This is a genomic window from Spirochaeta dissipatitropha, assembly GCF_054657935.1.
The window spans coordinates 1-108976 of record NZ_BAAHXT010000012.1; the positions used below are offsets into that span (position 1 = coordinate 1).

At 45.7% G+C, this 108976-nt stretch carries 96 protein-coding genes, 5 tRNA genes and 1 other RNA gene; 67 read left to right on the forward strand and 35 right to left on the reverse strand.

Features of this window, described 5'->3' with window-relative positions; genetic code table 11:
* The first annotated feature begins 35 nt into the window (after window positions 1-35).
* Window positions 36-1430: a hypothetical protein gene (locus ACYQ2L_RS13360; RefSeq protein WP_460056631.1), complete on the forward strand. Its 1395-nt coding sequence runs from the start codon at window positions 36-38 to the stop codon at window positions 1428-1430.
* Here ACYQ2L_RS13360 and ACYQ2L_RS13365 read toward each other — a convergent pair.
* Window positions 1404-3800: a substrate-binding domain-containing protein gene (locus ACYQ2L_RS13365; RefSeq protein WP_460056634.1), complete on the reverse strand. Its 2397-nt coding sequence runs from the start codon at window positions 3798-3800 to the stop codon at window positions 1404-1406. The two genes, ACYQ2L_RS13360 and ACYQ2L_RS13365, sit on opposite strands and share 27 nt — an antisense overlap.
* A complete protein-coding gene (locus tag ACYQ2L_RS13370) occupies window positions 3760-3963 on the reverse strand; it encodes a hypothetical protein (protein WP_460056637.1) in 204 nt (67 codons plus the stop codon). Before ACYQ2L_RS13370 ends, ACYQ2L_RS13365 begins: the two co-directional genes overlap by 41 nt.
* Before the next feature lie 164 nt (window positions 3964-4127).
* Between ACYQ2L_RS13370 and ACYQ2L_RS13375 the strand changes: the two genes are divergently transcribed.
* From ACYQ2L_RS13375 to ACYQ2L_RS13400, 6 genes are read left to right on the forward strand one after another with little or no spacing between them, the layout of a single operon-like run.
* Window positions 4128-5255: a glycoside hydrolase family 88/105 protein gene (locus ACYQ2L_RS13375; protein ID WP_460056639.1), complete on the forward strand. Its 1128-nt coding sequence runs from the start codon at window positions 4128-4130 to the stop codon at window positions 5253-5255.
* A 53-nt stretch (window positions 5256-5308) separates the two neighbouring features.
* Complete coding sequence (locus tag ACYQ2L_RS13380; RefSeq protein WP_460056641.1) at window positions 5309-5839, forward strand: hypothetical protein; 531 nt, start codon at window positions 5309-5311, stop codon at window positions 5837-5839.
* A gap of 45 nt (window positions 5840-5884) precedes the next feature.
* Window positions 5885-6850 (forward strand): metallophosphoesterase, encoded by a 966-nt coding sequence (locus ACYQ2L_RS13385; RefSeq protein ID WP_460056644.1) that lies wholly within the window; start codon window positions 5885-5887, stop codon window positions 6848-6850.
* 18 nt (window positions 6851-6868) lie between these two features.
* Window positions 6869-8815: a serine/threonine protein kinase gene (locus ACYQ2L_RS13390; protein WP_460056646.1), complete on the forward strand. Its 1947-nt coding sequence runs from the start codon at window positions 6869-6871 to the stop codon at window positions 8813-8815.
* Window positions 8812-9702, forward strand: a complete 891-nt coding sequence (locus ACYQ2L_RS13395; RefSeq protein ID WP_460056649.1) for an FHA domain-containing protein — start codon at window positions 8812-8814, stop codon at window positions 9700-9702. Before ACYQ2L_RS13390 ends, ACYQ2L_RS13395 begins: the two co-directional genes overlap by 4 nt.
* Before the next feature lie 12 nt (window positions 9703-9714).
* Window positions 9715-11283, forward strand: a complete 1569-nt coding sequence (locus ACYQ2L_RS13400; RefSeq protein WP_460056651.1) for a VWA domain-containing protein — start codon at window positions 9715-9717, stop codon at window positions 11281-11283.
* Window positions 11284-11310: 27 nt separating this feature from the next.
* Here ACYQ2L_RS13400 and aspS read toward each other — a convergent pair whose 3' ends face one another.
* The 4 genes from aspS to gatC are packed head-to-tail and all read right to left on the reverse strand — an operon-like array spanning window position 11311 to window position 15776.
* Complete coding sequence (aspS, locus tag ACYQ2L_RS13405) at window positions 11311-12588, reverse strand: aspartate--tRNA(Asn) ligase (RefSeq protein WP_460056654.1); 1278 nt, start codon at window positions 12586-12588, stop codon at window positions 11311-11313.
* On the reverse strand, window positions 12581-14017 hold the full coding sequence (gene gatB, locus ACYQ2L_RS13410) for an Asp-tRNA(Asn)/Glu-tRNA(Gln) amidotransferase subunit GatB (protein WP_460056656.1): 1437 nt from the start codon (window positions 14015-14017) through the stop codon (window positions 12581-12583). The genes aspS and gatB overlap by 8 nt, the downstream gene beginning before the upstream one ends.
* Window positions 14014-15459 carry an amidase family protein gene (locus ACYQ2L_RS13415; protein ID WP_460056658.1) on the reverse strand — a complete coding sequence of 482 codons (1446 nt, stop codon included), beginning with the start codon at window positions 15457-15459 and terminating at the stop codon, window positions 14014-14016. The genes gatB and ACYQ2L_RS13415 overlap by 4 nt, the downstream gene beginning before the upstream one ends.
* Before the next feature lie 35 nt (window positions 15460-15494).
* On the reverse strand, window positions 15495-15776 hold the full coding sequence (gatC, locus tag ACYQ2L_RS13420) for an Asp-tRNA(Asn)/Glu-tRNA(Gln) amidotransferase subunit GatC (RefSeq protein WP_460056661.1): 282 nt from the start codon (window positions 15774-15776) through the stop codon (window positions 15495-15497).
* Window positions 15777-16023: 247 nt separating this feature from the next.
* On the opposite strand from gatC, the gene ACYQ2L_RS13425 reads away from it, so the two are divergent.
* On the forward strand, window positions 16024-17445 hold the full coding sequence (locus tag ACYQ2L_RS13425; protein WP_460056664.1) for an MGH1-like glycoside hydrolase domain-containing protein: 1422 nt from the start codon (window positions 16024-16026) through the stop codon (window positions 17443-17445).
* A 60-nt stretch (window positions 17446-17505) separates the two neighbouring features.
* Here the strand turns inward: ACYQ2L_RS13425 and ACYQ2L_RS13430 are convergent, their stop codons facing one another.
* The 6 genes from ACYQ2L_RS13430 to ACYQ2L_RS13455 are packed head-to-tail and all read right to left on the reverse strand — an operon-like array spanning window position 17506 to window position 23182.
* Entirely contained in the window at window positions 17506-17976 is a 471-nt protein-coding gene (locus tag ACYQ2L_RS13430; protein ID WP_460056667.1) for a hypothetical protein, read from the reverse strand.
* Window positions 17973-18869, reverse strand: coding sequence for an NAD(+) diphosphatase (gene nudC / locus ACYQ2L_RS13435; RefSeq protein WP_460056668.1), 897 nt, complete (start codon window positions 18867-18869; stop codon window positions 17973-17975). The genes ACYQ2L_RS13430 and nudC overlap by 4 nt, the downstream gene beginning before the upstream one ends.
* Entirely contained in the window at window positions 18859-19947 is a 1089-nt protein-coding gene (locus tag ACYQ2L_RS13440; RefSeq protein ID WP_460056671.1) for an Ldh family oxidoreductase, read from the reverse strand. The genes nudC and ACYQ2L_RS13440 overlap by 11 nt, the downstream gene beginning before the upstream one ends.
* A 1-nt stretch (window position 19948) precedes the next feature.
* The gene (aroC, locus tag ACYQ2L_RS13445) at window positions 19949-21004 is read right to left on the reverse strand and encodes a chorismate synthase (RefSeq protein WP_460056675.1); all 1056 of its coding nucleotides are present in this window, start codon (window positions 21002-21004) and stop codon (window positions 19949-19951) included.
* Window positions 21005-21062: 58 nt separating this feature from the next.
* Window positions 21063-22160 (reverse strand): magnesium/cobalt transporter CorA, encoded by a 1098-nt coding sequence (corA, locus tag ACYQ2L_RS13450; RefSeq protein ID WP_460056677.1) that lies wholly within the window; start codon window positions 22158-22160, stop codon window positions 21063-21065.
* On the reverse strand, window positions 22151-23182 hold the full coding sequence (locus ACYQ2L_RS13455; RefSeq protein WP_460056680.1) for a lipoyl protein ligase domain-containing protein: 1032 nt from the start codon (window positions 23180-23182) through the stop codon (window positions 22151-22153). Before ACYQ2L_RS13455 ends, corA begins: the two co-directional genes overlap by 10 nt.
* Before the next feature lie 34 nt (window positions 23183-23216).
* On the opposite strand from ACYQ2L_RS13455, the gene pth reads away from it, so the two are divergent.
* On the forward strand, window positions 23217-23741 hold the full coding sequence (gene pth, locus ACYQ2L_RS13460) for an aminoacyl-tRNA hydrolase (RefSeq protein WP_460056684.1): 525 nt from the start codon (window positions 23217-23219) through the stop codon (window positions 23739-23741).
* Between the two features lie 39 nt (window positions 23742-23780).
* Here the strand turns inward: pth and recR are convergent, their stop codons facing one another.
* The 12 genes from recR to ACYQ2L_RS13520 all read right to left on the reverse strand — a co-directional run bounded on the left by recR (window position 23781) and on the right by ACYQ2L_RS13520 (window position 31616).
* Window positions 23781-24371, reverse strand: a complete 591-nt coding sequence (gene recR / locus ACYQ2L_RS13465; RefSeq protein ID WP_460056687.1) for a recombination mediator RecR — start codon at window positions 24369-24371, stop codon at window positions 23781-23783.
* Window positions 24368-24685 (reverse strand): YbaB/EbfC family nucleoid-associated protein, encoded by a 318-nt coding sequence (locus ACYQ2L_RS13470; protein ID WP_460056689.1) that lies wholly within the window; start codon window positions 24683-24685, stop codon window positions 24368-24370. Before ACYQ2L_RS13470 ends, recR begins: the two co-directional genes overlap by 4 nt.
* Window positions 24682-26469, reverse strand: coding sequence for a DNA polymerase III subunit gamma/tau (gene dnaX / locus ACYQ2L_RS13475; RefSeq protein WP_460056692.1), 1788 nt, complete (start codon window positions 26467-26469; stop codon window positions 24682-24684). The genes ACYQ2L_RS13470 and dnaX overlap by 4 nt, the downstream gene beginning before the upstream one ends.
* A 41-nt stretch (window positions 26470-26510) precedes the next feature.
* Window positions 26511-26608, reverse strand: an RNA gene (gene ffs, locus ACYQ2L_RS13480) — signal recognition particle sRNA small type.
* Between the two features lie 18 nt (window positions 26609-26626).
* Window positions 26627-26714 (reverse strand) — tRNA-Ser (locus tag ACYQ2L_RS13485).
* A 36-nt stretch (window positions 26715-26750) separates the two neighbouring features.
* Window positions 26751-26838: transfer RNA gene (locus ACYQ2L_RS13490), tRNA-Ser, on the reverse strand.
* A gap of 7 nt (window positions 26839-26845) precedes the next feature.
* Window positions 26846-26919: transfer RNA gene (locus ACYQ2L_RS13495), tRNA-Arg, on the reverse strand.
* Window positions 26920-26929: 10 nt separating this feature from the next.
* Window positions 26930-27018 (reverse strand) — tRNA-Ser (locus ACYQ2L_RS13500).
* Window positions 27019-27036: 18 nt separating this feature from the next.
* Window positions 27037-27121 (reverse strand) — tRNA-Ser (locus ACYQ2L_RS13505).
* A 95-nt stretch (window positions 27122-27216) separates the two neighbouring features.
* Window positions 27217-28161: a ParB/RepB/Spo0J family partition protein gene (locus ACYQ2L_RS13510; protein ID WP_460056695.1), complete on the reverse strand. Its 945-nt coding sequence runs from the start codon at window positions 28159-28161 to the stop codon at window positions 27217-27219.
* Window positions 28154-28909: a ParA family protein gene (locus tag ACYQ2L_RS13515; protein ID WP_460056699.1), complete on the reverse strand. Its 756-nt coding sequence runs from the start codon at window positions 28907-28909 to the stop codon at window positions 28154-28156. The genes ACYQ2L_RS13510 and ACYQ2L_RS13515 overlap by 8 nt, the downstream gene beginning before the upstream one ends.
* Window position 28910: 1 nt before the next feature.
* The gene (locus ACYQ2L_RS13520) at window positions 28911-31616 is read right to left on the reverse strand and encodes an adenylate/guanylate cyclase domain-containing protein (RefSeq protein WP_460056701.1); all 2706 of its coding nucleotides are present in this window, start codon (window positions 31614-31616) and stop codon (window positions 28911-28913) included.
* Between the two features lie 106 nt (window positions 31617-31722).
* Between ACYQ2L_RS13520 and add the strand changes: the two genes are divergently transcribed.
* A complete protein-coding gene (gene add / locus ACYQ2L_RS13525; RefSeq protein ID WP_460056704.1) occupies window positions 31723-32787 on the forward strand; it encodes an adenosine deaminase in 1065 nt (354 codons plus the stop codon).
* Here add and ACYQ2L_RS13530 read toward each other — a convergent pair.
* Genes ACYQ2L_RS13530 through gyrB form a run of 3 tightly spaced genes read right to left on the reverse strand, consistent with a single transcriptional unit; the run spans window position 32768 to window position 37869 of the window.
* Window positions 32768-33385 carry a YigZ family protein gene (locus ACYQ2L_RS13530; protein ID WP_460056707.1) on the reverse strand — a complete coding sequence of 206 codons (618 nt, stop codon included), beginning with the start codon at window positions 33383-33385 and terminating at the stop codon, window positions 32768-32770. The genes add and ACYQ2L_RS13530 overlap by 20 nt on opposite strands.
* Window positions 33386-33396: 11 nt before the next feature.
* Window positions 33397-35937: a DNA topoisomerase (ATP-hydrolyzing) subunit A gene (gene gyrA, locus ACYQ2L_RS13535; protein WP_460056710.1), complete on the reverse strand. Its 2541-nt coding sequence runs from the start codon at window positions 35935-35937 to the stop codon at window positions 33397-33399.
* A gap of 24 nt (window positions 35938-35961) precedes the next feature.
* A complete protein-coding gene (gene gyrB, locus ACYQ2L_RS13540) occupies window positions 35962-37869 on the reverse strand; it encodes a DNA topoisomerase (ATP-hydrolyzing) subunit B (RefSeq protein ID WP_460056713.1) in 1908 nt (635 codons plus the stop codon).
* 57 nt (window positions 37870-37926) lie between these two features.
* Here gyrB and dnaA point away from each other — a divergent pair, with 57 nt between their 5' ends.
* The 17 genes from dnaA to ACYQ2L_RS13625 all read left to right on the forward strand — a co-directional run bounded on the left by dnaA (window position 37927) and on the right by ACYQ2L_RS13625 (window position 61763).
* Window positions 37927-39360, forward strand: a complete 1434-nt coding sequence (gene dnaA, locus ACYQ2L_RS13545) for a chromosomal replication initiator protein DnaA (protein ID WP_460056716.1) — start codon at window positions 37927-37929, stop codon at window positions 39358-39360.
* 225 nt (window positions 39361-39585) lie between these two features.
* Complete coding sequence (dnaN, locus tag ACYQ2L_RS13550) at window positions 39586-40689, forward strand: DNA polymerase III subunit beta (protein WP_460056718.1); 1104 nt, start codon at window positions 39586-39588, stop codon at window positions 40687-40689.
* Window positions 40690-40692: 3 nt separating this feature from the next.
* Entirely contained in the window at window positions 40693-41772 is a 1080-nt protein-coding gene (gene recF, locus ACYQ2L_RS13555; protein WP_460056721.1) for a DNA replication/repair protein RecF, read from the forward strand.
* Window positions 41750-42238 (forward strand): DciA family protein, encoded by a 489-nt coding sequence (locus ACYQ2L_RS13560; RefSeq protein ID WP_460056723.1) that lies wholly within the window; start codon window positions 41750-41752, stop codon window positions 42236-42238. Before recF ends, ACYQ2L_RS13560 begins: the two co-directional genes overlap by 23 nt.
* 107 nt (window positions 42239-42345) lie before the next feature.
* Complete coding sequence (gene rpmH / locus ACYQ2L_RS13565) at window positions 42346-42501, forward strand: 50S ribosomal protein L34 (RefSeq protein ID WP_460056725.1); 156 nt, start codon at window positions 42346-42348, stop codon at window positions 42499-42501.
* Complete coding sequence (gene rnpA, locus ACYQ2L_RS13570; protein WP_460056727.1) at window positions 42482-42835, forward strand: ribonuclease P protein component; 354 nt, start codon at window positions 42482-42484, stop codon at window positions 42833-42835. Before rpmH ends, rnpA begins: the two co-directional genes overlap by 20 nt.
* Window positions 42836-42847: 12 nt before the next feature.
* The gene (yidC, locus tag ACYQ2L_RS13575) at window positions 42848-44644 is read left to right on the forward strand and encodes a membrane protein insertase YidC (protein ID WP_460056729.1); all 1797 of its coding nucleotides are present in this window, start codon (window positions 42848-42850) and stop codon (window positions 44642-44644) included.
* Window positions 44641-45372, forward strand: a complete 732-nt coding sequence (jag, locus tag ACYQ2L_RS13580; RefSeq protein WP_460056731.1) for an RNA-binding cell elongation regulator Jag/EloR — start codon at window positions 44641-44643, stop codon at window positions 45370-45372. Before yidC ends, jag begins: the two co-directional genes overlap by 4 nt.
* Before the next feature lie 248 nt (window positions 45373-45620).
* The gene (gene gcvH / locus ACYQ2L_RS13585) at window positions 45621-46004 is read left to right on the forward strand and encodes a glycine cleavage system protein GcvH (RefSeq protein WP_460056734.1); all 384 of its coding nucleotides are present in this window, start codon (window positions 45621-45623) and stop codon (window positions 46002-46004) included.
* A 3-nt stretch (window positions 46005-46007) separates the two neighbouring features.
* On the forward strand, window positions 46008-47462 hold the full coding sequence (gene ahcY, locus ACYQ2L_RS13590; RefSeq protein WP_460056736.1) for an adenosylhomocysteinase: 1455 nt from the start codon (window positions 46008-46010) through the stop codon (window positions 47460-47462).
* Window positions 47463-47496: 34 nt separating this feature from the next.
* Window positions 47497-48666: a methionine adenosyltransferase gene (gene metK / locus ACYQ2L_RS13595; RefSeq protein WP_460056738.1), complete on the forward strand. Its 1170-nt coding sequence runs from the start codon at window positions 47497-47499 to the stop codon at window positions 48664-48666.
* Between the two features lie 109 nt (window positions 48667-48775).
* Window positions 48776-51724, forward strand: coding sequence for a diguanylate cyclase (locus ACYQ2L_RS13600; RefSeq protein ID WP_460056741.1), 2949 nt, complete (start codon window positions 48776-48778; stop codon window positions 51722-51724).
* Between the two features lie 7 nt (window positions 51725-51731).
* Window positions 51732-52358 (forward strand): hypothetical protein, encoded by a 627-nt coding sequence (locus ACYQ2L_RS13605; RefSeq protein ID WP_460056743.1) that lies wholly within the window; start codon window positions 51732-51734, stop codon window positions 52356-52358.
* Complete coding sequence (locus ACYQ2L_RS13610; RefSeq protein WP_460056745.1) at window positions 52355-53992, forward strand: putative manganese-dependent inorganic diphosphatase; 1638 nt, start codon at window positions 52355-52357, stop codon at window positions 53990-53992. The genes ACYQ2L_RS13605 and ACYQ2L_RS13610 overlap by 4 nt, the downstream gene beginning before the upstream one ends.
* Before the next feature lie 142 nt (window positions 53993-54134).
* Window positions 54135-55589, forward strand: coding sequence for an InlB B-repeat-containing protein (locus ACYQ2L_RS13615; protein ID WP_460056747.1), 1455 nt, complete (start codon window positions 54135-54137; stop codon window positions 55587-55589).
* Window positions 55582-60261, forward strand: coding sequence for an InlB B-repeat-containing protein (locus ACYQ2L_RS13620; RefSeq protein WP_460056749.1), 4680 nt, complete (start codon window positions 55582-55584; stop codon window positions 60259-60261). The genes ACYQ2L_RS13615 and ACYQ2L_RS13620 overlap by 8 nt, the downstream gene beginning before the upstream one ends.
* A gap of 5 nt (window positions 60262-60266) precedes the next feature.
* The gene (locus ACYQ2L_RS13625) at window positions 60267-61763 is read left to right on the forward strand and encodes a hypothetical protein (protein WP_460056751.1); all 1497 of its coding nucleotides are present in this window, start codon (window positions 60267-60269) and stop codon (window positions 61761-61763) included.
* 3 nt (window positions 61764-61766) lie between these two features.
* On the opposite strand, the gene ACYQ2L_RS13630 is transcribed toward ACYQ2L_RS13625, so the two are convergent.
* The gene (locus ACYQ2L_RS13630; RefSeq protein WP_460056754.1) at window positions 61767-63023 is read right to left on the reverse strand and encodes a GGDEF domain-containing protein; all 1257 of its coding nucleotides are present in this window, start codon (window positions 63021-63023) and stop codon (window positions 61767-61769) included.
* A gap of 187 nt (window positions 63024-63210) precedes the next feature.
* Between ACYQ2L_RS13630 and ACYQ2L_RS13635 the strand changes: the two genes are divergently transcribed.
* From ACYQ2L_RS13635 to mazF, 5 genes are all read left to right on the forward strand, one after another.
* Window positions 63211-64056, forward strand: coding sequence for a hypothetical protein (locus tag ACYQ2L_RS13635; protein ID WP_460056757.1), 846 nt, complete (start codon window positions 63211-63213; stop codon window positions 64054-64056).
* 140 nt (window positions 64057-64196) lie between these two features.
* Entirely contained in the window at window positions 64197-64922 is a 726-nt protein-coding gene (locus ACYQ2L_RS13640) for an InlB B-repeat-containing protein (protein ID WP_460056760.1), read from the forward strand.
* A 10-nt stretch (window positions 64923-64932) separates the two neighbouring features.
* Window positions 64933-67182 (forward strand): hypothetical protein, encoded by a 2250-nt coding sequence (locus ACYQ2L_RS13645; RefSeq protein ID WP_460056763.1) that lies wholly within the window; start codon window positions 64933-64935, stop codon window positions 67180-67182.
* A gap of 95 nt (window positions 67183-67277) precedes the next feature.
* Entirely contained in the window at window positions 67278-67511 is a 234-nt protein-coding gene (locus tag ACYQ2L_RS13650) for an AbrB/MazE/SpoVT family DNA-binding domain-containing protein (protein WP_460056766.1), read from the forward strand.
* Window positions 67505-67843: an endoribonuclease MazF gene (gene mazF / locus ACYQ2L_RS13655; RefSeq protein WP_460056769.1), complete on the forward strand. Its 339-nt coding sequence runs from the start codon at window positions 67505-67507 to the stop codon at window positions 67841-67843. The genes ACYQ2L_RS13650 and mazF overlap by 7 nt, the downstream gene beginning before the upstream one ends.
* A gap of 59 nt (window positions 67844-67902) precedes the next feature.
* Here mazF and ACYQ2L_RS13660 read toward each other — a convergent pair whose 3' ends face one another.
* The gene (locus ACYQ2L_RS13660) at window positions 67903-69861 is read right to left on the reverse strand and encodes an InlB B-repeat-containing protein (protein WP_460056771.1); all 1959 of its coding nucleotides are present in this window, start codon (window positions 69859-69861) and stop codon (window positions 67903-67905) included.
* Window positions 69862-70027: 166 nt separating this feature from the next.
* Between ACYQ2L_RS13660 and ACYQ2L_RS13665 the strand changes: the two genes are divergently transcribed.
* Both ACYQ2L_RS13665 and ACYQ2L_RS13670 read left to right on the forward strand, forming a co-directional pair.
* Window positions 70028-70702 carry an InlB B-repeat-containing protein gene (locus ACYQ2L_RS13665; protein WP_460056774.1) on the forward strand — a complete coding sequence of 225 codons (675 nt, stop codon included), beginning with the start codon at window positions 70028-70030 and terminating at the stop codon, window positions 70700-70702.
* A gap of 2 nt (window positions 70703-70704) precedes the next feature.
* A complete protein-coding gene (locus ACYQ2L_RS13670; RefSeq protein ID WP_460056776.1) occupies window positions 70705-72357 on the forward strand; it encodes a hypothetical protein in 1653 nt (550 codons plus the stop codon).
* Here the strand turns inward: ACYQ2L_RS13670 and ACYQ2L_RS13675 are convergent, their stop codons facing one another.
* Together ACYQ2L_RS13675 and ACYQ2L_RS13680 are read right to left on the reverse strand one after the other, a co-directional pair.
* The gene (locus ACYQ2L_RS13675) at window positions 72358-72720 is read right to left on the reverse strand and encodes a response regulator (RefSeq protein ID WP_460056778.1); all 363 of its coding nucleotides are present in this window, start codon (window positions 72718-72720) and stop codon (window positions 72358-72360) included.
* 77 nt (window positions 72721-72797) lie between these two features.
* Window positions 72798-74051, reverse strand: a complete 1254-nt coding sequence (locus tag ACYQ2L_RS13680) for an ATP-binding protein (RefSeq protein WP_460056780.1) — start codon at window positions 74049-74051, stop codon at window positions 72798-72800.
* A 110-nt stretch (window positions 74052-74161) separates the two neighbouring features.
* Here ACYQ2L_RS13680 and ACYQ2L_RS13685 point away from each other — a divergent pair, with 110 nt between their 5' ends.
* Entirely contained in the window at window positions 74162-74482 is a 321-nt protein-coding gene (locus tag ACYQ2L_RS13685) for a hypothetical protein (RefSeq protein ID WP_460056782.1), read from the forward strand.
* A gap of 61 nt (window positions 74483-74543) precedes the next feature.
* The gene (locus ACYQ2L_RS13690) at window positions 74544-75701 is read left to right on the forward strand and encodes an RNA-binding domain-containing protein (RefSeq protein ID WP_460056785.1); all 1158 of its coding nucleotides are present in this window, start codon (window positions 74544-74546) and stop codon (window positions 75699-75701) included.
* A 46-nt stretch (window positions 75702-75747) separates the two neighbouring features.
* Here ACYQ2L_RS13690 and ACYQ2L_RS13695 read toward each other — a convergent pair whose 3' ends face one another.
* Both ACYQ2L_RS13695 and ACYQ2L_RS13700 read right to left on the reverse strand, forming a co-directional pair.
* On the reverse strand, window positions 75748-76668 hold the full coding sequence (locus ACYQ2L_RS13695; protein WP_460056787.1) for a hypothetical protein: 921 nt from the start codon (window positions 76666-76668) through the stop codon (window positions 75748-75750).
* 11 nt (window positions 76669-76679) lie between these two features.
* Complete coding sequence (locus ACYQ2L_RS13700) at window positions 76680-79436, reverse strand: Lcl domain-containing protein (protein WP_460056789.1); 2757 nt, start codon at window positions 79434-79436, stop codon at window positions 76680-76682.
* Between the two features lie 158 nt (window positions 79437-79594).
* Between ACYQ2L_RS13700 and ACYQ2L_RS13705 the strand changes: the two genes are divergently transcribed.
* The 11 genes from ACYQ2L_RS13705 to ACYQ2L_RS13755 all read left to right on the forward strand — a co-directional run bounded on the left by ACYQ2L_RS13705 (window position 79595) and on the right by ACYQ2L_RS13755 (window position 84849).
* The gene (locus tag ACYQ2L_RS13705) at window positions 79595-79870 is read left to right on the forward strand and encodes a hypothetical protein (RefSeq protein WP_460056791.1); all 276 of its coding nucleotides are present in this window, start codon (window positions 79595-79597) and stop codon (window positions 79868-79870) included.
* On the forward strand, window positions 79867-80286 hold the full coding sequence (locus tag ACYQ2L_RS13710) for a type II toxin-antitoxin system VapC family toxin (protein ID WP_460056794.1): 420 nt from the start codon (window positions 79867-79869) through the stop codon (window positions 80284-80286). The genes ACYQ2L_RS13705 and ACYQ2L_RS13710 overlap by 4 nt, the downstream gene beginning before the upstream one ends.
* 379 nt (window positions 80287-80665) lie before the next feature.
* Window positions 80666-80917: a ribbon-helix-helix domain-containing protein gene (locus tag ACYQ2L_RS13715; protein WP_460056797.1), complete on the forward strand. Its 252-nt coding sequence runs from the start codon at window positions 80666-80668 to the stop codon at window positions 80915-80917.
* Window positions 80895-81311: a type II toxin-antitoxin system VapC family toxin gene (locus ACYQ2L_RS13720; protein ID WP_460056799.1), complete on the forward strand. Its 417-nt coding sequence runs from the start codon at window positions 80895-80897 to the stop codon at window positions 81309-81311. The genes ACYQ2L_RS13715 and ACYQ2L_RS13720 overlap by 23 nt, the downstream gene beginning before the upstream one ends.
* A gap of 40 nt (window positions 81312-81351) precedes the next feature.
* Complete coding sequence (locus ACYQ2L_RS13725; protein WP_460056801.1) at window positions 81352-81576, forward strand: hypothetical protein; 225 nt, start codon at window positions 81352-81354, stop codon at window positions 81574-81576.
* A complete protein-coding gene (locus tag ACYQ2L_RS13730; RefSeq protein ID WP_460056804.1) occupies window positions 81569-82000 on the forward strand; it encodes a PIN domain-containing protein in 432 nt (143 codons plus the stop codon). The genes ACYQ2L_RS13725 and ACYQ2L_RS13730 overlap by 8 nt, the downstream gene beginning before the upstream one ends.
* A 1359-nt stretch (window positions 82001-83359) precedes the next feature.
* Window positions 83360-83581, forward strand: a complete 222-nt coding sequence (locus ACYQ2L_RS13735; RefSeq protein ID WP_460056806.1) for a hypothetical protein — start codon at window positions 83360-83362, stop codon at window positions 83579-83581.
* Window positions 83582-83614: 33 nt separating this feature from the next.
* Window positions 83615-83881 carry a hypothetical protein gene (locus tag ACYQ2L_RS13740; protein WP_460056808.1) on the forward strand — a complete coding sequence of 89 codons (267 nt, stop codon included), beginning with the start codon at window positions 83615-83617 and terminating at the stop codon, window positions 83879-83881.
* 182 nt (window positions 83882-84063) lie between these two features.
* Complete coding sequence (locus ACYQ2L_RS13745) at window positions 84064-84288, forward strand: hypothetical protein (RefSeq protein ID WP_460056811.1); 225 nt, start codon at window positions 84064-84066, stop codon at window positions 84286-84288.
* 46 nt (window positions 84289-84334) lie between these two features.
* Complete coding sequence (locus tag ACYQ2L_RS13750) at window positions 84335-84556, forward strand: addiction module protein (protein ID WP_460056814.1); 222 nt, start codon at window positions 84335-84337, stop codon at window positions 84554-84556.
* On the forward strand, window positions 84553-84849 hold the full coding sequence (locus ACYQ2L_RS13755; RefSeq protein WP_460056816.1) for a type II toxin-antitoxin system RelE/ParE family toxin: 297 nt from the start codon (window positions 84553-84555) through the stop codon (window positions 84847-84849). The genes ACYQ2L_RS13750 and ACYQ2L_RS13755 overlap by 4 nt, the downstream gene beginning before the upstream one ends.
* A 152-nt stretch (window positions 84850-85001) precedes the next feature.
* Here the strand turns inward: ACYQ2L_RS13755 and ACYQ2L_RS13760 are convergent, their stop codons facing one another.
* Window positions 85002-85265 (reverse strand): hypothetical protein, encoded by a 264-nt coding sequence (locus ACYQ2L_RS13760; RefSeq protein ID WP_460056819.1) that lies wholly within the window; start codon window positions 85263-85265, stop codon window positions 85002-85004.
* Between the two features lie 19 nt (window positions 85266-85284).
* Between ACYQ2L_RS13760 and ACYQ2L_RS13765 the strand changes: the two genes are divergently transcribed.
* From ACYQ2L_RS13765 to ACYQ2L_RS13845, 17 genes are all read left to right on the forward strand, one after another.
* Window positions 85285-85464, forward strand: coding sequence for a DUF4258 domain-containing protein (locus ACYQ2L_RS13765; RefSeq protein ID WP_460056821.1), 180 nt, complete (start codon window positions 85285-85287; stop codon window positions 85462-85464).
* 543 nt (window positions 85465-86007) lie between these two features.
* Window positions 86008-86637, forward strand: a complete 630-nt coding sequence (locus tag ACYQ2L_RS13770) for a winged helix-turn-helix transcriptional regulator (protein WP_460056823.1) — start codon at window positions 86008-86010, stop codon at window positions 86635-86637.
* A gap of 306 nt (window positions 86638-86943) precedes the next feature.
* A complete protein-coding gene (locus ACYQ2L_RS13775) occupies window positions 86944-87642 on the forward strand; it encodes a hypothetical protein (RefSeq protein ID WP_460056825.1) in 699 nt (232 codons plus the stop codon).
* Between the two features lie 9 nt (window positions 87643-87651).
* Entirely contained in the window at window positions 87652-88713 is a 1062-nt protein-coding gene (gene rfbB / locus ACYQ2L_RS13780; RefSeq protein WP_460056828.1) for a dTDP-glucose 4,6-dehydratase, read from the forward strand.
* 2 nt (window positions 88714-88715) lie between these two features.
* Window positions 88716-89600 carry a glucose-1-phosphate thymidylyltransferase RfbA gene (gene rfbA, locus ACYQ2L_RS13785; protein WP_460056830.1) on the forward strand — a complete coding sequence of 295 codons (885 nt, stop codon included), beginning with the start codon at window positions 88716-88718 and terminating at the stop codon, window positions 89598-89600.
* Window positions 89601-90674: a DegT/DnrJ/EryC1/StrS family aminotransferase gene (locus ACYQ2L_RS13790; protein ID WP_460056832.1), complete on the forward strand. Its 1074-nt coding sequence runs from the start codon at window positions 89601-89603 to the stop codon at window positions 90672-90674.
* The gene (locus ACYQ2L_RS13795; protein ID WP_460056834.1) at window positions 90667-91740 is read left to right on the forward strand and encodes a hypothetical protein; all 1074 of its coding nucleotides are present in this window, start codon (window positions 90667-90669) and stop codon (window positions 91738-91740) included. The genes ACYQ2L_RS13790 and ACYQ2L_RS13795 overlap by 8 nt, the downstream gene beginning before the upstream one ends.
* A complete protein-coding gene (locus ACYQ2L_RS13800) occupies window positions 91712-93163 on the forward strand; it encodes a lipopolysaccharide biosynthesis protein (protein ID WP_460056837.1) in 1452 nt (483 codons plus the stop codon). The genes ACYQ2L_RS13795 and ACYQ2L_RS13800 overlap by 29 nt, the downstream gene beginning before the upstream one ends.
* A 4-nt stretch (window positions 93164-93167) precedes the next feature.
* Window positions 93168-94025: a glycosyltransferase gene (locus ACYQ2L_RS13805; RefSeq protein ID WP_460056839.1), complete on the forward strand. Its 858-nt coding sequence runs from the start codon at window positions 93168-93170 to the stop codon at window positions 94023-94025.
* A 622-nt stretch (window positions 94026-94647) separates the two neighbouring features.
* A complete protein-coding gene (locus ACYQ2L_RS13810; protein ID WP_460056842.1) occupies window positions 94648-95658 on the forward strand; it encodes a hypothetical protein in 1011 nt (336 codons plus the stop codon).
* Between the two features lie 130 nt (window positions 95659-95788).
* Window positions 95789-96964 carry a glycosyltransferase gene (locus tag ACYQ2L_RS13815; protein WP_460056844.1) on the forward strand — a complete coding sequence of 392 codons (1176 nt, stop codon included), beginning with the start codon at window positions 95789-95791 and terminating at the stop codon, window positions 96962-96964.
* A gap of 9 nt (window positions 96965-96973) precedes the next feature.
* A complete protein-coding gene (locus ACYQ2L_RS13820) occupies window positions 96974-98002 on the forward strand; it encodes a polysaccharide biosynthesis protein (RefSeq protein WP_460056847.1) in 1029 nt (342 codons plus the stop codon).
* Window positions 97999-99108, forward strand: a complete 1110-nt coding sequence (locus ACYQ2L_RS13825; RefSeq protein ID WP_460056849.1) for a capsular polysaccharide biosynthesis protein CapF — start codon at window positions 97999-98001, stop codon at window positions 99106-99108. The genes ACYQ2L_RS13820 and ACYQ2L_RS13825 overlap by 4 nt, the downstream gene beginning before the upstream one ends.
* 3 nt (window positions 99109-99111) lie before the next feature.
* A complete protein-coding gene (gene wecB, locus ACYQ2L_RS13830) occupies window positions 99112-100245 on the forward strand; it encodes a non-hydrolyzing UDP-N-acetylglucosamine 2-epimerase (RefSeq protein WP_460056852.1) in 1134 nt (377 codons plus the stop codon).
* A 61-nt stretch (window positions 100246-100306) separates the two neighbouring features.
* Entirely contained in the window at window positions 100307-101434 is a 1128-nt protein-coding gene (locus tag ACYQ2L_RS13835) for a glycosyltransferase family 4 protein (RefSeq protein WP_460056854.1), read from the forward strand.
* Window positions 101415-102680 carry a Vi polysaccharide biosynthesis UDP-N-acetylglucosamine C-6 dehydrogenase TviB gene (gene tviB, locus ACYQ2L_RS13840; protein ID WP_460056857.1) on the forward strand — a complete coding sequence of 422 codons (1266 nt, stop codon included), beginning with the start codon at window positions 101415-101417 and terminating at the stop codon, window positions 102678-102680. The genes ACYQ2L_RS13835 and tviB overlap by 20 nt, the downstream gene beginning before the upstream one ends.
* Before the next feature lie 4 nt (window positions 102681-102684).
* Window positions 102685-103737, forward strand: coding sequence for an NAD-dependent epimerase (locus ACYQ2L_RS13845; RefSeq protein WP_460056860.1), 1053 nt, complete (start codon window positions 102685-102687; stop codon window positions 103735-103737).
* Between the two features lie 293 nt (window positions 103738-104030).
* On the opposite strand, the gene ACYQ2L_RS13850 is transcribed toward ACYQ2L_RS13845, so the two are convergent.
* On the reverse strand, window positions 104031-105269 hold the full coding sequence (locus ACYQ2L_RS13850) for an ATP-binding protein (RefSeq protein ID WP_460056862.1): 1239 nt from the start codon (window positions 105267-105269) through the stop codon (window positions 104031-104033).
* Between the two features lie 135 nt (window positions 105270-105404).
* Here ACYQ2L_RS13850 and ACYQ2L_RS13855 point away from each other — a divergent pair, with 135 nt between their 5' ends.
* The 3 genes from ACYQ2L_RS13855 to ACYQ2L_RS13865 all read left to right on the forward strand — a co-directional run.
* A complete protein-coding gene (locus ACYQ2L_RS13855) occupies window positions 105405-106673 on the forward strand; it encodes a GumC family protein (RefSeq protein WP_460056865.1) in 1269 nt (422 codons plus the stop codon).
* Window position 106674: 1 nt separating this feature from the next.
* Window positions 106675-108150 (forward strand): SLBB domain-containing protein, encoded by a 1476-nt coding sequence (locus ACYQ2L_RS13860; RefSeq protein WP_460056868.1) that lies wholly within the window; start codon window positions 106675-106677, stop codon window positions 108148-108150.
* An 80-nt stretch (window positions 108151-108230) separates the two neighbouring features.
* Window positions 108231-108976 (forward strand): glycosyltransferase family 4 protein (locus tag ACYQ2L_RS13865; RefSeq protein WP_460056871.1); only part of this gene is annotated, 746 nt, incomplete at its 3' end.

Here is a 108976-nt window from a genome sequence, read left to right on the forward strand (position 1 = left end):
TATAGCTATACTTCTTTGACCTGCCAGGAGATTTTATGAAAAATATATTCGTTCCCGATCAGTCATCTCATTGTCTTTACATTCTGAGTGGAGCTGAAAGCGATTCCGTTGAATCAAGGCGCCTGTACAAACAGGGGCTTCCTGAAGGAACGATAATTCATTTTGATGATTTGGAAGTCAGGAACTCTACAGTATGGAAACCAAATATCTGGACTGAACGCGGGGGTGAAATGGCCCTCACCGGCCCCTACCTTGAGGGACTACCATTTGAAAGTATTCTGACCGATACATTTCATGCAGTAATATATAAACTCAGAAAGCTCAACTCTGCTTATGCCTATGCAGAGGAACACAGCATACACCTGCCGGCACCAGGTCAGGAATCAGTGTATTTTCTCGACAATGGCTCTATTTTCTTTGTTCCCCGGAATCTGGCTTATTCATTCGAGCCCGCTGACAGCCAGCTTCCGCATATACATTCAGACCATGATCACAGTCCTTTCTGCCAATACAGTATACTCTCGCTCTGCACCCGGCTTCTTTCCGGCACTATGAATCAGAATACCGATCCCTATGAAGGCATAAACCCATACTACTATCAACCAGGCTTGCCGGCAGAAATATCCGAACAGATCAACCAGTCACTTCTGAAAAAGAAAACTCTGGCAAGTGAGCAGATTGATGGAATTCTCGAGACAATCGACAAACTGTCAGCTCAGCAGCATTTTCAACTACCGCCGGAGGAGAGTCCGAAACTTCAGACAGCAATACGCATATACAAAATCAAAACCCGGATAAGCAGGTTCATTAACCAGAAACGATCAAAAATTTATACTAGCGCAGTTCTGCTGGCGGCAATCCTCTTTCTGTACCTCTCAGGTCTCGGAACCCCCCTTCAGGAAGAGGATTTCAGCAATCTCGGACCCCGGGAAATCGTCCGGCTCTATTATGAATCCTTCAATAGTCTTGATCACCAGACCATGGACAGAATTACCGCCGGGAGAACCGCCCAGAACGAAATACGCAGCATTCTGCAGATAGATCTCGCAGATAAGACCAGCCGGGGACACACCGCTCGAAGGTCAATAATCGCGCCAGAGGAGTACCTCGAGGGTAATATTCCCGGCCGGTTTCAGAATATCTATGGCATAACAGACATTTCGATTAAGGAACTTTCGCGCAGTACCAGCTCAGCCGAATACTATGTTGAAGCCACTCAATGGGCTCCCGCAGAAATAAGTCTGTCTGAGGTACAGAATGCGGAGGAATACGAAAGAATAATGCTGCAGTCGCCGGACATACGGCGGATCAGACGTGGGGATTACCTCAGGCTGCAGTACAGCCGGCGCGGCTGGCAGATCCAGCAGCTGGAGTTCAATCAGATTGAAGAACTGCCGGCTATTTTACGGAGCGATCTCCTCCCGGACTGATATCGGGGCCTGTATACGGAAGCAGATACCTGCCTCTGCGGCAGAGCCTTCCCCCGGAAAGTCACAGCTGATTTTGCCTCCCAGAACCTGACTTACCAGATTGTAGACAATATGCAGACCCAGACCTGTGCTGCCTGAACCTCTTTTACTGGTGAAAAAGGGATTGAATATCTTTTTCCTGTCTTCTTCCCTGACCCCGCAGCCGTTATCAGAATATGTAATCATGAATTCAGGAATACTATCACCGACCACAGTCTCAACTGCAATCCGGATTTTTCCGGACTGCCTGGTCTCAAAGCCATGCAGAACAGAATTCTGGATCAGGTTGCTGATTATCTGTCCTATTGCCCCCGGATATCCATACACTTCAAGTTCCAGTGGACAGCAGATCTCCACCTCATGTGCTCCCTCTCTCAGAACAGGCTTCATACTTTCGACAATCATTTTCAGGTATTCATGCATATTGAATATCCGTACTTCCTCGTAGCCCCGGTCCGCAGCAATCTGCCGGAAATTACGGATCAGATCACGGGCACGCACTAGATTATCAATAATTATCCGGCTTGATTCAGCGACCAGTTCGTTTTCGGCTGCCTCATCCTGCAAAAAAGAGCAGGCAGTAATCGCTGCCCCGAGCGGGGTGTTAACTTCATGCGCAATCCCTGCCACAAGCTCACCCAGGGCAGCCATCTTTTCAGCTTCAACCAGTTTCTCCTGGGCAAGTTCCAGAGTCTGCAATGAGTTCTCAAGCTGCTGGTTGGTGGCTTCGAGATCAACAGCCTTTTTCTGCAGCTTTTCTGACAATCCTGCATTCCTGAATGCCCCTGAGAGTTTGGCCGAAAGGGAGTCATATACATGAGGATCACTGGATCCGTATGAATACAATACATAGCCCAGCCGCTCGAGACCAAAGGAAAGCGGGACAACTATATACGGCATGTCTTGTGTAAGCTGTCTCAGCCCACCTGGTATTATTTCGCTCGTTCTGAAAGTTCTTACCTCGGTTACAGGATCCATTCCCTCAGAAAATCCGAACACCTGCATTGCTTTCTCCGGTAACTGTGAGTCGGAATCAGACCCGGAAAATAGAACCACGAAACACTTCTGCACTGAGAATTTCGGAAACTCCTCCTGCAATGCAGTAACGACAGCATTTATGCTTGAGCTGCGCGCCAGCAGGGTATCCAGCTTCTGCAGGGATTCTGCAAGAAGAACAGAATCCATCCGCACAAGTTCCTTCTTCCGCAGTGAGATATCGGTAAAACTGTAGATCTGGCGCAGGAAATCTTGCATGCATTCGTGGATCTGCTCGGATTTATCTCCTGAATTGATACCAGCCTGCAGGATCCCGTTCATCCGTGTATACCAGAGTTCCAGATCCGATGGATTCTCTGTCCTGCTCCGTTCCCAGAATACCGGACAGCCGCAGGTTTCATGGATCTGCAGGCGGGAAGGAATGGAAACCGAGGCAGAACATCTCCCATTTCGAACCAGTTCCTCGAGCAGACTGACTGCAGCAGCGCCCTGTTCATGAAAAGGCATACCAACACTGGTAATGGAAGGAAAATGACTCCGTGCCTCAGGCAGATCATTGAATCCGCAGACCAGAATATCCGCCGGACAATACTGCCCCCGCAACTCCAGCTCCTCGAGTACGCCGATCGCAATGCGGTCATTTGCACAGACTATGGCCTCAATATCCCTCCCGGGTTTCAGACCGCGTTCATCCAGAAGCAGGTGGGCGCCATCTTTTCCGGTTTGCTTGCTCCATTCCCCCCTTCCGGAAATCAGCTTCGGATCAGGCGTAATCCCTGCTCGCTCCAATGCCGAGATATAGGCATTTTTCCGCTCAACCGCATAGGCATGATAATCCGGCCCACAGATAAAGGCGATCTTTCTCACTCCATGGTCCTGAATCAGGTGTTCCATGAGCTCATTCATACCAGTGCTGTTGTTTATTCCAACCATAGGAAAACCGAGCAGGGGCGAAGAAAGACTGACAAGGGGTGTCCGCCTGAAACGACTGAAAACCCGGCAAATATCCTCATCACTCTGTCCGATCCAGGTCAGAATACCGTCATATTCTCCATCATTAATCAGATCAAACATGAAGTTATCCAGACCCTTACCGGTATGATCGCCAATAACCGCTGTTATATGAATTCCGGATTCTGCAGCCCGGGACACCATACTATCCCACAACAGATGGGCAGTATCTGTCGCTACACCTCCTGCCCCATGAATGCCTCTGGTGAGATACGCAAAGCGGAGTTTTCTGTCTTCTGAATCTACTGACCTGCCTGCAGGATGGACATACTCACCATGTCTCTCAATCGATATCAAGGGCTTCTCTGATTCTGACGATTTCATCCAGAGCCTCCTTGATCAGGGCCGTGCCGTTCGAGGATCTGGAATAGATTGATGCCTGCTTCACATGCCGGGAATGACATCCACAGCTCTGGCCTATTGCAAGCTCCAAATCCAGAAGCAACTCATCTCCCTCAAACTTCAGTCCCTTTGCCAGGCTATTCACCGCCTTCCTACAGCCTAATCCTGCTTTGCAAATTTAGCCAGCTTCAATTTATTACATTTTCCAACCACTTTTATAAATGAAACGAAGTTCCAGTTTACAGCTGCTTGATTGCAACCTATACTTGAAAAAAAGAGATCACCTCGGTCTATGCAAGGGAGTTCAAAATGAAACTTATTCAGAATTACATCACATATCTTATGAATGCATCTCAACCGGACAAACCGATCTGGAACATTGAAAAAATACTCGAAGGGAAGAAACCCTCCTGGAATTATATAGATGGCTGCATGATCAAGGCCATGCTGGAACTGCATTACATTACCGGTGAACAGGACTATCTGGAATTCTCCAGAAACTTCATCGATTACTATGTTCAGGAAGATGGAAGCATACGCAGCTATGACATCAAGGAATATAATCTCGATAACATAAACGAGGGCAAGGTACTCTTCGATTTATACCGCATCTACGGTGAAGAGAAATACGCCAAAGCCCTGCACCTACTCTATCGCCAGCTTCAGGAACAGCCACGGATCAAGGCAGGTAACTTCTGGCACAAACAGATATACCCCAATCAGGTCTGGCTTGATGGTCTGTATATGGCTCTGCCCTTCTATCTTGAGTATGAAAACACCTTTGGAGACGGCAGCAATTACGATGACATCTTCGATCAGATAATTCATGTAGATAATGTCATGCGGGATACGGATACCGGACTTTCATATCATGCCTACGATGAATCACGGGAAATGTTCTGGTGTGACAAGGAAACCGGATTATCCAGACATTTCTGGATCAGGGCAATGGGCTGGTACCTCATGGCACTGGTAGATGTTCTGGAAAAAACTGATTCATCCAGGGCTAAAGGAAAAGACACACAGGTCCTGCAGATCTTCCGATCCTCAATTGATGCCATGCTCAAGTATCAGGACAAGAGTGGCATGTGGTACCAGGTCGTTGACCAGACAGAGAGGGAAGGAAATTATCTTGAAACCAGCGGCAGTGCGATCATATCATACGCTATCCTGAAAGCAGTACGTCTCGGCTATCTGCCTGAATCCTACCGGATATACGGTGAGCGCAGTTTTGATGGAATTCAGGAAAACAAACTCTACGAAAAAGACGGTCACATGAATCTTGGAGGCATCTGTCTGGTAGCCGGACTCGGCGGAAAACAGATGAGAGACGGAAGTTACGAATACTATCTTTCTGAACCCGTTGTCGAGAACGAGGCCAAGGGCGTGGCACCTTTTCTGCTGGCTTATACCGAGATTATTCGCTTCCGGAAATAGTGGCTTGCAAATTCTGACTGAGAGTGTACACTTGTATGCTTACAGGAGGGAGTATGGGAATCTTTTTGGATCAGGTACCTGAGGAAATTCAGGACCATATAAGGGATATCGCTGCTACATCCGGGCTTCCGCAAGGTGATGATGCTGTGGAAGCAATCTCCGAAGGGTGGCTCGAAAAGCAGCGTCTTTTCGAAGAAAAAACCGCCGGGCTCAACATGGAAACGGTAGACGAGCTTGCTGCAGATTTTCCACGGGGAGCGCTCGTAATTACCTACTCGGGTTCACTACTGACAATAGGCGCTCAGGAAGATCAGCAGAGAAGGGTTGAGTACACCAGCATCGGACTCCGTCACGATGTACCCGACGCCCTGCTGTCTGAACAGACAGCTATAAAGGGTTCAATACGGGTTAATTCGCCGGCCAGATTTACCGATGGACCGATCGAACAGAGTTCACTGATCTACCGCATCGCCATTCACCGGGAAGAACTGGAAGCTGAAGAAGAAAACAAGCGTTTGAACTCGGCAACACAGATTATCTCCGAGAGCTTTGCAGATGTAAACAAGTCGCTGGATCTGGAGTAGACCACTATCGACCCGAACACACTTATACCGGCCCTGGATGCAATCATGCAGCAGGGCTCTCCGCCTGCAGCAGAGGAAATACTTGAACAGTTCCAGCCTTTGCTGCAGATTCTGAACTCGGAACCGGATTATCTCCGACCCAGGGATTCTGACGGACTGCCAGGAGGACTTGTCTGGCTCAGTCCAAAACGGATCACTGTAGTAATTCCGGATATTCATGCCCGAATGGATGTAGTGCGGAAAATCCTGGATATTCCCCTTCCCGGTCAGAGCCTGTTCGAGGCCCTGCAGAAGGGAGATGCCCAGCTGGTTTTCGTCGGAGATTACGTACATGCCGAGCAACGGGCAGCCGACCGATGGCGTGCTGCACTGCAGGAATACCTCGAAGGATTCAGCCGTCGCAGCTCAATGGACGAAGAAATGCGGGAAAGCCTCGGCACCTTGCAGATGCTGGCCTGTATTAAAACCTGTTTCCCCGAAGCCGTTCATCTACTCAAGGGTAATCATGAAAACATCCGTAACCAGGAAGGCGAAGGCAATCATTCATTCGGCAAGTTCGCATACGAAGGGCAGATGGTCGCTGACTACATGGAGGCTTTTTACCCTCCTGAATTGATTGACTGCATAGATCAGGTTGAGCACAGCCTGCCCCTGCTGGCAATTGGCCTGGGTTTTCTGGTGAGTCACGCCGAACCCCGCCGCTGTTACCTGCCTGCCGAAGTCAGGGATTACCGCCAGTATCCAGAGGTTGTTGACGGATTGACATGGACTGCCAACGGGGCTGCCGAAAACGGCAGTGTTCAGGAAATGCTGCGGACCTATATTCCTGAAGAACAGCAGGCTCCCGACCGACCTGTCTATTATTTCGGCGGACACCGACCGGTTTCCGGAAAATATGCCCTGAGGGCCGGGGGTAAATTCATACAGCTCCATAATCCCGCGGCGGGAATAGCAGCTGTTCTTCATCCGGAACAGAAATTCGACCCTGAACAGGACATTCTCTATATTTAGAGTCTGAAAGAGGAAATAATGGCAGAAATTCCGAAGAATATCGGTAAGTATGAGATCCAGTCCCTGATTGCCAGCGGGGGAATGGGAAATGTATACAAGGCTCAACACCCCACACTAAAGCAGGAACTGGTCATAAAACGCCTGACCATGCAGGACAGCGGCCATGTTCAGGAAAGATTCCGTCGTGAAGCCCAGATAATGTTCAATTTCAAGAGTGATTATATTGTAGATGTCTACGATCACTTTGAAGACGGCAAGGCATTTCATATTGTCCAGGAATACATCGAGGGGATCAGCCTCGAAGATCTGATCGACCGCGAACGTTATCTCCCTGAACATATCGCACTGCGAATATTCCTCTATGCTGCACGGGCTCTCTCATATGCCCACTCCCGGAAAGTAATTCACCGTGACATTAAACCAGGCAATATTCTGGTTTCAAAACGAGGTGAAGTAAAACTGCTTGATTTCGGAATCGCAGCCATTCGGGATCAGATCAATGACCAGGACCTTACCCAGGTTGGAATGACTCTCGGGACTCCTTCATATATGGCGCCGGAGCAATTCACCAGTTCCCGCGATGTCGATAAACGGGCAGATATCTATTCACTCGGTGTCATGCTCTATGAAATGCTGACCGGAAAAAAACCATTTCCCGGAACCAAACTGCCCGAAACCTACCAGCGTATTATCAAGGGTAAGTATACCAGCCCCCGGAAACATAACCCGAATATTTCACCCTTCGCCCTGAAGATTATGAAGAAATGCATGCAGCCCAAGCTAAAACGGCGCTGCCAGGACCTCAATATTCTTATCAGGAAGATAGAAAAGGAACTACGGATCAGGCCCCAGGTGGGAGTTCCATTTGAATCAGCAGCCCTGCTCACTGATTTTGTAGCCGGGAAAAGAACAAAATCCCCGGCGCATGCCTTCCCCTGGAAGAAAGCAGCCTCCCTCGCAGTACTTTTTATACTTGCAGCCGCCGGAATCATATATCTGTATTCAATTCAGTATCATTTCCGTATCCTGCATCCCCATCGCTATGGTGGCATCAGAATCAGCATAAATTCTGATCTGGATCTGCAGGAATTCAGCGAACTGCCAAAACAGGTCTATCTGACTGCAGACCGGAATCAGGAAATTGTCTACGAGCTGCCACTGCATCAGCCCTGGCAGAACGCTTCTGTTTTCCAGCTTCTCCCTGAATCAATCAGACCCGAACCAGTTCCGGCACATCTGGTCAGCAGTCCATTATTTCTCCCGGCTCGTGCCTATGAACTGCATGTCAAAATCGGCACACACCGCTACCAACGGAGCTTCTTCCTTCAGCCGGAAACCGGACGCTATACCCCGCATTATAATATCGATCTGAATCACTTCAGCTTCCAGCACCAGGCACCAGCTCCCCTACCACTGCGAGTTCATGCCAGGGTCCGGGATCTCGCAAGCGCACAGGATATTACTGCTGTCTCCAGAATCGAGGTTCTCTACGAAGACAGATTCCGTCAGCTTGAACAGCTCATGGCTGAAAATGCGCTGACAACAGGGGAAGAGCTCCACTTTCGCATCAGTCGGCCCAATTACTACTCACAGGAACTTCTCATTTCCACAGATTCACGACAGGCTGATCTCTACCTCGAAGCCGCACTTATGCCCCGACCTGGCTTTATCCACATAAGCTCGGATCGGGATAAAACCAGAATACAACTGAACAACCGGAAAACCTATATCAGCGGCGGAGCAGTACCACGGAACAGTGAACTGCCGGTGCTCCAGGAAAACAGCCCGGAAATCCTGCAGCTGCCCCCCGGCCGCTATACGCTGCAAGCCCAGGCAGGAAGAATCCATAGTAATGAACTTTCTGTCAGAATTGAGTCCGATTCCAGGGTATATTTTGCAATAAGCTATGATCAGGAAAAAAATGAACTTATACTGTATGCTATAACTGAAGGAGAAATACCATGACCATGTTCTTCCGCAGACTGATAATCAGCTGTCTCGGCCTGCTCGGCGGCCTCGCTGCCTGGCCCCTGCTGCAAATATTACTGCAGTACCAGACATCTTTTCCGAGTTTTCTGCTATTCAGCCTGGTAAGCGGTGCTGTATTCGGCCTGATTTTCGGGGCATTCTTTTCGACCTCTGAGGGTATAATACTCAAACGTCTGGACCGCTTTTTTGCAGGTATGGCCATTGGAGCTTTAATTGGAGCCATCGGCGGTGCCGCAGGATTTCTGGTCGCTCAAAGGGTATTCCTCTTTTTCGGTGAGCGCCTTGCCTTATCTGAAGGTGAACTTCAAACCTTCGGATACCCCGTTTCCCGGGCCCTCGGCTGGGCGGTACTCGGTACCTGTATCGGTATTACCGAAGGTATAAGAGTGCAGAGCAGACGTAAATTTATTACCGGTATTGTCGGAGGATTCCTGGGAGGTCTGGTTGGCGGCTTTATTCTTGAAGCACTCAGAACCATCTTTCCTCTTGCAGCATCTGCCACACTTATCGGCCTGATTCTACTGGGCATATCAATTGGACTGGCATACTCTTTTATAGAGCGTCGTATGTCCTATGGTATATTCCGTATCCTCAATGGCCCTCACAAGGGCAAGGAATTCATTCTGAATCAGGATAAAATGTCTATTGGAAGCAGCTACCGTTGTCACGTGCTACTGGCTGATTATGATGGAGTGGAAAGCCGCCACGGTCAGCTGCAGACCGTCGATCGGGAGCTGCTGCTCAAGCCGGTCGGCGAAGATCAGGAAATCCTGGTTAATGATATCGCCGTATCTGAACGGCTGCTTAAATTCGAAGATGTAATCAAGATCGGAACAGTAAAACTGCTCTACAAGCACGAATAAAGGACGAACACTATGCGAAAAAACAAACCCCGGCGCGCTGGAACATGTATTGCAGGAATCCTTTTACTGGTTTTTTCCATGCTCTTTCCGGCGCAGGCATTTTCAACGGAAATATCAATAAGCCAGATCAATCCCGGTCGCCTGCTTACACGTCAGCAGATCGAACTGTACCTGAGTGTACTCGACAGCAATGGTGTACCGATTGATAATCTGGGATCACAGCATTTCGAGATTCTGGAATCCGAGGACGGCAGTAATTTTACTCCGGTGCCAATAACCGGATTCTCCGCCCACGCCCTTGATCAGGGAATCAATTTCTTCCTGCTTATCGATAATTCGGGCAGCATGTATGAAACCATGGAAGGTGAGCGAACCGAAGACAGCAGGCTTATGCGTATGACCTATGCTAAAGATGCCTTGCGGATATTTCTGCGCTCCATGGATGACAGCCGCGATCGTGTGCAGCTGGCTTCTTTCAATACCAGATTTCATCTCCATTCCGAAATGATCAACAATCCTGCTGAACTGCTGACTGCCGTGAACCGCATTGAAAGACCCGAACCGGGAACCGGCGAAGGCTGGACAGAAAACTACTATTCTATACAGGAAGCAGTATCCTACCTTGCTGATCTTCCCGGTCGGAACGTACTGATTATGCTCTCGGATGGTGAAAATTTCCCCTACCTCGAAGGAACCGGAGAGCCTCATCCCGAGTTCGGTGAACGCGTCTATACCCTGGATGAAAGTATAGAATCACTTCAGCGCAGCGGAATAAGCCTCTTTGCGATCCGCCTCGGAGATGACCTCGATGTCAGTCTGCCCGATCTTACCCGGGAGTCCGGAGGGCGGCTTTTTGATACCCGCAGTGCAGATGAGCTTGCACAGATCTATCTGGACATAAGGGATCAGGTACTCCGTGAATACCGACTGACTTACCGGGCCGCCATGATTCCCTCTGAAAAGCGCATTGTAAAAGCGCGCTATACCGGAACCAGCCCGGCCGTAGAAACCCAGCGTACTTATTTCGCCGGCACCCTTTTCGGTATTCCGGGAGCACTGCATCCCCTGGCATTGATTATCCCATTTCTACTGGCGGTACTCGGACTGTTCGGACTGAGCAGAATCAATCTCCTCAACAAACGCAGCAGTGCCAACCTCGAGGTTCTGAACCCCGGAAGAGGCAGTACCGTAATGGAGATTACCCAGACCAAAACAGTTATCGGTTCAGCTGACAGCGATGACATCACTCTGGTAAATGCACCAAGCGCCAAACCCAGCCATGCAACGGTGATCTACAATGCAGATGACAAGAGTTACACCATTGAAAGTGAAAATCCGGTGAAGGTTAATAATCAGAAAACGACCGAGCGGAAACTCGAAGCGGGTGATGTTATAAACGTCGGAGGAACCATGGTTGTCTTCGATGATGCCGTAATCAATCCCGACAGAGCAGCTCTCGGTGAGAATGAAGTTGAAATGCCGGGACTTGATGATCTCGGCATAGATCTGGATAACATGGATTCTGATAATCTTGATGAATATATGCCGGATCCCGAAGATCTGGATAAAGAACAGGACTGACTGAAGGCGGGCTATGCCCGCCGATCCTCAGGGCCGGATTCGTTTTCGGTCACGCGGAAAAAGCGATGCCTCTTTTACATTCTCCAGACCAAGAAATTTCTGGGTCAGTCTTTCCAGACCGATTGCAAATCCTCCATGCGGCGGACAGCCGTAGCGGAAAATTGAACAGTAATCACCAAGCCCCTCTTCGGTAAGTCCGAAGCGGGGCAGATTCTCAATCAGCATTTCATACTGATTGATTCTGCGCCCTCCGGTGGTAATTTCAATCCCGCCAAAAAGAAGATCGAAACTGCTGGTTTTCAGTCCATCAGGATAGGTATAAAAAGGTCGTTTTTTCCGCGGAAACTCGGTGACAAACACTGCCGGCACTCCGTATTCCTCCTGGGCCCAGGCACAGAGTTCACGTTCAGCTTCAGGGTTGATCTCGAAGAGACGCTTGCCGCAGCGTTCACTTGCGATCTTCTTCGCTGCTTCATGGGCAATCCGAGGAGTTTTCTGCCACTGATCGGCATCCGGAAGCGTCATGTTATAGCGCTCGAGAATATCAGCATGTTTTTCGCTGACCATTGCCGAAACGTGGCTCAGAATACCAAGCTCAAGATCCATAAGCTCTTCTATTCCCTCAATGAATCCCATTTCCACATCCAGTGAAACGTATTCATTCAGATGTCTGGCAGTATCATGCTTCTCAGCGCGGTAGGCGTGCCCGATCTCGAAAACCCTCTCGAGCCCACTGGCCACCATTGCCTGCTTGTAGAACTGAGGAGATTGCGCCAGATACACCTTGTCGTCGAAATACTCCACCTGGAACAAGCCTGTCCCACCCTCTGTACCGGAACCAATGAGTTTACTTGACTTGATCTCGGTAAAATCCTTTGTGCGCAGAAAGGTTGCAAAGCCCTCCACGATACATGCCTGCACCCTGAAGATATCCAGCACCTTCGGGTTACGAAGACTGAGCAGACGATTATCAAGAAGTGCATCAATACCGGTACGTGAAGCATCCTGGTTAACAGCGAATGGAAGATCACCAGCCGCACGGCCAAGCATACTGCTCTCCAGCGCCTCGATCTCGAAACCACCGGGAGCCTTTTCATTCTGTTTGACCAGACCGCGCACCGAGACGACCGATTCCAGCGGGAAATCCGGAATATCCTGATAAACAATCTGCAGAATACCGCTTCTGTCCCTGAGCAGCATGAAACTGATTCCTCCGAGTTCCCGGATACGATGAACCCAGCCGGATACCAGAACTTCACTTCCTTCATGATTCTGTAGTTCTGCAGCAAGTATTCGCTTACTCATGATCTGTACTCCCTTTCAACCCGCTGATCAGATTCTGCAGAACATCAGGATCGGCCATGCCGCCTGTTTCCCGCATAACCTGACCCACAATAAACCCGGCGGTTTTAGCCTTTCCACTCTGCAGGTCTGCTAGAGCCTTTGGATTTTTTTCCAGCACAGTCTGCATAATTACCCTCAGTTCTTCGGGATCTGAAATCATCCGGTAGCCCTCACGGGCGATTATCTCTGCAGGACTGCCCTCACCTGCAAATACTTTGGCAAGTACCTGCTTGGCCAGTTTTCCACTGAGAACCTTCCGGTCGATTGCATCAATTATGTCAGAAAGATATGCGGGACTGAGATTACAGTCTGCGATATCCTGCTGCAGGCTGTTCAGATGTTGTTTTACATCGGATACAAACCAGGCCGCCGCCGCACTCGCATCGACACCCAGCGCCAGCAGTTCTTCAAAAAAATCAACTCCGGATTTTTCTTCGGTGATAATATCCACATGCTGCTCAGTCAGGCCCAGATCCTTGATCAGACGACTCTTGCGCTCCAAAGGCAGCTCAACCTGCTTGCTGTGCACCTGTGACAGAAAATCAGCATCAGTGCGGAAAGGCGGAAGGTCAGGTTCCGGAAAATAGCGGTAGTCGTTCGCAGCCTCTTTCGATCTCATAGTCTCGGTGACATCCCGGTTCTCGTTCCAGAGCCTTGTCTCGACATCGATGGGACTGTTTGTATCCATGAGGCTACACTGCCGATCGATCTCGAATTCCAGAGCCTTGCGCACAAAACGGGAAGAGTTGAGGTTCTTGACCTCAACCTTGCTGCCCAGACCCTTTCCGGTCAGGTTGACCGAAACATTGGCATCACAACGCATTGAACCCTCGTCCATGTTACCATCGCAGACAGCAAGGTAGCGGACGATCCGCCGCAGTTCATGTAACAAGGCCTCAGCCTCAGCACCTGTTCTGAGATCCGGTTCTGTAACGATTTCCAGCAGAGGTGTCCCTGTGCGGTTAAAATCCAGCAGAGACATTTCTCCGGCATGGATCATTTTCCCGGCATCCTCTTCCAGGTGACATTCCTTGATACGCGCACGGCGTCTTTCGCCTTCCAGCTCATATTCAATGTAGCCGTCAGTCCCCAGAGGATGATGAAACTGACTGATCTGATAATTCTTGGGAAGATCAGGATAAAAATAGTTCTTGCGGTCGAATACACATACCGGTGAAAGATTGCAGTGCAGGGCCTCGGCTACCGTGTAGGATAAAAGCATGGCCTCGCCGTTCAGTGAGGGCAGCACCCCCGGATATCCCATGCAGACCGGACAGACATTGTTGTTCGGCTCATCGCCAAAAGCCGCCCGGCAGCTGCAGAAAATCTTGCTCAAGGTTTTAAGCTGAATATGAATCTCGAGTCCGATAAAGGTTTCATAAGTACTCATACGATTGTCCCCCTGTAGCTGCAGCCAGCAAACAGCGGTGGATTCTTCACTGCTGCATCACCCCTCAATTCGGAAATACAGTCAAGCAGACGCTCGTCGCTGCCGTGAGGCCCCATGAGCTGCAGACCGATAGGCAGACCATTGCGGATTTCCATCGGAAATGCACAGGCCGGTGACCCGGATAAATTTGCCAGTGTGGTAAAACAGTCAGCCTGCTTCTGGGCGAAGGAATCAAGTTCCCGTCCACCGCTCAGAAAAGCAGGACCAGGGAAAACCGGAAGCATGAAGGCATCACAGCCTTCGCTGGAAGCTTCGGCATTTCCGAATATGCCCTGCAGCTCGTTGTAAAGCAATGTCCGTATTTTCTGGGCGCGGATGTAGAACTGATCCTGAAATCCGGAACGCAGCACATAAGTTCCCAGCAGTATCCTCGCCTTCACCTCAGAGCCGAAGCCCTCGGTACGTGAAAGCCGCATCAGCTCATCGGGACTCTCGGCATAAATCGGACGTAATCCATATCGAATTCCATTATAACGGGCCAGGTTGGCGCTGGCCTCGGCAGTAGCGATGGTGTAATACGCCGCAGTTGCATAGCGGAGGCTCTTCAGCTCCACATATTTAACTGAGTAACCAAGATCCCTCACCTGCTCTTCTGCAGCCTTGTACACAGCCGCTACGTCCTCATGCAGTTGCCCGGGATCCTTCAGAAAAGCGATTCTTCTTGCCGGTTCTCTGCGGAGTTCTGTTTTGTTCCAGTCAATACTTGTCTGATCCCGCTCATCAAGTCCGCGTATACAGCGGAAGACTGTCCTCATCAGCGGCAGATCACGACTGAAAATACCGATTGTTTCAAGAGAGCTCGCATAAGCGGTCAGACCAAAACGGGAAACCGCCCCGTAGGTGGGCTTCAAACCATAGACACCGCAGAAACCAGCCGGCTGCCGGACGGATCCCCCGGTATCAGAACCAAGAGCGAAGGGCACCATGCCTGACGCTACCGCTGCTGCGCTGCCTCCGCTGGAGCCGCCGGCAACCCGCTCGGTATCCCAGGGATTTCTGGTTGCACCGAACACCTCGTTTTCAGTAGCCGATCCCATGCCGAATTCATCCAGATTTGTTTTGCCAACAGGAACAGCACCTGCCGACTCCAGTCTGGATACTGCTGTAGCCGTATAAGGGGCGACCAGCCGCTCGAGCATTTTTGATCCGCAGGTCAGCGGAAGGCCCTCAACCGCAATATTATCCTTGACGGCAAAGGGCATTCCTTTGAGTTCCGCTTCCGGGATGCTGCTTTCGACGGTACCTGAATCATTGCTGCCCTGACTTGCTGACTTCCCGGTAAAGACCGGCGCCAGTGACAAAAAGGCATGTATGTTGGAATCCAGTTCCTGTATTTTCTGCTTGTATTCAGCCGGAAACAGCTGTCTTGTCTTGCTTTCCATTGTTTACTCCCCGTTTTGCGCAGCAGAAATGCTGCTTATAATACGTTAGGTATCGCAATATAGCGATCCTCAAGGTCCTCTGCATTTTCCAGCAGGGCATCTGTATTATTCCAGGGATTATTATTATCATTACGGATCCGGTTTTCAGCGGCGTGGACATGGGTCATAGCCAGAAGCTCATCAACCGGGGCTTCTGCCATTACTTCCATGTATTCAACCATCCTGCTCATAGACGCACGCAGAGCTTCGCGTTCATCCTCCGATAACTCGACCTGTGCAAGGCCGGCAGTGACTAGAATATCTTTGTCCGTAATCATAATGATAAAAATATCACACCTGAGCCTGACATTGTCAATCCAGGTAGGATACAATCATCTTACCTACAATTTGGTAGGAGGCTCAACAATGTAGGAAAAAGCCCGTGTATTACTCGAAAGCATCTTCTGGCGCAGTCAAACTGCCGATTTCCTCTGTCCCTATTTGACTTCACCTAGCTCAATGGTGTATTTTTATAAGTTCAATGATTACACAGCATCATATCGCTGCCTATTTCGAGGAGACTCCGTGGTAAAAAAAGATTTTCCAACGGTTCATTATTTTGACCAGGATTTTGTAGACGTATACGACCAAACCTGGGCATGGGTTCAGGACCACTGGCACAAAGGGGACGCTTCCAACGGATTCGAGCCAAAGTTTTTCCACTCTCCGGGATCTGATACCATAAACCAGTTTGAAGCAATTTTTTCCACATTCTTTCTTGTTTACAGCAACCGGACATTTCCAGCTGCCGCCCAGCTGGACAGCTTTTATAAAAAGCAGGAAGAAAACGGTGCAATCCGTGCTGATTACAGACTCAGTGACGGCAAGCCGGTTTTCACCGATGATAACCCGGAGGGAGTAAACCCACCACTATTTGCATGGGCAGAGTTTAATCTCTTCCACAAGGTGGGAAACAAGAAACGTGTTAAGGAAATCATGCCAATACTGGAAAAGTATTTTTCCTGGCTTGAGGATACATTCCAGCAGGACAACGGTCTGTACAAGGTGCCGCTTGCGGCAACCAAAATGATCAACAGTCCAAGAGAAGGTGCAGAGTACTTTGTGGATTTCAATTCCCAGCAGGCACTGAACGCCTATTATATGAGCGAACTCGGTGAAATTCTCAATGACAAGGAAATTGCATTCCGATACAAGAGACTCTACTTCTCTCTGAAAACACGAATCAACAATCTTATGTGGAATGAGAGTTCCGGCGTCTATTACGACATTGACGGCGAACATAACCAGATTCGAGTCAAGACCATCGCTACCTTCTGGCCGATGCTCTGTGCCATACCGAACGAGGCCCGCATTGAAAAACTCATAGCCCACATGAGAAATCCAGAAACATTTGGTACCGAGAATCCCTTTCCGACACTGGCTGCAAATGAGCCGGCTTATAACCCGGAAGGTGGAGGATTCTGCGGATCAGTATTTCCACCCTTTACCTTTATGGTTATTAAAGCTCTGGAACAATACAAAGCCTTTGAACTGGCCAGGGAATTTACCCTGCGCCACTTCTACTATCTGCTCGATACCCTTCATCCGGAAGGAAGTGACCAGGGTACCGTCTGGGAAGCCTATCAGCCGCACAAGGACGGTCCGGCAAAATGGGAAGGCAATCCAGATTTTCCCCGGCCAATGCTGCTGGCATATACCGGACTGTCAACGATTACACTCATGATTGAACACGTAATCGGACTGACTATCAGTCTACCGAGAAAGGAAGTTACCTGGGTCATTCCGACCAAGGAGATAATGGGTATTGAAAACCTCAGTCTCAAGAGAAACAACATCACCATTCTGGCTAAGAAAAGTGGCCGGGGCTGGGAGATCAGGCTGGAAAGTGAAAAACTGTATTATTTCACTGTAGATGTGCTTGGCGAAAAGGCTAAAACCCTGCCGATCCCATCCGGTAAATGTTCAATGCTGCTGGATAAACTTTAGCAGCCCGGCGCTGCATGCAAGTGCAGCGTCGAATCAATGCAGATGTTCAGGGCGGCTGTATTACACAGCTGCCGGCATTTCAAAGCGGCTGTAATGCACCCGCCTCCTGAAGATCAGACCTGCTGCAGAATACAGCAAGAGCATTCCACCTGCCACAGAAGCCTGCAGAGGATACCTCATACCGATCAATCCAATTACATCCATAAACGCAACCTCAAGAAAAACATAAGGTACAAACCATTTCACCAGCGGTAATATGGTAAGCGCCAGTAGAACCAGAATCCCGCTTCGATATACCGCACGCATCAGCAGTCCCTTCCGGTCACTCATATGGAAATACGCCGGAATGGCAAACACCATGGAAAGACCACCCAGACCGCCGAACAGAATGGTCAGAACTGCCATGACAGCCCAGATACCCCTGTTAAGCCGAGCCACATCCTGGCAGACTTCAATGAGCTGCAGCACGGCAAACAAGCCAGGTGCAAGCAGAAGGATTGAAGCAATTATCACCCGCACACGCATTTTCATAACTCCCCCCTGAGTTCAGAGCACATAGTTTCAATCATAGTCTTTGCAATACTCAGACCGCCGGGCAGTTCAGGCAGACTGTCCGGAGAAAACCAGGCAGCCTCGGCGATCTCATCTTCCTGAATCAGGATTTCACCTGATTTCCACTTCGCCCTGAATCCTAGCATCAGAGCATCCGGAAAAGGCCATGACTGACTCCCTGTATACTGCAGTTCACAAACTTCCAGACCGACTTCCTCACGTACTTCCCTGTGCACAGCGTCCTCAAGGCTCTCTCCAGCTTCAACAAAACCGGCGATAAGACTGAAGTAGGCCTTTGCAGACCGCTGCGAGCGCGCCAGCAGAATCTTACCATTACGCTCGACTGCCACTATTACAGCCGGACTGATTCTGGGAAAAACCGTTCCCAAGGAACCACATTTAGCCAACTCCCGTTCCGACCACTGCAATATTTGACCACTGCGGCTGCAGAAAATCTCAGATCGGTTCCACTGAAACAACTGATACGCCCTGAATACAAGGGTTGTCACAGCTTCACCGAGCTCCGGATAACTGCCCGGAAGCAAAGCACGAATACGCTCAATCCGGAAATTACCCGTTTCAGGTTTACTCAGATCAATCGGTACAATCAGCTCTCCCAGATCTCCACTGTATAATACAAACGTGGAGTTATTATATTCACCAGCCTTAATCCATATATCATTAAAGGCCATTTCACCGAATAATTCAATGAGCTCATCGATTAAAGGAATCCTGCCGGACAGCAGAAGCAGCTTCGCATCTTCAGAAAACAGCAGGGCAGGACTATTTCCGGGCAGTTTGTTTGTAGAAAGCGTAAAAGGGGCAGCAGGAACGGTCCAGCTGCTGCCCTTATCCGGTATATTACCAGTCAAAACCTTGTATACCTAGTTCATCAGCCATGATCCGGAACTCTTCAGCCACAGATTCGCTTACTTCAATGCCGTCTACCGAGCGGATCCTGTAGGCATCCCATTCCTTTTCACCAGCTGTAAAAATCCGCTCCTGCCCGGGTGCCTTATCGGAATTCCTGAGTGCCCGCAGAATATCTCCAGTTGTCTTCTTGAATGATTCAAGATCGGTAAAGGCTTCAATATCTATTGCCATAAAAAAGTGCCCCAGGCGATACGGCTGCTTGTTTCCCTGATCATCAAAGCCGGATAAGGCCTTCAGAAACTGACCGCCCTGCAGGGCTGCCGAAAGAATTTCTGTCACTACAGCATATCCATAGCCCTTGTATCCGCCGCCATCCTCACCAATTCCTCCAAGCGGGGTCAAGGCAGCATTTCCGGCTATCAGATCCTTCAGCACCTCACCCGGGTCAGTCGCCGTTGTACCATCCCGGCGCACCACCCAGCCCTCGGGCAGGGGCTTACCAAGGCGATCATAGACCTCGATTTTTCCCCGCTGACTTACGCTGGTAGCACAGTCCAGGAAAAACGGGAAATCCTCATCCGTTGGTATAGCCCAGGTCTGCGGATTGGTTCCCAGCATATTTTCAACACCGAAAGTCGGAGCAATGGAAGGACGGGCATTCGTCCCGCTCAAGCCGATACAGCCCTTTTCAGCCGCCATCAGCGGGTAGTAGCCCGCAATTCCATAATGGGTGGAATTGCGGACAACGGTCATTCCCATTCCGAGTTTCTTTGCCTTATCAACAGCCATTGCCATTGCCTTGTGGGAAACAACCATCCCCATACCGTTATTGGCATCCAGTACCGCAGTAGTCGGACCCTCACGCACAATATCTATCGGAGCATTCGGGAACTGAATTCCTGCCTTGATCCTGTCATAATAGATCGGCTTCAGGCGATTAATACCATGCGAATCAATACCCCGCAGATCCGCCTCGATCAATACATCCGCGCAGATATCAGCATCAGCTTCGGGAACTCCCAGACCGACAAATACCTTCTTCATGAAATCCTTGATATATTCTGCAGACTTTTTCATTTTACACCTTCAATGCTTCGTAACGCTTATAATGGTCCTCAAGAACCAGACATGCCATAGCCTCAACCACCGGAACAATTCTCGGACAGATACATGGATCGTGACGCCCCTCGGTCCTGATCTCCCGCTCGGTACCATCCTTGTCCACTGTCTGTTGAGCCTTGGAAATCGAGGAAGTCGGCTTCACCGCAATCCTGAAAACCAGCTCCTCACCAGTGGTAATGCCCCCGATAACACCACCGGCATTATTGCTCCGGAAGCCATCAGAACCCATAGCATCATTATGCTCACTACCTTTCAGATCTACCGCTCCGAAACCAAGCCCGATTTCGAAGCCCTTGACTGCACCCAGCGAAAGCATGGCTTTAGCCAGATCCGCCTCGATTTTGTCAAAAACCGGCTCACCCAGTCCTGGAGCGAGTCCGCTTATGCGGCATTCTACAATCCCGCCGACGCTGTCACCCTCACTCGCCAGTTCCTCGATTCTCTCGACCATATGTGCAGCCGCAACCGGATCACAGGCACGCATCGGATTCTGTTCGATCGCCTCGGGAACAAAGCGTTCACAGGAAATACCTGCTGAACGCAGGGTATAGGCCACAATACCGACACCTCTCTGTTCAAGCAGTTTACGCGCCACCGCACCGGCTGCAACGCGACCAGCGGTTTCACGCCCGGATGCCCTGCCGCTGCCACGATAATCCCGGATTCCGTATTTTTTCAGATACGTAAAATCAGCATGTCCCGGCCGGAACATATCCTTGATATCATTATATGCGCTCGGCTGCGCATCCTTGTTATATAAAATCATAAGCATCGGGGTGCCTGTGGTCTTACCCTCGAACACACCGGAGAGAATATGAACAATATCCGGTTCCATTCGCGGTGTAGTAACCGATGACTGCCCGGGTTTCCTTCGATCAAGTTCTTTCTGTATATCAGCTTCACAGATATCGAGCCCGGGAGGGGCTCCATCCAGAACAACTCCGACGGCGCCGCCATGGCTTTCACCGAAGGTGCTTATACGGAATAATCTCCCAAAACTACTGCCTGCCATTACGCCTCCTCGCATATATGCACATGCTACCTAATCTATCAAAAAAAGCATCTTCACACTACAGCCATTTTCTGAGCCTGAAATAAAAGGTAAGTCCAACTCCTATACCAAACATCAACAGGAGCACTGCCGGATACGCCCAGGGAAGCGCGAGCTCTGGCATCCACTCAAAATTCATGCCATATATTCCAGCAATAAAGGTAAGCGGCATAAAAACGGTGGCTATAATAGTCAACACCTTCATGACTTCATTCATTCTATTACTGACCGCAGTCATATACAGATCGAGTAGCCCAATCTGTAGATCTCTCAGGGCTTCAATTGTTTCTATAATCTGAATGGAATGATCATACACATCACGGAAAAATACCTGAACGTCTCTGCTGATTCTGGAATCATCCTCACGGCCTACAGCTGAGAGTATTTCCCGAATCGGCCAGACCGCTTTTCTGAGCCTCAGCATTTCCCTTTTGTATCCGTGCAGCCTCATAAGCACTTCCTGACTGTTATCCTGGACAACCTGGTCTTCCAGACGCTCAACACCGTCACCAACTGCCTCGAGTACCATAAAATATCCGTCCACAACGGCATCCACAAGGGCATACAGTAGATAATCGGCCTTCATGAAGCGGATTCTCCGTCCTCCGGCAATTCGGGAAACGACCTCATCAAGAAAATCAGGCCGACGCTCTGAAAAGGATATTAGCGTATTATTAATTAATACCAGACTCAATTGCTCACTTCGCAGGTTATCGTTGTCCCATGACAGCACCCTTAAACTCATAAAGATATAATCCTTATGCCACTCCAGTTTCGGGCGTTGATCGGTCTGCAGGATATCTTCTACCAGCAAGGGATGCAGATTACATGTTTTACCGATTTCACCAATCAGCTCGGAATCATGAATTCCGCTTACATGAAACCAGTTCACCTTATTCCCGGGCGTTCCACCAAGCATTTCACTGATATTAAAATCATGTAAAACAGAAGATTTTTTTTCCTGCATATCAGCTTCCGTATATGCAATCAAACGTAGCTCTATTTCTGTATCCAGAGCATCTCCCGTGTATATAAGTGTCCCGGGAGCTGTTCCAGGCTTCTTCTTTCTTGAACGCACAAAACGTTCCCGTATTCTCTGAGCTGATACTACAGACATTCAATCTCCTTATTTATCACTTCTGCCAATATTTCCCTGAAACCAACTGGAATCTGAAGATTCTCCGCAAGTGCATTCCCTAGTGCAGCAGGCTCATAAGGCAGCCTGGAAAAAGCCTCCGCTAAAGTTTCAGCCAGGGTCTGTACATCCAGAGTCCCAGTGCTTAACTGTAGACTCTGAATACAGCCGCGGTGTACAGAAAGCACCAGCTCTGCTTCTGTTCCCTCATACATAAACTTAATGCTGTGGGTAAAATCCGGTGTCTTGCCGAAAAGCCATGACCATTCTCTCAGACTCTGACTGTACTCAAGCCCTGTGCTCGTCAAATCAGCATCAGAAAGCTGCTGAATTACAGAACTTTCATCAGCACTGACATAGTTGCCATTACTGCCGTCCATGTTGGAATGCCGCATATATGCATCCGCCAGCATCTCAACGGCATCGTTTATTGCCAATCGCGGCTGGAACTCGGTCAGATTCGCTACCCTGGACCGGACTGAATCTATTCCCTTGCTCGCAAGCTGCCGATCGGGTGCCTGCAGATATGCCGTTAGTTTATCAAGATCCGCATCAATCAGCATGGTGCCATGATGAAGGCAACGCTCCTTGCCGATTTTATAGGCACTCCCGCTGATTTTCCTTCCATCGACGAACAGATCCTTGCGGGCCGAAAGTCCGGCTGGAATGCCAGCCTGAATCAGACTGTCCAGAATAATCGAGAAATGCGTATCCGGATCATAGTTCTCACGGGGTGTAATAAAGCACCAGTTAAGATTCCCCGTATCGTGATACACTGCACCGCCGCCGCTCTGTCTTCGCAGCAAGGGTACGGTATCCCTGCCCAGAGCCCGCATATCACATTCCAGCCAGGGATTCTGATGCCGACCCATTACCACACATGGACTGTTTACATACATAAATAATACAGCCTGCCGCTCATTTCTGAAAAGCTGATCCTCGAGAGATAAATTGACATAAGGGTCTGTACTCTTGGAAAAATAAACCCGCCGCTTCACATGCATAGGCAGAATATATCGAATTTGCTACACTCCCGCCATGTTTTCAGCACTAATCGGTCTCGGAAATCCAGGAAAAAAGTATGAAATGACCCGCCATAATATCGGATGGCGGATTGCCGAGGCATTTGTCCGGGAGGCTGACCCGTCAGCGGACTGGAAAAGCAAATTCAAGGGTAAGTGGACCCAGATCCGAACATCTCCAGGTTCAGTCAGCGGCTGCCGCATCCTTGTGCCGGAAACCTTCATGAACAAGGCAGGAGAATCCGTCAAACCCTTTGCCGATTTCTTTACGCTCGAAGCAGAAGAGATAGTGGTTATTCACGATGATCTTGAACTTCCATTCGCGGAGGTTCAGCTCAGAAAAGGCGGAGGACTGGGGGGACACAATGGACTGCGTTCAATAGAACAGCATCTGGGCACTCGCAATTTCCAGCGCCTGCGGATCGGAATCGGCAGACCAGTCCACGGCAGTGTATCATCCTGGGTGCTGTCACGCTTCAGCCCGCAGGAAGAAGCCGAACTGGAAGACATTACGGAAAAAGCCCTGGCCCTGCTTCGATAACAGGAATACAGCGGAAAATAGCAGGCTGCAGGCAGCAGCCTACATACTGGTTCTACCACGGAGCGAGCGTTCCAGAGTCATCCGGTCCACATATTCCAGATCGCCTCCGACAGGAAGACCCAATGCAAGTCTGCTCGTAGTAACATGCTCTATCTGTTCCAGCAGACGGGCGATATACAAGGCAGTGGTATCACCCTCAACCGTCGGATTTGTTGCCAGTACAACCTCACGGATCTGTCCCTGCTCCACACGCTCCATCAGCTCGGCGATTCTGACATTATCCGGTCCGATCCCGTCTATTGGTGAAATAACCCCTCCGAGCACATGATAGACCCCGGGAAATACCCGCGCGGACTCCAGCACAGATACATCCTGCGCTGTCTCGACAACACATACCATTGAATGATCGCGGGACTGGTCATCACAAACCTTGCAGGGATCCGTTTCGGTAAAACTCCCGCACACCGGACATGGGTGAATTTTCTCACGCATTTCAAGGATCGTCTCCGACAGGCGAGCTGCATAATCAACATCGGTCTCGAGTATATAATAAGCCATTCTGCTTGCGCTTTTCCTGCCGATTCCCGGAAGTTTTGACAACAGCCGGATCAACTCATCCAGGCGCGTCATAGATTAAACAGATCCGGAGGGAGATTCATTCCGCCTGTAAAGGAAGACATATTCTGCTGAATTGCGGCTTTGACCTTCTCCTGGGCAGCTGAGGCGGCGGCCAGGATCAGATCCTGCAGCATCTCCGGATCAGAAGGATCAATTATTTCAGGACTGATCCAGACACTCATGATACGGAATTCACCGTTCATGCGTATTTTCACCAGATCCCCGCCTGCAGATCCCTCTACAGAGATTTTCTTCAGCTGCTCCTGGGCCTCACCCATTTTTGACTGCAGCTGACCGAGATTTTTTAACATATCCATTGGATTCATTGCTTTGCCTCCTGACCGGAAATCACTGAACCTCGAAATACTGCCCTGACCTGCTCTACCTGAGGATCAGGGTGATTATGCGATTCTGTTTTTTTCGGATCTTCAATCTCTTCTACACGAACCTTGAGTGGTACACCCAATACCGTATTTATACATGATTCCACAATATCCTTGTCAATTTCCACGGACTTGGACGCAAAAGCATTGGTGAACTGCAGATACAGGTATTCATTATCAAAGGAGTGCCCGAAGGCTCCCCCAACTGCCGAAGCAAGGGTCGGCTTTTTTCGTTCTATTTCGTTGATCAAGCGTTCCAGATTATTCAGATCAAGAACCATGCGGCTTTTCTCTGAAGGAGCCGGTTCATCGGGCTTAACATTCTGTTTCAGCTGAGGTTCTGCAGCACTCCCTGAATCATCCCTGAATTCATTCCTTGCCTCGTTAATTGGCTTATCCACGGGCTTATGCACAGGTTTTTCCACAGAATTATCCACAGAAGGCTTAGGTTCAACAGCTTCCTCGTCGTAGCCGTCTACAAAGCTTTCCTCCAGATCATCTTCTTCATCCGGATCCGGAATATAAGCCTCAAGCCCCGCTTCTGCTTCTGTTTTTTTATCGACCGCAGAAACCCTGAAACCACCCTGCTCCACCTGTGTACGCAGATCATGAATCCGGTTCAGCAAATCCCCTGGATCAATCCAGCTTCTCAGCTTTGTAAGCTCAGTCAGAACCAGCTCGAGTTCAAAGCGCTCGTTCACGGTATATCGAAGGCGTCGAAAGGCCTCAAGCAGGAGGTCCAGACCATGCATCAGCTGATGTTCACTCCAGGCAGCCAGTGCCTGCGAAGAAAACTCGCTCACCGGATACCCGATCACCGACTCCCGTTCCATTCCGGCCTTCAGAAGCAGAATATTCCGGAAATACTCACTCAGATCAACAATAAACTGATCCTCACTTACCCCGGTACTGATTATTTCGTCAGCGGTTGCGAGAACCAGCTTCATATTTCCGTCTGCCAGGGCTTCCGCCAGCACATTCAGCCGGTCAAGTCCGACCAGACCGAGTTTGGTCTTGATTTTCTCCAGGCTTATATGCCCGTCACTGAAAGAAACTACCTGATCAAAAAGAGTATAGGAATCCCGGAGGGATCCGCGTCCTTCCTTGGCAATCCAGAGCAGGGCATCAGCATCGGCCTGAATTCCCATATCGTTCACAACTTCTCTCAGTTTTTCCAGAAGCTGATCAAGCGGAATCAGGCGAAAATGGAACTGCTGACAGCGAGACTTGATTGTCGCCGGAACCTTGTGCAGTTCGGTAGTTGCAAAAATAAAGATTATATAGGGAGGTGGTTCTTCAATTGTTTTGAGAAGTGCATTAAACGCGCTTGTGGAAAGCATATGCACCTCATCGATTATGTATATCTTGTAGCGGGAATTATTCGGCGGGAACAGAACCTCGTCCTTGATCTCCCGCACATCGTTGACGCTGGTATTACTGGCACCGTCGATTTCGATTACATCAAGTGCCGTCCCGCGGGTAATCGATTCACCGTCAGGATCATCTCCACAGCCGTCCGGGTTTGGTCCTCCAGGGCAATTCAGGGCCCGGGCCAGAATTCTGGCTGCAGAGGTCTTTCCAACCCCCCTCGGTCCACTGAACAGATACGCATGGGCAATGCGGCCCGCCCGGATCGAGTTCTTCAAGGTAGCGACCACAAACTCCTGACCGACTAATCCGTCAAGCGTTTTCGGACGCTTCCTGGTTGCAGTTACTTCATACGCCATAATCGATCCCCCTGAATTCCCCAAAAAAAAGCCCCTCCGGCTCCAGCCAAGCCATCTGCGGCACATGCTGAAATACCTACCGCTGCTCCCTTCCGGGCCTGACGGGGTTTGGTATCGTTACATTGCACAGGACCTGGCCTTCAAAGCCAAAGGGGCACGGAGAGGGAGGGATTCGAACCCTCGGTACCCGGTTAGAGTACACACGCGTTCCAGGCGTGCACCTTAAGCCACTCGGTCACCTCTCCATTGTATACGGATTGTAAAAGACATCAGGAAGTTTGCGGAGAGAGAGGGATTCGAACCCTCGGTACCGCAGAACGGTACAACGGATTTCGAGTCCGCCCGATTCAACCACTCTCGCATCTCTCCTGAAACGTGTACCCGAGAGGACTCGAACCTCCGGCCTTAAGATCCGCAATCTTACGCTCTATCCAGCTGAGCTACGGGTACAAAATAGAATCGGAGAGAGAGGGATTCGAACCCTCGGTACCCGGTAAAGGGTACAACTCCTTAGCAGGGAGCCCGATTCAGCCACTCTCGCATCTCTCCAGAGTGCAGGTTCGAAATCGGAGAGAGTGGGATTCGAACCCACGGAACCTTGCGGTTCAACGGTTTTCAAGACCGCCACGTTCGACCACTCCGTCATCTCTCCAGTAGAACTTGCAGATCGGCAATATACCCCTTCAGTTAAAAAAAGTCAACAAGAGGAAATTGCAGAATAGAATGCAATTTCCGACTATGACCTGTTCAGCTCTCTACACTGCCCGGGGCAATGAGATTCATCAAACGATTCAGATCTTCCATGGAATAATAGGAGATTTCGATTTTTCCCTTATCTTCCTGTCCTTTTATAAGAACCTTGGTGCCAAGGCGGACGATCAGCTGTTCTTCGAGATTCATAAGCTCGATAGTCTTGCGGAAATCCATATCCGGTTCTTTGCCGCTGTCACGACTGCTGTCGCGTGCACCATCGCCCTGTCTCTTCCCTGCTGAGGTTTCATCGCTATCAGGACTTCTGGTAGGCAGTTCCTCACCGCGCGCCAGGGCTTCGGTAAAACGCACCGACAGACCCTCGACCATAACCCGCCGGTACAGGCGCATCATGGAATCATCATCCCCGGCCTGTAATATGGCCCGGGCATGCCCGGCCGAGAGCTCGGCATTATCAACTGCATCCTGTATCGGCTCCGGCAGCTTGAGCAGCCGCATTGCATTGGCAATGGTTGATCTGTTTTTTCCCAGTCGCTTTGCCAGGGCTTCCTGATTCATGCCGGTAGTTTCCATGAGGGATGTATAGGCTTTTGCTTCTTCAATGGCAGAGAGATCTTCGCGCTGAATATTTTCAATAAGTGCGATCTCGAGTTTTTCTTCGTAGGAAAAACTGCGGACTATTGCGGGTACGGTTTCCATACCTGCCAGCTTCGAAGCACGGAAGCGACGTTCCCCGGCAATAATCTGATAAGTACCATCGGCCTGCTCTTCAACCAGCAGGGGTTGAATAACACCCTTCTCCCTGATCGAATCAGCAAGCTCTGTCAGGGCAGCCTCAGCGAAATGTTTTCTCGGCTGCTCGGGATTAGCGACCACATCCGTCAGCGGGATATTCTTGATTGCGCCTTCCGGTACAAATTCTTCAACATCGTGTCCCTGCAGCAGGGCATCTATACCTCGTCCCAAAGCCTGTTTAGCCACGTTCAATTACCTCTTCAGCCAGCTGTTTGTAGTTCTTCGCCCCCACGCATGCTCCGTCATAGAGATTAATCGGCACACCATGCGATGGAGCCTCAGCAAGCCGTACATTTCTGGGAATGATCGTCTTGAATACCTTTTTTCCGAAATATCCGATAACCTCACGCACAACCTGCTGGGCAATCCTGATACGGGAATCATACATAGTAAAAAAGATGCCGCCTATTACCAGTCTCGTGTTGAAGCGCTGTTGAACAAGACGGATACTCTCCATCAGCTGGGTCAAACCCTCCAGTGCAAAATACTCGCACTGCATCGGAATAAAGACGCGATCAGCGGCAACCAGACCATTCAGGGTAAGTATCCCCAACGACGGTGGGCAGTCGATAAATATATAATCATAGGATTCGGTAAAAGGAGCCAGAGCCTTTCGCAGGAAGTATTCACGCCGCTGCTGGTCGACAAGCTCGACATTCGCTCCGGTCAGGTGCGAACTGGTGGCGACTATGTGAAGATTATCAACAGCCGTCTTCTGGACAACATCGGCAGATGAGGCATTTCCAGTCATAAGTTCGTAAATTCCGGCCTTTGTTTTATCGGCACTGACGCTGGATGAAAGATTACCCTGTGGATCGAAATCGACCAGGAGCACTTTTTTGCCGGCTTCAGCGACATAGGCACCAATATTTACCGCGCTGGTCGTCTTTCCGACCCCGCCTTTCTGATTAGCGAAAACAATTGTTACAGACATGTCACCCCACTATAGTTTGTTTTTTTATTGTTGTCAGTCGGTTTCGGAAGTAGGCCGCAAGATATACCCCGTTATCAAGAAAGCACTTCAGCTGTTCTTCATACATTGTACTATCTGCACCCTCCTGGTGGAGCTGCAGAATCATTAGCACCAGCGTTGTGCAGAGCGCATGAATATCTCCCCGGGTGCTGTAATCCCGGTACTGACGGTCAGCAAGCTCCCAAAATCTCTTCCTGTCATCCAGAAAGTTATAAACATCCAGAATCTCCCACATTATTATATGTCGGCTGAACTGCTCACTGGCCCGCATGTACCGGTCAGATCGTTCAAGCGACTCCTGTACTGCCTTTTTCCCGTCCGGTTCAAGCATCTGAAGAGCCGCAGCCAGCAAGGCAAAGTATACCGCGTAGTTACCTAGCTCAGAATCCCTGGGGGAGTTGAAATGCGGCTGTAAGTTTCTGAGTTCTTCGTATTCTCCACGGAGAAAATAAGTAAGCGCACGCAATTGGTATGTAATAATACCTCCAAGCTCAGCTTCTGCCTGAGCCTTCTCATCATCCATATTCGAGCATTCTTCTACAGCCTCATCAAGCTCATCTTCATAAAGATGGAGAATAATTTTGGTTCGGGCCCTGCGGTCGAGGGGTTCAACCTTCATTACAGTCTGAAACGCATCTTCCCTGGAACCCAGCATGAGCAGCAGTGGTGCAATAATTTCGCGGACCGAATTTATGAGATGATGATTCTCAGTATCAGGGCTGCTCTCATAGAGCCGTTCGGCCTGTTTCCCGCAATGCACAGCAGACTGCAGATTCCCGGATTTTGCGAAGTGGCCCATAAGAAGATGATAGCAGAAGGCCCAGTGTTCCGGATTCCCTGTACGACGCGCCAGGGGCATCATCTTGTCCCGGATATAATCAGGAGAAAACTGCACCTGAAAATTGAAGGTTACCGCCTCATGTATGAGCCAGAGCCGAAAGGCGTCTTCATCACTCAGATTATCCTCGCCAAGTGCCGCAAAAACTGCATCAATATATTCCGGGTAACGGGTATCGCCGAAGCCGTCATGAGCCTCAAGAATCAGATCCTTGGCCTCAGTATAGGATTCCGCTCCAAGCAGATGATAGATTATCTCCGACCAGGCAGGTTTCTCTGCCTGTCTGTAGTATTCAGCCAGACGTGTATGAAAAATACGACGGTTATGCCGCAATACTGAATCGTATATTGTCTCCCGTACAAGCGCATAGCGGAATGTATAACGGTCATCACTGCAGCGCAGCTGCCCAGCCGCACATAATTCCAGTAAGGCCCCGTCTATATCATCGACGAGTTCATTCTCTACTGCCATCGCAGTAATTTCTTCCGAACCAAAAGATCCGGGAATTATCGATGCACGCCTCAGAATATCCTGTAGACCCTGACGCAGCCTCTCGATAATCGAAATAATAACCATCTGCATATCGGGAGGGGTTGCAGCTGGGTCATGCCCGGCTCTGGCATAACGGCAGAATACCTCAACAAACATCGGATTTCCCTGGGATTGCCGGACAATGCTGTCGATCTGCTGTTCACTCAATCCCAGACTGTACTGCGTTGCAACGGCCTGAACCAACTCACGACATATAGTATTTTCTATATTCAGTAATTTAATATGTATTATATCCGGAAAGAGTCTCTCAAAATCCGGTCGAATAAACTGATCCAGCATAATTATAAACAAACCAGTAGATTTCTGATGCAGTAATTCCCGAATGAACTGACGATCGGTGTCAGCGATTGAATCCGGAGACTCAATTATCACGATCGGTCGGTACACAGCCTCTTCCCCTGGAAGGACTGCAAAGGCATCCATGTAGGAAGAAAAGTCTCCAGCTTTCAACTCATGTCCCTGCAGCAGCCTGTATATTGCAGCTGTCAGGGCAAAATCCTGCTGCTGGCCGGAGGCATTAAAATGCAGCACCTGAGCTTCACAGCGCGGCATTCTGCCTACCAGGCGCACGAACTCTTCTGCAAGACGCGTTTTTCCGATTCCCGGCTCTCCACTAATGAATACGGTCTCTACTGAAGTTCCACGTACATACATCCGGAGCAATCTGTCCAGTTCCTCTTCCCGTCCTGTAAAGGGCATTTCCGGATCCTGCTCCCGCAGCCCGCAGCCCTCACCGCACTCCGCGGTATAAGCAAGAAGCCGTTCAGACTTTCCCTTCAGCTGTACCGGCTGTCGCGCACCAAAAAGAAACAATCCCTCGGTGCGGCTTCTTACATCTTCTGATACCAGTACTGTATCCGCAGCAGCAATACTCTGCAGCCTCGAAGCGACTGCCATGCTGTGCCCGGTGATCACAGGATGATCACCGCGCATTCCGGTTGTAACCTCTCCGAAATGTACCCCGCTTCTGAACCGGACCTCCAGTTGTTTTTCCCTGCACAGATCCCGAAACTCCAGGGCAGCACGTACCGCATGCGCACAATCATCACGGCTGATTTTCGGAACACCAAAAACTGCAACCAGGGCATCGCCAATATACTTTTCTACGAAGCCTCCGTATCGCGCTATTACTTCCTGGAAAAGAGCAAATACCGAGTCCAGCAGTTGATTCAATTGTTCAGGATCATTGGATTCGCTCATAGGCGTGAATCCGACCATGTCCGAAAAAAGTATTGCGGCATATCTCCGCTCGTTCGATTTAACTATGTTTTCGTCCATTGAACTCTCCTGACGGCCCGTGAAACAGAAAAAAAACCATTTTCGGGATTTTTTCTGTTTTATTTGTTATACTTTATTCCGATAGTGAAACCAAGAGGCTTTAAAAATGACAATTGACTCCTCCATATTAACACAAAAGAATGTTATGCGCAGCTTCCCGAAGGTAGAATTACATAGACATCTTGAGGGAACATTCGCTTTAAATACACTGTTCCGTATCTCGGAAAAAAACAAGGTGGGCCGCTCCTCTGATTTTGCAGAGTTCAAGAAGCAGGTCCAGTTTCCACGGGACTCCAAACCGAATTTTCTTGAGTTCCTTTCTAAATTCTACAATGACTGGTATAGAAGCCATGAAGATGTCTATGACATCGTACATGATTCTGTCTGTGAAATGGCTTCTGACGGAATATTTTATATTGAGCTGCGTTTTTCACCGGAACACTTTGCACTGCACAACGATTTTGATCGCGAAGAAATCACCAGGCTTGTAATAAAAGCTGCCAATGAGGCTGCACAGGAATCAGGTATTCATATTCGTTATCTGATTACCTTTAACCGCAGCAAGCAGGATCAGCATGAGATGATTGAGCTGTATGAGCGCATTCATGCCCTGAACATACCAGAGATCGTCGGTATCGACCTTGCCGGGGACGAAACGAACTATCCCCCCGAAATGTTTGAAGAATTCTTTGGACGGGTCAAGAAAGATGGTTTCTACAAGGTAACCATTCATGCAGGAGAAGTAAGTCCCGCTCAACAGATATGGTTCGCTGTCCAGAATCTTCATGCCGATCGTATTGGTCATGGTGTTGCAGCCATTCATGACGTTGAACTTCAGAAGGAGCTGGCAAAACGCGATGTAATACTTGAACAGTGTATAACAAGCAATTACCAGACCGGGTCCTGGGAGGACGAAGAGAACCACCCGCTCGGAATACTCTACAGAAATAATGTACCCGTAACCATTAATAGTGACGATCCTACTATTCAGGATACCGATCTTACCGATGATTACATCAAGGCAGTAAAATACTTTAATCTTGGCTTTGATGACCTGGTTCGCATGAATCACACTGCAATCCGCAGCAGCTTTCTCCCCGAAGATGAAAAAAAGGCCTTACTCGAAGAATATAACCATCATATAGATCAGTTTATTGCTGATCACTCCTGAATATTCTGATTCCCCCCGCTGACAGATCTGTCAGCGCTTGAATACATGCATCTGCTGTCTGCAGCGGAATTTTCAGGCGCATATTTATTTCAACCCCGAAATCCTCTGAAAGTATTCTGGCCCGGTACTCCTCTATGAGCACCTGCACTCCGCCATGCAGGTTATATGGGAGCTCAAAAGAGAGCTCGATCTCCGGTATCAGCTCTTTTAGTTCCGCTGTAGCCAGAACCTCTTTTGCACTGTCACCATAGGCCTTTACCAACCCCCCGGTACCAAGCTTGGTCCCTCCAAAATAACGTACAACCGCAAGCAGGGCATTTGTTACTCCATGCCCCATCAGAACCTCATATACAGGGCGTCCAGCTGTTCCCTTGGGTTCACCATCATCACTTACTCCGCTGATCTCACGCTCCAGTCCGCCAAAACAGAATGCATAGACCACGTGAGCTGCATCTGGATGCTCCAAACGAAGCGAAGCCAGGCGGGAGTCCACCTGGCTTCGATCAATAACTGGAATCATGTATCCGATAAAGCGGGATTTTTTCCGCTCTATCTCAATTTTGGTTTCGCTGACCGGAACATGTACAAATTGTTTCACGTGGAACAATTTTACTCGACAGCGTCGCTATCGCTTGGCTCGGCGCTGTTTTCATTGGCGCTGGCGTCACTCACGATCTCACTCTCAGTCCCACTTTCACCGCTGCTATCTTCATCATCCTCTGAAACAGATCTATCAACAGCAACTACCATGTCCGGAGGAGTGATATCCACCAGTTTATATCCCTGAGCGGGAGCCCCCATCGGTCTGAGTCCGGAAATAGCAAGTTTGACGGTCTTACCGGTATTGGTAATAAATACAACCTCGTCATTCTCTGCTACCGAAATAACACCAACGACTTCCTGAGAATTATCATTTACCGGCATACAGCGTTGTCCGCCGGTTCCACGTCCATGAGGAGTGAACTCCGAGAACTTGATCCGTTTCCCCTTACCCTTGGCATTCACTATGAGCATATCCCGTTCTTCATCAACCACAAGGCTGGAGGTAAGTTCGTCGGCTGCTCTGAGATTGATTCCCTTCACTCCCATGCTGGTTCTACCGCTGGGACGGATGCTTGTTTCATCAACTCTGAGAGCCTTTCCAAGACGGGTAATCAGCATAAGTTCCTGCTCACCATTTGTTATCATGGCATTATTGAGTTTGTCACCGTCCTTGAGAGTTATCGCCCGTATTCCCCTGGTCTTGGCATTCCGCAGGTCATGCAGAACCACTTTTTTAACCATTCCTCGGGCTGTCGCCATAAAGACAAACTGCTTCTCACTGAATCCGGTGAAGGGCATTACAGCCTGAATGTCCTCATCAGCAGAAACCTGCAGCAATGCTTTTACATGAGTCCCGCGTGAACTGCGGCTGGCTTCAGGTATTTCCAGAACCCTCAGATAGTAGGCATTACCCTCACTGCTCAGGAAGAGAATATAATCATGGGTAGAAGCAATGAAGAGCTGATTGATCATGTCGTCATCATGCATATTGCTGCTTGAACTTGCACCCTTCACTCCGGTTGTTTTATAGGTCCTGTAGGAGTTGGAAGGAATACGCTTGATATAGCCCTTGCGGGTCATAATAACAACCATTTCCTGTTTTTGAATCAGATCTTCAATGTTGATTTCCTTGATTTCGTCCATGACGATTTCAGTTCGTCGATCATCACCGAATTTCTGGGCTAACTCAGTTGATTCTTCCTTGATCAGATCAAGAATCTTGTGAGGGTTAGCAAGCAGATCCCGCAGGTAAGCAATAAACTTTCGTATCTCTTCGAGTTCTTCAACAATCTTCTTTGTCTCCAAACTCGTTAATTTCTGCAGTCGCATATCAAGGATGGCCTGAGCCTGCACTTCACTCAGCTCGAAGGTAACCATAAGGTTTTCCTTGGCTTTCGGGACAGTGGATGATTCCTTGATAATCCGGATAACCTCATCGATATTATCCAGGGCAATCTTCAATCCTATGAGGATGTGCTCGCGCTCTTCAGCCTTCCGGAGATCGAAGCGTGTCCTCCGCTCGATCACCTCCTGACGGTGATTAACAAAGGCTACGATCATATCCTTGAGATTCAGCATCTTTGGACGGCGATCTACAATGGCCAGGGCATTCACATTGAAGTTTGCCTGCAGCTGGGTGTGGGTAAACAGGTGATTCAGAATAATCTTTGGACTGGTACCCTTTTTCAGCTCGATAACAATTCTCATACCATCGCGGTCAGACTCATCACGGAGATCGCTGATTCCTTCAACACGCTTGTCGCGGACCAGATCAGCGATCCTTATTATAAGATTGGCCTTGTTTACCTGATAGGGTATTTCCGAAACAATAATTACGTCCTTGCCGGTCTTTGTTTCATCAATAGAGAATTTGGCCCTGACAGGAATCTGACCCCGCCCGGTAAGATATGCCTGCCGGATGCCCTGCGTACCGTAGATAATACCGCCAGTAGGAAAATCGGGGCCCTGCACATGCTCCATGAGCTCTTCGATACTGATATCATTGTTGTCGATATATGCACAAATCGCTGCAACTATCTCCCGCAGATTATGCGGAGCCATATTGGTAGCCATACCTACTGCAATACCGGTTGCACCATTTACCAGAAGGTATGGGATAGCTGCCGGGAGCACAGTCGGTTCTTCTGTAGATTCATCATAGTTAGGAATGAAATCTACGGTTTCTTTCTTGATATCCCTGAGCATTTCCTCAGCCAGCGCCGTAAGACGTGCCTCGGTATAACGCATTGCAGCCGGTGGATCACCATCGACCGACCCGAAGTTACCCTGTCCATCGACAGCCGGGTAACGCATGGAAAAATCCTGTGCCAGACGAACCTGGGCATCGTAGATACTCTGGTCACCATGTGGATGGTACTTACCGAGAATATCACCCACAATACGCGCACTCTTCTTGAAAGCGGTATTATGCCTCAGGCCCATATCTCCCATGGAATACAAAATCCGGCGATGAACCGGCTTCAGCCCATCGCGTACATCCGGCAATGCCCGGCTTATGATAACCGACATTGCGTAGGTCATGTACGAGGTAGTGACCTCATCCTCAATAGCTATAGGTATAACTCTTCCTGTCTGTTCTTCAGCCATTAGAAGCTCCTCACTGATTTCTGATTACACATCAAGGTTCTGCACCATAAGTGCATTCTGCTCGATAAACTCACGCCGTGGTGCTACATGCTCGCCCATCAGACAACTGAAGATCTCTTCGGCCTCAACTGCATCATCCATGGTAATTCTCATAATACTTCGCGTGGCAGGATTCATTGTTGTCTCCCACAGCTGATCAGGATTCATTTCACCCAGACCCTTATAACGCTGGATATTTATATTCTGATGGGTCTTCCGCATATCCTTCAGGGCAATATCCCGCTCGTCATCGGTAAATGCATAGCGTATGTCCTTGCCTGCCCACATTTTATAAAGAGGTGGCATGGCAATATAGACAAATCCCTTTTCAAGAGCCTCAGTCATATAGCGATACATGAAGGTCAACAGCAGCGTCCGGATGTGCGAGCCGTCGACATCAGCATCCGCCATAATAATGATTTTATGGTAGCGGAGTTTTTCAACATTGAATTCTGTTCCGGCTGAAGCCCCGAGAGATGAAATAATCGGTTGCAGCTTATCGTTTCCGAGAACCTTGTCCAGCCGTGCCTTTTCAACATTCAGCATTTTACCCCAGAGTGCAAGTATGGCCTGGAATTCGCGGTTCCTTCCCTGCTTGGCACTGCCGCCCGCAGAATCACCCTCGACAATAAAAATTTCAGCCTTGGATGGATCCCGCTCACTGCAGTCAGCAAGCTTTCCGGGAAGCCCGGCACCCTCAAGAAAACTTTTCCTTCGGGTAAGCTCACGGGCGCGCCGTGCTGCCATTCTGGCCTTGGATGCCATAACAGATTTTTCTACTATAGCCTCAACTACCTTCGGATTCTGTTCAAAGAAAGCCCCGAGACTTTCATTTACCTGACTTTCAACAATACCTCTGACCTCGGAGTTTCCGAGTTTACCCTTGGTCTGTCCCTCGAACTGCGGATCCGGTACCTTGACCGAAACAACAGCAGTCAGACCCTCACGAACATCATCACCGGTAAAGTTTTCATCCATTTTCTTGGCGAATTTGGTTTTCTTGGCAAAATCATTCAGGGTTCTGGTAAGTGCAGATTTAAATCCGACCAGATGGGTTCCACCCTCGCGTGTATTGATATTGTTAACGAAGCTGAACATATTCTCATTAAATCCATCGTTATACTCGAGGGCAATCTCCATCATTACATCGTCGCGAGTCGCTTCGAAGTAGATAGGAGGATCATGAATAGCAGTCTTGCTGCGGTTCAGATACTGAACAAATTCGGCAACACCACCTTCAAACAGGAAGTTATGCTTTTTGACAGTAGGTAAACGAGAATCCTCTATATTGATCCGGATTCCCTTGTTCAGGAACGCCAGCTCACGTAATCTGGTGGATAAAACATCAAAACTGAAGTCAGTAGCCTCGAAAATATCCTCATCTGGATGAAAGCGTACAACGGTACCTGTTAAATCTGTCTCCCCGATTATTTCAACCGGCTTGTCAGGTACACCACGCTGATATCTCTGGAAATGAATTTTTCCTTCCTGATGAACCTGAACCTCAGTCCAGTTCGAAAGGGCATTCACTACCGAAACACCAACTCCGTGTAGACCACCGGAAACCTTATATGATCCCTTGTCGAACTTACCGCCGGCATGCAGCTTGGTAAGTACAACTTCAAGAGCACTGATTCCCTCGGCCTCATGGATATCCACGGGAATACCCCGTCCATTATCAGTAACCCTGATTATATTTCCAGGTTCGATAAGAACGGTAATTTCTGAACAGTACCCGGCCAGAGCCTCGTCGATACTGTTGTCCACCACTTCATATACCAAATGATGAAGTCCATCTATACCGGTTGAACCGATATACATCCCGGGTCGCTTGCGCACTGCCTCCAGACCTTTCAGAATCTGAATGCTTTGGGCGGAATAATTGTTCTGCATAAGAACCGATTATACGCTCTTTCCAAACCAAGGTAAAGCTTGATATGCTGTAGTGCTATGAGTGAAGAAAAATGGGATTACAAACCTTTCTGGGATGAAGTCATGAACCAGTTCGGTATCGAATACTCCCCACAGGAGTTTCACATGTGGTTCGAGCGTATGCAGTACCACACATCCAACGAGAACTGCATTGTTATTGCCGTTCCATCGCCCTTCGTACAGGATCAGATAAAGCAAAGATATGTTCCCGCACTGGAGGAACGGCTGCTTGAAATATCCGGCAGCCCGCTCAAGCTGCAGTTTCATATTCAGAGACCTGCGGCTCCTCAACCCAGAAATCATTCTTCACAAAAACCAGATACTGAAACAGCAAATTCTGTAGACAGCAGTAAGAACGGCAATGAAAAAATCTCCGGACAGAGAATTCAAGTGCAGTCGATCAGGAAACGCCCACACCCGAGCCTCAACCAGCGGTATACATTCGATAATTTTGTAATCGGAGAAAACAACAACTTTGCTGCCAATGCAGCCCTCGCAATCAGTAGAAATCCCGGAACTGCCTATAACCCTTGTCTGGTATATGGAGGTGTAGGTCTTGGAAAAACTCATCTGATTCAATCAATCGGTAACACTGTATACGCAGATATAGATAATGCGAAAATCATTTTTGTTTCCGCTGAAGAATTTACCAACGATTTTCTCAATGCATTGCGCGAAAAACAGACACCTCAATTCAAGAATAAATACCGCTACGCTGACGTGCTGCTGATTGATGATATTCATTTTCTGCAGGGCAAGGAAGAAACACAGGAAGAACTTTTTCATACCTTCAATGCGCTTTACGAAGCCAACAAGCAGATGGTTTTTACCTGTGACCGGCCGGTTTCAGAACTGAAGAATCTGAAAGATAGATTGAGAAATCGATTTGAACGCGGATTAAATGTCGATCTCAAACCCCCGTCATTCGAAACCCGGCTGGCCATACTCCAGAAAAAACTGCAGCAGAGCGGCCAGACTATTCCTCATAAGGTACTTGATCTTATCTGTAATAATGTCACCACCAATGTCCGCGATCTTGAAAAGGCCTTGACCAAAATACTTGCCTATGGGGAACTTGTCGGCAAGGATATAACCGAAGAGGTTGCCCGTCAGCAGCTGAAGGATGTATTTGTTACACATCATCAGGCCAGCATCAATATTGATTTTATACAACGGACTGTTGCTGAATATTTCAACCTGAGTACGAACGAACTGAAATCAAAAAAGCGTACAAATGCAATCGCATTCCCAAGACAGATAGCAATGTACATTGCCAGGAATATAACCGAACTCTCTACCACCGAAGTAGGGCTTGAATTCGGGGGCCGTGATCACACAACTGTAATGTATGCCTGTCAGAAAATCGAAAACAAGATGAAAAGTGACTCAACAATCGAGCCCATGATAAAACGACTGATTCGTGATATTCGTGAAAGCAGCGCCAAGGGATAAGCGCTAGTAAACTGTGGATGAATGCGGGAAAGTTCGGGAGAACGATCAGCCGCTGTGGATAGTGTTAATAGAATTTGGTAAGCCGGTCGGTTTATCCCCAGAAAAAAAGCTGGCTAAATTGTGCTGTTTCAAGTATATAATGGACTTACACACATATTAGAAGTGCCTACTATTACTACTACTATTATTTATATATTATAAGGGAAATAGAAGAAGGAGCAGAAAATGAAGTTTACATGCGACAGGGACATACTCATCAAGGAGATTACAACCGCTCAGGAGGTCATTTCTTCACGGAATGCCTTATCAATTCTTTCAAACGTACTCCTGCAGGTTGATGACAGCACACTTACCATTCGTGCTACAGATCTGAAAGTAAGTTTTGAAACAAAATTGCCTGTCGACGTATCTGAAACGGGTTCAACAACTGTTTTCTGCGACAAGTTTCTCGGCATCCTCAGATCACTTCCTGGTGGTCCTGCAAATTTTGAGGATCAGGGAAAGGGCACCTTTTTCATAAAGAACCGCGACGGCAGCATTGACTTCAAACTCAAGAGCATCGAGTCTTCTAAATTTCCTGAAATCAAGACTGTTGCAGATGATCAGTATTTCTCACTGCCTCAGCGTGATTTTATCGATATGATTTCCCAGACAGTCTTCGCAGTCTCTGATGATGAAACGCGTTATTTCATGAATGGTGTGTTTATGGAACAGGGAGAAGAAAATCTGATTATGGTAGCTACAGATGGGCGGCGACTGTCATACATCGCAATTCCCCCCGAAATTGATCTGCCGGATTTCCCTGGTGTTATTATTCCTCCCAAAATACTGAATATGATTCGAAAGCTGGCCAGTGGTGAGGGACAGTTCCTGATGGCTGTTCATGAAAAGAATATTTTCCTTAAGTTTGAAAATCTTCATCTCACCTCGAATCTTATCGACGGACAGTTTCCCAACTACCGTCGCGTTATTCCTGAATCTCAGGATTACACCCTCCTGGTTCTCAAAAAAGATTTTGAGGAAGCCCTCAAGCGAGTCAGCCTGTTGGTTGAGAAAACACATCGCATCTACATCGATATTGAAGGCGATGTATTGACCATGAGATCCGAAGAAAGCGAGTTCGGAGTAGCAAAAGAAACAATTCCCTGCGAATATGAAGGACCGGATACAAGTATTGCATTGAACTACCGATACCTTGTTGATCCGCTTCGGGTCATGGATTGTGAAAGAATGGAGATACAGTTCAGTGAATCAAACAAGGCACTGACCTTGTACAGTATTCCTCATGACCGCTACAAGCATATTATTATGCCGATGCAGCTTGATTAGTGAATGTCATTTTCCCGGATACGCTGGTATCAGTTCAGAAATCTGATTGATGCCGAACTTGGCATTGATAGCCCGAACGTCTGTTTTGTCGGTCGTAACGGTCAGGGAAAAACAAATGTACTTGAGGCAGTCTACCTGCTGTGCTACGGATCCAGTTTTCGTACTCGGCAGGACAGCCTTCTCATTCAGCATGGTTGTCAGGAAATGGCAGTTTCTGCTTCAGTTCAGACCCGCGATGATGATCTTCTACTCGATGTCCGTATCCAGAATGGAAAAAAACTGATTCAGGTTGATAATTCGCCGGTACAGGATCGCAAGGATCTTATCCAGAACATTCCCTGCATTGTGTTCAGTCATGATGATCTTGAATTTGTGAATGGGGCACCTGACCGCAGACGCTGGTTCTTTAATCAGACCATGAGCATGGGTGAACCCCTTTTTATCGATTATCTGCGTAATTACAGCAGGATTCTGAAATCCAGAAATCAGACCCTCAAGGATGGAAGAAAAGATTTACTCAACATCTACGATGGACAGCTGGCTGATGCCGGAATGGCAATAATCAAGAAAAGAAAGGATATCATACGCCAGTTCAACAGCAGTTTTTTTTCCCTGTTCCGGGAAATTTCAGAGCTTCCCTATGATTTGAGTATTGATTATAAAACCAACTGGAATTCCGATGCAGGGGTCGATGGTGCAGTTTTCGAACTTGAACGCAGGCGCGAAATGGATTTCCGCCTGGGAACAACTACCAGCGGTCCGCATCGGGATAAATTTATTTTTTCTGCAAACGGAATGGATTTTACAGATATTGCGAGTACAGGACAGCTTCGGCTGCTTGGATTGATCCTGCGTGTTGCCCAGGCGCGATATCTGGCCGATCTGGTTGGACGAAAGCCGGTATTGCTTCTGGATGATGTCCTGCTGGAACTGGATCCACAACGCAGGAAAAAATTTATGGAGTTCATGCCTGAATATAGGCAGGCATTCTACACCTTTTTACCTGATGAGCACTTTTCGCAGTACATTCAGGGTGATACAATGGTTTACAGGGTAGAAAATGGCCAGTTCGGATTACAGTAAAGCAGGAGATCTCCTGGGCGGCCTGCTCGATATTGCCGGAATAGGCGGTAATTCGGAAATCGCCAGAATATTTCAGAGCTGGCAGCTGGTTGTCGGAGCTGATCTGGCAAGTCATTCCGCAATTGAGGATATCCGGAACGGCTGTGTAATCGTAATTGTTGATCATCCGGCCTGGCTGCAGCTCATACAGCAGCGGGAACAATATTTTCTGCAGCGCCTTCAGCGTGATTATCCTTCACTCAAGCTTGAACGCATGCTTCTGAAAGTCGGAAAACCGCAGTTTATTGCTCTGAAAGCAAAAAAAACAGCGCCGGAAGAGAAAAAAATCGAGGAGGCTGCTTCGCAGCCAGAAGAAAAAGATTATGTTCCGCAGGAAGGAAAACAGGATTTCCTTGATTCCATGAATAAATTAAAACGTACAATAGAGCAGTCAGATTCAACCGGTAGAACCGGAAAAGAGAGTTGACAACCACAGTACATATTTCTATACTGTGCCACCGCATTGAAAGCATGCGCTGCCCGCGCAGCTTCTCTGTGAATTATTAAACTGAAACACCTTTAAGGAGTATTCCAATGAAAAGAACGTATCAACCAAGCCGGGTCAAGAGAAACCGCAAGTTCGGATTCCGTGCCCGTATGAAGACAAAAGGCGGTAGGCTGGTTTTGAAACGGCGCCGGGCAAAGGGCCGAGTTAAACTGAGCGTTGCAGATGAGAAAAAGCCTTACTAAGGCTGAAATTATTCGATCACGGCGTGATATAGGATTACTATTCCGCCGTGGGAATCGCATACAGTGCAATGGATTAAAACTGGTAATAACATCGAATCAACTCGAGTACACAAGAATCTTTATATCTCCCGTTCGGAAATACGGTACCGCTGTGGCACGAAATACGGCCAAGCGGTATTTGCGTGAGATTTTTCGACTCCATAAACATCTGATACTACCTGGTCGAGATATTGCAATTATCCTGTATGCCGGAAATTACCGCTATGCTGATCGGGAACGGGAATTTCTTTCTGCTCTTGCATCAGTCAATGCCCTTGCTGAATCAGGGGTATAAGGAGTCAGACATATGGAAAAGAATACCGTAATCGCGGTCATTCTATCGGTTGTAATTATTACAGCCAGCTTTATTCTGCAGGGAATTTTATTTCCCCAGGATGAGCAGTTTGCAGCACAACAAACACAACAACAATTTGAATTCGCAGCGGATGCTGAACAGCAGAAACAGGAACGTGGAACCAACGGTGAAACAACAAGCCTGCAGCCATCCAGTGCTGTAGCCGCCAGCAGTTTTACTGCCCTGGTCTCTTATGGATCAGAACCAGCAGTAGAACCATTCAGCTACGGCAATGAACTTTATCAGGTAGTTTTTGATCCCCGCGGAGGCCGTATACTTTCTCTCAAACTACGGGAATATTCCGATGGAGATGACCTGGTAGATATGGTAATTGCAGATCCGGACGGACGAGCTGCCTTTGACCTGTCATTCGGCGGACCAGATCAGCCGATTATCCGGGACGCCCTGTACCGCAGGTCAACTGGTGATCCTGATGTAATCGAGTTCTACCGTGATTTCCAGCCGGATAATGGTGAGCCCTTTACCCTGGTACGCCGATATCGATTTTTTCCAGGAGAATATGTATTCCGGGTTGAAACCGAGCTCGTGAATTCTGTTAATCAGCTGCTTCCCTTGAACATTAACAATGCAGCCTACACCCTGCACTACGGTCCGCAGATCGGACCTAACTTTGAAACCCTGGATAACAGAACCGATTACCGCCGTTTTACCTACCATGACGGAAGCCGTTCTCGTGACGAGAATCTGCAGCAGGGAAATTACAAGGATCTTACAGTAAAACCTAAATGGGCAGCAGTTAACGGAAAGTATTTTGCTACAATCGGTGTTCCCGGGGTTGCAAACTACATAATCAGAATGGATACCAGACTGGATTCGCCACTTCCACAGGGTCATACAATGTCTTTTATTCGTGCTCCACTTTCCAGTTCACGAAATGTTGATACCCTCATGTTTTATGCAGGACCCAAGATTCCAGCTGCCCTGAACCGCTACGATAATGCCTCTGATAATGCCCTGGGTATAAGTGGAATGGAGTTTGATGAAATTCTGGATACCCGCTTTCTTGGCTGGTTCGAGAATATTCTCAAGGTCATGCTTGAAACTATTTACCGTTTTGTACCGAACTACGGGGTTTCAATCGTAATTCTGACTGTGCTGGTTAAACTGCTGCTCTGGCCGTTGACCAAGAAAAGTTTTGAATCGAATGCAAAAAGTCAGGCCCTGCAGCCGAAAATTACCGAACTACGTGAGAAATACAAGGATAAACCTGAAAAGATGAATCAGGAGCTTATGGCTCTCTACAAGAAAGAAGGCGTTAACCCGATTGGCGGTTGTCTGCCTCTGGTTCTGCAGATGCCGCTTCTGCTGGCAATGTTCGGTCTGTTCAATAATCACTTTGATCTTCGTGGTGCCGTATTTATTTCCGGCTGGATCAATGACCTGGCAGCTCCGGAATCGATTTTCTACTTCGGCGAATATTTCTCATTACCGATACTCGGGTGGACAGATATCCGACTGCTTCCGATATTATTTGTTTCAAGTCAGATTCTTACCTCGAAGTACACTCAGCCAGCCGGTGGCGGAGGAAACTCACAGGCCAAAATGCTTACTACCTTTATGCCGATAATGTTCTTTTTCATTCTGTATAATATGCCTTCCGGCTTGCTGGTATACTGGATTATTACCAATATACTTTCTGTAGTGCAGCAGCTTGGTACCAACAAATACCGGGAAGGGCATCCCATGCATGAGCATGCCAAGAAGAAACAGGAGAAAGGCAAGAAATGAGTCAGCAAAACACGTTTGAATTTGAAGGAAAGACAGAAAAAGAAGCAATCGATATAGCAGTACAGGATTTAGGACTTGGCCGTGAGGCATTTGATGTCGAGATAGTCGAAAATCAGCGCGGCGGTTTCCTTAATATGGGGAAAAAGGTACGTATCAGGATTCATCTCCATGAAGGTGTTGCTCCAAGCGAAGCACCCGTGAGAAAACCTGTTGCTGCAGCAGCAGCACAGCCAGTCTATGCCAGCGGAGATGATTCTCAGCCGGCCGATGATTTCGAGCACGCAATCTGTGATTTTATGCGTACCTTGACTGCAAAGATGGGCAGCCCGATGGAGCCCGTAATTCTATATCGTGAAGGATCTAAACTGGCCCTTCGGCTTGACGGCGATCATGCAGGAATAATTATAGGAAGAAAAGGCAAGAACCTCGATGCATTGCAGGTACTGGTAAATGTAGTCGCCAACAAACTTGCGGGTAATGATTACAAGGTCGTTCTTGATACCGAAAACTATCGTGGAAGGCGTGAAGAGCAGCTTATTCAGTTAGCTGAAAGAACCGCTGATCAGGTCAAGAATACTAAAAAATCACGGCTGCTTGAACCGATGAATCCTTTTGAACGCAGAATTATACATACTGCCTTAAATAATATACATGACATTGGTACAAAGAGTGAGGGAGAAGGCTTGTATAAACAGGTCAGAATCTTTCACAAGGCTTATGAATCATAAATCATTTTAATGGTTTCGAATTATGTGAATAACATGTGAATAAATGCGCTGTGTTTTAAAGAGCATGGCGCATTTCTTTTAATTATATCTTAAAAACAGTAAATAACCTGTATAAACTGTGGATAAGTCGCCTATTCCGGGCATTCCGGGACCCCGGACCGCAATTTGAATTCCACTGGAAAACAGCAGCATTGTGGACAAGTTGTGGAAAATACTTCAGTATTAGAGATAAAACACAGGAGGTGCATATGACTTTTGCAGAAGATGTGAAATATGCGAAGAATCATGAGTGGATTAAAGCATCGGGTGATGAGTATATTATTGGTATATCTGACTTTGCCCAGGATGAGCTTGGAGACATAGTATTTGTCGAAATGCCGGCAGTCGGCGACAGCATTGAAGCCGGAAAGGTTTTCGGCGTTGTAGAGAGCGTGAAAACTGCCAGTGACATTTATATGCCAGTCGGTGGTACAATTACTGCGGTAAATGACGAGCTCAAGGATACTCCTGAGCTGATTAACGAGAGCCCTTTTGATAAGGGATGGATCGTACGCATAAAGATTAGTGATGCTTCCGAGCTCGATCAGCTCATGGATGCGAATACATACAAGAAAATGGTACAAGAGGGATAATACATGACAAAAGCACCGATTACTGATTTTGAAATCCGGGATATTACACTCGCAGACTGGGGCCGCAAGGAACTCGACATGGCTGAAAAAGAAATGCCGGGTCTTATGGCTGTACGCGAGAAATACGGACCTGAAAAGCCTCTGGCAGGCGTCCGTGTTTCCGGAAGCCTGCACATGACAATTCAGACAGCGGTGCTCATTGAAACTCTGGTTGAGCTTGGTGCCGATGTGCGCTGGGCCAGCTGTAATATTTATTCCACACAGGATCATGCCGCGGCTGCAGTTGTTGTCGGACCCCCGACAAGCGGTGGCAGCCAGGAATCTCCGCAGGGAGTTCCGGTTTTTGCATGGAAAGGCGAAACCCTGGAGGAATACTGGGACTGCACATTGAAAGCCCTGACCTTCCCCGGAAATAAGGGTCCTGAGCTCATTGTCGATGACGGCGGTGATGCAACCCTGCTTATCCATAAGGGTTACGAACTCGAGAAAGGATCCAACTGGGTACAGAGTGCCGGTGAAAGTACGGAAGAATCAATAATCAAGAATCTTCTGAAAACGATACATGCTGCAGATCCGGACAGGTGGCAGCGGGTTGCTGCCGAACTTCAGGGTGTCAGTGAAGAGACAACCACCGGTGTTCACCGGCTCAAGAGAATGGCTGCAGAAGGCAGTCTGCTGTTTCCGGCGATCAATGTTAACGACAGCGTGACAAAAAGTAAATTCGACAATCTTTATGGCTGCCGGGAAAGCCTGGTTGACGGTATAAAGCGGGCAACCGATGTCATGACTGCCGGTAAGGTAGCGGTGGTCTGTGGATTTGGCGATGTTGGTAAGGGAAGCGCTCAGAGTCTCCGCGGTATGGGGGCACGGGTAATCGTAACCGAAATCGATCCTATTTGTGCTCTGCAGGCAGCCATGGAAGGCTACGAAGTGAAAACCCTTGAAGATGTAGTGGAGCAGGGCGATATATTTGTTACTACCACCGGCAACAAGGATATTATCCGGATTGACCATCTGCGAAAAATGAAGGATGAGGCAATCGTCTGCAACATCGGACATTTTGACAATGAAATTCAGGTCAGTGCCTTGCAGACAGAGCCCGGAATCAGGCATCTGGAGATCAAACCGCAGGTAGACAAGTATATTTTCCCTGACGGCCACAGCATTATACTGCTGGCTAACGGCCGCCTGGTGAATCTTGGCTGTGCAACCGGGCATCCTAGTTTTGTCATGAGTGCCAGTTTTACCAACCAGGCCCTCGCCCAGATCGATCTCTGGAAAAACCGGGGAAGCTATGACAAACAGGTGTATGTCCTGAGTAAACGCCTGGATGAAGAAGTTGCACGGCTGCATCTTGAAAAACTTGGTGTTCGCCTGACACGTCTCAGTCCCGAACAGGCTGATTACATTGGTGTATCTGTAGATGGACCATATAAGGATGAAATGTACCGCTACTAGGAAAGGCGGAAATCAGATTAGGAAAGGAAAAATTATGAACTCACGATCTTTTCTGTTCACCTCTGAATCGGTGAGCGAAGGACATCCAGATAAAATTGCGGATCAGATAAGCGATGCAGTGCTTGACGCCTGTCTCACCGATGATCCTTCCAGTCATGTTGCGTGTGAAACATATACAACCACCGGAATGGTGTTGGTCGGCGGAGAAATTACTACCAACACTTATGTGGATATTCAGGAAGTTGCCAGGGAAGTAGTCAAGAACATTGGTTACACTAATCCTGATTATGGGCTTGATTATCAGTCAATGGCAGTTCTGAATACCATTCACAATCAGAGCCCCGATATTGCCCAGGGTGTAAGTGCCAACGAACTTTTTGAAGGACGGCAAGGCGCAGGAGACCAGGGAATGATGTTCGGCTATGCCTGTGATGAAACCGATGAACTAATGCCGGCGCCGATTATGTTTTCTCATCGAATCCTGCAGAAAGCAGCCGGACTTCGGAAAAACGGGAGCATTCCCTTTCTTCGACCCGACAGCAAGAGTCAGATTACTCTGGAATACAAGGATGGAAAGCCCCGGAGAATTCACACCGTGGTTGTAAGCCATCAGCATGATGACGGCATTGCTTATGAAGATCTGAAAAACAGTATTATCGAGCAGATTATCTGCCCCGTACTCGAGCCTACCGGACTGCTGGACAAAAATACCATTTTTCATGTGAATCCTACCGGCAGATTTGTTATTGGCGGACCTCATGGCGATGCAGGATTGACCGGCCGCAAGATCATAGTAGATACCTACGGTGGCATGGGACGTCATGGAGGCGGCGCATTCTCCGGTAAGGATCCGAGTAAGGTTGACCGATCAGCAGCATATATGGCTCGCTGGGTTGCCAAACACGTCGTAGGCGCAGGTCTATCCAGCCGCTGTGAGGTGCAGCTTGCCTATGCAATCGGCGTTCCTGATCCGGTGAGTGTTAATGTGCAGACCTTCGGAACCTCCAGTGTTCCCGAAGAGCATATTGAAGCAGCGGTACAGGAGGTCTTTGATCTGTCTCCGTCCGGTATTGTCCGGGATCTTGACCTGCTCAAACCGGTGTACCTGAAAACCGCAGCCTATGGTCATTTTGGCCGTGATGGCTTCAGCTGGGAGAATCTTAGCCGCCTGAACGAACTGAAAGCCGCCGCAGCACGAAAATAACGGCGTTAATAACGCGTTTTTCCGGAAATCGCTATTCCCTGGGTACAAAATCGTAGGGAATAGCTGAAGCGGGATTGTGCAATTGATACTTCCGGTTTACAATTTCTCCGTGGAGTTTTATGTTTCCGCAGCGGAGCATGATGCCGGGAATCCTTTCTTTCCTTTTGATGGGTTTGTGAAAGAGAGGCTTTCGGAGGTTGGCGGCATTTCCCGCGCACTCAGACAAGTACCAAAATTATCTCAAGCCCGGCGGGAATTACTGCACGTCTTTTTACGTACAGATTTCAGTGACCATCTCAGGCAGCTTATTCTTCTCGAGCCGGCAAGCAGATTTCTGCGCCCGGTGATTCATGACTGTATCCGGATTATTACCAAAGCGGATGAGAAAGGTCCCCAGCACACCAGCCTGCATATTTCCATTAAAAATGCCTGTTTTCTTCCTCCAGCCTTCTCCAGGTTTTCCGAGCAGGTTATTGCTGCCTGTCAGGCCGAGAATATTGCAGTCTCGATCGAGCTGGATTGCTGGATGGGAGATCCGCTACATGATGATATTATAGTACACGATGTATACGGCGGTTGTTGTCTGGAACAGAAGATGCTTGTAAACCGCTGTCCGGTATACATTTCTATGGAAGAGATGCTCAGGGTCTATGCCAGTAATACCATCGATGCCTATTATCATCGTTTTGCGCAGACCGTTCTGGCGAAGAATGTTCCCAATGAGGAACGGATCTGGGCTTGTTTGATACTCATGCGTTCAAGCGAGGCTGAGCGCTTCCTGCCGAAGATCAGTGCAATCCTGCTGCAGCCTGAATCACTGGACCCAGAGCTGGCTTTCGTCTTCAATCTGGCGGTGGCGGTGTATTATTATGCCGGAAGATTCACGGCCGAGGCGGCGCAGTATCTGAATCAGGCTTATCGCTATGTAATTGAACAGGAACATGGCTTTCCTGAAATCCACCCGCAGATTCTTCAGTTTTTTTATCTTTCCAAAGGAAATGTGGCGCTGAAGGACCGTGAGTTTCATCATGAGCCGTCCATCATGTTTTTCCAGTGCGGACTCTCACTGAATACCAGCGGTTCCGAGCTTCTTGAAATACATCTGCGCCTGGGACTGGCCTATTATCTGGCGGTCGAATCAATGTTTGAAAAGGCGCATTCGGAGGTCAGCAAGGTAATTGCCATGGCCAAACAGCGGGGATACGAGGAAGAAATCTTCGAAGCCCGGAGAATCATCGGGGCAATTTATCAGATGCAGGGAAATTATCCGGCTGCTCTGGCTAACCTGCAGCAGGCCCTGTATCATTCGGTTGAATATGCCCGTCCCCTGGATGTAGCAATAATCCACAATACAATAGCCCATATCAAATTGAGTCAGGGACAGTACGCCAGTTGTCTGCATCATCTGCTGAGGGCAGCAGAGGTTCTCATTTCTGACTTCGAGCGTGAGTACATAGAGGAAATTACCAATACCTACGATACCATGGTCGAACTGGCATTTTTCAGCGGTAACCTCTTGTGGGCGCTTAAACTGCTGCGGATCAATTCCGAGTTTGCTGATTTTTTCTTTGCAAAGCGGGCTGAGCGTCATATCAGTATTGTGCAGAATACGCGTTATCTTACCTATGTCTACTGGAGACTGGATAATATCAGTCTTGCCAGGAAATATCTGTCGAGATTTACGCATGGAATCAGAAATCATGATCATTTTATCAATGCATTTGAGGTAGAACGTCTTTCTATCCTTCTGCAGGAATCCAGGGTAAAAGATCAGCAGGTAGCCAGAGCAGTTAAAATGCTTGAGCCATATACAAACGATACCGTATACGCCCGGATTCTTCTGCTGCAGTTTTATCTGGATCTCTACCGGAAAACCGGTGAAGAGCGGTGGAAGACAACCGCAGGTGACTATGCCAACCTGTATCAGCTGAATCATATTTTCCAGAACTACAATATGCCGGCGGCAATCGACTGGGGTGTAATAGAACGACGCACTCCATCCAGACTTCTGCAGAGCTATGTATCGGCCGAGAAACAGCTTCGAAGCAGCAGTGAAACCCTGAACCGCTATAACGTAGTTCATGAGTTCAGTCAGCGCATAATTAATGCTACCGGACTGGATCAGATAATCGAGTATCTGATTCCAATCATCATCAGTCAGCTTGAGGCAGATGTGCTGTACTTATATTTACCGGAGGAAGAAGGCTGCCGTAGAATAAGAAGGCTGGGTGATGAAAAGCGGGCAAGCGAAGGCTGCATAGATACAGTTGATGATCCCGTATTCACCTGGGCAGAGATGGCCGCCGCGGATTCAATTGAATCAACTATCGTGGTGGACACAATAGACCACAACCGTCAGGAAGAAATTCCCGATGGAATGAAACATCGTTCTATACTTATAAACCGACTGCCCTCACTGAACAGGCGCAGCGGAATGGTCATTGCTGCCAATGCCGAACACAGTCATTGGCGATACAGCAGTGAAGATATGAATATACTGTCCAATCTCATGGATCTCTTCAGCCTGAAACTTCAGAATCTGGCCTATATTCAGCAGCTGGCTGAAAAATCCCAGCTTGATGATCTGACCGGAGTATACAACAAGAGTCTGCTTGAGCCATTTATGCGTGAACTCACTGCTGCCTACAGGCGCAACAGCAGTCTGTTTTCCATGATCGTGCTGGATGGAGACAACTTCAAGAGAATAAATGATAACTACGGTCACCAGTATGGCGATACAGCTATACGGAAAACAGCCGAAACCATACAGCAGAGTATTCGTGAGAATGACCGCCTGCTTCGCTTCGGGGGAGATGAGTTTGTTATATTTCTTCCCGAAACCGCACTGGACGATGCCATGGAGATTGCCGAGCGGATCCGCAGCAGTCTTGAGAAAGGAATCTGCACTGCAAGCCTTGGAGTAGGTGAATACAGCGATCGTTACAGCAGCACCGATCGCTTCTTTGAATCAGTGGACAGAGCCCTTTATGAAGCCAAGCGTAGCAAGAATACAGTTGTTGCTGTCCCCCTTTCCCAATCCATGAATCGAGTGATATAGTAGGCGCATGAGCCTACCGACCACCGAAGCCGCTGTACGCATGAAGCCGGCATTGAATAACGCAGAAATTGACATGTACAGTGTAATTCTCGCAAAAACCCGAACCTTGCTGGAGTTTGGCGACGCGGGCAGCACGCTGCTTGCCGTACGACACAGGGTAAAAAAGATATATAGTGTGAAATCATCTCCCGAGCAGATAGCTGAATTGCGGAAAATCGGACAGATTGTTGAAGCAGAGCGTGAAGGGCGTCTTGAGTTCTTTCAGCCCGAGATTGGCCGCTGCAACCGCAAGGGAAAACCCGTGGACCGCAAGAATCAGGATGCCTGGCCGGCATATTTCACGGATGTCTGGGGACATCTTGGGGATGTAGTACCGGACGTTCTGTACATCAACGGCTTTTATACCCTGGCTGCATCCATGGAAGCTCTTAAACACATTGGTAACGGCACCCAGGTTATGCTTTATGGGCCACATCGCCTTCGCCGGGTTGATCAGCTCAAGGAGTATTATGAATTCACCAATATTGTGCAGAACCTTGCGGTAATGCGCCGTAAAAGCAGTTGGGACCCTGAGCGGCATCTGGCCGAAGTTCAAGACATTATAGAGCAGGTAAAATACAAGCCCAGGACATGAAGAACAGAATATACGTAAGCGGTCACAGTAACCCGGATATGGACTGTACCGTAGCTTCCTACTGCTACGCGTATCTCAAGAACAAAATCGACCCCGAAACCGAGTATTATGCTATTCGCTGCGGGGCCTTGAATGACCAGACAAAAAATGCTTTCCGACAGGCCGGGGTAGAAGCACCCCGGCTCATGAAAAATCTCTATGCATCGGTGGGCGATGTCGTCAAAAAGCCGAAAATGGCACTCAGTCCGGAAACCCCGATTCTCGAGGCAGCCCGGATTTTTTATCAGGAAAATATAAGTCTGCTGCCAATTCTCAGGGATGAAATCTACCAGGGCTCGGTCTCTGTTAACGAGGTCTCGAGTTATCTGGTGAGTCAGTCAGGTTCCGGACGTCCGGTCTATGAATTTCTGGTGGATAATCTGGCCAGAGTCATTCCCGGTATTTATCTATGCCGCGGCGCCGAGCACAGCTTCCGGGCACCTATTATGACCGGAGCCATGCCCAGTGAAATCTACCTGCAGCGCATGAACGACATGCAGCAGAAACCCGTTCTGGTAGTAGGTAACCGCAAGCGGATTCTCGAGCATGCAATCGCCAGCGAACTGCCGGCAATTGTAATTACCGGACTGGATGATCCCGAAGAACTCCTGGTTGATCTCGAAGGTTACCCGGGAACCGTATTTCTCTCGAATGCCGACAGCGCTGAATCTGTCAGACTGCTGCGCATGAGTGTTCCGGTTTCAGCAATTGCCAACGAAAATCTACCGGTAATCCAGACCCGCATGGATTTTGAGGAAGCAAAGCATCAGCTTATGGACAGCGAGTACCGTGGACTGCCCGTGTTCGACGAAGATCGATATGTGGGCATTGTAACCCGCCGGTCCTTCCTGGAAAAACCGGTCAAGAAACTTATAATGGTCGATCATAATGAAACCGATCAGAGCATTACCGGGGCAGATCAGGCCCAGATCGTCGAGATAATTGATCACCACCGCTTCGCAGCCGCCAAGACCAGCGCGCCAATCTATATTGCCAGCAAGCCCGTGGGCTCAAGTTCTACAATTGTGTATCAGCATTTCAAGCTGCATGATATATATCTGCCTCCATCTATAGCCCTGCTGCTTTTTTCCGGCATTATCTCCGATACCGTAAACATGAAATCTCCGACGGCAACTTCCGAGGATGCAGCCGCTCTGCGTGAACTCAGTGTGGTTACAGGCCTGCATCCGGATGATTACGCCAAGGAAATGTTCAGTCAGCTCAAAGCCCTGCAGGAACGCGACCCCAGTGAAGTCGTTCTGGCTGACTTCAAGACCTATGCCCAGTACGGCTGGAAAGTCGGGATCGGTCAGGTGGAAGTAATCAATATGGAAGGTGTCCAGGAACTCGTTTCCAGCTTTCGCAGCGCGCTCAGTGAGGTGCAGAAAGAGAAGCGACTTGACTGGACCATGCTGCTGATTACCGATGTCATGAAACAGAACAGTCTGCTGGTAAGCTGCGGTCCTGAAAAACTCGAGGACCGCCTTATGTACTCCCGCCATGAGGGAGTGTTTGACCTCCCGAATATACTCTCGAGAAAAAAACAGGTACTGCCCGAAATTCTCAGAGTGCTTGAGGAATCTCTGAAATCATAATATATCTATAATTATAAACACATTCGGTGGAATTATTTTCATCTCGGTGCTACACTTTTTGTATGGAGAAATCGCACGTTTGATCAATGCAGGTAAGTGATCTCTACTGATCATTATTGGTCGCGGTGCAGGGGTGGTAGCAATGAATAATTCTCGTTTTCTGAATGGGTGGTTTCGTTCAGCAGCAGGCTTTCTGTGCCTGTTGATATTTCTCGGTGCAGGGTCCTGTTCACAGCCCTTTCGTTTTGAATCAGCACGTAATCAGACACTTGTCCTCGAGCTGCAGCTGCCGTTGTTTCCTTCGTTGACTGCAGCAGGCTCGACTGGTGAGGAGGGGCAGAAAGCACGATTTCTTGTGCCGTCGGTCAGCACCGTTGAGCTTCGCCTGAGCGGGGAGGGCCATGATTTTGAACGGACAGTCAGCACAGAATTCGTCATAGACGATGGAGCTGCCAGTACAAGAATCAGGATCGATAACATTCCTTCTGATCGTGCATATAATCTGGAGGCAGTAATTTCTGCCGGCAATACAGCGATATATTCGGCCGCTGCTCCCGGAGTGCATGTTTCTGCACAGAAAGCAGCGGAGATCAGCCTGTTTCTTGAACCTCACCATACAGCACTCGATGCAGCTGTTTCCCTGCAGGATACACTTGCCGGCCGCAGCCTGAATATTCCGGCAGAGGGATTCAGGTTCATTCCTCTGGATTTTGATACAGCCGGCAGCTATGAACTGGTTTTGTCCCTGGACGCAGGTACCGGGATTCATGGAGTGTTGTTTGTACCTGAATCAAAATTCCTGGATGGACAGCGTCCGGGTCTCAGCGACGGCATAACAGTCGATTCCGGGGATCTTTCCGGGGGTACGTACCGGATTATTATCTGCTTCTACAACCCCGGTGCAAGCAGTATCGAGTTTGACTGGAGCCTTGTAGCGGACTGGCAGGTGAATACTTACAACATCATTTTTAATGCAGATGGGGGCGAGGGTACGATGGAGCCGCAAGAAGTGAACTACAATCAAACCTTGAGTCTCCCGCCGAATATTTTTACACGTACAGGTTATAGTTTTATCGGGTGGGCAGTTGAATCTGGTGGTGAAGTGGCTTACGCCGACGAAGATACGTATACACATACGATTGATGACGATATGACCCTTTATGCACTGTGGCAAGAGCTTGAAATAATCGGGGTCACAATAGACCTCAGCAACCCGGATGACATCAGTATAGGCAATGGCGAGGATATAGTTCTTGATCAATCAGGAGAACAGGGTGAACAAACCCTGACGGTAAACGCAACAGCTGGCTTCCTGAATTATTACTGGAGTCTGAATGGCAATGATTCTCATCCTGCACTGGAGATTAATGCAGGAACTCCGCATGTAGTCACGGTTGATTCTCTGATGCTCGAAGTCGGGGGAGTGTACGAACTCCTACTGGAAGTCGAAATAGCGGAAGATGACTGGCGTTCTGCGATCTTGTACTTTGAGGTAGTTTCTGCGCCTGTGCTAGCATATGAGTCACCACATATAGGTAGGCTGGTCTATGTTCCTGCAGGTAGTCGTAGTGGCTACAGGAGGAATCAAAATGTATAAAAGTAGATATAAAACGACCCTGCTCTGCATGCTTGTAGTATTCAGTCTCCTGTGCTTTTCCTGTTCCAATCCGTTTTTCCAGCCAGCTGAAGATTACAGCTCGTTGAAAGGCGGACAGGATCAGCCGAAGGGTCTGCCTGCAGATGCTACCGATCTGCAGTTTGGCTCGCTGAGCATAAACCGGCAGGACGGCCGGACAGTCCTGCCTGCTCCTGTTCTGCCGGATGAGCTTGAGTACATGGTCAGCCTTGTTTCGCATAATGGTCATGCAGGCATTGAAGCTGGTCCATTCGAGTACAGCACAGACGGGTTTTTTATCGATGAAATTCCAGTCGGTACCTGGGACGTCCATGTAAGCGCCAGGAGGGTCGGGGGCAGTCAGACCATGTTTACCGGCAGTGCTCTTGGGGTGTTTATCCAGGCCGGAGGAAGCAATTCGATTCACCTCAGTCTGAAACCAACACAGGATGGCACTGGTTCTTTTGAGTTCAGTCTTGGCTGGCCAGCGGCTCTGGTAGATCAGTATACTATTGAATGGCGAACGGAGCGGGGTGGTGAACCGCTGGATGAAGTTAGCTGGCCGTTTACGGCACTACCAAACGAAATTGATAATTCTATTGTGTTGAATCTGGAAGCTGAGGAGCTGGAAAGCGGCAGCTATTTTTTGAGGATTGGACTGAAAAACAGTGCAGATGTACTTGTCGCGTCTGTCAGTGAAATAGTGGTCATTTATGATGATCAGGTTTCCACTAAAAATATAATTCTTGAAGAAAAACATATCTCACAACCGCCGACAACCGGTGAGCTATTTCCCGTTGAGTCAGTAAGGAATGCGGAAACCCGGGAACTGACTGGAATTAAGCTCTCATGGACTCGCGGATCCTACACAGAAAGCGGATACAGAATTTACCGGGAAATAAATACCGGCGGTATGGTGTTAATGGATGATTCACTGCCTGGCTTTGCAGACAGCTGGACGGATACCGAGCTGAGTGCACTGGAGTCAGGAGACACGCTGGTCTACCGCATTACCGCGTTCAACAGTTTTGGTGATGCACCAGGGGCCGACAGCCCGGAAACAACGCTGCACTCTTTTTCCTGGAATGACAATGGTGCAACACAGGGTGCGGGAGATCTGCCGGAATCTATATTGTTGTTCAGCGGCGAAACGCTTACAGTTCCGGGGTCTTCTGCCGGCATGAGGGGCCCTCTGCTTACAGGTGAGCATGATGGTTCAGGAATTACACAGCGATTTCTTGGCTGGTCCGTTGACGGGGGAGATCCTGTTCTGGCAGAGGAAATTAATGTCAGCATAACTGAAGATACTGTCTGCACAGCTGTCTGGACAACAGACGAAGATGCCATCGTCAAGGTGGGACCTGCGGGTGGAACTATATTCTACGACAAGGGAAATGACGTCGATGGTTGGCGCTATATGGAGGTCGCTACCTACGAGCATGAAACAGCGGGACGTTGGCAACAGCCAATGGAGTTAGTTGGCGAAACTTCAGGAAACTTTGGAGCAGGAAAGTTTAATACATCTCGAATTGTCGCCTGGGTTAATGCCGAAGGTGGAAGGACGGCACAGGCTGCAACAGACTGTTACGACCTGGCTATTCTGAGCAATACTATTCTTTATGATGACTGGTTTCTTCCTTCCAATAATGAATTACAAGAGATTTATGCAGCACTGAATGGTACCATTGCATTTGACTTTTCTTTAACGTATCCAGGATACTGGTATTACAGTTCTACCGAATACAATGCAGACCATGTGGGAGATTTAAATTTCAGCACTGGAATTTTTACTGCAGGGGGTAACAAGTCTGATGCTGATAAAAGCATCCGGCCTATCCGTGCCTTTCGTTCTACTGAACCTACCTACATTGTCACATATGATCTAAATGGAGATGACGGAATACATATACCCTTTGATGGCAACTATTATGAATCTGGGGATACGGTATATGTCACTCCAGAGACAATGGTTAGACAAGGCTATATTTTTCTGGGCTGGGCAACAGAACCTGATAATCCTGTAGAAATCTATGATGCGGAGCAGGAACTCATTATGCCTGCCGGGAATCTGGTTCTGTATGCGCAATGGGAAATGCAGATCCTGACATTCATACAGACCAGTGAATTGAATGGAGCGGCTGAATTTAATTTGAGTCGATCAGATGCGAATGCGCACACCAGTCTTGGCTATTATCTTGGAGGTGGTATTGCGCCATATTTTGTTGTTTCTGTGAATGTTCCCGAGAATGAGGGAATTGGCTTTACGAGTGTAAGGCTTATGGATAATGGAAACTGGACGAATGAAAGTATACAGTTCTGGGCTTACCGAAATGGTGAGGAAGTAGCGTATGAAGAATATGTCGGTGTAATTCCGTTTGCGGTAGATTCTATGGGGCTATATTACAGATTTGATGATTTTGGTTTCGGATATGCGGACACACTCATTATATCTGCCCCTCAAAGCGGGGGAGAGCCAACACGATTCTGGCTGACAGATGTCGTGACTACTATTGGCGGTGTGGATTTTGATGATCCGGACTTGCTGACAGGGCTTGGCAGTCCGATTGTAACAGCAGTTCCCTCGGACTATAGGGTCAGGTATTTTCCAAACAGAGCTACTGATGGAAGCGTTCCCATTGATCCCAATCTATACGGATATTATGAATCAGCAACGATTCTGGCTGCTGGTAGTCTAGTGAGGTCCGGGTATAATTTTACCGGGTGGAATACATTACCCGATGGTTCTGGTGATGATTATGCAGCCAATATGTCGAAGTTTATAGAGGATTCATTTATTCGGCTCTATGCCCAGTGGGAAGCTCCGCATATTACCGGTGATTTAACAGCGTACAATGGTCAAACTGGATATGATCACTTCCTGACCGTTACAGGCAGTGTAAGTGGTGATACTGTATGGGGATCTCATATCTACACTTCAAATTCCAGCCTGCCAATGGCTGCCGTACATGCAGGACTACTTGAAGAAGGACAGGATGCTACTGTAAAGGTTCGAATGCTGGAAACGAGCGATTATATGTATCTGGCTTCCGATCGTAATGGAGTAATGACAGTTGCGCATGGTCCTTACTCCGACGCATATCAGGTTACAGGCCTTAACAGTGTATACCCTCCTTATTTCATGATTAACGATGGTCCTGAATATCAGGTTACGATTGCAACGGCCACTCCAAATGCAACTATCCGCTACACAATTGATGGAGGAGATCCGGCAGGAGGAACAGTTTATTCGGGACCGGTAACAATCAGTTCTTTGACGGAAGCTATAGAATTGAGAGCTCAAGTGAGTGCTTCTGGATTAAATCCACTTGAACGGGAAATATTTTTGTACCCACTGAATTTCAATAGTTACGGTGGAACTGAACTTGATCCATGGTACGTGTTGAATGGACAACAAATCAGCGTCGATTCTCTGCCGGCTCCGGAAAGAGAAGGCTATAATTTCGCTGGCTGGTATGCCAGTGAAAATTTTGGGGGAAGTTCGCTGTATGGCGACTTTACTGTCTTTGGTCTTGTTACACTGCACGCGAAATGGGAATGGATACCTGATTACTACCTTATTCCGGATAGCAAAAATCAGCTGATTATCAATAAGGGACAGGCAGATATCGATCTATCAACTCTTGTTCCTGCTATCTCTGGCGATTTCTGGATGCCTGGTAATGAAGCAACAGATTTCTTCCCGGTGGACATAGTACAGGACTCTCTGGGTAATTTCTTTGTATCAGTCAGTACAATACTTGATCCAGCATCGACTGATAACAGAGGTTTTGCAGACTATGGACAGAGCTTAATTCTGAAAATACCAAACGGTAATCCAGCTGAAGCTTCGATAGTCTTTCCGTCCGGATCCAATTACACTCCGGAAGACTTGCCAGACATACTTTGTCTGACAATTGATTCTGATAACGATATACTGTACTTTTTTGCTGCTGAACCAACAGGAGAGGGCGCCAATGGACAGTTGTGGTCCTTGAATACAGGGACGGGCCTGGCCGTTGCTGCACAGAGGGAAGGCGGAGGTGAGTATCATCTTTATGGCGATAATCTGATTAAGATGGCGCCTCCTGGCGGTATGACCTTTGTTCATGAAGGAGTTAGCCAATATCTTTTTGTTGTTACTCACCACGAAGGTACCAGACTGGAAAAAATAGACATCAGCGATTTTTCGACAGTTGTATCCATTGATTTTATTGCAAGGAATGACGCAAATGTTCCGGCAAAAATTACCTTCTTCGATGTTCATTATCTAGATGGACAGGTCTATGTTACTGCTCCGGTATGGGACAATCAGACCATGTATTATGCGAGTTCTGAAGCGCCCAAGATTATTCGTTTTAATACAGATTTGACTCTGGATGATTCAATTGGAATGTCGGCGCATCATGGCAGTCCTGGCCTTGTCCCCTTGTATTATCCGCAGCGCTTTGTGAATACTGAAATGAATGATGCCCTGTACTTTCTGGATGGAGGCGGTAGATTTTTTGGACAGGACACGTCTGAATTAGCGCAGCATCCTGCATTGTTCAAGCGACTGGTTTTCAAGGTAGGTGAGGATGACGAGTTTGACAGCTATGAATTGGGTGAAACCAAGGCCTTCTGGGGTTACTACCTGCATTTCAGTTGCGGATTATAGCTTCAATGAATAGGCAGAATGCCAGATGCCAGGATGATGGTACCGTCATCCTGACAAGTCTGACCTGTGACAGGCTGACTACCTTTACTCAGTCACTGGAGACCCTGGGTCCTGCTGTTATGGGAAATGATGCGGGCTTCAGGCTGCTGGTTTGCGATGGCTCTCATAGTCCTGAAACCATACAGGCAAAAAAAGACCTGCTTGAAGAAAAAAATCAGCAGTGGAACTGTGCCGGGCAATACTGGGGTATCCAGGAAAAACTCTGCCTATCTGAATCGCTGAAAAAAATCATGCTGGATTCGCGGAATTGCGAACAGGTACACCCGGACAGTGTTGATTTTTTCCTGTTTGGTTCAAACAAGGTACCTGAACTGAAAGCCCCGGGAGCCAACCAGAATTCCCAGCTTGCTCTGTCTGCCGGAAAAAGTCTTGTAAGCTTCGATGACGATGTTTTTCTACGTCCCCGGCAGTTAAAACCTGAGGTTATTATTGAAGCCGACCGTTTCAGGGAACTGATTGCAGGGGCCTTTCATTGTGAAAAGCTGTTTATGGAAATAAGTGAGCCATGGAATGGCAATGTATGTCATGAGCTTACAGAACATCTTGGAACAAGCTGCGTTCAGACAGATCCGCATACCGGAATTAAAACTGAAGGTCTCATACGAGGGACAAACACAGGGTTTTACGGCGGACGCTGGTTCGATGTACCGTTTTCTCTTCTGACCATAAAACAGCCCTTTCGGCAGAGCATTGAAGCAGGTAAGTCTTCATACGCAGAATTGAAGTCCAGGCCATATTGTTTTACCCAGAGTGATAAGCTTCTTGTCCCGAATCCGCTCACCTTTGCCGGAGCAATGGCAATTGACTGCCGAACATTCGTTCCCCCTTTTTTCCCCCATCTCCGCATGCAGGAGCATATCTGGCAGACCCTACTGGGGGCCTGTCATCCGGGAGCCTGCACGGCAGCGCTTCCTTTCATGCTGTTTCACAATGGGGAGGATAAACAAGCCTTTACTACTGCCGATTACCAGAACGTAGGTTCAAGCCTGGGCCGGCATGTACTAACAACGCTTAATGGACTCATTGCCACATTATATGACGAATCCCCTGGTAGTCCCACGGATTACGAATACTTCGGACAGGCACTCCTGGATCTTTCCGGGCTTTCCTACAGAGAATGGATGCTGTACTGCAGAAAAATCTGGATGGAGTCGGTGATCCCCGGTATTCAATCCTTTCAGCATCTGCTGCATGAGCACCATGGAAAACCCCGTTACTGGGCCAGGGATGTGAACAGATTTATTTCCCGTATTAAAAACGGTATGAACGATCCTGGAGATTTCATACCTCGAGAACTTCAGATCTCCGGTTCAGCAGAAACTGCCCATGAAACCTGGCAGCATTTATTTAGGAAGTGGGGTCAGCTTCTGATGGGCTGGCCTGTTATCTGGAATGCTATTGCAGAGTGGCATAGAATCGAAAATCCCTGGGTAATTAGATAGAGCCTATCTCCCGGCTACAACCCGATTCCGGCCTTGACTCTTGGCGCGGTACAAGGCCTTGTCTGCGCGCAGAATCACCTTTTCATTATCAGGATAGCGTTCAGAGGGTTCGGATACCCCAATGCTGATGGTCACATACAGGGCTTTTGCACGGCTGGCCCGTTTTTGGGATGATTTCGTTTTCTTTGATGCGGATTCCCTTTTATGAAATGCCGATTCAGCAATCATGCTCCGAACAGCATCGCAGTATCTGGCAGCCTCCCGGCAGTCCTTGCCGGGAAAGAGAATCGTAAACTCTTCTCCGCCATAGCGGAACACCTTGCCCCCGCCGCCGACAGTTGTCAGCTGGGATGCCGTGCGCCGCAGAACCTGATCCCCGATGTCATGACCATGCGTATCGTTGAACTTCTTGAAATGATCAATATCCACCATAGCAATGGCATAGGGAGGATTCAGATGCAGAAGCTGCTCCTGAAGAGCCCGTCGGTTGGGAACCCTTGTCAGTTCATCCATATATGCCAGGGCGTAGGCATGCTGAATAAGGGCAATACAGATCGATGCAGCCGAGGCTGCATACCAGAGCAGCGAAACAAGCGGCTGCGGTAGCAGAAACAGACCAATGCACATGGTAATATAGGCACCGATCCAGGCAGAAGAAAAAGCCGGCTCATTCCGCCTGTCCAGTGAAATCCAGACCATGACCATGGCACCAGCCACTCCCAGCAGGATAGCTATATCCGTAACAGCCCAACTCTCGGGTCTCATAAATTCTGGAATCAGTCTTAAATCAATGATTTTCTGCAGTGGGCCCCTCAGCATGGGATAGTAGGGAAGCAGAATCACATAGGCTGAGATAATGAGCATGAGAATAATCCAGAGGAGATTAAAACCGGAAAAAATTCTGCGCTTGCTCGAAAGTGAAACCAGCACCATACACAGGGGCATAGTCAGCTGCAGTACATGCACAGCCTCAGAAGTCAAGAACAACTGAAAGTCTGCAGCCCCTATCATAAGCGAGTACAACACCAGCAGAAAAATCAGAAGAGAATTGAAAAAAGTCCGATTGGCATGAAACCAGACACTCAGCAGCACCGCAGTCATGACCAGTATAAAAGTAACAATACGTAGCCCGTTTTCGAGAGTAGCACTTTGAATCTGGCCCAGTATAAACCAGACAAGTATGGTTGCAGAAATCAGGAGGAGAGGAAGCCTCATCAACAGAAATGCTGATTTTGCGTAGGATCGTGGATTTATCTGCATCTGATACCAAGCATAGTCCATGAATTGTCATGAATCAACAATTGTTTTAAATGAATCCGTACAACTACTGCTGTATAAATATACAGAATGACCCTGAATACATAATAAGTAATGGTTTTTACTAAAAAGGCGGGTTATTATTAGCGCAAGTAAAAGAGGTAGAAAAATTTTTGGAGGTTTTAATTTTATGGAGAAAAGAAATCGTAGAAGTAATCATTTACTTCGCAGGCTTGCAGCAGTCCTGTTAATTGTTTTGCTGGCGGGCTTCGGCCTTGTGCTGGCAGGTTGTGACACTACTGGGGCATCGGAGACACCTAAAGTATTGAGCAGCCCTGAGGTGAGTATCAATACCAGTAGAGAGGGAATTTCTATTTCATGGAATGCCGTTGCCAACGCAGAGGAATACATTTTGTACTGGTCCTTGAACGATAACGAAGTGAAGGAAATAGACCAATTGGGACAGGATGATATCTATTTCGCAACCATAAATGATAGTTCAAACAAATATGAACATAAGTATATTACAGGTGAGGATTTAATCGGTTACGAAGGACTTCCAATCGCTGACTTTGAACATAATGTCTTCAACTATCTGCTGGTAGCGAAGGCGGATGGTTATACCAGTGCTTCATCAGACATAATTCCTGGTATCGGCGTGGACATATTTATGTCTGCGACTATCGATTTCGGAGCGCTTACCGAAAATGCCGGTTTCAGACTGTATGAGGTTCCGTATGACCAGGTAGCCGGAACAGTGAACGGACCCCTGATACTTCTCGAAGAACTGACAGCAAATACAGATGCAGAAGGACTTATCACCTTTGATCTGGATCTTGATCGGGGAGTGTACCATGGCTACACCGTGTTTATTGACCAGGACGACAGTGGAACCCTGACCGAGGGTGATCTTGTGTGGGGAGGAAAACAGGATGGATCGCATACATATTCGTTCTGGAATGGAATTACAAATTTCAATCGGGTAGTAGTCCGGAACTGGGAAGGCGAGAGTTCACCGGCGAATGGCCTTTACTAGATTCTCCGGTACGAACGTGAATTAGAAACACCTGGACCCCGCATACAGTCGAAATCGGATTGCATGCGGGGTTTTTTATTAAATATTTCATATTATGTCAGGAAAAGATTGATATAATGAGATTCCTGGAGGAGGAAAAAATGCAGAATTGCAGAAATTGGTCTCTGCTGCTGAAAACAGCAGTGGTACTTTTCGCGCTGGTAATGTTGTCGGGTTGTCCGGAGATTGTGGACAGCTCAGACAGCCGTGTCAGCACAGATAGCAGCACAGATAGCAGCACAGATAGCAGTGCGGCCGGTGAAGATGAATCGGTGATTACTGATCCCGATGAAACATTACCAGTGTATTATGTGCTGTATCATGCCAATGGCGGGAGCGGCAGTGCTCCGGTGGATGATCAGCAATACCTGAGCGGTGAAGATGCTGTGGTACTGGGAGAATCCGGCCTGAGCAAAGAAAATCATATGTTTGCTGGCTGGAATACACAGGCAGATGAACAGGGAGACAGCTACCAGGAAGGGGATAGCATTGAAATAGTAGATGCAGATGTGAATCTGTTTGCTCAATGGGAACCATATGTGTTTCTGAGTTTTCAGGATGATGAAACTGAAGAATTTGTAATTGGATCGAATTCCGAGTACTCGCTAAAGCAGAGCGATTATCGATGGGTAGAAATAACTATAACTGAAGGATTTGATTCATACCAGTGGTATTTAAACGGTGATCGAATAGAGGGATTTGACGATGAAACGGAGTATTCGTTCTGGTCAGATGAAATGGAAGTCGGGGTTTACACTTTTACTATCATAGTTTTTAAAGGTGACATTCCGTATTCAGCAAGCGTAAAATTCAAGATAGTGCCGTAGGGGAAATAGTATGATGAAAATAATTAAATTCGGTATTCTACCGCTTCTTTTTTCAGGAATGTTACTTGCATGTCAGAATCCGTTCACCAATTTCGATGAGATGGGTAAGCAGACAGGAATAGACAGCAGCACTCATGGAATTCTCAGTGTTTCCATGAATGCAAATAGCAGAGCGATCCTTCCGGATACACCTGAGTTCACAAATTATCGATTGAGCTTTGCTCCACTGGACAGCCAGACAGCAGTAGATGATATTGAGTCTACAACCGGAGTTTTTACTGGAATTGTGCTGGAAGCTGGAGAGTGGGAAATTTCTGCTTATGGATATGCAGAATTCCGGGGACAGGATTTTGTAATTGCTGATGCCAGCACAGTTCTAACTGTTGAGGCAGGTCAGGGCATTTCCGAGAGTATGATTCTTGGGACCTATCAGGATGGTGCAGAAGGCGATTTCTCCTACAGTATGGTGCTTACTGCCGGTGCTGGAATAAACAAGTATGATTTGCTCATTCAGAAAATGGATGGTAGTGAAGTTCATTCAGTAACAGCTGAAGATGTAGAAACAGAGACCGCCAGTATAGAAGTTGATAATGTTGTTTCACTGGACCCAGGCTACTACCTGGTGACTGCTAAAGCGTGGAACCAGGATTCAGTAGCTGTGGAAATGAATGTTATACACGTCTACTCGAATCGTCAGACGAGCTGGGATATTGTTTTCAGTAAAAGTGATCTACTCAAACTGATTACTTTGAGCGGCAACGCAGAGGTATTCGCCAATGGAGAGAGAATATATCAAATAACAATGCAGGTATATACACGACCTTCTATGCACTGGTCTTCACGTATTGGTTCCTCATTTCTGGACGCGGATACGACTACCTGGTCTATAACAACTGAATCACTTCAGGAACCTACGGCAGTGTATTTCGAATTGAGCTACAGGTATGCTGGCAGGTATTTTAAGTCTGGTATAGTGCATGAGCAGGAGATTTATAAGAGTGATGTTTCGGACATTGAACTTGTTCATTCCGAGGATCTGATTCAGATCAACGGAACATTAGAACTTAATGTTGATACACCTGATGATTTACAAAACGTCGAGCTTCATTTTTATCTCGATGAAAATAAACCCTACTGGAGCCGTATTTCATCTGTAGGGCTTAATCTGGATGCTGACGGCAACGAAAACTGGTCAATGTATCTACAGAAATTTGAAGAGGCAACCACGATTTATGTCAGTCTGGAAATCCGTTATGACGATGACAGATACCACATATACTTTCCGGATACCCTGTCACTGTATAATGAAAATAAAGAAAATATTGATTTGACCGCTGATTTTATTCTGAAGACGCTAAGTGGCACAGCACAGGTCAGTATTAACGGTTCCAGTGATGTTGATAATTTGAGGTTGATGGCCTACAGCAACCCGGACAGAGATAGATGGGATCATCTGATTAACGGTGTTACTGTTAATCCGGATGGGACATGGTCAATGGTTCTACAGAATTTCGAGGAACCAGGGAGCATTTATTTTACGCTAACTTTCCGGTTTGAAGACTCGTATTATCAAGCTGAATTACCAGTTGGTACAGAGTTTCATTCTGATGATGTTAGTGATATTGAGCTGATTTACAGCGGAGACACCTTTCAGATCAGTGGAACCCTGGAACACGATCTGAATGATTATTTCCCGTATGAACCAGAAGTGTTTATGTTCGCATATTATCTTGATGGAAGCAGAGAAGTGGAAATCGGAGGAGACGAGATTGCAGCTGACGGGAGCTGGTCCATGTCATTACTTGCATTTGATTCTGAGACAGATATCTACTTCCGCTTCGGAGCAGGATTTGAAGACAGATTTGGTTATGTAATGATAGACATTGAAGCTTCTGTGAGTGTAAAAGACAGTGACATGGCCGATATAGGGCTAAATTCAGAGACAGTAAAAATCAGCGGTATCTTTGCAGATGCTGCATCCGAATCAGGAATTCAGATGCCTTATGGACTGTATTTTTTTAAAGATGATTTGGATGAAGATAATGTGATGTGGTCATCTGAAGAAAGTACTCCGGAATGGTTTATCATCTTGAGCAAGACAGCTGCAGACCAGCATTATTTCATAGCTTTAAATGTAATGGATGCGGATGGTAATGAGCTGATATTTATTTCAGAGGACGCATATACCTTCGGTACCAGCGATGTGGATAACATAGTTCTGGATCTGGACGATATGGAATTTTTTATGGTCAGGAATTAACACCTATACTGTAATACCGGCCCCAATACAGGGTTATACATTGTATACTTGACTTGTGGATATACAATGTATAACCTTTAGACAGGAGGCGAAGTATGCAAACTGTTGTACAGAAGTGGGGAAACAGCCTGGGAATACGAATCCCGGCGGTATATACAAAGGATTTTGATTTAAGAAATGGAAGTGCAGTTGATATTTCAGCAGAAGATGGAAAAATAGTCATTGTGCCAAAAAAAAATACCCTGGATGAATTATTGGAAGGGGTGACTGGAGAAAACATGCATGAAGCCGTGGAAACTGGCTCATCGATGGGCAATGAAGAATGGTAGGTACATCTTATATACCTGAAAGAGGGGATGTTGTGTGGCTTGATTTCAATCCTCAATCAGGTCATGAACAAAAAGGTCGCAGACCAGCATTAGTGCTCTCTTATCAATCATATAATAAAAAAACCGGTCTGGGTATTTTTTGTCCAATAACCAGCAAAGTAAAGGGATATCCATTCGAAGTGGGGATTTCAGGAAAAACTATAAATGGCTGTGTATTGAGCGATCAAATCAAGAGTCTGGACTGGAAAAAACGGAATATTGAATACATCGAGAGAATTAAGGAAGGCCTGCTCCATGAAGTCCTGAAAAAAATCAAGGTAATAATTGAATAGGTAAGCTACAAAGCCCCGGCGCAGCCCCGGTAAAACGCCGGGGCTGTTCTTTTCATGAATCAATTTATGGTAATAATGCGGGATTCTGTTCTGATTGTTCCGTCAGCGTCGGTGACTCTAATGGTGAGCTGGGTTGTAATCGGTTCGGTACTATTCAGGACCATAGTAAAGGATCGATTACTGACCTGCACCGGTACTCCATGAAGGCTGCCTGAGGAATGGTGTGCAACGATCTGGTTCTGGGCAAAGCTGGCTCCCCAGGGGAATACAGCATTCGGGTTGCTGCTGATTACGTTTACCGTCAGGTTTTCGGGACGTGTTTCGTAGTCCCACACTGCAATACTGAGACTCATGCTGTTGGAAGATGTTCTGGTCAATGTTGTTTGCGGGAACCACACGATATTCGGTGTTCGATTTGCGGGTATGTCCAGGAACCTGGAGCTTGTAAGCTCGGAAATGCCGTTGCGGACAATGCGGAACTCGACAGTGTCGCTATAGTCTCCCTCGGGCAGGTCGTCGCGGTCGGCAATAATCAGTCTGCTGACCCGGTAGGTTTTTCCTCCGGACACAATGTCTGCCAGGCTGTTGTCAATCGTGTAGTGCAGGCCTTCTTCCAGGCCCGGTGCTATCCACTCTATATGAGACTGATCATCCATGCGGTAGCGGACTTCCAGTGTGGGCGGGTCAAAGAGCCAGTCGACAAATCCGATGTCGTGTCCGTGTTGCGGCAGTATTTCAGCAGCAATTCTCCAGCCAGCGTAGAGCGTCATGCCGGCAGTGATCGGAGTACTGAAGTTCCATGCCTGGGTCAGATCCGGATCGCTGAACCAGCCCTCAAACACATAGCTGCTGCGGGTGGGGGGGGCCGGTTCAGTAAATGTTCCTGACTGACCATTATCCAGTTCGATTTCTATGCTTGTTACGGCACTGCCGCCGTTGCTTTCGAACTCTACTAGAGCTGCCCATTTTGCGATGAGACTGGTATTCTGAGCTGGCATATCGAAAAATGTAATTACATAGCTGTCTTCATAGGGAGACCACCAGCCCTTGAAAATCATACCCTCACGTTCAGGCTGGGGCAGATCATCTACATGAATACCGTCATAAGCCTCAATTTCAAGACTGAGTGGACCGTTCAGCTCGGTTGCGCCATTGTAATCCAGTTCCAGAGTGAACGGAGCATCAATCAGCTCGAGCCGGAATCTGAGGTGATTGGTACTGCTGTTACTCAGCTCCCAGATTTCACCGGGCTGATACAGCGCTCCACTTCCAATATTCCGCCAGCCGCCGAAGAGCTTGTTCTCCGGCAGGGTGTAGGTATTTCCGGTTCTCTGCAGCATGGTTTCAAGATCCAGCAGTACAAACTGATCTCCGATTACATAGTGGTTATTCACGTGGTAGCCGCTTATATCCATGCCGATCCAGCTGGTTGCTCCCTGGTATTCTTCAATCTCAAGTTGAACCGTGAAGACTTCCGAGGAATCGAACCAGCGTGCATAGAGGGTGGTCGAGCTTGTGAAGATGGCTCTGGAACCCGGATGGTAGCTCGTACCCGTACCGTCTGCCTGTGTATTCCAGCCGGCGAACTGCAGGTATGGATCTTCAGGAGGTGGATCCGGCAGGGCGATAACAAAACGGCTCGAGCTTTCTGCTTCTGTGCTTCCGGCCATGCTTGCGCTGGAACTTGAGCTGCCACTGCTGTCCTGTTTTTGCAGAGTAGCCCGACCAGGAATAGTGACTTCTGCGCCGGATTCAAAGCTCATGCCCTCTGGAGCGCTGCCCTCAGTTGCCCCATTTCCGTCAAAGCTGATGGATATTAGCGATGCCGCAGGTGAATCCGACGAAGTCGTATCAGTTGAAGTCGAATCCCAATTCTCAGAGCTGCCCCCGCCGGTCGTGTCCTGGGTCGTGTCTGCAATGGAATCTGATCCCGAAACCGAAACCGGGTTCTCACAGGCTGTAAGGAGCCAGAGCACCGCGGCAGCTATAAGCGCCAGCGCAGCCAATCTTTTGTACATAGTATCCTCCGAAATATAGTTTTCTATAAAGCTAACCACACATAGCGGAGCTGCCATCTACCAGATGGTATATTTCTTAGAGAATTACTAATCATTAGGATTTAATTTTTCACTGGAAATCTTCGGATAATAGTTTAGTATGTATACTAAAGAAAAGGGGGAAGGCATGAGGAGAAAAAATGTATCCACATGCATACGGGGCGCAGCGGCCTTGTTTGTATTGGGATTTCTTCTGCTTGGCTGTGATACTGGTCTGAACAATGATCAGTCCGGTACCGGTACCGGTACCAGCACAGAGCAGGGTGATTCACACAGGGTTTTGTACAGGGCGAATGGAGGAAGTGGTTCACCGCCTTCAGATTCGAAAACTTACAGCAGCGGGGAACAGGCGATCGTTCTCGAGAAGGGGGATGACCTGTCTTACCTTGATCGCGACTTTATGGGCTGGAATACAGAGCCCAACGGAGAGGGCGAATCCTTCCAGGCGGGGGACAGTCTGATAATCGAAGACGGGAATGTAATTCTGTACGCACAGTGGGAGTCGGGAATAGTTATCCGCTTTTTCGACTCGGAACATGAAGAATTCGAGGTGTTCCCGTCAAACGAGCTGACAGTGTTTCGCACGGGTGAAGACTATATGGTATATCTGTCGGTATCTGAAGACTTTGATGAGATCCGCTGGTACGTAAACGGATCTCTATGGCGAACAAACAATAGTGAAGTCACGTTTTATTATACTAGCCGTGATCCAGGCGTATACACAGTGACTGTGGTGATTACCCAGGGTGAAGTCTTCCGTTCCGGAAACATACGGATAACCATTAAAGACAGGGAGGTGTGAGTATGAAGGCACGAATAGTTGTAGGCTTCCTGCTTATTTTAGGTTTAATTCTGAGTCTGACGGCATGTCAGAATCTGTTTAATGGGTTCGAGGAGATACAGACTTCTAATGACCGGATGGTACTCAATCTTCATGCTGCCGCTAATGAAAGCATGGCTCGCAATATTGAACCTGACATTCCACAGTTCACGAAATTCCGTTTGAGCTTCGAGTCCCTGGATGCAGACCAGACAGCCCAGGATGACATAGAATCAACCACCGGATTTTTTCGGGGAGTTGAACTCGACCCAGGTTCCTGGCGTATTCATGCCTATGGGTATATAGAGTACGAGGGAAGCGTGCAGATTGTTGCTGAAACCAGCCTGGAAATCAGTGCAGAGGCCGGGCAGGTATTGAACGAAGAAATCATACTCGGTTCTCCTTCCAGTAATGAAGGCAGCGGCCTATTTTCCTGGAGCCTGGAACTGCCGGCTGATACTGGAATAACAGAATATGAAATAACGCTCAGATCGTATCCGACAATGGTACAAAGGTACTCTGATTCAGAGACGGATCTTGATATTCAGCTAACTCCCTACAGTGCTTCAGCTGAAGCTGAGCTTGAAGCCGGTTATTATTTTGCTTCAGTGAAAGTTCTGAACGACAGTGGTTCACAGGCAACAGAAAGCCACATTTTGCGGATTGCTGAAAACAGAACGACCAGTTGGGCAGTCAGTATTCAGGAGGATTCTTTCCTTCCGATTATCCGCATGAACGGCAATGTTGAGGTATTAGTCAACGGTTCAAGCGAAAATGTAGAGATTGAATACATTACTTTATATTGGAATGAAGAACGCCATTGGTCCCAGACTGCCGTCGGCCAGTGGGCTGACGAAGATGGAAACTGGAATTTCTCTCTGGAAGAACTGCAGGAGGAAACCGATCTCTATGTCAGGATAGAGTACCGTTACAATGGCTCCTGGCAGAGACTGGATCCGGCAGAGACAATTCGGGTTCACAACAGCGATATTCAGAACCTGCAGCTGAACTATGCCACAGAGCTGATTGGTATAGGTGGGACGCTGGATTTCACTGCAAATGTATCATTGGATGATTTTGAATATTTATATGTGGATGTTTATTCTTCGGAAGATCGACACTGGGGGAGCCGGATCGGTGAAGCAATGGTACAGGAAGACGGTAGCTGGTACTTTGCTGCAGAACCCTTTGAGGCAGAAACACTGTATTTTTCACTGTCTTTTATGTATATGGATGTCTATGTGCAGCTTGAGATATCTGATTTTCTGCATGAGTATACAGATTCAAACGAAGACATTGAGCTGAGCTACCATGCGGATCTGGTAGTCTGGAGCGGGAGTATGGAAATACTGGTGAATGGATCAAGCGCCGGCATTGAAAATCTGTGGGTTCAGGCACGATATATTGAAGACAGCGGGAATTACACATACCTGAACTATAACTCCCTTATCGATGACAGTGGTAACTGGCGTCTGGTATTTAAAAGCCTTGAGGAATCAGAAACCATAGAAATTACGGTTGGTATAAGATATTCCGGCACGTGGTATAACAAGCTTGTAAAAACAATCCATGACGCAGGAATGGAAGACCTGAGCGATATTCACCTGTTTTATGACATGCAGATTGATGAAGATTGATTAGAGATTCAGGCAGCCGCAGACTTTTTCCTTGAGCAGATGCAGCTGGATCGGTTTTTCGATAAAGTCGTTAATACCGGCCTGGCGGCATTTGTCATATTCGATATTGGTGGACCATGCGAGAATCGGGGTATCGGCAAGGCTGCGGTGGGTCCGCATGCTGCGGGCAGCCTCTATGCCGTCCATTACCGGCATGTTGATGTCCAGAATAATCAGATCAGGATGCACTTCGAGGGCCTTGGCGACCGCCTCGGCCCCGTTTTCTGTCATGAAAAGCTCATAATCAGGCAGAATTTCATGAAAAAACACCTGAATGAGTTCGGTAACTATGGTACTGTCTTCGGCAATCACAACTTTCTGCATACGGTAGTCCTGAATATATATTATAAATTAAAGATAAGTCATTTAAATAGGTTTAGCAACATTTGTGAGAAGATTGATTAAAGCCCATAGCGCAGGGAAATATCAGAATCTGTGCTCACAGCGTCAGAGCGGCTGCGCAGCCAGAGTACAGACCGGGCATCGGGAAATCGCTGTGCCAGACGCTGTAGAGGTTTTTGCTCACGCTGCAGATTGTCACCATGCAGTTCCAGGCTGACCTGAATCAACTCGGATGGGGTAATAAAGTCAATCTCACCCTGATCATCAAGCCAGAAACCGGGTTTTATTCCCGACCGCAGGAGTTCAAGTAGACATGCGTTCTCCCAAAGCTGACCCTTGTCTGCCCTGGGGCGGATTGTTTGATACAAACCGTTATCTATGAGATAGATTTTGCGTGCAGCAGCTGAATTCGCTGAGTTTTGAAGCGTAATTAAAAAAAGACTTTCCTCAAGATAATGCAGATAGTCATACAATGTATCCTTGGATAAACGCATACCCTGACTTTTGAAATCGTTGTACCACTTGTGAACCGAAAAGGTCTTGGTGAATGAAAGCAAAGCCTTCTGAAACAGCTTTTCCACAAGTACAATATTTTTGATCTCATGACGTTCCACTACATCACGCAGCAGCATGGTATCCACATAAGACTTAAGCAGATGCAGTTTCAGTTCAGGATCAGCTGCCAGTACTACCTCCGGAAAACCACCCCACTGAAGATATTCATCCAGTAGGTTATTCAGTTGTGCATTTTTTCGACTATCCAGAGGCAGGCTGGTCCCCGAGACCAATGTTTCATTCTCCCAATTCCGAAACAACAGGAATTCACGAAAACTCAGCGGAAACAAATCATAGCTCAGTACTTTGCCACGGAGAGACTCTGCAAGATTACGATTGAACAAAGACGAATTGGAACCGGTAATAATGATCAATGCATTCTGGTTCTGCAGATAACGAAGTCCGGATTCAAAATCAGCTACCTGCTGGATCTCATCCAGAAAAAATACCGGCTCATATGGAGCACAAATTTCCAGAGCGCTTTCCCATAGTAATTTCCAGTCAGAAGCCTGGAAATCCTGCCACAGATATTCCGTAAAATCCATCCAGATTGCCTGGCGGGAATCAAGGCCCATCTGCTGCTGCAGCTGTAGTAAATATGTAGATTTACCTGATCGGCGGGTACCCAGAATCGCCGCGATTTTTCCGGTTTGCCGGTGAAAATCAAGATCTATTCGCAGCTCACGTGGAATAAAACTCCGCCGACCCTGCGCGGACTGCCTATCAAGGAAGTACTGCAGGATTATTTCCTTTTGCATAGGGAAATATTAGGCTATAATTTCCTGTTAATCAAGCCAATTTTTTGCTACTCAACAACTTTTATGTTATAATCAAGAGGAAAATTTTCCGGTGTAAACAGTGAGTTTTTATGAACAAGGAACAGGCAAAAAAAGAAATAGCTGCAATTTTTTTGAGGAACGGTTATGTAAGATTACAAAAACCGGAGCGTCAGAAGCAGGAAGGATCACAGGTATACAAAAAAGGGAGCGAGGTTCGATTACTTGCAAAAAATAGTGATGAGCTGGATTCAATTCTTCAGATGCTTGAAGTACTCGAGATTTCGCCCGGGAAGCCGTTTAAAAAAGCCAGACAAACTTGTATTCCCCTGTACAGTAAAAAACAGGTGGCGCGATTCATGGAATTAATAGCTCCCTATATAACTACCGATGTACCTCCACCAAAGGCATGAGCGTATGTTTTTTTGCTGAAAAGTTTGAATTGTGATATGCTTCATACATTGGAGATTGATTTTGACTAAGAGTGATGTGCTGTTTCTTCTGGAATCTGGCGAAAACAAGACAGTAGAGTTCAAAGATCACCGTGTGCGCTCTGAGTCTCTGGCCAGAGAAATAGTGTCTATGGCAAATACCGTTGGTGGTGTCATTCTGCTTGGAATTCAGAATGATGGCGAAGTTAGCGGATTGACTCAAGACAAAAACTGGGAGGAGTGGGTCAGTAATATTTCCCGTAGTTCTGTAAACCCTTCTCTTACAGTCGATTTTACTATTACAGAAATTCACGGAAGTGCTGTTGGAGTATTAATTATTCCCAAAGGCAAAGATAAACCCTATCAAACAGTGCAGGACGGGAAATTCTGGATACGGGTGGGTTCTACCGTTCGACAAGCCACCAAGGAAGAACTGAGTCGTCTGTTCCAGGCTTCCGGATTGGTTCACTTCGATATCTCTGCCGTTAACCATGCCTCAGTGGACGATCTGGATCAAAACAGAATCGCCCGGTATTTCTCGGATGTATATGAACTGGAGTATCGAACTACTGATTATGATGAGCAAATCAGAATACTGAAGAATAGCAGTATTCTTACTGATGGCGATACTGAACTGGTACCAAGTGTTGGTGGCATGTTGGTGTTTGCACAGAATCCGCAGAAGTATTTACCTCATGCTGCTCTTACCGTCGCAGTCATCAATGGGGTTGATATTAGTGATGATGTAATCCAGAAAAAAGAAATAGATGGAGTTCTGCCCGAACAGGTGGACAATGCATTGGGTTTTCTATTGCTGCATGTTCCGGAGCCTTTAGTCCTGGATGAAACAGCCCGCAGAAAAGACACCCTGGCAATAAGCCGAACGGTTCTTCGTGAAGTGCTTGTTAATGCAGTTTGTCACCGTGACTACTCCATGTCGAATCAGAAAATCCAGATTTTTCTGTATAAGGACAGAATTGAAGTGCGAAATCCGGGAAAAGTAGCCAATTCACTGACCCTGGAAATGATACGCTATGGAAATTCCGCTCCCCGCAATATTTTCCTGGTAAAACTCATGGACAACCTTCGCTACATCGATGGACTGGGCCGAGGTGTACCCCTAATTATTAAGCACATGGGGGATCGGGTAGTATTCCGGGAAATTGGTGACACTTTCAGTGTAACACTCTGGTATTCATGAAAAATTTCTCGTCATAATTGAATAATCCGGGGGGAACTACTTCTGGCTACTCAAGAGCGAAACCCAGACTGAAGTATGGTTCCCGGGTGACATGAATGCGGTTCTCGGGGGGCAGATGATTTCTGAGCTGAATGTTCATTCTCTGGCCGATTCCAAGATTGATTGTCAGAATATTCTGAATCGGTATGCCTATGTCGGCAACCAGACGTATGCCATGCAGGTGGACCGGATCATCGGCAATCATGACATCGAGTCCTGTGTTATCGAGTTGAATGTTCCTGTAGGGCAGGTACTGGTAGGAATGATCAGCAGTCAGGCGGATAAATCTGCCGGCCCGAATGCGGATGTTCTGGGAAATATAGGGTGCTGCGAAACTGGACATGCGGTTGTCGAGCTGCAGGTCTTCAAGGGAATCCTCGTGATCGCTGTAAGTATACGAGACCTGCTGATTGAGAATAAAGTAGTAAAATGGTGAGACCTGTGCTGAGTAGCGCAGGTCGGCCCGACCGCCGCCAACCGAGGCAGTGAAGCCGATGCGGGGGGAAATGAATCGAGTAGTGCGCTGGTTCAGGTAATCCGTTCCGAACTCGCCAATTTCGTCTACAAGTACAAAAGTGGCCTTATTGGTCTCGGTAATGCTTATATAGTTCAGTGACAGGGTAATGGAGTCAAAAAGCAGGCCGGCAGACAGATAGAATGGCAGAAAAATCTCGGTTTCTTTCCGCTGGAACTCATTGAATTGGGTAGATAATTCGGCACCAGGCACCAGTGAATCCGAATACTGGGTCTGTTCATATACATTTACTCCAAGGCCCAGGCGTTCACTGAGGGGGCGTTCAAAGTAGCCGACGATCAGACTGCCCTCCTGAAACAGGGATGAGGAGAAATCAAACACGGTGCTGTTCAGCTGCACTGTGCTGATTATGAGAAAAATAAACGAAACGACAATTGTTCTTCTTTGTTTCATACTCAATCCTGTTAAAATGAACGTATTACCCGAAGGTGGCGGTTTTGGCCCTTGAAATCACTGCTATAATAACCATTTGAAAAATTAACGGAATAGGCTCGATTGGTATCGACTTCTGAAGAAGTCCAGTAGTGTTCCGACAGAAAACCACCAATAAAGACATTGCGCGGCTGCAGAATGATAAGTTCTATTCTACTCGGCAGGAACCAGTCGCTGTATCCTCCATGGTCTGCATTTCTTGCTGTCTCGGCAGCGGGATGCTCGGGGCCTGTCATCGCCTCGTAGGTATTTCTGTATCCGCTGCCCAATTCAACAGAGGTGCCGGGAGTATCTGTATTGCTGGTTTTCCACTGGAAGGTACCTCCTTCTTCATCGGCCGTCCAGCTTTCAAGATACGTCCAGTCATATTCATTGGCTTCATCAATGTAGAAAATGATACCTCCCGCAGGACCGCTGTCACCCACCACATAATGATACACAGTAAAACTGAACTCATCTGTCCAGGTGTTGGTCTGACTGTCGGTAAAACTTATGCTGACTGGTATCTCCGTTAGATCAGGTGTGTCTTCGGAAATAGTGAAGGCAAATGCATTGGCCGCTGATGCGTTCATAGACAGGCTGTCTGAGGTTGAACCGGTGAAACCGGAATGCCGTGTATTTTTTTCTCCAATTGTCATGTAGCGCTCTGCGGATATTGTGCCGTAGTGAAACTCGTTTTGAGTGAAATCGATATAGGGAGAATTGCTGCTTAGTACCGCAGTCACATCCATTGCGTTGCTGGTTCCTTCATTCTGAACGCGTATATCCATTGTTACGTTGTCGCCTGGAGTTGGCAGTATATCGGTACTGTTATTCGCACCAAGCATGTGTGCATGATACACCATATTCGCATTGCTTTCGTACACAGTAATAGTGAACTCTTCCACCCAGGTGTTTGACTTGCTGTCTGTAAAGCTCAAGGTAATCGGTATTTCTGTGTGTACCGGGGTATGTTCTGCAACAGTAAACGTGAATGCATTGCTTGTCTCTGCATCCATAGCCAGATCACTTGCTGCTGATGATCCATTGGATAGATCCCTGTTGGATATGGTCTGATAATGCCCTGCGGAAATCGCACCGTAGTGAAACTCGTGCCGGGAAAAATCGATGTAGGGAGAATCACTGCTTAGAGCGGCACTTATATCTATAGCACTCCTGCTGGCGTTCTGAATTCTCATGTCCAGGCTGATAGTTTCTCCTGGATTCACAATGCCGTCTTCATTACCGGTGTCGGCTATAACATGGGCACTGTAAACAATCGGGCGGTAATATTCATCACCAAGTTCATTCAGATCAACAGTGAAAAAAGTAATTTCAGCCATTCCCAGGTAGCCATCGACGGGCTGTGCCGAGTTATCAATCAGATATGTATGGTATTCCGAGTCATAGTCCCTGAATTTCGAGATCTGATCAAAACTCCAGGTCTCATCTCCCAGTGGATTCGGGGTGGAATTGACAGTGAATGAATATTTCATTTCTTCCAGATGCCCGGCTCCGGAAAAAGCGAGAATATATGGGTCTTCGCGATATGGCAGTGTGACTGCATTGCTGGAATCATGATAGGTTTCAAACCATGTGGATCTGTTCTCGGGGCTGACGATGAAGGCCTTGAGGGATCCTCCCCCGTCTATGTTGTATGCCCGAACGCGAAACTGTACAGGAAGACGGAAAAACCTGAGGACAACATAATCTTCCCAGGTGCGGCCCTCATCGGTATCTGTAATTTCGACCTTGATTTCAAAGTCCTGAAAATCGCCATCGATATTCCCGGCGGTAATATGCTGGTTAATGCTCCGGCTGTCCCCTGCGGGAATGGTGGAAAAATTGCCGTCAACGGGGCTGCTTGTGCTTAACCCATCGGGATACACCAGATTCCAGATAGTTGTTCGCGCCTCGGAATCCCCGATATTTTCCAGAAAAATCTCCAGCTCATAGGTATCGAAGGCGTTACCATACATGTAGCCATTTACCAGCTGATCCGGATTCACTGAATAGCGGGTCTTGAAATTATAGCCCTCTTCTACGAGTGGGATGGTTCCAATGAATTCATCATCGTATTCAGGGCGGGTAATAAGTGTGACCTCGCCCGATTCTCCCGAAGGATTCTCGAACACAACGGTAATTTCCTGCTCATCATCGCTGACAGCATCTGAAAACCCGACATGTCCATCCGGATCCGCTTCTACATCTTCAGCATCGTTCTCGTTTGAAGGATTCCTGCGCCGGATTTCTGTACCCTGGCCGGGAACGGCCATTCGCGCGATACTCTGGGCCACTGTATCCTGGAATCCGGCGATTCTGGCACGGAATGACCTGTTGGCCCCGCCTTCCCGAAACAGATAATAATCATGGAAGCGAAGGACATTGCTGCTGACAAGCTCAAATGAATCAGAACCAATACTGATTTTGCTGCTGCCGTCGACGCTCGTGACTGCCCGTACCGTCGGGGAATCACTGTCTCTGTTCAGAATAAGACTGTTGTCCGAAAAGTAGTAGCTCTCGCCGCTGTCCATTCTCGTCCAGGTACCCCAGATCTCCCGCGGAATTACCAGCGTATTTCCGGAATCCGGAGCATCTGAAGAGTCTGTTGACTCAGCTGTCAGGCTTTCATCGCCCGTTGTACCATTTCCTGGATCAAAGAAAAGATTACATGCAGAAAATAAAATCAAAAGCGAAAGAATTCCAGTTACCTGAAAAACCCGTGGATGGAATGTTTTTACATTTTTCATGGCTCCACCTCGTGAATAGGTAAATAGTAATGACTATTAATTATCTCATGATTTCAGCCATATTTCAAATTTTTGTTCCCCGTAATATTATCTTTGTGACGATTTAATCGATTTGACGATATTAATATGAAATTGTATATTCATATAAAGAGGATTATATGACTACGACATTCAGTATTCGCGAATTGACACGCAGTGGATCAGTACTCTCGGACTATGATTATATTGAAATCGAAGACAGAAAAAGTCATGAGTACAAAGGCGTTTTTGTGCCCCAACGCTATGCTGAGGAAGTGAAGCAGTTTCTGCACGAGAAGATCAAAAAAGATCAGGAACGCAGAAAAAGTCAACTGCTGCAGTTTGCCGGAGTAGTGAACGGGGATTTCGCAGATCACAGCCTGCAGGAGCTGAAGCAGAAAAAGGAAAATCAATGAGTATCGCTCCTGTATTTATTGATGCAAATGTAATAATCGATTTTCTTGATGCCGCCCGGCCCCGGCACAAGCTTGCTGTCAGGAGTCTCTCCACCCTGCTTGAATCAGGATACACACCAGTAGTCACAGAAGATCTTCTGACCACTATTTACTATGTTGTAAAAGACAAGATCAAAATAATCGAATTCTTTGAGTACATACTGAAGGAGTGGATTGTTGTCCCGTTCGGACAGAATCTGCTGGAAAAAACTATCTCCGATTGCCGACAGACCCCGAACATAGACTTCGAGGACAGAGTTCAGGGCTACGCCGCCCTCAGAGAAAACTGCCGATTCATTCTGACCAGCGACAGAAACTTTTCTGCCCCATCCGGCCTTCCCTGCAGCAGTATGGAAGAACTACTTGCAGAAGCTTAACAAAGGAAATACTCCACCACGATATTCTGTGGGTCATTACACCGCGCACACGGTTGCGCGGCTCCCCGCAGAAGCTTACACGGTTTGTTTCACAAACCCTTACTGCTTCTTTGACTCGTGGTTTGCGAACAAACCGCTGGCCCGGGAGCCTTTATATAGTCCAATCTTCGACTGTTAATTCATCTATGCGCATAAATTCCCTGGTATTATTTGTCACTATTACCATGTTTTTGAATAAATACTTCTTGATCCACGAATTGAAATTCTTTAGGTAAACGTACTGCCTGAGATCTGCCGTTCCGGAAAATTATTACTGCCCACAGCAGAAATTTGACTGGCTGCCACACCTGTATTACAATATGTATTACGGAGGGCGCGCATGACAACAGTTCGACTACCTGCAGATATGGAAAAAAAATTAAGTTCTATATCAAAAGCACAAAAGAAATCAAAATCAGAGATCATTAAAGATGCCCTGGAAATGTTTATGGAGCAAGAACACCTGAATTATTGTTCATACGAATTAGGTGAAGATCTTTTTGGGCAGTATGGAAGTGGAAGAAATGACCTTTCGAAGAATTATAAACACATATTGAAAGATAAGCTGAATGACAAATTCCATACTCATTGATTCTGGACCAATAATTGCTTTATTTGACCATGATGATTCATATCATTTTCAAATAAAAGAATATATTAAAATCAACAAATGCAATTTGATTACCACTACAGCAGTTGCAACTGAAGTCTCCCACATGCTGAACTTTAATGTAAATGTGCAGATAGCTTTTTTAGAATGGATATTACGCGAGGGGATCATACTATTCGAAATTCAACAAAAGCACATTTCAAGAATAATTGAATTGACAAAAAAATACGCAGACCTACCCATGGATTTTGCAGACGCAACTTTGGTAATTGCTGCAGAGCACACCGGAATCCGTAAAATCATAAGTATCGATTCAGACTTTGATATCTATCGGCTGCCCGGAAAAGAGTTAATTCAAAATCAATTATACAAGTGAGTAATTTGACAAATTAACTGCGCACACTTATGCTGTGTATATGAAGAACATTACACTTTCTATGGACGAAGACATTTTAAAACTCGGGCGAGATTATGCTAAAACTCATAACATTTCGTTTAATGCACTTGTCCGGAAATTAATCGAACAGACAGTAAAAAAAAATAGTACAAGCTGGCTCGATGACACATTTGAATACATTGATAAGAATATTAATTCTGCAAATGGCATTACGTGGTCACGTGAGGAATTATATCGTGGCTAAAGTTTTTTTTGACACAAACATTCTTGTGTACACCGTAGATAAAAAGGACATAGAGAAAACGCATAAATCAAGGGAGCTAATCAAGAATGTTACACAGGAACACGCTCCGGTTATATCCACGCAAGTGCTGCAGGAATTCTATAATGCATCAACATCAAAACTAGGAATCGATAAAATCATTGTCAAAAATCTTGTCCACAATTACAGGAATATGGAAATTGTTACAATAGATTTATTGATAATTGAACAAGCGATTGATATCAGCATTTTATTCCAGCTATCGTTCTGGGATTCGCTGATACTTGCAGCTGCAGAACAAGCTAATTGTACATACATAATTTCAGAAGATTTAAATAATGGTCAAAGAATCAGAGGGATTGAAATTGTAAATCCTTTCAAGGGAGATACATCATTATTTAAGTAAGCTGCAGAAACAGCAAACAGAAGAAAAGAAAGAAGATCCAGGGGGCGCCACTGCATGGGAAGTTGTTGGCGACACGTGACGCGCCCCCCACCTCTGGACTGCGTACCTGCGGTACCGCGGTGCTCTTCCGGGCTTGCTCACGCCCCGCCCGTCGCACCGCTCGCATTCACTCCGGCTCCCCCGGAGCTAAAACAGGAATGTGCTTAAAAACACCTGGGCAAACAGTGTGCGTACGATCCTATAACTCTAATTTGTAGATTTGTTTTGGTTGTAGAAAATCATGTCACCTACTATTGAATAGCCTTCTCTGATTCCTGGCTGGTCAATAATGGTTTCTTCGGTAGCACCTTCGGCAAGTTGTATGCGTTTAATGGCTGTGCCCTCCTGCCAGTAGAAATAATTGCCATCGACTTCGAAATGTCTGCTAATGGAATCGGATTTAGTGTCAGGAAGTGCGAGATCCGTCCATATAATTTCAAGCCCATCTTCCTGAGCGACAACAGTAAAGTAACCTGTAGGCTCGGCAACAATGTAGGGAACGGCATCATAGACTGAACTGGTTGCATAGTAGCGAGGGCTAGTAATAAGCCGACGCTCGTCTGCTTGATGTTATGTTCAGCATTTCATATCAGTGCTCTGTCGAAAAAGCGACCACATTAATGCACTGGAATCACATATTAAGTTCGATTTTCGGGCAAATGGATATTGGATTAAGCCCATCCTTCTCTGAAGAAGAGATTGAAAGCGTACCACCAGTTGTATTGAGATATAAAACGACTACTGAATTCTGTTTAGGGTATCGGCTAGGTTATGGATTATCCCAGGCAACTGTTACCCGCGCCGAATTTTCGACTCATAGATGTTGATCAGCTTGATACAGCTTCAGTGTGTATTCGGAGAATTGATGTTGCAAATGAATCAACAAGAAAAATGAACGGTTTATCTGTATCTCTGGCTGGTTTGTTTTTACCGGAGCACTTCAAGTTTCGTGTAGTACCCTCGGATAGATGTCCGGAACCGAATGAGTGCTGGCGGCCAGGTGATAGGTGTGTTGAGCCACGGGATGTTACAACGGAAATAGAGACAGTCTATTCTGTTGTGTATCTTCCGTTATGTAAGTGGCATCGGAAGCCCTTTCCGGTTCGAGACGAGGTTCATGAAAACATTTCAACATCTTTGAGTGGGGTTATTCGCATGGTTCATTGTCCAACGGTAATTAACTTCTGGCACTTTGAAATTCAATTTGGGGGTGCAGCAGCAGGAGACGGTATTTTTGCGGGATGTTTTGTAGAGGGGGGCGCCACAGCAATTAGAAAAACCATCAGTATTGTGGTAAATTATCACTAAGGGAGATCTGCCATGACCAAAGAAGCGATCATAGAAGAAATCAGAAAGCATACGCCTGAAGAACAGCGAGAAATCGTAGAAGCTGTTTGGGAGCCGAATGATGACGATTATGAGTTGACTGATGAGGAAAAAGCATTAGTGGATAAGCGGTGGAAAGAAATGCAGGAACACCCCGAACGAAATTTGACACTTCAACAACTGAAGGAGCGATTTCATAGCCGGTCAACTGCATGAAATACGGTCTCGAGACACATTATGCCGTTGGCGATGATCTGGAAAACGGGCGGTTATCCTATGAGCAGTTGCGACAGGGGCTACGAGACCAGCTACCATGCCGCAATGGTGGGCTCCTATATAATTGAGCAGCTCTCGCGCATTCCCTGCAATGTGGTCTCCATACCGCACACCGATCCGGTGCTGTTTCCCTTCCTGTCCATGATCCCCATGCAGCTGTTGTCCTACTACATGGCCCTGCGCCTGGGGCATAACGTGGATCAGCCGCGGAATCTGGCTAAAAGTGCGACGGTGGAGTAGGATTGTAAAAGAGAATTGAAGAGATGCAGGGGGCGCCACTGCATCTGATGGTGTTTCCGACACGTGACGCGCCCCCCGCCGCGCACACGGTTGCGCGGCTCCCAGGGAGTCTGTGATATATCTGTGCTGCAGGTGCAAGTTGTGTTATGTTTGTGTTCCTGATAATGGAATGGAGGAATTAAATGATAGCTGAAAAAATCTTTATCGACACTGATGAAAATGGTAACGTAAAGAAATTTCCGCCTTTGCCTCCGAACAAGCATATTGAACTCATCGTATTGATGGATGAATCTCAGAGTGTAGAGCAAAAAGTGCAGAGAGTTCCCAGTCAGAAGCTAGCAGGTAAAATGAAAATTACCGGTGATGTTTTTTCGAGTGAAACAGCCTGGTGTAGCCACAGCAATTAGAAAAACCGCCAGTATTGTGGTAAATTATTAGTGAGGGAGACCTGCCATGACCAAAGAAGCGATCATAGAAGAAATCAGAAAGCATACGCCGGAAGAACAGCGTGAAATCGTAGGAGCTGTTTGGGAGCTGGCTGAGGACGATTTTGACTTGAGTGAGCAACAGCGTTCTGAATTGAATCGCCGATATAATGAGTACAAACGTAGCGCTTCGCAAGGGTCAACGTGGCAGGATGTGCGTGCCCGGGTTGAAGGATCGTTTGTCCGTTGAAACGCCTCATTATACGATCAATTGCTGAATCGGATATCCATGAAGCGGCTAATTGGCTAGTCACAGAACGAGATCAAAAAGTTGCAATAGATTTCCTTGATGCAGTTGAATCGACATTTCAACAAATATCTGACAATCCCAGAATGTTTGCTGTGGTAGAGCAAGAGATTCGCAGGGCATTGGTTGATAGATTCCCCTACGGTGTTTTTTATGTTGATGGGGCTGATGCTGTCTCTGTTCTGGCTGTAATGCACTTATCTCGAAACCCTGCTACCTGGAAAGCTCGAACGTAGGTCTTAAAAGCAAACCAAACCCAAGGAAACTAAGAACCCATGTGCGGCCGACGGCTACAGCGGCCCCAAAAAAGCAGACACAGTAATACTGGAGGGCCTCAAGCGGCTTGAGTACCGCGGCTATGACTCGGCCGGCATCTGGATATGGAAAACTACCTGGCGCTGCGCACAATGCTTGCCGCCGCCGGCGTGCGTGGCTTTGCCACCGTGGTGCTTTTCCGGGCTTGCTCACGCGCCGCCCTGCGGATCTCTCGCAGTTTGTCTCCAAACCGCTGCCGATCCTTGCGCTTGCGATGTCGCGCAAGAAGAGCGCGGTATCGCTTGGCCCGCCGCACCGCTCGCACTCCTGCGGCTCCCCTGGAGCCGAAAACGGAATGTGATACATCTGTGCTGCAGGTGGACGTTGTGGTAAACATACCAATATAGAAAGAACAAATGAATTCTATTACTGAACAATGGATTAAGCGATGTGTGCAAGAAGGAACCTACTATTTTACTGCTCACGCTTATGAAGAGCGAATGAATGATGCGCTCACTATCCTGGAAGTGGAACAGGCTATAGAGAATGCAAGGATTATTGAGTATTATGAAGACAGTGGTCGAGGTGAAAGTTGAAAGATAGATGTCAGTTTTGTGGTCAGTCTGAGTTTACCCAAAAAAGTGTGCAATATATTTACCAAAGATCTAAAAAGGATCGAGGCTGAATTTGAAGCTCTGGAACGCGGTGAAAAGACAGCCCGGCAGGAAGTGACTGTCCCGGTGGAAGAATTTGCTGAATTTGCCTTGTAGCAGAATCGGAAATTGATCCTCTACCGGAGTTCGCAATTACCGGTGCTTATAAAATGACTGACAGATATCGCAGTCGTTGCATGAACCAGTCCAATAAACCAGGCGCATAAAAAATCCAGTTATTTTCACCCATCCCTTGAATTCAGCTTTCTGCTGCGCTATTGTGTTCACTAATTGAACAATTCGGTTTTCCTGTTCCGCAGCAAGGTTCGCCGGCCGGAAAAAGGGCTCCTATACAGCAGAATGACTCCAGGCAGGGTTTTTTTACAGGCCGCTGTCATGGACCCCGCTGTATCCTTGGTTCAAAACAGCCGCCACGGCCGCCGTAGTAGCCACGACCCACGTCACGGCTGCCAATCACACTAAAAAATGTCACAGAAACATACATCACTACAGAATGAGCTTTCTCACACAGCCGATCCGGCTGTACACGCAGCGGCGGATGAGCATGAATTCGAGCTGCTGCAGGTACTGAGCCGGCAGGCTGAGGGGAAACCCCGGCAGCGGGATCTGGCGCAGGCTCTGGGAATGAGCCTGGGCATGACCAACAGCATACTCAAGCGTCTGGCGGGCAAGGGTCTGGTGACCCTGAGGAAGATAGACGGCAGAACAATTCAGTACGTGGTTACACCCGAAGGCACCAGGGCACTGGCCTCCCGCAGCTACCGCTACATGCGCCGGACAATCGGCAACGTAGTGCGCTGGAAGGAACAGATCGACAGCCTCGTGCGTAATGCCAAACTCAAGGGTTCCCACGGCATAGTGCTCTGCGGACAGAGCGATCTTGATTTTATTGTCGAGCATTGCTGCACCCGCCATGGCCTCAGCTACCGCAGTCACTGCGAAGCAGATCCAGAAACACTGGACAGACTCAACCCTGCTTCCTGTCTGCTGGCAGGTGAGCATATAGATCCGCAAGGATCACAGGCTGAGAAGATGATAGCTCATGCAGCCAGTACGGGAACAGCAGAACCGGTGTTTTTGCGGGATGTGTTGTAGCTGGGTTTTTACAATAAAGATAAAAAGAAAAAGATTAAGGGGGCGCCAGGGCACCTGAGGGTGTCGCTGGCAAGAGACGCGCCCCCAGCCTTCGGACTACGTGGCTTCGCCACCGCGGTGCTTGTCCGGGCTTGCTCACGCGTCGCCCGTCGCCCCGCTCGCAGTCCTACGGCTCCCCCCGGGATTTTATTGGCATAGTGTATGAAAAGAATTAGCTTCTGTTGGAAGCTTGTTTGTCTGTCATTCTAAGTGATTTCAAAATCTCGCATGGTATAATTCCTCTAAATAATCAATTAGGAGGATTGTATGAATAGTAATGTTGATCAGAAGTCATCTGGTCTTGTCATGAAGTGGAAGGCAGATGATTATTCGAAGCGAAATGACCTGGAGAAGAATTGCATCATTCAACTGATGCGTATTTCAAATGAATTAAAAATCAATTGGATTCTGTTGACTGATCGTTATCCACAATTTAGCCCAGACAGTGAAAATGAAGCTATCATATTTTTTCAGTTACTTTTTATGCAAGCAGCGACGTTATGGGAAGTAAAGCAACTACTAAAAAGCGATCTGTTAACAAAACTTAACCAGACAGATTTTGATAAAGCCCCCATTCAGAAATTAAAAACCTGGGCTGACGATTTCGATAAACATAATTTAAAACAAGCAATCAAAGCAATCAGAAATCAGCATGTCAATCATATAGGCTACGAAAAAAAGTATATTGAAAAAACACTGGATAAATTCTGTAAGGATGAAGACATCTCTGTAGGTTACGGCGCATCCAAAAAGAATCGTGATTTTTTATATACCGTGGGAATTAATGTTTTGTTCCATAACCTGTTAGGTGATAACGCCAAAAATGATGAGAAAAAAACTGAATTTATAAATAGTTTATATGACTTTGAACTACATTTCACTCGAAGTTTGGATAGCATATTAAACACACTATTAAAAGACGGTGTAACCAACGGGTTTTATTGTACTACACATGAAAACTCATAAGAGGAAATTATGAAAATACTTGTAACCGGTGGTGCCGGTTTTATCGGCTCGGCAGTCATTCGCCACATTATAACTAATACTAATGACCAGGTAATCAATCTGGATAAACTGACCTATGCTGGTAACCTGGAATCACTCTCCGATGCAGCCAATAGTGATCGTTACTGTTTTGAAAAGGCAGATATTTGCGATCGATCAATCCTGGACAGCATATTTGCCAAGCATCAGCCGGATGCGGTAATGCATCTTGCTGCAGAGAGTCATGTTGATCGGTCGATCGACGGGCCAGCAGATTTCATTGAGACCAATATATTTGGTACCTACACTCTTTTGGAAGCTAGTCGTGAATACTGGAGCATACTTACTCAACTGAAGAAAGATCAGTTTCGTTTTCATCACATCTCAACAGATGAAGTCTATGGAGACCTGGAAAATCTGGAAGATCTGTTCACCGAAGAAACTGCGTATGCACCAAGTTCACCTTACTCAGCCAGCAAAGCCAGTTCGGATCATCTGGTACGTGCCTGGAAGCGGACCTATGGATTGCCGACCCTGGTGACGAACTGTTCTAACAATTACGGGCCATACCATTTTCCGGAAAAATTGATACCACACATGATTCTCAATGCGATCAATGGCAAAGCATTGCCGGTTTATGGCGATGGGCAGCAGGTTCGCGATTGGTTATATGTAGAGGATCATGCCCGAGCTCTGTATATAGTTCTGACTCAGGGAGAAGTAGGCGAGACCTATAATATTGGTGGGCACAACGAAAAGAAAAACCTTGAGGTCGTTGAGACGCTGTGTGATCTTCTGGAAGATCTCGCTCCTGAGCGAAGGCCAGCGGGCCTTACTCATTACCGCGAGCTGATCAGTTTTGTAAAGGATCGACCGGGTCATGATCGCCGTTATGCAATAGACTCAAGCAAGATGCAGCGTGAGTTGGGCTGGGTTCCACAAGAGACCTTTGAATCAGGATTGCAGAAAACGGTTCAATGGTATCTTGAAAATGAAACCTGGTGGCAAAGAGTTCTTAGCGGTGATTATAAACTTGAACGGATTGGGGGTTGAGCATGGGAAGCGGAAGAACGAAAGGAATTATTCTTGCCGGTGGTTCTGGCACCAGGTTGTATCCAATTACAAAGGGTGTTTCAAAGCAGCTTCTGCCGATCTATGACAAACCAATGATCTATTATCCATTATCTGTACTGATGCTGGCTGGTATCCGCGAAGTATTGATTATTACAACACCGGAAGATCAAGCCGCTTTTCAGCGTTTGCTGGGGAATGGGGACGATTATGGCATTCAGCTTCAATATGCTGTGCAGCCAAGTCCAGATGGACTGGCACAGGCCTTTATTATTGGTGAAGATTTCATAGGATCTGACAATGTCTGTCTGGTATTGGGTGATAATATTTTTTACGGACAGGGTTTCACACCAAAGCTTCGTGAAGCAGCTGCTCGAAAAACAGGTGCGACAGTTTTTGGGTATCAGGTTAAGGATCCAGAGAATTTCGGGGTAGTAGAATTCGATAAAAACCATCGTGCAATATCGCTTGAGGAAAAACCGAAAAAGCCAAAATCACATTATGCGGTCACAGGGCTATATTTCTATGATAACGATGTTGTTGAAATAGCAAAAAAAGTAAAACCGTCCGGACGAGGGGAACTCGAAATTACTTCGGTGAATCAGGTGTATCTGGAAAGAGGTGATCTGAACGTGGAAATGCTCGGCCGTGGTTTTGCCTGGCTGGATACAGGTACTCATGACAGTATGCTGGAAGCAGCGCAATTTGTAGAAACCATTGAAAAACGCCAGGGTTATAAAATTGCCTGTCTGGAAGAAATTGCTTGGCGCAACAGCTGGATGAGTGATAGTGAATTTGAAGCAGCTGGAACAGCAATGCAGAAAAACAACTATGGAAACTACATGCTATCGTTACTGGAAGAGAAATAAATGATACCAATTACCAAACCTTATCTTCCATCGAGAAGAAAATATACCCGATATGTTAAGCAAATATTTAAGTCCGGCCATTTGACCAACAACGGTCCTTTATTGCAGGAACTGGAACAACGTCTGGCTGCGTACCTTGGGGTACGTAATGTAATACTGGTTGCCAATGGATCGTTGGCGTTGCAGATTGCATACAAAGCACTGGATCTCAGCGGCGAAGTTATTACCACGCCATTCAGTTTTGTGGCTACCGCCAGTACGCAGGTCTGGGAAGGACTAACTCCAATATTTGCAGATATAAATTCACAGTCTCTGAATATGAATCCCGATAATATTGAACCGCTGATTACAGAGAAAACCAGTGCAATTGTGCCTGTGCATGTCTACGGAAATCCATGTGAAGTAGAAAAAATTCAGGAAATTGCATCACGTAACAAACTGAAGGTTATCTATGATGCTGCTCATGCCTTTGGAGTCAAGTACAAAGGTGAAAGCGTTCTGAATTGGGGTGATGTAAGCACCTTGAGTTTTCATGCAACCAAATTGTTTCACACAATAGAAGGTGGCGCTGTCATAACTAATAACGACGAGGTGGCACGCAAAGCAAGGTTGCTCTCAAGTTTTGGAATAACAGGCCCTGAAAGCTTTGAGCTGGCTGGAACCAATGCCAAAATGAATGAGTTTGAAGCAGCCATGGGGTTGTGTGTGTTGGATGACATAGAAAAGATTATACGATCTCGTCGCCGGGTGTGGGAAATATATGAAAATGAGCTTTCTGACCAAGTACAATTTCAGCTATGGAATACTGAAGCAACACGAAATTTTAGTTATATTCCGGTAATTTTTTCAAATGAGAAGAATTGTCTTGAAACACAAGCCTCATTAAATAGGGTAAACATAGTCCCGCGACGATACTTCTTTCCGAGTTTAGATCAGATCAGCTATATGAATGAAAATATGCGAGGTTGTTGTCCAGTTTCAAAAGATATTGCAGCAAAAGTTCTATGTTTACCAATAAACAGTAGATCAAAAAGAAAAGAAGTACTCAAAGTAATTAGGTACATGTATGAATAGTAAGGCATTGATATTTTCTGGTTATAATTTCAGAGCAGTGTTATCTCTATGTAGGTTTTTTACTGAGCAAGGCATTCCATTTGCACTTGTTGCTTCTGATAAGGAAGATGATATCTTTAAGACGATCTATAAAAAGCAGGTAATCATGATCCGTCAGGATAAAAATCTTACCATTGAGCTTTTCCAACAGATTCGAGAATTGTTTTCTGAGACCCCGGTATATATGCCAACTTCTGAATTTCTAAACACCTTTATTCTCCATAATATAAACAAGTTGGAGTCTTTTGGTTTTCAGTTTCCTATAGCTCAAGCTGAGACCTATAAAATGGTGACAAACAAATCTACATCAGAAGATCTGTTTGTAAATAAAGAAATTCAAAAGATTCCAACCATGTCACTAGAACAGTTATCTGCACCGTGTGTCATAAAACCAAGGATCAACATTTTAAATGGAAAGACTTTATACCCAATTATCTGTCACAATACCGAAGAATTAGAAAAGAACTTACAACAAATACATCCTGAAGATTATTTTTTTCAGAAGTATGTAGATGGTGCCAGTTATTATTTTTGTGGCACTCTGTTTGATGGCAATGCAACAGGGTACTGGCAAGAGAATCTATTGCAGCAGGCTGGTGGTAAATCCATTTTTTTTGCTCGATCAACAACAAATCCTGGCGTTAATGAAGAATCAATACTTGGTGTTTTGAAAGGTTTACAATACCAAGGTCCATTCATGATTGAACTTATTCAAGCTGAAGAAGTATTTTATTTTATTGAACTTAATCCAAGGTTTTGGGGGCCACTACAGCTAGGTATTGATTTTGCGCCATATTTTTTAACTTCCTTTACAGAGAAGTATTTCAATGTAACTGTCTCATCAACTATTCAAGAATTGAATCAAAATATAACTGTGTACTATTCATTTGACGCTGAAGTAAATATGAATTCGATAAGAAATTATAAAATTTATCCTGGATATTTAACTATATCTAATCCTGAAGTTATAATGGCGGATTCCGATTTATATAATAAGGATGATATTTATCACTACTTTAAAAACTAGAACATTATGGGCACTTGTATGGAGTTCCGTCGAGCGATTTGGTGAACAGGGCATCCGATTTATCGTGACCTTACTGCTCGCACGAATATTGACTCCGCTAGATTTCGGTCTCATTGGCATACTTATGATTTTTATTGTGATAGCAGAAACAATAATTAATAATGGTTTTGCACAGGCAATAATTCAGAAAAAAGAAGTCAATAACAATGATCTAACAACTGCTTTTTATTTTTCACTGATCTTGGCATTTATTCTGTATATTGTAATATTTTCAGCTGCAGATGTTATATCAAAATTCTACTTTCAAACACAATTGACATCACTTATTAGAGTAGCAGGAATTGTGATCATTCTGGATGCCTTTGTAATAATTCAACGTGTTCAGTTTGAACGAGCATTAAATTTTAAGAATTTATCAGTTGTAAGTATTATAGCATCATTTATCAGTGGTATTATTGCGGTAAGTATTGCAATTTCAGGTTTAGGTGCATGGGCTTTGGTCGTACAAATGGTATTGCAAAAGATGATTATGGTTTCAATTTTATGGGTGCAATCTAGTTGGGTGCCATCTGGACGATGGTCTAAAGCATCTTTTCAGGAGTTGTTTAACTATGGTTGGAAAATACAATTATCTGGTGTACTTGATCAGGGATTTAAGCATATTCATGCAATGGTTATTGGACGCTTATTTGCAATAGATCTGGTTGGTTATTATACCCAAGCAAAAAGAATGAAAGATCTTCCTATGTCAAATCTTTCGATGATTGTTTCGAAAGTAACTTTCTCAGCATTCTCTTCAATTCAAGATGATTTACCAAGACTAAAGTCTGGATATAAAAAAAGTATTCAGTTATTGTCACTTGTTTCCTTCCCTTTGATGCTAGGAAGTTTGGCTGCAGCAGACCGATTAATTCCTCTATTTTTAGGAGGACAATGGCAGCAGTCTATAGTTTTTTTTCAATTATTGTGTTTGGTTGGTATTTTATATCCAATCCACTCATCCAATGTGAATATTTTGAAAGTAACTGGACGTACAGATTTATTGTTGAAACTAGAAATTATAAAAAAAACGATAACAATCATATTAATAATTGTTGGAGTTAAATGGGGTGTATATGGATTAATAATTTCTCAGATATTTTCATCTTATATTGGGCTTTTTTTGAACGCTGGCATAGCAGGGCCTTTAATTAATTATAAGTTGCGTGAACAAATTATTGATGTTCTACCGATTCTATTTGTTGCAATAATTATGGCTGTATCTGTTTATGTTGTTAATATATTAACGTTACAAATTTCCGATTTTTTTAGCCTAGTAATAATGTTTATTTCGGGGTTTAGTATATATATATTGGAACTTCACATAATGCAGATAAAAGCTTGGAATCAGTTGTCTGAAATACTTCTAAAGGAATTTAAATAACAAAATGAATTATATTCGTTCTGAGTATGAAATAATAAAATCGTGGAAATTTGAGTCTGATCACCCAATTGTAAGTATAGTTTGTGCGACATACAATCATGAAAAATATATTGACGATACGATCCGTGGTTTTCTTATTCAAAAAACAGAATTTCCATTCAATGTAGTTATACATGATGATGCCTCTACTGACAAAACCGTTGATATTATTAATCGTTATATTGAATCTTATCCAAATATTATAAACGCGGTCTTTCAAAAAGAGAATCTGCATTCTAGAGGTCTAAGAAGAGATAAATATATCGAACCCTATCTTTTGGGTAAGTATATCGCGCTTTGTGAAGGAGATGATTATTGGATAGATCAATACAAATTAAATATACAAGTTAATTATTTAGAAAAAAACCCTTTATTTTCAATTTATATTCACAATGCAATTGTATTAAATGATGAAACCAAAATAACACATGTTTTCAACAAAAAAAAATTACCAACAATACTGGGTATAAAAGATATTTTATTACGTAGCTGGTTTTTTCCAACCGCTAGTTTTGTTTACCGAAAAAATTATATGATTGAAAATTATAACAATATTCCAGCTAATGGGGATATATTAAGAATCTTCAACTGTGCTCTAGTAGGTAAAATTTACTATAATCATAATCCCATGTCAGTATATCGTTATATGTCAAAAAATAGTTTATCTAAGAAATATCGAAATGACATCAAATACTTATTCGTGAAAAAAGTTATTTTTTTGAGATATGCTCTTACGAAAAAACCTTTTTATCTACCAGTGTATATTTCCTTTGTTAAGCATTCAATTCTTTTTGCTTTAAGATATTTCAAAATAATAAAGTAAAATATAAATATAAAATTGTCCATTGATAATTATAAATTTATTTATCAAATAATATTTTCATAAATAAATATAAAATGAAATAGTTCGTAAATTAAATTATAATAACTTTTTATAACAGTAAAATAAACAATAAGAATCTATTGCAAAGCTTTGAATATAATTAAAAGCTATTTTATAATTCTTATGTCTGTGTACTATTAGTATCATCACTCACCATAGTAACAAAGACATAAATCATTAAAGACTAACTTGAAAAATATCTAATACCATCCATATTTAATCATTAATTGTCATAAAATAAAATCAAGTAAACTTTTTTCGGTACACATAAGTATATAGTATATATTGCTTCAGTTTTAATGCGTTAGTTTCTAAAAATAATAAATTGCATATGAATAACTTAAATTGTATAAAGTCTCAAAAAAATAAAATTATTTCTTTAATAATAATTGTTTTTCTCTACTTTTATTTATTTCAACCTTTATTAGTTGAAAGATTTATATATTTGCTAATAACATTGATCATAATTGTTTTTACTATAATTATTTATCCTAAATTAATAAATAATTTACTATCTTTTAAAATAGAGTTATTAATTTTACTTATTATAATTTCATATTCATTGTTTAAAGATGCTAGTGTATCTGAAATTACATATTCTGATCGTTTTATTTCTTGGGGAATTCAAAGTTTTGTTTTCCCCGTATTTATAATAAATTTTCTAAATAATACTAATAGAACTAAATATTTCTTCAGATATTTACAGATCATAACATTATTAGGTGCAGCGAGTAGTATTTTGTTCTTTATATTTCCTGTCTTAGATAATTGGTACCTATCAGTTACTAAAGACCCAGTTTTTGATATCTATAAACACTTTACGATACGTTACAGGGCATTTGGGTTTTCTGAACATTTAAATTCAACTTTTTCATATGTAATGGGTATTTTTGCAGGCTTGTCTCTATTTTTTTCAATTAAAGACTTAAAACACATACTTTTTGTTATACCATATGTAGTTGCAATCGCATTGAATGCAAGAACAGGTTTTTTCCCCTTAATTCTATTTACTATATATACTCCTCTAATATATATATATAAAAAAAATGTCAAAATTTTCCCAGTTATAATTCTATATTTTATTATTTTTTTATTTATGGCACCAGTAATTATGTCCAGTATGGGTAGCTGGGTCAGTGCTTTTTTTGAAGAATTGATTTCCATATTTACAGGAAATATCGAAGATACTCACACAATCAAAATATTATTTGATCAGTTTTTTATCCCAAATAACCTGTCCGAATTTTTATTTGGTACTGGTGAATCAATATATCGTGGTGCAAATAGAACTTCAGACATCGGTATAGTCCTGCAAATACACTATGGAGGAATTTTTTTCTATTTATTAATCACGTTTTTTGTTATTTATCAGTACTTGCGTATTATTAAAAAATTAGGTTGCACACATTGGTTTGGTTTTATTTTTATAACATCATATTTTATTATTAATTTTAAAGGATTTTATTTTGCCTCTGTGCCTGGTTCTCGACTATTTGGATTGCTGTATGTCTTCTATATTACCGAATATCATAAATCTGAAATTAGTTGCAACTTTGGATTATCAAACCATTAACAATGAATGCTTATGATAATTGCAACAGAGTTATCAGCAACCTGATATATTTGATTTTCATTTCTGTTTAAAAATATTTCTTTTATTAATTTCACTATTATATATTGATAAGAAATCATAGGAGTCGTTAGTGGAAAAAAAAATAATTCTATATATTGGTGGTTTTGAACTACCAGATAAAAATGCTGCTGCTCATCGCGTGCTAAATAATTCAAAAGTATTTCAGGATCTTGGGTACTCTGTTGTTCTATTTGGAGTAAATAAACAAGCGCTTTTATCATCTCAAATTAAATTAAGTAACAGAGTTATGAACTTCGAAACTTGGACGAGATCATATCCTAAGAGTTTTTTTGAATGGTTAAGATATTTAACCACTATTAAATTTATGAATTTTTTCACTAATAAGTACACAAATATTGAAATTATCATTGCATATAATTTTCCGTCAGTAGCACTGTCATTTTTGAATAAATTTTGTAAAAAAAATAATATTAAGCTGATTGCTGACTGCACCGAGTGGTATAGTACTAAAAATCAAAATATTATTTATAAATTATTAAAAGGTTTTGATAGCTTTTATCGAATGCGTATAGTTCATAAAAAAATTGATGGTTTAATTGTAATTAGTAAATACTTAGAGAAATATTACTCTAAATGTAATAATTTGATTAGAATTCCGCCACTTGTTGATTTAAATGATAATAAGTGGAAGCATAACCTCGATTTAAATAAAGAATTTCAAATTAAAGATGATGGGTTGGTTTTTGTTTACGCCGGTAATCCTGGAGTTAATAAAGATGATATCAAAATATTAATTCATGCTTTTTTTAAATTATATAAATTTAATTTTTATTTGGTAATTATTGGAGTTGAAAAAGAACATTTCTTAAATAAAAACCCGACAATTATTGATGAATTAAATTATCTTCATGAAAAAGTATTTTTTCCTGGTCAACTTTTACATCAAGAATGTATATCTTGGTTAAAATTTGCTGACTATAGTATTTTTTTCCGAGAGAGATCAAGAGTGACCTTGGCTGGGTTTCCTACCAAATTTGTAGAAAGTATTACTTGCTCTACACCGGTTATTACTAGCGATTCTAGTGATTTGAAAGAATATTTAAGCGATTCTGCTTATGGTCTTTTATCTCCTGATTATACTATTGATTCCTTGACCGACCTATTAGAGTCTGTACTGAATAATAGTTCCGATATAAATACAAATTATATTAATAATAATTTGTTTCATTACACTAATTATATAAGTAAATTTGAAAATTTTTTGAATAAAATTAAAAATTATTAAGGAGCTCATATGTTTAGAAAAAAAACATTACTAATTACTGGTGGAACTGGCTCATTTGGCAATGCTGTTTGTCGCAGATTTTTAGATACTGATATAAAAGAAATACGCATATTTTCACGGGATGAAAAAAAACAGGATGATATGCGAAAGTTTTATGGAAATGAGAAGCTTAAGTTCTACATTGGCGATGTGAGAGATTATAATTCAATATTTGAAGCTCTTCGTGGGGTAGATTATGTATTTCAAGCAGCTGCTTTAAAACAAGTTCCATCTTGTGAATTTTATCCACTTGAGGCTGTGAAAACTAATGTAATTGGTACTGATAATGTTTTGACCGCTTCAATAAATGCTGGTGTTAAGAAAGTAATTGTTCTCAGCACCGATAAAGCAGTGTATCCAATAAATGCTATGGGTATCTCAAAAGCTATGATGGAAAAAGTCGCTGTAGCAAAATCACGGAACCTTGATGATTCTCAAATAACTATTTGTTGTACAAGGTATGGCAATGTTATGGCTTCAAGGGGATCAGTTATCCCATTATTCATTGATCAAATCAGAACTAACAAACCAATAACTATTACCGATCCAAACATGACACGTTTTATGATGAGTTTAGACCAGGCTGTTGAATTGGTGCTTTTTGCTTTTGAAAATGGAACAAATGGCGATGTATTTGTACAAAAAGCGCCGGCTGCTACCATAGAATTGCTGGCAAAAACCATTACGAAACTACTGAATAAACCTGACCATGTTATTAAAATCATTGGAACAAGGCATGGAGAAAAACTTTACGAAACTCTTCTTACTAAAGAGGAGATGGTTCATGCAACAGATATGGGCAATTATTACCGTATCCCTGCTGATACTCGTGACTTGAATTATTCTAAGTTTTTTGATGACGGTGAGGCAGTAATTACCCAATCTGATGAGTATCACTCTCATAATACAACTCGTCTCAATGAACAGAAATTGAGAGAAATGCTTCTGAGTCTAAGAGAAATTCAGGACGATTTAAAAGATTTTGGAGTTAGTAAATGAGAATTCTGGTTACAGGTGCGTATGGCTTCATAGGAAAAAATTTAGTATCCGAATTAAAAAATCGTAACTTTACTACAATATATCAGTTTGATAAAGAAACTGACATAATGTTACTTGATGAATATTGTGCTAAAGCCGATTTTGTTTATCATCTTGCTGGTGTTAACCGCCCTGAAAAGCAGGAAGAGTTTATGAAAGGGAATTTTGGTTTTACCTCAATTTTATTAGATAATTTAAAGAAAAAGAATAACACTTGTCCTGTATTACTATCTTCTTCTGTACACGCTGAACTAGATAATCCATATGGTCAAAGCAAAAAAGCTGGTGAACAATTGTTGTTTGACTATAGCAAAGAAACAGGCGCACCAGTCTATGTTTATAGATTTCCGAATGTTTTTGGAAAATGGTGTCTCCCAAATTATAATAGTGCTGTTGCTACCTTTTGTCATAATATTGCCCGAGGCTTACCTGTACAAATAAATGATTCTAAGACTTTGTTAAAACTTGTATATATTGATGATTTGGTGAATGAATTAATCAATGTTATGGGAGGTTCGGGTAAAAAAGTTGGGGAGTATTATGAAGTTCCGGTAGTTCACACAATAACAATTGGTGAAATAGTTGATTTGCTGAATGATTTTAATGATTCTAGGATAAACAAAACTATTCCAGATATGGAAAATTCATTTACGAAAAAAATATATAGCACATATTTAAGCTACTTACCTGAAGATAGTTTTTCTTATCCTTTGCACATGAATGTTGATCACAGGGGTTCCTTTACCGAGTTCATTAAAACGAAAGATAGGGGACAGGTTTCTATAAACATTTCAAAGCCAGGAATAGTGAAGGGCAATCATTGGCATCATACTAAAAATGAGAAATTTTTAGTTGTTAGTGGCACTGGCGTTATAAGATTTAGAAATATTGGTTGTAAAAATATTATTGAATACTATGTTTCAGGAGAAAAATTGGAAGTAGTGGATATTCCGGTTGGGTATACACATAATATTGAAAATTTAGGCGATACAGACATGGTAACAGTTATGTGGGTAAATGAAGTATTTAATCCCAGCTCTCCTGACACATTTTTCCTTGAGGTTTAAGTAATGGTTAAAATAAAAGTAATGACTGTTGTGGGCACCCGTCCAGAAATAATCCGATTGTCTTCTGTTATCAGTAAATTGGAAGAAAGCAATTCTGTAGAACACATTCTTGTACATACTGGTCAAAACTATGATTATGAATTGAATGAGGTCTTTTTCAAGGACTTCAATCTCAAAAAACCTGATTATTTTTTAAATGCTGCAGTGGGGTCTGCCATTGAAACAATTGGCAATATACTTATTAAAATTGATTCAATTCTTGATATGGTTAAACCCGATGCTTTTTTAGTCTTAGGTGACACCAACAGCTGTTTATGTGCTATTGCTGCAAAAAGAAGAAGAATCCCTATTTTCCATATGGAAGCTGGAAATAGGTGTTTCGATCAACGTGTTCCCGAGGAGACAAACAGAAAAATTGTAGATCATATTGCTGATATTAACTTAACGTATAGCGACATTGCTCGGGAATACTTGCTCAAAGAAGGGTTGCCACCTGATAGAATTATTAAAACTGGAAGTCCAATGTTTGAAGTTCTTGCTACAAAGAAACATGATATAGCCAGTTCCAATGTGCTCGAAAGACTTAATTTGAAAGAAAAGAACTTTTTTGTTGTATCTGCCCATCGGGAAGAGAATATTAGCTCTGAAAAAAACTTTTTTGATCTTGTGGAGAGTTTGAATTCAATAGCTTTGGAATATAAAATTCCTATTATTTTTAGTACTCATCCACGTACTCGTAAAATGATTGATGAAAAGAACATACAGTTCAATGAATTTGTGAGGACAATTGCCCCGCTTGGGTTCAGTGATTACATTAAGCTTCAGCAAAGTTCAAAAGCGGTTTTAAGTGACAGTGGGACAATTAGTGAAGAATCATCTATTCTTCAGTTCAAAGCATTAAATATTCGTGAAGCTCATGAAAGACCAGAAGCCATGGAAGAAGCTTCTGTTATGATGGTTGGTTTAAAAAAGGAGCGAATTATGCAAGGATTATTAATACTTGAAGATCAAGAAGTAAATACTTTAGAAATGGTAACTGATTATAAAAAATCAAATGTTTCTGAGAAAGTAATAAGAATTATACTTTCTTACACTGATTATATTAATAATAAAGTATGGTACAAAAATAGCAATTAATAATTCATACTAATATTAGCAACTTGCTAAAATATAAAATTAAATATGTGAATGGAGAATAATGAAAATACTATTATCATCAAATTCAAGTTGGTATTTGTATAATTTTCGCTCAGAATTAATTAAACGTTTTTTATCTTGTGGTCATTCAGTAATCTTGATAGCTCCAAATGATCTATATTCCGAAAAATTAATTCAAGGTGGAGTAACCTATATTAATATTAATATTAATAATAAAGGTTTGAATCCCATATTTGAGATTCAAACAATCATTAGATATATTTTGAATTATTACAAGTGCAGACCTGATGTAATCCTACATTTTAATCCAAAGCCAAATATATACGGATCAATTGCAGCTAGCTTTTTAAGTATTCCATTTATAAATAATATATCAGGATTGGGAACTGGTTTTTTAGCCAGCAATTTTTTGAAAAATGTAATATTAAAGTTATATAAATTTTCTCAAAGAAATGCTGTTAAAATATTTTTTCAGAATAATGATGATAAAGATTTGTTTATCAAAAAACGAATTGTTAAATCAAATAAATGTGATCTGATGCCTGGAAGTGGTGTTAATTTAAAACATTTCTTCCCTACATTTACTACAAAAAAAACGGCAGAAGAACCTGTACACATTAATTTCTTATTTATAGGAAGGATCATTAAAGATAAAGGTATTTATGAATTTATTGATGCGGCCAAGATTTTAAGGGAGAAAATAGAATACTCAAACTTCCAAGTTTTAGGTTATATAGATTTTAATAATCCAACAGCAGTAAGTAAAAGAGAATTTCAGGAATGGATAAGTGATCGGACTATTGAATATTTAGGTAAGACAGATGATGTTCGCGAGTATATCTCTAATGCTGATTGTGTTGTATTACCATCTTATCGCGAAGGTACTCCTAGAACTTTGTTAGAGGCTGCTGCGATGGGAAAACCAATAATTGCCGCAGATTCTATTGGTTGTCGTGAACCCATTGATCATGGGGTTAATGGTTATTTATGCATCCCTAAAAATAGTATGGATTTGGCAGCCAAAATGTTTGACTTTATTAAATTAACTGATGGAGATAAGGAGAAAATGGGTAGGGAGGGCAGGAGAAAGATGGAAGAAGAATATGATGAAGAATTTGTTATAAAGAAATATATAGAGGTGATAGGAAATGTTAAAACAAAATCATGATATAGCAATTATTGGGCTAGGTTATGTAGGTCTTCCACTTGCTGTTCATTTGGGTCAAAAATATAAGGTTACTGGTTTTGATCTCAATTTGAAAAGAATTGACGAATTAAAATCTGGATTGGATCGTACACAGGAAACCTCAAAGGAGGAACTTGCTTTAGCCAATAAGCTATCATACACAGCAGATCCTCATGATATAGCTTCTAGTAATGTGTTTATCATTACAGTTCCTACTCCAATAGATAAACACCATAAGCCAGATCTTTCTCCACTTATATCGGCAAGTACTACCGTAGGTAAGTTATTAAAAAAAGGTGACATTGTTATATATGAATCTACTGTCTATCCTGGATGCACTGAAGAAGTTTGTGTTCCTCTTTTGGAGCAACACAGCGGATTGATTTTCAATAACGATTTCTACTGTGGTTATAGCCCAGAAAGAATCAATCCAGGAGATAAAGAACATACCGTAACGAAAATTCGAAAAGTGACTAGTGGCAGCACTCCAGAAATTGCTCAGGTGATTGATGATTTATATAAATCAATTATAACCGCAGGAACATATAAGGCTTCATCCATCAGAGTCGCTGAAGCTGCCAAAGTTATTGAGAATACTCAACGTGATCTTAATATTGCATTTGTAAATGAGCTAGCTTTAATATTTGAGAGAATTGGTATAGATACTAGGGAAGTACTTGCCGCTGCAAGCACAAAATGGAACTTTCTTCCTTTTCAGCCAGGACTTGTTGGCGGGCATTGTATCGGTGTGGATCCCTATTATTTAACCCATAAAGCTCAGGAAGTTGGTTATCATCCAGAGATAATTTTATCTGGCCGCAGGTTAAACGACAATATGGGAGCTTATGTTGCCGAACAAACTGTAAAAGGCATGATACAAAAAGGCCATACCATACTAAATGCAAAGGTTCTCGTTCTCGGTATTACCTTCAAAGAAAATTGCCCTGATATTCGGAACTCTAAAGTCATTGATGTTATCCGTGGAGTTGAGGATTTTGGCTGCACGGTAGATGTTTATGATCCGTGGGCCGACACTGAAGAGGTGAAACGCGAATATGGGCTCAATCTAGTTTTAACTTTACAGGAAAATTCCTATATGGGTATAATTTTGGCTGTTTCTCATAAAGAGTTCCAGGATTTAAAATTATGTTCTCTCCTTACTGAAAATGGGTTTGTATATGATGTAAAGGGGTACTTACCAAAAAATCTTGTCGATAAGAGGTTATGATATAATGAAAATTCTTGTAACGGGTACTGCAGGTTTCATAGGCTCCCACTTGGCTCACTATCTGCTTAATAGGGGAGACCAGGTTGTAGGATTGGATTCTATTAACGACTACTACGATGTCACTGTAAAGAATGGTCGATTAAAACGTGCTGGTATACCGATTGAATCAATTAAATATGGACAATTATTAAAAAGTACAAGTAACCCTGAATATAGTTTTGTGCAATTGAAATTGGAGGATCGGGAATCATTATTCTCTCTGTTTCAAACTGAAAAATTTGATGCTGTCTGCAACTTGGCAGCTCAAGCAGGAGTTCGCTATAGTCTTGTCAACCCATATGCTTATATAGATAGTAATATCACTGGTTTTTTAAATATACTTGAATCATGTCGTCAATTCAATGTCAATAACCTAAGTTATGCATCTAGCTCTTCAGTATATGGTTTAAATGAAACTATGCCTTTTTCAACTTGTCATGGCGTAGATCATCCTGTTAGCTTATATGCCACTAGCAAGAAAAGTAATGAACTCATGGCACATACATATAGTCATTTGTTTGGCATTCCAACTACTGGTTTACGTTTTTTTACTGTCTATGGCCCATGGGGCAGACCGGATATGGCATTATTCCTTTTTACTAAAGCTATTCTTGAAGGTAAAACCATAGATGTATATAATTTCGGTGAAATGAAACGGGATTTCACATACATTGATGATATAGTCGAAGGAATCGTCAGAGTTATTGATAATCCGCCAAAAGGAAATCATAACTGGTCGGGAGCTACTCCTGATCCCGGTTCTGCAAAAGATCCTTACAAAATCTACAACATAGGTAATGGGAGCCCAGTTAAACTCATAGATTTTATCCAGGCCATTGAAAACGCTATTGGTAGAAAAGCAACAATGAACTTTTTACCTTTACAACCAGGAGATGTACCTGCTACATGGGCTGATACAACTGATTTGGAACGGGATATGGGGTATAAACCTAGCACGCCAATACAAAAAGGGGTTAGTAATTTTGTTGAATGGTACCGAGATTTTTATAATATTTAACAAATTTACTAACCTAAATGTTATGTAGCCTGTTTGTTCAAACTTTCGAATTAATTACGGTAATACATAAAGTCATGATACATGTGTAAGCGTCCGGTGAGCCCCGCCCCAACGCGTTAATTTGCGAAGCCGCTGAGATACAGTGCTCCGTGGTCAGTCTTGGATTGGGTCGATGAACTGGGGCAAAAGTGCTCGATAGTCTTCTGGTGTAGACGCTGTTTCTATTTGGTGAATTGAAAATTTTTAGTGTACGATAAACATCTGTCGTGACCTGTTCGATAACACTGAGTGGCTTACAGCAGCAGCTCCAGTACACGCGAGGCTTTATAATGCGGTGCAAACCAGATAGTGCAGTCTTCGTACATCACGCTGTGTTCAGCCCCATTGTACAGAACTACGGCCTGTCTAACCTCGGGGTATAAAGCGAGGAATGCGCGGAGTCCTTTGGGTATTTTGCCGGCTGACCACGAGGTTTTTACCTCTATCGGCAGAAGCTGCCGGTCCTTTTCCAGTATAAAATCGACTTCCTTGCCGTCGCTGGTACGCCAGTATTTCAGTTGGAAGCGGATGTCCATCTGCTTTTTCAGCTCCCAGTAGACCAGCTGTTCATGCAAAGTACCGATGTCTGTACGCAGTTGTGCCGGACGGAAATCCTGAATAATGCTGTTTATTATACCCTGATCATATAAGTAGTACTTGCTGGTCTTGGTAAGCTCTTTGCCTTTGTTGTTATACAGCGGTAATACCTGCGACAGTACAAAAGTACCACCAAGAATCTCCAGATACTTGTCGATCTGCCGGGTAGATACACCGCTTGTACGGGACAAGCTTGCCTTCTGCAGCATCGAGCCGTTATGCAGTGCTAACCAGCGCATCATGGTATTGAACGAAAGAATTGATTCTTCGTTCAGAAATGATTTTATGTCCTTCGCAATGTAGGTTTCGTATATCCCGAACAGATATTCCCGCTTCTCCAGGTCGCTGTCGGAACTGCTGATCCCCGGCAAGCCGCCGTAGCGGATAAACATATCCAGTTTCTGCCGATAAGCCTCAGCCTGGTCAACGGGATCGGTAGTGTCTATGGACGATATCCGGGCAAGCTCGGGGCTTGTACCCCCCAGCCATTCAGACAGCGAGAGCGGGTAAATTATATGCTGTCGCTTGCGTCCAGCCAGTGATTCCTTCAGATGGGATTGAATATCAAGCGAAGATGATCCAGAAGCAAAAATCTTGATGTCCGGATTAAGATCGTATATTGCCTTGAATACCGAAGAAATATTGCGGCAGTACTGAAATTCATCAATAAAAAGCAGATTGGTTTTGACCTGACGGATAAAGCTGGTGTAGCCCTGTTCGAATAGCGCCAGATGAAGCGGATTCTCCAGATTATACCATTCAGACGGCTGCGAAATACGCTCACGTAGAAGCTGCATAAGGGTTGATTTCCCGACCTGGCGGCTGCCAATGAGAATACTAATGCTACGTGCATCAGCCTGCTCGTACAAACTTTCAAATTGATTCCGTGGATACATCAAGTAATTATAATCACTACCGTGAGAAATATCCAGATAATTCTCACGGTAGCGTAAGAAACATCTGGTTGTTCCGCTTTTACCGGACACGTATTTTCATATATACTGTCCCCCCTGAACATAGGAGAATTATTTATGTCTGATCCCCAACAGAATACTACAGCCACTGCAGAAGACGAAATCAGCCTGGTCGACCTGGCTGCAGTCATGTGGAAACACAAGAAACTCATTATAGGCATACCCTTTCTGGTAGGCCTGGGAGCAGTTCTGTATGCCGTTGTCTCCATAATGCTTCCTCCCGAGCGCAGTCCCATGCCGAATGTCTACCGACCCCAGGCCCTGGTGCTCATGGGAGATGCCGGCGGCAGCCAGAACGCTGCTCTGGCTGCCCTTGCCCAGTCCGGCATGGGAAACCTGGCAGGACTGGCTGGAGTTAGCGGTGGTGGAGGACAGGGAGAACTTGCCCGACAGCTCCTGCGCGGCAACACCATAGTCGACCGCATTGTCGAGGATTTTAACATAATCGAACGTCATAATATTACTGACTCCTCCCGTGACAACTCCCGTAAGCTCATACGCGAAAAGACCAGCATAGATTTCGAGCCTACCACCGGCATTATAAGCATAAGTTATGAGGACATAGACCCGCAGTTTGCCAGCGATGTTGTCAATCGCATGGTGGAACTCCTTGACCGTCGTTTTGCTACCATTGGCAGTAATCGCAACCTGCGGGAGGTCGAGCTGCTGGAGGGCAAGCTGGCCGAGGTCGAAAGAGAAATTGCTCGTTTCGAGGAAGAAATAAAGGCCTTTCAGCGCCGCTATGGCACTATAAGCCCCGAGGCTTACGCCACCGAACAGATACGCATATTGGCGGAGATGCGGGCTCGTTTAATCAACAAGGAAATTGAACTGCAGACCTACGGGGAATTCGCGCGGGTTGACGATCCAGTTGCCGGACGCATCCGCATTGAGCGAGACCAGCTGCAGATGGCCATTGCCGAAATGGAGCGCCGTTACTTCGGCGGGGGTAGAAGCCTGCCCGGAGACAGCCTCCTGGACGGCATAGACCCCCAGGACATACCCGAACTCTCCATTCAGTTCGGACGTATGGAGCGTGAACTGCGGGTTCAGGCCCGTATTTTCGAGGTTCTGACCCAGCAGTACGAAATAGCCCGCCTCTCGGCAGATGGAGAAGCCATGCGCATGCAGATACTCGAACTCTCCGAGCCGCCCCAGCTCAAGGCCGGCCCCAGCCGGGCTATTATGGTCATTGTGGCTACCTTTGCATCCGGCTTCCTGGCCGTCTTTCTGGCATTCTTCCTGGAGTTCATTCAAGGACTGAAGAACGACCCCGAGGTTGTCAGCAAGTTCAGAAAAGCAAGCAATGAAAAGAGAGGCTGGTAATATGCGAAAATCAATCTTCAAAAGCATACTGATTCTTCTGGTAATTTCCCTGCTGGGTCCCCTTGTACTGCTTGCCAATGACAGTCCCGATGATAATCTCAGTGCCGAACAGCAGCGTCGGGTAACCCTGGCTACCACAGACCCCGAGTACCCGGTAACCCCCGGTGACCTCTACCGTCTGCGCTTCATGCCCGGCAGCCAGACCGCCAGCCTGGACATTGTAATCCAGAATGATTTTACCGTTGAACTCGGTGTGGTCGGCAGCTTTTCCGGACGCGGCATGCTCTACGGCGAACTGCGCAGTGAAATCCGCCGGCGTGTAAACGCGGCCTACCCCGGAAGTCAGCCCGCGGTGCAGATTATCTCCACCGGAATCTTTACCGTTCCGGTAACCGGCGAGGTGGATTCAGCCTACCGCCGGGAATCCTGGGGACTGACCCGCTTGAGCAGTCTAATCTCTGGCCGCCTGAGTGATCAGGCCAGCATCCGCGACATCGAAATAATCTCTGCCAACGGCACTTCCCGCCGTTATGACCTCTTTCTCGCCCGCCGATTCGGAGAGCAGAATCAGGATCCCCTTATCCGGCCCGGTGACCGGGTCATTGTTCATCCGCTGGAACGCCAGGTCAGCATACAGGGCAATGTGCAGCGTCCTGGAAGCTATCAGCTGCTCCCCGCTGAGGGACTGGATGAATTAGTCAATTTGTATGGAGGTGGTCTTCTGCCCTTGGCTAATCCCCAGGAAGTCCGGCTCAGCCGACGCCTGGACAATGAAACCGGTCGGGGTGACGAACTCTACCTTGATCTCTCGCAGGAGAGCCTTGAATCGGTCAGCCTTGAACACATGGACTCAGTCTACATTGACAGCATTGAACGACTGCGACCCTTCGTGTTTGTTGAAGGTGCAATAGGCTCTGGTGTCGGAGCCGATGGACGTGAAACGAGACCGGAGAGCAGCAATACTATAGAGCTACAGATGCGCCCGAATACCAGACTCTCATCGGTAATCAGACGCGTCGAGAATCAGATTACAGATGTATCCGACCTGGAGAATGCCTACATTCGTCGTAACGGTGAGCGACTGCCGGTTAACCTTCGTCGCTTTCTCTTCCAGGAAGGTGGTCTGGACGATGTCATCATGCAGCCGGGAGACGCAATAGTCATTCCCTTCAAGCAGCGCTTTATTACCATAGGCGGGGCAGTCAACAGCCCTGGACGCTACCCCTACATAGAGGACCGTGACTGGGAGTACTATGCCATGCTTGCCGGTGGCATAGACCGTGACCGCAATAGCTTCAACAATGTGCAGATCCGCGGCATAGACGGGACCAGGCGCTCCAAGTCGGATCCCCTGCAGCCCGAGGACAGCATCTTCGTGCGCAGCGACAACCCGATCCACATACTCATTCGCACCGGTCAGATTGTAGCGCCTATTGCCTCTACCGCGGCACTTATAATCAGTTTATTGAATATGTAGAATATCTATAATCAGCTATGGAATACTGGTAATTAATCTACAAAACTACTATAGTCCACAGCATGGTTGGAGAATTTAATATGATGCACGTGGTGCCGGCATTCCTGTCGGCATTTTTTCTGAATCTGGCGATTACTCCCGTAGTAATCGCAGTCGCCCGGCGCAGGGGCTGGTATGATGAACCCGGTGAGCGTACGGTACACACCGTCCCGGTCCCCAGACTCGGTGGTGTCGGCTTTGTCTTCAGCATTCTGGCAGTCGGTCTCGTCATTTCTATTGCCTATAAATTGCAGCTCAGCCCGCGCTTTGGCTTTGTCGTAGCTGGGCTTGTAATGTTTCATCTGGTAGGCCTTGCGGATGACTTCATGCAGTTCCGCGCAGTGATCAAACTGGCGGGGCAGCTCTGTGCCTCGGTCCTCCTGATTGCAGGGGGAATGGTCATAAGCCGGATTGCAGTTCCCTTCAGTGACAGCGTCATTTCGCTCGGAGCCCTCGGGCCCATTCTGACACTCGTCTGGATCGCCGCAATCAGCAATGCAGTAAATTTAATGGATGGACTCGACGGTCTGGCCGGCGGCATAGCAATTATTGCCTTCGGCTGCATGGCCGTTTTTTTTGGGCTGCAGGACATTTACCCCGAGTTCCTGTTTCTCATGGTCTCGATCGGAGCCCTGCTGGCATTCCTGTACTACAATCGACCCAAAGCCGTTATTTTTATGGGGGACGGGGGCAGTCTCTGGCTCGGTGCACTGGTCGCCATTCTGCCCCTCATGGGCGGAGACCGATCCCTGTTCAGCAGCAACGCTTTCCTGGCCCCGACACTGGC

Coding starts and splice junctions, on each gene's coding strand:
- gyrA (WP_460056710.1), bottom strand. CDS start 35,937: ATGGCTGAAGAACAGACAGGAAGAGTTATACCTATAGCTATTGAGGAT.
- ACYQ2L_RS13605 (WP_460056743.1), top strand. CDS start 51,732: ATGAGCCTACCGACCACCGAAGCCGCTGTACGCATGAAGCCGGCATTG.
- ACYQ2L_RS13795 (WP_460056834.1), top strand. CDS start 90,667: ATGAATAGTAAGGCATTGATATTTTCTGGTTATAATTTCAGAGCAGTG.
- ACYQ2L_RS13860 (WP_460056868.1), top strand. CDS start 106,675: ATGCGAAAATCAATCTTCAAAAGCATACTGATTCTTCTGGTAATTTCC.
- ACYQ2L_RS13385 (WP_460056644.1), top strand. CDS start 5,885: ATGCAGCAGGGCTCTCCGCCTGCAGCAGAGGAAATACTTGAACAGTTC.
- rpmH (WP_460056725.1), top strand. CDS start 42,346: ATGAAAAGAACGTATCAACCAAGCCGGGTCAAGAGAAACCGCAAGTTC.
- ACYQ2L_RS13640 (WP_460056760.1), top strand. CDS start 64,197: ATGCAGAATTGCAGAAATTGGTCTCTGCTGCTGAAAACAGCAGTGGTA.
- ahcY (WP_460056736.1), top strand. CDS start 46,008: ATGACAAAAGCACCGATTACTGATTTTGAAATCCGGGATATTACACTC.
- ACYQ2L_RS13710 (WP_460056794.1), top strand. CDS start 79,867: ATGAGTATCGCTCCTGTATTTATTGATGCAAATGTAATAATCGATTTT.
- gyrB (WP_460056713.1), bottom strand. CDS start 37,869: ATGCAGAACAATTATTCCGCCCAAAGCATTCAGATTCTGAAAGGTCTG.
- aspS (WP_460056654.1), bottom strand. CDS start 12,588: ATGAGTAAGCGAATACTTGCTGCAGAACTACAGAATCATGAAGGAAGT.
- ACYQ2L_RS13855 (WP_460056865.1), top strand. CDS start 105,405: ATGTCTGATCCCCAACAGAATACTACAGCCACTGCAGAAGACGAAATC.
- ACYQ2L_RS13520 (WP_460056701.1), bottom strand. CDS start 31,616: ATGGACGAAAACATAGTTAAATCGAACGAGCGGAGATATGCCGCAATA.
- jag (WP_460056731.1), top strand. CDS start 44,641: ATGAGTCAGCAAAACACGTTTGAATTTGAAGGAAAGACAGAAAAAGAA.
- ACYQ2L_RS13560 (WP_460056723.1), top strand. CDS start 41,750: ATGGCCAGTTCGGATTACAGTAAAGCAGGAGATCTCCTGGGCGGCCTG.
- ACYQ2L_RS13745 (WP_460056811.1), top strand. CDS start 84,064: ATGATAGCTGAAAAAATCTTTATCGACACTGATGAAAATGGTAACGTA.
- rnpA (WP_460056727.1), top strand. CDS start 42,482: ATGAGAAAAAGCCTTACTAAGGCTGAAATTATTCGATCACGGCGTGAT.
- ACYQ2L_RS13760 (WP_460056819.1), bottom strand. CDS start 85,265: ATGTTTACCACAACGTCCACCTGCAGCACAGATGTATCACATTCCGTT.
- ACYQ2L_RS13700 (WP_460056789.1), bottom strand. CDS start 79,436: ATGAAAAATGTAAAAACATTCCATCCACGGGTTTTTCAGGTAACTGGA.
- yidC (WP_460056729.1), top strand. CDS start 42,848: ATGGAAAAGAATACCGTAATCGCGGTCATTCTATCGGTTGTAATTATT.
- ACYQ2L_RS13765 (WP_460056821.1), top strand. CDS start 85,285: ATGAATTCTATTACTGAACAATGGATTAAGCGATGTGTGCAAGAAGGA.
- ACYQ2L_RS13660 (WP_460056771.1), bottom strand. CDS start 69,861: ATGTACAAAAGATTGGCTGCGCTGGCGCTTATAGCTGCCGCGGTGCTC.
- ACYQ2L_RS13845 (WP_460056860.1), top strand. CDS start 102,685: ATGAAAATTCTTGTAACGGGTACTGCAGGTTTCATAGGCTCCCACTTG.
- ACYQ2L_RS13630 (WP_460056754.1), bottom strand. CDS start 63,023: ATGCAGATAAATCCACGATCCTACGCAAAATCAGCATTTCTGTTGATG.
- ACYQ2L_RS13850 (WP_460056862.1), bottom strand. CDS start 105,269: ATGTATCCACGGAATCAATTTGAAAGTTTGTACGAGCAGGCTGATGCA.
- ACYQ2L_RS13650 (WP_460056766.1), top strand. CDS start 67,278: ATGCAAACTGTTGTACAGAAGTGGGGAAACAGCCTGGGAATACGAATC.
- pth (WP_460056684.1), top strand. CDS start 23,217: ATGTTTTCAGCACTAATCGGTCTCGGAAATCCAGGAAAAAAGTATGAA.
- ACYQ2L_RS13805 (WP_460056839.1), top strand. CDS start 93,168: ATGAATTATATTCGTTCTGAGTATGAAATAATAAAATCGTGGAAATTT.
- ACYQ2L_RS13455 (WP_460056680.1), bottom strand. CDS start 23,182: ATGCATGTGAAGCGGCGGGTTTATTTTTCCAAGAGTACAGACCCTTAT.
- mazF (WP_460056769.1), top strand. CDS start 67,505: ATGGTAGGTACATCTTATATACCTGAAAGAGGGGATGTTGTGTGGCTT.
- ACYQ2L_RS13735 (WP_460056806.1), top strand. CDS start 83,360: ATGACCAAAGAAGCGATCATAGAAGAAATCAGAAAGCATACGCCTGAA.
- ACYQ2L_RS13360 (WP_460056631.1), top strand. CDS start 36: ATGAAAAATATATTCGTTCCCGATCAGTCATCTCATTGTCTTTACATT.
- ACYQ2L_RS13740 (WP_460056808.1), top strand. CDS start 83,615: ATGATCTGGAAAACGGGCGGTTATCCTATGAGCAGTTGCGACAGGGGC.
- dnaX (WP_460056692.1), bottom strand. CDS start 26,469: ATGGCGTATGAAGTAACTGCAACCAGGAAGCGTCCGAAAACGCTTGAC.
- ACYQ2L_RS13665 (WP_460056774.1), top strand. CDS start 70,028: ATGAGGAGAAAAAATGTATCCACATGCATACGGGGCGCAGCGGCCTTG.
- ACYQ2L_RS13820 (WP_460056847.1), top strand. CDS start 96,974: ATGTTTAGAAAAAAAACATTACTAATTACTGGTGGAACTGGCTCATTT.
- aroC (WP_460056675.1), bottom strand. CDS start 21,004: ATGGCAGGCAGTAGTTTTGGGAGATTATTCCGTATAAGCACCTTCGGT.
- ACYQ2L_RS13430 (WP_460056667.1), bottom strand. CDS start 17,976: ATGAAAATGCGTGTGCGGGTGATAATTGCTTCAATCCTTCTGCTTGCA.
- ACYQ2L_RS13415 (WP_460056658.1), bottom strand. CDS start 15,459: ATGGAAAGCAAGACAAGACAGCTGTTTCCGGCTGAATACAAGCAGAAA.
- ACYQ2L_RS13825 (WP_460056849.1), top strand. CDS start 97,999: ATGAGAATTCTGGTTACAGGTGCGTATGGCTTCATAGGAAAAAATTTA.
- add (WP_460056704.1), top strand. CDS start 31,723: ATGACAATTGACTCCTCCATATTAACACAAAAGAATGTTATGCGCAGC.
- corA (WP_460056677.1), bottom strand. CDS start 22,160: ATGTCTGTAGTATCAGCTCAGAGAATACGGGAACGTTTTGTGCGTTCA.
- ACYQ2L_RS13400 (WP_460056651.1), top strand. CDS start 9,715: ATGCGAAAAAACAAACCCCGGCGCGCTGGAACATGTATTGCAGGAATC.
- ACYQ2L_RS13670 (WP_460056776.1), top strand. CDS start 70,705: ATGAAGGCACGAATAGTTGTAGGCTTCCTGCTTATTTTAGGTTTAATT.
- metK (WP_460056738.1), top strand. CDS start 47,497: ATGAACTCACGATCTTTTCTGTTCACCTCTGAATCGGTGAGCGAAGGA.
- ACYQ2L_RS13705 (WP_460056791.1), top strand. CDS start 79,595: ATGACTACGACATTCAGTATTCGCGAATTGACACGCAGTGGATCAGTA.
- ACYQ2L_RS13620 (WP_460056749.1), top strand. CDS start 55,582: ATGTATAAAAGTAGATATAAAACGACCCTGCTCTGCATGCTTGTAGTA.
- ACYQ2L_RS13720 (WP_460056799.1), top strand. CDS start 80,895: ATGACAAATTCCATACTCATTGATTCTGGACCAATAATTGCTTTATTT.
- dnaN (WP_460056718.1), top strand. CDS start 39,586: ATGAAGTTTACATGCGACAGGGACATACTCATCAAGGAGATTACAACC.
- ACYQ2L_RS13775 (WP_460056825.1), top strand. CDS start 86,944: ATGAATAGTAATGTTGATCAGAAGTCATCTGGTCTTGTCATGAAGTGG.
- gatB (WP_460056656.1), bottom strand. CDS start 14,017: ATGAGTACTTATGAAACCTTTATCGGACTCGAGATTCATATTCAGCTT.
- gcvH (WP_460056734.1), top strand. CDS start 45,621: ATGACTTTTGCAGAAGATGTGAAATATGCGAAGAATCATGAGTGGATT.
- ACYQ2L_RS13750 (WP_460056814.1), top strand. CDS start 84,335: ATGACCAAAGAAGCGATCATAGAAGAAATCAGAAAGCATACGCCGGAA.
- ACYQ2L_RS13390 (WP_460056646.1), top strand. CDS start 6,869: ATGGCAGAAATTCCGAAGAATATCGGTAAGTATGAGATCCAGTCCCTG.
- ACYQ2L_RS13685 (WP_460056782.1), top strand. CDS start 74,162: ATGAACAAGGAACAGGCAAAAAAAGAAATAGCTGCAATTTTTTTGAGG.
- ACYQ2L_RS13695 (WP_460056787.1), bottom strand. CDS start 76,668: ATGAAACAAAGAAGAACAATTGTCGTTTCGTTTATTTTTCTCATAATC.
- ACYQ2L_RS13625 (WP_460056751.1), top strand. CDS start 60,267: ATGAATAGGCAGAATGCCAGATGCCAGGATGATGGTACCGTCATCCTG.
- recR (WP_460056687.1), bottom strand. CDS start 24,371: ATGACGCGCCTGGATGAGTTGATCCGGCTGTTGTCAAAACTTCCGGGA.
- ACYQ2L_RS13470 (WP_460056689.1), bottom strand. CDS start 24,685: ATGAATCCAATGGATATGTTAAAAAATCTCGGTCAGCTGCAGTCAAAA.
- ACYQ2L_RS13375 (WP_460056639.1), top strand. CDS start 4,128: ATGAAACTTATTCAGAATTACATCACATATCTTATGAATGCATCTCAA.
- ACYQ2L_RS13380 (WP_460056641.1), top strand. CDS start 5,309: ATGGGAATCTTTTTGGATCAGGTACCTGAGGAAATTCAGGACCATATA.
- rfbB (WP_460056828.1), top strand. CDS start 87,652: ATGAAAATACTTGTAACCGGTGGTGCCGGTTTTATCGGCTCGGCAGTC.
- ACYQ2L_RS13800 (WP_460056837.1), top strand. CDS start 91,712: ATGATATTTATCACTACTTTAAAAACTAGAACATTATGGGCACTTGTA.
- ACYQ2L_RS13675 (WP_460056778.1), bottom strand. CDS start 72,720: ATGCAGAAAGTTGTGATTGCCGAAGACAGTACCATAGTTACCGAACTC.
- ACYQ2L_RS13835 (WP_460056854.1), top strand. CDS start 100,307: ATGAAAATACTATTATCATCAAATTCAAGTTGGTATTTGTATAATTTT.
- ACYQ2L_RS13680 (WP_460056780.1), bottom strand. CDS start 74,051: ATGCAAAAGGAAATAATCCTGCAGTACTTCCTTGATAGGCAGTCCGCG.
- ACYQ2L_RS13365 (WP_460056634.1), bottom strand. CDS start 3,800: ATGAAATCGTCAGAATCAGAGAAGCCCTTGATATCGATTGAGAGACAT.
- ACYQ2L_RS13395 (WP_460056649.1), top strand. CDS start 8,812: ATGACCATGTTCTTCCGCAGACTGATAATCAGCTGTCTCGGCCTGCTC.
- ACYQ2L_RS13615 (WP_460056747.1), top strand. CDS start 54,135: ATGAATAATTCTCGTTTTCTGAATGGGTGGTTTCGTTCAGCAGCAGGC.
- ACYQ2L_RS13635 (WP_460056757.1), top strand. CDS start 63,211: ATGGAGAAAAGAAATCGTAGAAGTAATCATTTACTTCGCAGGCTTGCA.
- ACYQ2L_RS13715 (WP_460056797.1), top strand. CDS start 80,666: ATGACAACAGTTCGACTACCTGCAGATATGGAAAAAAAATTAAGTTCT.
- ACYQ2L_RS13790 (WP_460056832.1), top strand. CDS start 89,601: ATGATACCAATTACCAAACCTTATCTTCCATCGAGAAGAAAATATACC.
- ACYQ2L_RS13610 (WP_460056745.1), top strand. CDS start 52,355: ATGAAGAACAGAATATACGTAAGCGGTCACAGTAACCCGGATATGGAC.
- ACYQ2L_RS13645 (WP_460056763.1), top strand. CDS start 64,933: ATGATGAAAATAATTAAATTCGGTATTCTACCGCTTCTTTTTTCAGGA.
- tviB (WP_460056857.1), top strand. CDS start 101,415: ATGTTAAAACAAAATCATGATATAGCAATTATTGGGCTAGGTTATGTA.
- rfbA (WP_460056830.1), top strand. CDS start 88,716: ATGGGAAGCGGAAGAACGAAAGGAATTATTCTTGCCGGTGGTTCTGGC.
- wecB (WP_460056852.1), top strand. CDS start 99,112: ATGGTTAAAATAAAAGTAATGACTGTTGTGGGCACCCGTCCAGAAATA.
- gatC (WP_460056661.1), bottom strand. CDS start 15,776: ATGATTACGGACAAAGATATTCTAGTCACTGCCGGCCTTGCACAGGTC.
- recF (WP_460056721.1), top strand. CDS start 40,693: ATGTCATTTTCCCGGATACGCTGGTATCAGTTCAGAAATCTGATTGAT.
- dnaA (WP_460056716.1), top strand. CDS start 37,927: ATGAGTGAAGAAAAATGGGATTACAAACCTTTCTGGGATGAAGTCATG.
- ACYQ2L_RS13440 (WP_460056671.1), bottom strand. CDS start 19,947: ATGAAAAAGTCTGCAGAATATATCAAGGATTTCATGAAGAAGGTATTT.
- ACYQ2L_RS13725 (WP_460056801.1), top strand. CDS start 81,352: ATGAAGAACATTACACTTTCTATGGACGAAGACATTTTAAAACTCGGG.
- ACYQ2L_RS13515 (WP_460056699.1), bottom strand. CDS start 28,909: ATGTCTGTAACAATTGTTTTCGCTAATCAGAAAGGCGGGGTCGGAAAG.
- ACYQ2L_RS13770 (WP_460056823.1), top strand. CDS start 86,008: ATGTCACAGAAACATACATCACTACAGAATGAGCTTTCTCACACAGCC.